Below are 111975 nucleotides of genomic sequence, written 5' to 3' on the forward strand. Positions count from 1 at the left end.
GCCGATCACCGCGTCGGGCGTCGAGGCACCGGTCGCCGACGCCTGCGGGGGCGAGGTCGCCAGCCACGCCCCGGCCACCAGCGGCAGCGCGGCGAGCAGGGCGGCCCGCCTGCGGGTGAAGATCTTCGCTCTCATCGGACCCTCTCATGTATCCCATGGGGGTGGAACGTTGCATGCCGCGCGTCCGTGGCAGCGAGATGTCGCGTCATCGCGGCCACGGGAAAACGGCGGAAAGACCAACGCCTGGAAGCTAGAACTCTGGTCTAGGCCATGTCAATGAGTCCGGCACAGGTTTTCTAAAACGTGCCAGTGACTTATCAGTAACCAGGGATGGATTACGGGGCGCGGCCGGGCACGCGAGAGAGCGCGGGCGGGCCACAGCGCGGGGAGACGTACTCGTACGGACGAGGGACGCGGCGCCGACAGCGGTGGGGCGGCGCGCCGTCACCGGCGATCCGACCTCAACAGCCCGACGACAGCGCGGTGTTACGGCCTGGGCGGCGGCGCTGTCGAACCCCTCGGGACGAGGCCGGGGATCTGGGCCGCGTGGGACGCGGGCTTCTGATGCGTCATCACATCGAAGAGCGTCTCGGTGACGTCGGCGCCGAAGGAGAAGATGTCGTGCCGCATCGCCGAGAGCATGGGCCGGGTGAGCTGGCACAACTGCGAGTCGTCCCAGGCGAGCAGGGACAGGTCCTGCGGTACGGACAGGCCGAATTCGGCGGCCACGCCCAGCGCGGTGACGGCCATGATGTCGTTGTCGAAGACGATCGCCGTGGGGCGCTCGGCGGAGAGCAGGAGCGTACGGCAGGCGCGGCTGCCCTGGTCGGCGGAGAAGTCGGCGACGACGGTCTGCGCCGACAGGCCCAACTCGGCCGCCGTCTCGGTGAACGCGCGGGTCCTGATGGCGCTGTGCCCCAGTTCGGCGGGTCCGCTCACCCGGGCCACCCTGCGGTGCCCGAGCGCCGCCAGGTAGCGGACCGCCTCGACGGTCGCGGCGGCGTCGTCGGTCCACACGGAGGTGAACGGACCGGCGAGCGAGGGGTGTCCGACGGCCACGGCGGGCAGGCCGATCGCGGACAGCGCCGGGATGCGCGGGTCGTCCACCCGCAGGTCGACCAGGATGCTGCCGTTGACCCGGTTGCCCTGCCACCACTCGCGGTGGACCTCGATCTCGTCGTCGGCCTCGACCAGCCGCAGCAGGAGCGAGCAGGAGTGGCGGCCGAGCACGCTCTCGATACCGGAGATGAACTCCATGTAGAACGGTTCGAGGCCGAGCATCCGCGCGGGTCTGGCGATGGCGAGTCCCACGGTGTGCAGCGCCCGGCCGGACAGCGACTGCGCCGCCTGGTTCGGGCTCCAGCCCAGGTCACGGGCGGCCTGGAGGATGCGTTCCTTCGTACTGGACGACACGCCCGGCTTGTTGTGCACGGCGATGGTCACAGCGGACGGCGAGACTCCCGCACGCCGGGCGACGTCCTTGATCGTGGCCTTGCGCCCGCCGCCCGCTGCTGCCGTCTGGCTCACCCGGATGTCCGCCTTCGTCTCGTGGTCGGGCCGTGCCGAGACGCGCCGCACCGGGGCCGGAAGTCGCGGGTCGCGGGGAGTCCCGGCCGAGGGGTGGACCGTACGAGCCGCCTCGTCGGCTCAGCGTACACTCAAACGTTGCATACGCGCCGGTCGGCGCCGGTCGGCGCCGGTCGGCGCCGGTCGGCGCCAGTCAGCGGCCCAAGCCGCCCCGGGGCCGGTCGACAGGCCCACGCCCCGGCCGTACGCCGCGACGCGGGCCCGTGGCTCAGCGCGCTCCGGCCGTGGCCGCTCCCGCGATGGCCGCCGCACCGACCAGTCCGGCGTCCCCCCGCAGCGCGGCCCGCTCCACGAGTACCCCGGCCGCGAACGGCAGCGCGGCGTATGACTCCAAGTGGCGGCGCAGCGGCGGGAACAGCACGTCGGCGGCCTCGGCGACGCCCCCGCCGATGACGGCCGCCTCGATCTCCACCAGGGTGGCGACCGCCGCGATGCCCGCGGCCAGGGCCCGCGCGGCGGAGTCGAAGGCCGCCAGCGCGACCGGGTGGCCCCGCCGGGCGCCGACGGCCACCGCCGCCGCGTCGGCCGGACCCTCATCGGGCCGCCAGCCCTGCTCCAGCGCGCGGCGCGTGATGGACGTGCCGCTCGCCAACTGCTCGACGCAGCCCCGCGATCCGCAGACGCACGGCTCGCCGAGCAGGTCGACGGTGATGTGCCCCAGATGCCCGGCGTTGCCGGTCGGCCCGCTGCGGACAGCGTTGTCAAGGATGAGTCCGGCGCCGACGCCGGTCGAGACCACCATGCACAGCGCGTTCCGGTATCCGCGCGCGGCGCCGATCCAGTGCTCCGCCGCCGTCATCGCCACGGCGTCGCCGCACAGCACCACCGGCTTTCCCGCCACGGCGGGGTGCGCCCGTACGCGCTCGACGATCGGGAAGCCGCGCCAGGCGGGGATGTTCACCGGGCTCACCGTGCCCGCCGCGATGTCGACGGGACCCGCGCTGCCGATGCCCAACGCCGTGACCGCGCGCCAGTCCTGATGTGCCGTCAGCTCGGCCAGCACTTCGAGGACGGCGCCGAGAACCGCCGAGTCGGCGCCCGCGGGCGTCGGACGCCGGGCCCGGTGGCGTACGCGGCCCTCGGCGTCCACCAGCGCTCCGGCGATCTTCGTCCCGCCGATGTCCAGGGCGGCCAGCAGCCGCCCTCCGACCTCGGGCAGGAGCAAGGACGGCTGCGCGGCATCAGTGGCCATGGGGTGGATCTCCGTTCACGGCAGAGAGACGGGAGACGGGCCGGCCGTGGGAACTGGCCCCATTTAGGCGTGCGTCAGCGCAAAGGAGTCGATCTCGGACCAGCATGCTACTACAGCGTTTTATGGACGACGACACGCCATGCCGTGCCCGCTGCCCTCCTGTCGCGGTCCGGTCCGCGCCCGGTGTCCTCCGCACCGCCCGGTCCGGGCAGACCTCGTCGGCAGCGGGAATCACCGCCGGCCGCGCGCCATGCGGCCGCTCACACGGGGTCCCTCAGACGCGAGGGCTCGGCGGCGCGAGGACGAGGGCCTGGCGGCGCTGATGGACGGTCAGGTAGCGCAGCCCGTGCGGACCTGCGGTGAACGCGCGTAGCGAGCGGCGCGGGAGCCACACCAAATCGCCGGGGACGAGGGGGACTTAATCGAGTTCGGTGGTGAGGCGGCCGCCGCCGTCGAGGATGTGGACGAGCACGTCGAGGTCGGGGCCGAGGTGCGGCGCGATGCCCGCGTGCGGCGGGAGTTGGATGATGTTGGAGTCCAAGTCGCGGTCACGCATGCGCAGTTTCCACACCGCGCCGGAGGCGTCGGGCACGCCCGGCGATGCGACGGCCGGGGCGCCCGGACCGTCCGCGGCATCCGGGAAGGCCGGGGCCGCCGAAACCACCGCGGAGTCCGAGACCACCGGGGAGTCCGAGACCGCCGGGGAGTCCGGTTGCCGCGCGCCGGTCAGGACGCGGGGCAGCGAGGTCGACGCGAGTTTGCGGATGCGGATCCGCCACTCCCCCGGCGCCTTGTCCTCGTACTGCCAGTCGTGGCCGCCCGGGTGCTCCGTGTCGAACTCCTCGCGCAGGTGGCGGGGGTCGTGGTCGTTGACCAGGACCAGCGAATCCCCTACTGCGAGGGCGTCGTACGCGGCGAAGACGGCGGGGTGCCTGCCGGGCTTGGGCAGCGGACGTACGTCGAGCTCGGGTCCTGGCACGGGCCGCGCCTCCCTCTATTTCTACAAGTGGCGATTGTGTAAACTCTAGCGCATGACGCCTCCCTCCGATCCCACGGACGCCGTGACCGACGCGCCCGCCGGCCGTCGGCGGGCCGTCCTCGACCTGCTCCGGCGATCGGCGGCGCCGCTGAGCATCGCCGACATCGCCCGCCGCCTCGAAGTGCACCCGAACACGGCCCGGTTCCACCTCGACACACTGGTGGGGCACGGGCAGGCGGAGCAGGTCACGGCCGCGCGCACCGGGCCCGGAAGGCCGCCGCTGTTGTTCCGCGCCAGCCCTGGCATGGACCGGACGGGGCCGCGCAATTACCGGCTGCTCGCGTCGATCCTCGTCGAGGAGCTGTCGCACAGGCCCCGTCCCACGCAGGCGGCGGTCGCGGCCGGGCGCGCCTGGGGCGGGGAGTTGGCCGAGGCACCGGACGCAGCGGCCCCGTCGGGCACGGTCACCGAGGCGCGCACGACGGTCACCGAGGCGCGCGCGGTCGAAGGTCTCATCCGCCTGCTCGACGACCTCGGCTTCGCTCCGAAGCGCCCTCCGCGCGGCGCCGTCGACCGGATCGGCTTGCGGCACTGCCCCTTCCTCGACCTGGCGCAGGAGCGGTCGAAGATCGTCTGCCCGATCCATCTGGGCCTGATCCAGGGCGCGTTGGCCGCGATGGAGGCGCCGCTGACCGCCGAGCGGCTGGAGCCGTTCGTGGAACCCGACCTCTGCGTGGTCCACCTCGGCCGGGCGGCACGCCCCGTGGAAGGGAAGGGGCGTTGAGCGCGTCGGCGGCGGCCTCGGTGGCCCTGGTGTTCACCTGGCTCGGGATGGTCCTCGCCATCTCCTTCCTGGAGGCGCCGCTGAAATTCCGCGCCCCGGACGTCACCGTCCGTATCGGTCTCGGCATCGGCCGCCTGGTGTTCCGCGCGCTCAACTCCGTCGAAGGGGTCTTCGCGGTGACCCTGCTGACCGTCGCGGCCAGCGGACCCCTTTCCGCCCGCGCGACGGTCGCGCTGACCGCCGCCGTGGCTCTGCTCGTCCTCCAACTGGCCGTGGTACGGCCCCGCCTGACCCGCCGTTCGAACGCGGTCCTGGCCGGGCAGGACCCGCCGCGCTCCCACGCCCACTACGCCTACATCGGCCTGGAAGCCGCCAAGGTCGCGGCCCTGATCACGGCAGGCACCCTGCTGCTGGCCGGTTGACGCCCGCGAGCCGGTCCCCACGGTGCGGAACCGGCCGCTCAGAAGAGGGCGATCGGGTTGACCGGGACGCCGGTCATGCCGTGGATACGCGGCGGCGCGACGGAGAGCAGGAAGCTGTAGCGCCCCAACTCCGCGCACAGCGCGGCGAGATCGTCGAGCTGTGAGGCGTCGATCAGGGGCATGGCCATCCGGCCGAGTGCCACGCCGTGCAGCGGCGACGGCCCGTTCGGATCGAGCGGTGGGAAGGCGTCGCCCCGGTCACCGGTGTAGACGGCGACCTGGCGGTGGTGCATCCAGCGCACCGCGTCGAGGCTGATGCCCGGTGTCGGTGTGCCGGGGACGGGCGTGGCGGGCCAGCCGAGCCGGATCGCGAGGGCGTCGCCCGAGCGCACCTCGACGTTCTGCCGCTTCTCGGCCTCCTCCAGGTCGTGCGAGGTCACCGCGTGACCGGGCGCGAGCGGGCCGTCCACGGCCAGGTCGAGCAGCACCCCGCGTGTGACGATGCCCGCGGCGAAGGCCCCCGTCGAAGCGAAGGTCACGCCCGCGGCGGTCACGACCTGGTCCCTCGGACGTCCGGGGTAGACCTGACCGTCGGTCGACCAGTGCGCCAGCGCGTCGATGTGGGTCGAGCCCGCGTGGTGGTTCTGCGTCAGCGTCAGATCGGCCGCCACGGGAACGCCGGTGTAGGACATCATCTGCTGGACCGGGGAGACGTCCACCGTCGTCGGCGCGAACGGGCTGCTGACGATGGGGGTCGGCGTGATCGGCTGCGCCAACGACACCCACCGGCCGGTCCGCACCTCGGCGGCGGCCTGTGCGCGTACGGCGTCGGTGATCAGATTGAGCGTGCCGAGTTCGTCGTCGGAACCCCAGCGGCCCCAGTTGTCCGGAAGTTCCTGCTCGGTCGGATCGGTCACGTGAGCGCTTCCCCTCTTGCGATGTGCGGGAGCCGCGCGATGCGCCGAACTGCCCTTGTTCGCCCCGGCCGGCGCACCACCAGCGGCCAACAGCATACGGTCGACACCCTTTTCACACCTGCCACATCCGGGATCGGACGGACGGGGTGGCAGCGGCGGGAATCGTGACGCTTGCCGCAGCCGTTCCAGCCGGGACGCCACCCGCCTCCGCACGGCCCGCGCACCCGCCCGACGGCGGGAACGGGCGGCGGGTCCCGTGACATACCGTCACCCCGATGCGTGCCGTGACGTGCGCGGCCGGGTGTTACGGCGAAGGGTGGGAGGTTCAGGGCGCCGCACCGGGCGGGGGCTCCGTACCGGAGGTTTGCGCACATGCGGTCCCTGCACCCGTCGCCCGCCCGCTCCGTACCGGCGGACGTACACCGGTCGTGACCGGGGAGGACACCGCGACACCGGCCGTGAGCGAGGAGGACACCGCGACACCGGCCGCCGGGTCGCCGCCGCGGGTCGCCTGGGCGTGGCCCGGCTTCGCGCGCGGTCTGCTGTACGCGCTGCCGGGCGCCGCGGTGGCGCTGCACGATCCGGGCGCGGGCATGGCGCTGGCGGTGGGCGTGCTCCCCGCCGCCGTCATGCGCATGCCCGCCCGGCGGCGGGCCCGGTTCATGACCGTCGTGGTCGGCCTGTGCACCGGCCTGCCGATGGTGCTGGGGTCGCTGCTGGTGCAGGTGCGGTGGGTCGCGGTGCCCGGCGTGTTCCTGCTGGCATACGCGTCCGCCGTCGTCGCCGCACGGCGCCCGGCAGGGATGGTGCTGCTCGTGCTCAGCCTGCCCATGGTGGGCGCAGGGCTGAGCTATGACGACGTGTCCCAGGCGCTCGGCATCACCGGGCTGATCGTCGCGGGCTCCGCGTACGCCTGGCTGGTGTCGCTGCTGTGGCCGTCGACCGCGCCGCCCCCCAGGCCGCCGGGCCCGCCGCACTCCGCCGAGCAGGCCAGGATGTACGGTCTGCGGCTCGGCGCGGCCGGGGCCGCCGCGGCGGGCTGCGGTCTGGCGCTGGCGCCGACGCATCCGGGCTGGCCGGTGGTGGCCGCGCTGATGGTCATGCGTCCGCGGCCCCAGATGCAACGGCTGCGGTCCTTCGGCCGGGTGCTGTCGGTGCTGGCCGGTGGCGCGGTCGCGCTCCTGCTGCTCCGTAACGACGCGCCGGACTGGGCGTACGCGGTGACCGCCGCGGCCACGCTCGCGCTCGCCGCGGCGACCCAGGGCAGCCGCTGGTATCTGACCCCCGCGTACTCGACGGTCCTCGTGCTGCTCCTGCTGCTGCACGCGGAGCCCGACCAGGCCCGCGCCCGGGCCGACGAGCGTCTGTGGGCCACGGTCGCGGGCGTGGCCCTCGCGTATCTCTTCGGTCTGCTCCTGCCGAGGATTCTGCGGCTGCCGGCGGTGTCGCGCCTGCTCGGGGCACCGGGACGCGGCTGACCACCGTGCCCCTCACCGCGCGGGCGCGGCCTGCTTCGTCTCCTGCGGCGCGGCGATCCGGCCGAGCGAGCGGTCGACCAGGGTGAGGACGAGGAAGACGGCCGCGGCGGCGAGCATGAACAGGGCGAGGCCGTGCAGTCCCGAGGTGGTCGCGCGGCGGCCGAAGAAGGCGCCGGTCGCGGAGGAGGCGACCATGGCGCCCAGATACATGAACGTCCGCAGCAGCCCGGACGACGCGCCCATGCGCGCGGGGTCGGCCTGGAAGTAGAGCGCGTTCTGGTTGGCGAGGCTGACCAGGCCCTGCGGCAGTCCGAGGACGACGGCGACCGCGACCAGCAGCCACACCGCGGCGTGGTCGCCCACGGCCAACAGCATGGCGCAGGCGACGAGTTGGGCCACGGCGCCGACGACCAGCTTGCCGCGCACGACGGCCTTGCGCCCGGTGAGGGTGGACACGACGATGCCGACCGCGAAGGTGGGCAGCAGGAGCAGCCCGGCCGCGGAGGCGCTCAGCCCCCTGCCGTCCTCCAGCCACTGCGTGAGGCCGTAGATGAAGGAGTACGAGACGGTGTACGCGACGAAGGTGCGGGCGTAGGTCGCCAGCAGCGGGATGTTGCCCGCGAAGACGCCGACGTCGATGAACGGGTCGGCGGCGCGCCGCTCGCGCAGGGCGAATCCGGTGCCCGCGAGCAGGGTGAGCGCGATGAGCCAGGCCCGGTCGGTGCGGGCGTCCATGAGGAACAGCAGCAGCGATACGAGGGTGGCGGCGAAGAGTAGGACGCCCGCCCAGTCGAGGCGGTTGCGCGGGCGCGGCCCGCCGTCGGGGAGCGGGGCGCCGTCGGCGGCGCCCGACGGCGCGAGCGCGGTCCTGCCCGGCAGGTGGATCCAACCGAGGACGAGGCAGGCGATCGCGAGCGGGATGTTGATGGCGAAGGTGCTCCGCCAGCCGCCGAGTCCGATGAGCAGGCCGCCGAGGGCCGGGCCGATGACCGCGACGGTCTGGCCGGTCACGGCGAGCGTGGTGAGCACGCCCGCGGGGCTCTTCATCCCGGTGCGTTCGGCCTCGCTGCGGATCAGGTACATGGCGGCGGGATAGCCGGCGCAGGTGCCGAAGCCGAGGACGACGCGGGCGGCGACGAGGACGGTGAGGTTCGGGGCGAGGGTGCCGATCACCCCGGCGACGCCGGTCAGCGCGGCCCCGGCGAGGAACAGCCGCTTGGGGCCGTACGTGTCGACCAGCCGTCCGACGAGCGGTTGCCCGATGGAGGTGGCCAGGTAGAGCGCGGAGATGAGCCAGGCCGTCCGGGCGGCGTCGGCGCCGAGGGCGGCGCCGATCGGCGCCAGGGCGACGGCGATGATGGAGGAGTTGATGGGGTTGAGGATCGAGCCGATCATCATCGGCGCGAGCAGCCGCCGGTCGAAGGCGCCCTCGGCCGGTGCGGAGGAGGGTTCCGACCGCTCGGGCCGCTGGGGCCGCTCGGGCCGGCCTGGAGCGGCCGGTCCGGCGGACCGCGCGGCGGGTTGTACGGCGGGTTGTACGGCGGCTGGCGCACCCGACGCGGCGGTCCGTTCCGGCCGTACGGCGGCCTGCTCCGTTCGTACGGCGGGCACGGCGGACGCCTCGGGCTGCTCAGACGGCCCGGACGGCCCGGACTGCCCGGACTGCCCGGACTGTCCCTGCGGTATCGCGGCCATCAGTTCGTCAGCCTGCCCAACAGGCGCATCGCCTCACTGATCGTGTGCCGCTCCGCGTCGTCGTACTGCTCCTCCAAGGCGCGCGCCAGCCACTCCACGCCCGCCTGCCGAGCGCCCTCCGCGCGCTCGCGGCCCGCGGGGGTCAGCTCGACGATCTGGCGGCGGCCGTCGGCGGGGTCGGGGGTGCGGTGGATCAGTCCCAGCCGCTCGAGTGAGGACAGCGTCGCGGCCATGGACTGCTGCCGTACGTGCTCGGCGTCGGCCAGCGCGGCGGCGGTGACGGCGTCGCCCCGGCTGACGCGCATGAGCACGGACGACTGCGACGGGGTCAGATCCTCCCCGTCCGTCACCTGGAGGATGCGGCGGCGCAGTCTGCCCACCACCACGCGGACGTCCAGGGACGCCTGGAGCATGCCGGGAGCGACCGGCTTCGCTTCACTTTGCATATCGTCAGTCTACACTGTTTAATTCTCACTGTTCAGTTAAGACTGTCTACTTTCCGCCGAGAGGACCCGCCCCTCATGTCCGCATCCCGTACCGCCCTGCTGGTCATGGACTTCCAGAACGGCATCGTGCAGCGCATCGCCGACGACTCCGTCGTGGCCGCGGCGGCCCGCGCGGTCGAGGCCGCCCGCGCCGCCGAGATTCCGGTGATCTTCGTACGGGTCGCCTTCCGGCCCGGCTATCCGGAGACCGCCGCCTCGAACCTCTCCTTCAGCGCCCTCAGCCAGGCAGGGGACGCCTTCACCCAGGACAACCCGGCCACCCAGGTGGTCGACGCGCTCGCCCCGCGCGCCGACGAGCCGGTGGCCGTCAAGCGCCGGGTCAGCGCCTTCACCGGCAGCGACCTGGAGGTCCTGCTGCGCGGCGCCGGTGCGGACTCGCTCGTCCTCACCGGCCTGTCCACCAGCGGCGTCGTCCTGTCCACCATCCGCCAGGCGGCCGACCTCGACTACCGCCTGACCGTCCTGTCCGACGCCTGCGCCGACAACGAACCCGACGTCCACCGCATCCTCATCGAGAAGGTCTTCCCCAAGCAGGCCCAGGTCATGACCACCGACGAGTGGGTCACGTCCCTCTGAGCCGACGGCTGTTGCCCTACCCCGCGGCCTCACGCGCCGGTGCCCGGCCGCGCCGGAGGGTCGGTGTCCGGCGCCCGTGAAGCGCAGGTCACGGGAGAGGTCCGGCGTTCACGGACACGCTCTAGACTGAGCGCTCGCGCGGTCGGCGCGCAGGCGCGGTCCGGAGGGAGAGCGGTGGTGGCGAGGGGCGGGGGCGACTTCGAGGAGTTGCCCGCTGAGGTGCTGACACAGGCCGCCGCGGCCTTCGGCCTGCTGGCCTCGCCCGCGCGGCTGCACCTGGTGTGGACGCTGATGCAGGGCGAGAGCGATGTGACCGCGCTCGCCGAGCGGGTCGGCGGCGCGCTGCCCGCGGTCAGCCAGCACCTGACGAAGCTCAAGCTCGCCGGCCTGGTGCGGTCGCGCCGTGAGGGACGGCACGTGGTGTACCTGGTGGACGACCCGGACGTGGAGACCATGGTGCGGTGGATGCTGCGGCAGCTCGCGGAACGCGGTGGGTACACGACAACGCCTGGGCGCGTCCGTGACCTGGGCGCCTGACAGCGGACCACGTCCCACCGCCTGGGCGGCGCCCGAGCCGGTCGACGGCCTGGAGCAGGGCGCGCCGCCCGGTCACCTCACCGCCCCCGACACGGCGGATCTGCCCACGCTGGAGTTCCTGCGCGTGGTCGGCAGCGGTCCGCGCGGGCTGCTGGAGTCGCAGGCCGACGACCGGCTCGCCCGGTACGGCGAGAACGTCCTTCCCGCGCTGCGCTCCGTCTCCTGGCCGCGCCGCTTCCTGCGCAGCCTGCGCGATCCCTTCACCACCGTGCTGTTCTGCCTCGCCCTGGTGTCGGCCGCCGTCGCCGCCTGGAACACCGCGTGCGTGATCATGGCGCTGGTCACGGTCAGCTGCGTGCTGCGCTCCAGCGGCGAGTACCGCGCCGACCAGTCGGCGTCGGCGCTGCGGGAACTGGTCGCCGCGACCGCGACCGTACGCCGTCGAGCGGACGCGAACAGCGCGCCGGAGACCCGCGAGATCCCCGTCGACCAACTGGTGCCCGGGGATGTCGTCCTGCTCGGCCCGGGGGATCTGGTCCCGGCCGATCTGCGGCTGCTGCGCGCCACCGGGCTCACCGTGCACCAGGCCGCGCTGACCGGGGAGTCCGCGCCCGTCGCCAAGTATCCGGTGGAGAGTCCCGCCCCGACCGGCGACGCGTCGCGCGCCTCCGACCAGGAGCCGGGGGACGGGGTGTCCGGCGACCGCCGGCACCGGCACGGTTCGTCGTACGCGCAGGAGGCGCCGCACCTGTGCCTCCAGGGCAGCAGCGTCGCCTCGGGCAGCGCGACGGGGGTCGTGATGGCGACCGGCGAGCACACCCGGTTCGCGCGGGGCTTTCGCGGTATGTCGACGCGGCGGCGGGAGAGCGCCTTCGACCGTTCCGTGCACGGCATCTCCTGGTCGCTCATCCGGTTCATGCTGCTGACGCCGCCGCTGGTGCTCATGGCCGACGCGGGTCTGCGCGGGCGCGGTCTGGAGACGCTGCCGTTCGCGGTCGCGGTGGCGGTCGGCCTGACGCCGGAGATGCTGCCGGTCGTGGTGACCACGACGCTGGCCAGGGGGGCGTCCCTGCTCGCCCGTGGCAGCGACGTGATCGTCAAGCGGCTGCCCGCGCTGCACGACCTGGGCGCGATGGACGTCCTGTGCACGGACAAGACGGGCACCCTGACCCAGGACCGGCCCGTCGTCGCCTGCCATGTCGACGGCGAGGGGCACGACAGTCCCGACGTCCTGCACTGGGCGGCCGTCAACAGTCTGTGGACCCTCCAACTCGCCGAGCTGCCCTCGCCCGACGCGCTCGACGAGGCGCTGCTGGACGCGGCGGAGGAGCGCGGCGACGACCTCGACCACGACGCGGTGGCGGCGCTCCCCTTCGATCCCGTACGCCGCCTGGCCACGGTGGTGCTGCGGACACCGGGCAGTCCCGGCACGCACGCGCTGGTCGTGAAGGGCGCGGCGGAGGCGGTGATCGCCCGGTGCGTGCGGCAGCGCGTGGACGGCCGGGACACCGACCTGGACGACGAGGCCCGCGCGCGGCTGCTGTCCATGTGCGCGCAGCGGGCCGAGGGAGGTCTGCGGGTGCTCGCCGTGGCCGCGGCGGAGCGGCCCGCGAAGTCCGGCGCCTCGTCCGTCACGGCGTCGGACGAGTACGGGCTGACGTTCCTGGGCGTCGTCGGGCTGCGGGACGCGGCGGCGGACACCGCGGCCGACGCCCTGACGGCGCTCAGCGGGCGCGGTGTCACCGTGAAGGTGCTCACCGGCGACCATCCGGGCACCGCCGCGCGGGCCTGCGACGAGATCGGACTCGACCCCGGCCGGGTGGTCACCGGCGACACGATCGACGGCCTGGACGACGACGCTCTGGCCGAACTCGCCGAGACCACCACGGTCTTCGCCCGCTGCACCCCCGCGCACAAGGCCCGCGTGGTGCGGGCGCTGCGCGCGGGCGGCCACGTCACCGGTTTCCTCGGCGACGGTGTCAACGACCTGCCCGCGCTGCACGCCGCCGACGTGGGGATCAGCCCGCGTGACGCCACCGCCGTGGCGCGCGAGGCGGCCGACGTGGTGCTCGCGGCGAAGGACCTCACCGCGATCTGCCACGCGATCGTCGCCGGGCGCCGCAGCAGCGGCAACATCGCCACCTATCTGCGGATCGCGCTGTCCTCGAATCTGGGCAACGTCATCGCGATGCTCACCGCCGGGCTGCTGCTGCCCTTCCTGCCGATGCTGCCGATGCAGGTCCTCGTGCAGAATCTCTGCTTCGACGGCGCGCAGCTCGCCTTCGCCTACGACCGGCCGCCGGCCGCCGACATGGCGCGGCCCTCGGCCCTCGAACCCCGCGCCATCCTGCGCTTCGTCACCGGTTTCGGCATCCTCAACGCCATCGCCGATGTGGCGACCTTCGGCATCCTCGCCCTGTCCATCAGGGGATTCGGCACCAGCGCCAGCCAAGAGGCTTTCCAGTCGGGCTGGTTCACCGAGAATCTGCTCACGCAGGCCCTGGTGATGCTGCTGCTGCGCACCGGCCGCACCGCCGCGGAGGGCCGCGCGCCCGGCCCGATCCGGCTGACCACCAGCGCGCTGGCGGCCATCGGCATCCTCGTCCCCCTCTCCCCCCTCGCCCCCGCCCTCGGCTTCACCGCGCTCCCGCTCTTCTATTACGCGCTGCTCGCCGCGGTCCTCATGTCGTACGGGACGGCGCTGGTGATGGCGAAGACGCGGTACGAGGCGCGGACCGCCGCCCGTCAGGGACTGGCGGCGTCGAAGCCGTAGCGCAACGGGGTGTCCCCGGCGCGGGACGTGCGTCGATAGATGTGCAGCGCGTCCACCCGTACGCCCGTCGTGCCCGCTTCGTCGTCGAGGGGGCACGGACAGCTCACCTGCACCACTCGCGGCCGTCCGGCCACCCGTATCCGCACGCCGTCCGCCGGACCGCCGTCAAGGACCGCGGCTTCCCAGCCGTCGGCGCCGTTCCCTGCTCTCTCCATGCGCGACACTTTATCGATTACGCAATTGGGGAACTGTCGCGGGTGCGGACGTGGCGGGATTCAGGCGACGGGGGGTGGGACCGCCCCCAGGGGGGGTGGAAGGGGCGGCCCCGGCTCGGTGGACCTCAGACGTTGACGCCGAAGTCGGTGGCGATGCCCGCGAGACCGGAGGCGTACCCCTGGCCGATGGCGCGGAATTTCCACTCCGCGCCGTTGCGGTACAGCTCGCCGAAGACCATCGCCGTCTCGGTGGAGGCGTCCTCGGTCAGGTCGTAGCGGGCGAGCTCGCGCCCGTCGGCCTGATTGACGATACGGATGAACGCGTTGCGGACCTGGCCGAAGCTCTGGCCGCGCTTCTCGGCCTCGTAGATCGACACGGGAAAGACCACCTTGTCGACCTGGAGCGGGACCGTCGCGAGGCTCACCCTGATCTGCTCGTCGTCCCCGTCACCGCCGCCGGTCAGACTGTCGCCGCTGTGCGTGACGGAGCCGTCCGGGCTCTCCAGATTGTTGAAGAACACGAAGTGCCGGTCGCTCAGCACCTTCCCGCCCGCGTCGCACAGCAGCGCGGACGCGTCCAGGTCGTAGTCGGAACCCGTCGTGGTCCGTACGTCCCACCCCAGGCCGACCGTGACGGCCGTCAGTCCGGGGGCTTCCTTGCTCAGAGAGACATTGCCGCCCTTGGACAGAGTCACACCCACGAGCCCTCTCCACCTTCCCGCTTGTTTTCGCGTCCTCTACTGAGAAGAACGAGGATCCACGCGACGCGGTTCCTTGATTGCGCAATCTTTGAAGTGCTCACAGGTCCAGGCCCGGACCTGCGGCGGAGGTCGGTACCCCCTCGCGACGCGGCGGACGCGCGTGTCGCGGGGCGAGTCCGTACGGTGGCACCGTGCGGTGACGGAAGGCGGCGGGACAGTGGCGGTCGACAAGCCCCGGAAGCGGTGGCCCTGGGTCGTCCTGGCGACCCTGGTGGTCGCCGGATGGGCCGCGGGCGGCCGTGGGCACAGCCCCGACGCCGCCGACCGGTCGGCGGCCGGCGGCTCCGCCCGGCCGAGCAGCAGCGCGCCGAGCACGTCCGCCGAACCCTCGGTCTCCGCGAGCGACGGTCTCGGGCGGTACGCGCCGCAGGTCAAGCGGTACGCGGCCCGCGCCGGGGTCGACCCGCAGGTGCTGATGGCGATCCTCTACAACGAGGACTACAAGCCGCACGACCCGGCCTTCCAACGGGCCTGGCAGAAGCTCAAGCCGGACGCCGCCTTCGGCATCGCGAACATGCACAAGGCCACCTTCGACGAGACCAGACGGGGCCGCGACTTCGCCGGCCGCGACTGGGACGAGCTGCCCGACGACACCGGCTTGGCCATCGAGTCGGCGGCCTGGTATCTGCACGACCTGGCCGCCCAGCTCCCCGCCCACCGCTCCACCTCACTGACGGTGAATCAGCTGATCGCGCTCGGCTACAACACCGGCGCGGGCAACATGCTGGCCTTCGCCCGAGGCGTCACCCCCGGGTCACAAGCCCAGTCCTATCTCGACCAGTTGACCTCGAACTGGGCCGCCGCGGGACGGGACGTGCGCGGCTCCGGCTGACCGCTCGGCGGACGCCGAGTGCCTCATGGCTGGTGGCTGGTGCCTCATGCCTGGTGCTGGACTCCGGGTGTCGCGGCTCAGGACACCGGAGGCGTGGCGGGCGCGGTCGCCCGCGACGACCAGGCCGACCACAGCTCGGCGTACCGGCCGCCCGCGGCGACCAGTTCGTCGTGCGGGCCCTCCTCGACGATGCGGCCGTCGTCCATCACCACGACCCGGTCCGCGGTGGCGGCCTGCGTGAGCCGGTGCGCCACCACCAACGCCGTGCGTCCGGCGAGCACTTCGCGCGCGGCGGCCTCCAGCGTGCGGGCGCCCTCGCTGCCCGCCTCGGCCGCCGACTCGTCCAGCACGGCGATCGGCGGATCGGCCAACGCCAGCCGGGCCAGCGCCAGTTGCTGGGACTGCACGGCGGTGAGCGCCATGCCGCCCGACCCGACCCGCGTCGCCGTCTCCTGGGGCAGCGCGCGGACCCACGCCAGGGCGCCCGCCACGTCGAGAGCCGCTGTCAGCGCCGCCTCGTCCGCGTCCGGCCGGGCCAGCAGCAGATTGTCGGCGACCGTACCGGCGAAGACGTGGGTGTCCTGGTCGAGCAGCAGCACGGCGGGCCGCTCCGCCCGCCCGGTGGCCCCGACCGACACCTGACCCGACGTCGGCGGATGGACGCCCGCGACGATCCTCGCCAGGGTGCTCTTGCCCGCGCCGGTCGTGCCGACCAGCGTCACCTGCTCGCCGGGGGCCAGCCGCAGCGAGACGCCGTGCAGCACGGGCCGTCCCGGCAGGTAGGCGTGGTGGATGTCCCGCGCGTCGAGGAGATACGCCGGGCCCTGTGCGGGGTCGGCGGCGGGCTCCCGCGGCGCGGGTACGGGCGTCGCGCTGGGCTCGGCGGCGGACTCCCGCGGCGCGGGTACGGCCGTCACGCCCGGCTCGGCGGCGGGCTCCGGTGCGAGGTCGGCCGCTCCGACCAGCCGGGCGAGTCCCGCCGCCGCCTCCTGCGCGGTCGCCGCGAGCCCCAGCAGCACATTGACGGGGTCGAAGAGCCGGACGAACAGCAGCGCGGCGGCGGTGGCCTCGCCGACGCCCGCGTGGCCGGCGTGCACCAGCCAGTAGCCGGTGCACAGGATCAGCCCGAGGCCGGTGAACTCGGCCGCGTTGAGGCGGCCGTAGAAGCGCGAGCGCAGGGTGACCGCGCGCAGGGCGTAGCCCATCGCGGCGGCCGAGCGGTCCGCGACGCGCTTGGTGTGCCGTTCGGTGAGCCGGAAGGCCCGTACGGTCTCGACGCCCGACACCGATTCGAGGATCTGCCGGGTCCGCTCGCCGCCCGCGACGCGCTGGGCCGCGTAGAGGGGACCCGAGTGGCGCAAGTACCAGCGCATGGTGGCTGTCTGGATCGGCATGGCGCACAGCCCCGCCAGGGCGAACCGCCAGTCGAGGGCGGTCAGTCCGATGACGGTGAAGCCGATGGTCAGCGCGGCGCCCGCGACACTGGGCAGCACGCCGCGCAGCGCGCCCGCCACCAGGGAGGCGTCGTCGCCGATCCGCGCGGCGAGGTCACCCGCGCCGACCTGTTCGACGCGCTGCGCGGGCAGGGCGAAGGCGCTCTCGATGACGCGTTCGCGCAGCCGGGCCAGGGCGGTCTCGCCGACCCGCGCGGTCAGCCGCAGGCCCATCGCGGTCAGTACGGCCTGGGCCAGCACCGCGGCCAGCAGCACGCCCGCGGCTACGTAGACCGGTCCCTCGCCGCGCCGCTGCTGCACCACGTCCACGATCCGGCCGAGCGCCAGCGGCCCGACCAGGCCGACCAGTGCCTCGGCGACGAAGACCCCGGCGGTCAGGAGGGCGAACGCCCTTTGCGGGCGGACGAGTTCGAGCACCGCGCGGCCGGTTCTCGCCGGGGTCGCGACGGGCAGCAGGTCGGCGACGGTGGTCGCTTCCCCGGTCCGCTCGGTCTGCGCGCTCACCCGAACACCGCCGCCCGGTAAGCCGGTTCGGCCGCCGTGAGGTCGGCGTGCCGCGCACTGGCCACCACCGCGCCTTCGGTGATCAGGACGGTACGCGCGCAGGCCGCGAGCAGCGCGGGGGACGTGGTCACGATCAGTGTCGTACGGCCCGCCCGCTCGTCGGTGACCGTGCGGGCGATCCTGGCCTCGGTGACCGAGTCGATCGCGGTGGTCGGGTCGTCGAGCACGAGGATCGGCGGGTCGGCGGCCAACGCCCTTGCGAGGGCGACGCGTTGGCGCTGGCCGCCGGAGAGGAAGGCGCCGCGCTCGCCGACGCGGGTGTCCCCCGCGGCGGGCAGCAGGCCGTCGGGGGCGGGCCGGGGAAGGGTTCCCTCGGGCCCGGAGCCGAGATTGTCGAGGATCGTGCCGTCGAAGAGGAACGGGTGGTGCGGTGCGACGAGGACGCGTTCGCGTATCGCGGCCCCGGTGAGGTCGGTGGCCGCCGTGCCGTCCAGCAGGACGGCGCCGCTCTCGGGCTCCGCCTGTCCGCGCAGGCACGCCATCAGGTCGGCGACGGCGGCCGGGTCCGGCACGACCAGCCCCACGTGCTCCCCCGCCGCGACGCTCAGTTCGATTTTGCGCAGCCGCCCGTAGGTGAGGGCGCGCAGTTCGAGCGCGCCACGCGGGCCCGCCGGGGAGTCGGCCTCCGGGGCGTCCTTGGCCGCGGCGGGAGCGCCGGGCGCGCCCGCCGTGTCGAGCACCGCCGTGACGCGTCCGGCGGAGGCGCGGGCGCGGGCGAGGTCGGGGCCGACGGCGATGAGGCCCTGGGTCGGCCCGAGCAGGAACTGGCACAGGCCGGTGCAGGCGATGAGGTCGCCGAGGCTGATCCGGCCCTGGAGGGCGAGCCGCCCGCCGACCAGGGCGACCGCGGTGACCAGGACTCCGCCGAGCAGCACGGCGGCGGCGTCCATCAGCGCCTCGAAGCGGGCGGCGGAGATCGTGGCGCGCAGGCTGGTCCGGTTGGCCTCGACGTAGCGGGCGTACGCGGGGCCCTCCGCGCGCAGGCCCTTGAGGACCCGCAGTCCCGCGACGAAGTCGACCGCGGTGCCCGACGCGCGGGCGGCGGCTGCCTGTTCCGCCGCGCCGCGGCGCTCCAGGGGTCGGCCGAGCAGATGCACCGCGACGAGGACGGCGGGCGTGCCGAGCAGCACCAGCAGGCCGAGCGTGACGGACATGCGCAGCAGCAGGGCCGCGCCGAGGACGAGCGCGAACACGCACGCGATCGCCTGGACGACGGACGTGGTGAATCTGCCGACGTTCTGCGCGTCCGAGACGGCGACCGACATCAGGTCGCCGGGCATCCGGTCCCGTACGGCCGTCCCGTCCGGCGCGAGCATCCGGTCGGTGAGCCGTACGCGGACGGCGTGCGCGGAGCGTTCGGCGGCGGCGACGGTGGCGCGGGAGCCGAAGCGGAAGCACAGCGACAGCGCGAGGAAGTCGGCGGCCAGCACGGCGAGCCAGGCCGCCAGCTCCCGGCCGGAGCCGCCGTCCACCGCCCGGTCGATGACGACGCCGACCACCACCGGCACCAGCGCCTCACCGGCCAGATGTCCGCTGCGCAGCAGCACCGCAGCGGTGAGGCTGCCGCGTACGTGGAGCGCCGCGGCGCGCAGCGGGCCGGGGTCGGCGGCGGGGGTGACGGCGGCGGTGGGCGGTGTCTGGGGCATGGCGAGGTGTGCGCTCTTTCCAGGCCCGCGGGGACCTTGGCCGGTGGGTGGTGCGTCGTGCGTACGGCCGCCGGACGGTGGTACGTGCGGCGGCCACCGCGAGGTTACGGGTCGGTCCGGGCTGTCGTAAATGAGCTACGCTGCTGACTTATGTCGCTGAACAGCCATGCCGTCGCCGAGGGTTCGACGCCGCCCGCCCGCGCCGAGGCGCTGCGCGTCGTGAACTTCGACATGGCGCGCGGCCAGCGCTTCGGCGAGCACGAGCACGATGTGCACCAGCTCGTGTGGGCGCCGACCGGTGTCCTGGCCGTGGACATCGGCGCGCACTCGTGGGTGCTGCCGCCGACCTTGGCGCTGTGGATACCGGCGTGGGTGCCGCACACGACGAGCGCGAGCCGCACCGCCCGGATGCGCAGTGTGTACGTGCATCCCGAGAGCTGCCCGCTGGCGTGGTCGCAGCCGACGGTGGTGGCGGTGGGGCCGCTGCTGCGCGAGCTGATCACGCACCTGGCGGACCCGGATCTGGAGCCGGAGCCGAGGGCGCGGGCGGAGGCGGTGATGTTCGACCTGCTGCGGCCGGTGGGGGTAACGACGATCGACCTCCCGATGCCGGTGGACGGCCGGGCCCGCAAGGTGGCCGAGGCGCTGCTGGCGCTGCCCGCCGACCACCGGCCGCTGGAGGACTGGGGGCGCGAGGTCGGGGCCAGCGCCCGTACGCTCGCGCGGCTGTTCAGCTCCGAGACCGGGATGTCGTTCGGCCGCTGGCGCACCAGGGCACGGCTGCGCGCCGGGCTGGAGCACATGGCGGGCAACCGGCCGCTGGCGGCGGTGGCGCTCCAGGTCGGGTACTCCACGCCCAGTTCGTTCATCGCGGCCTTCCGCCAGGAGACCGGCCGCACACCGGGCGCGTACTTCTCCGCTTCGCCCCGCTGAGACCGGTCCCGCGGCAGCGCCGTCACAGCGAGGTCAGCGCCTTCTCGAAGTCGTCGAGCACGCCGAGCGCGTCCTCGTAGCCGCCGGGCAGGAAGTAGTCGCTGCCGTAGAGGTGGTGGGCCTTGGCGGCGGCGAGCTGCTTGAAGGACTTCTGGGCGAAGAGCTTGGGCCCGAGGTTGGCGGGCTTCCCGTCGTTGGTCGTGTAGTAGAAGATCGCGTCCGCGTCGGAGAGCTTGGCGGTGATCAACTCGTAGGAGACGGGCTGCTGTTCGGCCAGCCGCTGGGTGGCGGTGGCGAACTGCGCGCCCGCCTCCTTGAGGATGCCGCCGATCGGCGACCCCACGCCGTACAGCCACCACTGGCCCTCGTCGAATCCGCCCTGGAGCAGATCCCAGTGGACGCGGCCGAGGACGTCCGCGTGCTTCTGCTTGATCTCGGCGACGCGCTGGGCGTAGCGGCCCTTGAGCTTGTCGAGAGCGGTCGGTACGCCGAGGACCGCCGCCGTCTGGTCGGACATGTCACGCCAGGGCGCCTTGGACTTGGAGAAGGGCAGCAGGACGGTCGGCGCGAGCTCGCTGAGCTGGCTGTACGGCAGGTTGGCCTGGACGTCGATGCCGATGATCAGGTCGGGGCGCAGGGCTGCGACCTTCTCCACCTCGATGGCGCCGCCGACGCCGTTGGAGACCTTGGGGATCTTTCTCCAGCGCTCCAGGTCGCGCTGCGGGACGTACTCCTCCCCCGCGTTGAACAGGCCCGCGGGGGTCAGGCCGAGGTCGAAGATCGCGGACATCGGGAAGTCGTTGATCGCGACGACGCGCTGGGGCTTGTCCGGGATCTCCAGCGGGCCCTTGGCGGAGTCGACGGTACGGGTCGCCTTCCCGCCGCTCTTGCCGCCGCCCTTGGTTCCGGCCGAAGCGCTGTCCGAGGAGCCGGATCCGCCGGATCCGCAGGCGGCGAGGCCGAGGAGCGCGGCGCCCGCCGCGCCCGCGCCGAGCAGGGTGCGGCGGGTCGGACGCGCGAGGCGCGACGAGGAGGGGCCGGGCGGCAGGGACGACATGAGGACCTCCGAGCAGAACTTAGGTTTACCTAACTTTGGTTACCCTAAGCGCGGCTTTCCGGGGTGGATTCTGGCCTCGGCCAGTCGGTGTCGGCAGAAGGTCACCCGCAGCCTCCGGCCGCTACCGCCGCCGTACGGACGCGGTCTCGCCAACTCCCCTGCGCGGCACGGAATTCCGCACTCCGGTGCGACGACGGAACGGCCGCACGGAGCATCGGCCCGATCGGGCAGGACCACTCAGGAGTGTCCGTTCGGCGACACAAGATGTCTTCCTACGGCCTGTCCGCCGCCGCCGGGCGGCTCGATTCCCCCCAAGGGGCGGCAGAACGACCGCACGGCTTAAGTTAGCCTGCCCTTACTTTCCGCCCGGGTGAGTCCGCCGAGGAGTTGGCCCATGAACGTCTTGCGAGCCCGCAGCGGGCCCGCCCCGGTACCGGCCGACGGGGCCCCTCCCGGCCCGGCCGCGACCGGCTCCCCCGCGAACGCGCACGGTTCACCCCGCCGTGATCGTACGGCCGCGCTCGGCGCCGGGCTGATCGTCGCCGCGGTCGTGCTCGCCCTCGCGGTCGGCGCGAGCCTGGCGATCGGCGCCAAGTCCGTCCCCCTGGGCACGGTCCTGGACACCGTCTTCCACCACGACTCCGGCAACGACGACCAGACCATCGTCACCTCGCTGCGGCTGCCGCGTACGGTCGTCGGTCTGATAGCCGGTGCGGCGCTGGGCCTGGCGGGGACGGTGATGCAGGGTCTGACCCGCAACCCGCTGGCCGATCCCGGCCTGCTGGGCGTCAACGCCGGGGCCTCGCTCGCCGTCGTCACCGCGATCAGCGTCTTCGGGATCACCTCCTTCACCGGCTACGTGTGGTTCGGCTTCGTGGGCGCCGCGGCGGCGGCCCTGCTGGTCTACTCGGTCGGCTCGCTCGGCCGGGAGGGCGCGACACCGGTCAAGCTGGCGCTGTCGGGCGCCGCCGTCAGCGCGGGGCTGACCTCCCTCACCACCGCCGTCCTGCTCACCGACACCGCGACGTTCGACCGGTTCCGGTTCTGGGAGGTCGGCTCGCTGGCCGGGCGCGATCTCCCGGTGGCCTGCCAGGCGGGACCGTTCCTCCTGGTCGGCGCGGTGTGCGCGCTGGGATCGGGACGGCTGCTCAACACCCTGAGCCTCGGCGACGACACCGCCCGCGGGCTCGGCGCGAACGTCGCCGCCGCCCGGATCTTCTGCGCGGTGTCCGTGGTGCTGCTGTGCGGCGCCGCGACCGCGCTCGCCGGTCCCATCGGCTTCGTCGGGCTGACCGTTCCGCACGTCGTCCGCTCCTTCACCGGCCCCGACCACCGCTGGATCCTGCCGTACTCGCTGTTCATCGCCCCGGCTCTGCTGCTGGTCTCCGACGTCCTCGGCCGCATCGTGGCCAGGCCCGGCGAGATCCAGGTCGGCATCGTCACCGCGGTGCTCGGTGCGCCGGTGCTCATCGTGCTGGTCCGGCGCGGAAGGCAGGCGGGGCTCTAGTGAGACCGACCTCCGACCCGCAGACGTCCGTGCCGCCCGGACCGCGGACCCCCGAAGCGCCGACCCCCGAACCACCAACCGGCCGCGCCGTTGCGGACAGCGCCGTTTGGGACACCGCCGCTTCGGACCGTGCGATCCGGACGACGGTGCCTGCCGACACCCTGCGCGCGATACGGGCCGCGCGGCACCGGCCGAGGGCGCGTACCAGCGCCGTCGCACTCGTCCTCGTGCTGTGCGCCGTCGCTCTGTTGTGCGCCTCGCTGTGCGTCGGCAGCTACTCCGTCCCGCTGTCCGACGTGCTGCGCTCGCTGGCCGGGCGGGGCGACGCGGCCACCGACTTCATCGTGTTGAAGGTGCGGCTGCCGCGGGCCGTCACCGCGGTCGCGGCGGGCGCCGCGTTCGGCCTGTCGGGCGCGGTGTTCCAGACGCTGATCCGCAACCCGCTGGCCAGCCCCGACGTCATCGGGATCACCTCCGGGGCGAGCGCGGCGGCCGTGGTGGCGATCGTCGTGTTCGGACTCGGCGGCGCGACGGTGTCGGGACTCGCCGTGGCGGGCGCGCTGGCCACCGCGCTGGCGATCTACCTGCTGGCCTGGCGGCGCGGGGTGACCGGCTACCGGCTCGTACTGGTCGGCATCGGTGTGGCCGCGGGGCTCTCCAGCATCGTGTCCTTCCTGCTGACCAGGGCCGACATCTACACCGCGCAGCAGGCACTGCTCTGGCTCACCGGCAGCCTCAACGGCGCGGACTGGCCGCTCGCCCGCGCCCTGTTGCTGTGCCTGCTGCCGCTGCTGCCCGCGGTCTGTCTGGCGGTGCGTTCGCTGCCGGTGCTCGGGCTCGGCGACGACAGCGCGACCGGCCTCGGGGTACGCGTCGAGCGCAGCCGCCTGGTGCTGATCGGCCTCGCGGTCTGTCTGGCCGCGGTCGCCACGGCGGCGACCGGGCCGGTCGCCTTCGTCGCCTTTCTCTCCGGTCCCGTCGCCCGCCGTCTGGTGCACGGCCGGGGTCCCGCGCTGACACTGTCCGCGCTGACCGGCGCGGTCATCATGCTCGGCTGCGACTTCGCCGGGCAGCACCTGCTGGGCCCGACCGAATTCCCGGTCGGTGTGATCACCGGGGTGCTCGGCGCCCCGGGTCTGCTGTGGCTGCTGGCCCGGGCCAACCGGGTCGGGCAGGGAGGATGAGGACACCGCGATGACGGACACGACAGAGCAGGGCGCGCCCGCGCGGCCGGCCGCCGCGACGGACGGCGTATCCGGCGCGGCGGAGGCATACGGCAGCGGGGGCGACACGTACGGGAAGCGGGAGGCCGACGCGCGGGCCGAGACGTACGGAAAGGGCGCGGTGGACGCGCCCAGCACGCTCGCCGCCCGTGACCTGCGGCTCGGCTACGACCAGCGGCCCGTGGTCACCGGCATCACCGCCGACATCCCCGCCGGGCGGGTGACGATGATCGTCGGCCCCAACGCCTGCGGCAAGTCCACCCTGCTGCGCGGCCTCGCCCGGCTGCTCGCTCCGACCTCGGGCGAGGTCCTGCTCGACGGACAGGACATCCACCGCCTGCCCACCCGTCAGGTCGCCGCCCGGCTCGGCATCCTTCCGCAGACCCCGGTCGCGCCGGACGGCATCCGCGTCATCGACCTGGTCGGGCGCGGACGCTACCCGCACCAGGGCTGGTTCCGGCGCTGGACGGCCACCGACGACGAGGCCGTCGCCGAGGCCCTGACCGCCACCGACACCCTCGACCTGGCCGAGCGCTCGGTGGACGAACTGTCCGGCGGCCAGCGGCAGCGCGTGTGGATCGCCGTCGCCCTCGCCCAGCGCACGGGCGTCCTGCTCCTCGACGAGCCGACCACGTATCTCGACCTCCCCCACCAGGTCGAGGTCCTCGACCTGGTCACCGACCTCAACCGGCAGCGCGGCGCCACCGTCGTCACGGTCCTCCACGACCTCAACCTCGCCTGCCGGTACGGCGATCACCTCATCGCGATGAAGGACGGCCGGATCGCCGCCGAGGGCCCGCCCTCGGAGGTCGTCACCGAGGAAACCGTCCGCGACATCTTCGGCATGGAGTGCCGCATCGTCACCGACGAGGTCTCGCGGACGCCGCTGATCCTCCCGATCGGCCGCCACCGCGTACACCGGCCGACCGCGACCGACTGACCTCGACCGGCTTGACGTACGCGGGCCGGAGCTTCTGGCGGGACAGGCCCTAGCGGCGGGGCGCGGCGGTCGGCGTACGGGCGGGCGCCACGGGGATGACCGGCGGTACGGGTGACAGCCGTGCCGCGGGCGGGAGCGGCGCGTGCTGCGGGGACGCCCGGAACGCCTGGATCGCGAAGGCGGCGAAGCGCCGGGAGGCCGCGACGCGGGCCGCGGGTGACGGCGCGTGGATGCCGCTGTTGGCCATGAGGACGAGGATCAGGTCGTCCAGCACGAAGTCGGGGCGCAGGCGGCCGGTGGACTTGGCGCGGGCGGCCAATTCCGCGACCGCCTTCAGCGCGTACTCGCGGCCCGCGTCGAAGTCGACGGCGTGCGGGAACGTCGACATGAAGGCCGCGGTGAAGCCGCGGTCGCGGGCGTGCAGCTCGCAGATCCTCTCGATCACCAGGCAGAGGCCGCGCCAGGGATCCGGGTCGGCGAGCCCTTCGTCCACGATGTCGTGGCAGGCCCGCAACTGACCGGTGAACGCCTCGGTGACCAGCGTCTCCTTGGTCGGGAAGCGGCGGTAGAGGGTGGCGGGGCCGACTCCGGCGCGCCGGGCGATCTCCCGCATCGGCACGTTCAGCCCCTCGGTCGCGAACACCTCGCGAGCCGCTTCGAGGATGCGCTCGCGGTTGTCGAGGGCGTCGGAGCGCAGGGTGTGAGGCAATTCGTCGGTCACGCTCTCACTTTAGCCAAACGGACGGCGGCGTCCGTTACCGTCCGAAGCACCAGGTCCGCGGGCCGCCGGGTTCCGGACGGGCGCGGACCACGAGGGCCGGGAACGGCCGTGGACCAGCGCAGGGAGCAGACGGTGAAGGCAGTCGCGATCGAGACGTTCGGCGGCCCCGAGGGCATGGCGGTCGTCGACCTCCCCGCCCCGGCGCCCGCCGCCGGGCAGGTGCTCATCGGCGTCGAGGCGAGCGGTGTCGGCGGCGTGGACGCCGTGATCCGCAGGGGCACGCTGGCCTCGTACGGCTTCAAGGAGGGGCACATCCTCGGCAGCGAGGCGGCCGGTACGGTGACCGCGGTCGGCGACGGCGTCGACACGTCGTGGATCGGGCGGCGCGTGTGGGCGTTCACCGGGCTCAGCGGCGGTTACGCCGAGCAGGCGGCCGTCCCGGTCGAGGCGGTCCTCGCGCTGCCCGACGGGCTGTCGGCGGTGGACGCGGTGACGCTCGGCAACTCGGGCGCGGTGGCCCATTTCGCGCTGGCCCACGCCCGCTTCGCCCCCGGCGAGTCGGTGCTGGTGCGCGGCGCGGCGGGCAGCATCGGGATCATGACGGTCCATCTGGCGTCCCGCGCGGGCGCCGCCGCGGTGGCGGTCACGACATCGTCGGCCGAGCGGGGCGAGCGGCTGCGCGCACTCGGCGCGACGCGTGTGCTGGACCGCTCGGGCGACACCATGGGCAGCGGTTCCGGTGCCGACGACACTTCCGACGACGCTCCCGGGGGATACGACGTCATCATCGACATCGTCGCGGGCGCGGACCTGCCGTCCTTCTTCGGCCGGCTCCGGCCGAACGGCCGCATGGTGACCGTGGGCGTGGTCGGCGGGCCGCCGCCCGCCGACTTCGGCATGGCGATGATCGCGGCCTTCCAGAAGTCCCTGTCGTTCGCCACCTTCAGCACCGACACCGTGGCCGCGGCGGATCTGACCGCCGTGCGTACCACGCAGTTCGCCGCCGCGAGCCGCGGTGAGCTGCCTCTCGCGGTGCACGAGGTGCTGCCGCTGGAGCAGGCCGCGCTGGCGCACCGGAAGATGGACGCGGGCGAGGTGTTCGGCCGGATCGTCCTGACGCCGTAACCCGAACCGCCATCCAGAGCTGGGCAGTCGCTCGCGGCGCGGGCTCCACAGGCCGCCCGTCCCGTTACGCGCTCATCGGTTGATGCGCTGATCCGCCCAACCGGGCGTGGGAGAGCCGGTTCCGCGCCGCCGCCGTGGCCAGTGGCAGGATCTCCTCATGCAGCATATTTCGTTCGCTCTGCCGCTTTTCGATCCCGGTGCGGGCCAAGGGGCCAGGCAGTTCGCCGAGTTGGGCCTCGCCCTGCTGCTGTCCACCCTGATCGGCGCCGAGCGCGCCACGCAGCAGAAGAGCGCGGGACTGCGCACCCACACCCTCGTCGGTGTCGGCAGCGCGCTGTTCATGGAGGTGTCCCAGCACGGGTTCAACGCCGTGCTGGGCATGCAGGCCGTCTCCTTCGACCCGTCGCGGGTGGCCGCCCAGATCGTCTCGGGCATCGGCTTCATCGGCGGCGGCCTGATCTTCGTACGGCGCGACGCCGTCCGCGGCCTCACCACCGCGGCGACGGTCTGGCTCACCTGCGCGGTCGGCATGGCCTGCGGCGGCGGTCTCCCGCTGCTGGCCATAGGAGTCACCCTCGCGCACTTCCTGGTCGTCCAGGGCTACCCGTGGCTCACCCGCCGGGTCCCGGTCCTCGCCACCCCCGAGCGCACCCGCATCCACCTCGCGTACCGGATCGGCACCGGCGTCCTCACCCGCGTCCTCGAATACACCGCCACCCAGGGCTTCCGCGTCGTCCAGGTCCGCGTCGACCGCGCCGCCCAGCACCCCGACGACGAGAACTGGCACCCCACCGAGGGCGGCACCGCCCTGGTCGCGGTCGACGTCGAGGGCACCGGCAGCCCCGAGCACCTGGTCGCGGGCCTGTCCGAGTTCGAGGAGCTGCTGAGCGTCTCGTCGGTCGCCGACGAATCCGACGACTGACCGGGGACGCGCCCTCGTCCCTGCCCCGACAGCGCGGCGCCCGGCGCCGCGTGGACGGTGCCGCCGCGCCGAGTCCCCGAGCTGAGCCATGGGCCCACGTCACTGGCCCGCGCCACTGACCTCGCCCCTGACCTCGCCCCTGACCTGCGTCGTTGACAATAGGCAGGCAGATACCTGCATAATGGAGAGGTGAGCCCAGAACCGAGCGAGATGGACCCGGTCTTCAAAGCACTGGCCGACCCGACCAGGCGACTCCTGCTGGACCGGCTGCGGGAACAGAACGGTCAGACGCTGCGTGAGCTGTGCGAGCGTCTCGGCATGGCCCGCCAGTCGGTGACGCAGCATCTCGACCTGCTCGGGCAGGCCAATCTCGTGACCGTGGTGCGCCGTGGGCGGGAGCGGCTGCATTACCTGAATCCGGCACCCATCCACGACATCGAGGAACGCTGGATCTCGGGGTTCGACAAGCCCCGGCTGCGGGCCCTGAGCGCCATCAAGAACCTGGCAGAGGAGAACGCCATGACCGACGAATCCGTATCCGTACCGACCTATGTCTACGTCACCTACATCCGGGCGACGCCCGAGCAGGTGTGGCGTGCCCTCACCGACGCCGATCTGACCGCGCGGTACTGGGGACACGCCAACGTCTCGGACTGGCGGCCGGGCTCGGCCTGGGAGCACCGCCGCGCCGACGGCTCGGGCGCCGTGGACGCCGTCGGCCAGGTGCGGGAGGCCGAGCCGCCCACGCGCCTGGTCCTCACCTTCGAGGACTCCGTCGGCAAGGAGCCGCCGCGCGAGCCGTCGGAGGTCACCTTCCTCGTCGAGCCGCACCAGGACATCGTGCGGCTGACCGTGACCCACGAGAAGCTGCCCAATACGGACATGTTCAACGGCATCTCGCGGGGCTGGCCCGCCGTGCTGGCCAACCTCAAGTCGCTGCTCGAAACCGGTGAGGTGCTGCCGCAGGCGCCCTGGGAGATGTCCCCCACCGCCCGCGCCTGAGCACACCGGGCGCGGGGCACCGACCACCGGGCCGAGGGCACCGGCGGGAAAGGGCCGGTCGCGAGGGCGGCGCGGGACCGGTCAGGAATGGAGAAGCGAATCCCGGCGCCCGCCCGTAGCGTGAATCGCATGGACGCCGAGCCCCCGAACGTCTGGGGAACTCGGCACGGAAACACCGGGTCCATGCGGCCCGCGACCACAGGAGCGATCATGACCGGCACCACCACCCAGGGCATCAAGACCGTGCTGCACCCCGTGTCCGAACTGCCGAAGGCGAAGGCGGTGTACGCGGCGCTGCTCGGCATCGAGCCGCAGACCGACGAGTCGTACTACGTGGGCTTCGAGACCGGGGACCAGCACATCGGGCTGGTGCCGGGCGGCGGCCCGCAGGGTCTGACGTCCCCGGTGGTGTACTGGGAGGTGTCGGACATCGAGGCGAAGCTGGCCGAGCTGACCGCCGCGGGCGCCACCGTGAAGGACGCGGCGTCGGACGTGGGCGGCGGCCGGCTGGTGGCCACCGTCACCGACCCCGACGGCAATGTCCTCGGTATCCTCCAGGACCGATGACCGCCGACCCGCGCGAGTCCGGCCACGCGCCGGGTGACGACGCCCGCCGGTCGACCTGACGTCATGGAGAGACGATGAGCACGGCGAAGAAGACGGCCAGGCCGACAGCCGCGGCAACCACCAAGACCGCCAGGACCGCCAAAACCGCCAAGCCTGCCAGGACCGCCGCACCCGCCGGCGCGGACGAGGCCGCCGAAAGCGCCGGGACGACCCGGCCGTCCGCGGTGCGTCCGGCCGACAGCCACGACCTGATCCGTGTGCACGGCGCGCGGGTGAACAATCTGAAAGACATCAGCATCGAGATCCCCAAGCGCCGTCTGACGGTGTTCACGGGGGTCTCCGGTTCCGGCAAGAGCTCGCTGGTGTTCAGCACGATCGCCGCCGAGTCGCAGCGGCTGATCAATGAGACCTACAGCGCCTTCGTGCAGGGCTTCATGCCGACCACGGCACGGCCCGACGTCGACGTGCTGGACGGGCTGACCACGGTGATCACCGTCGACCAGCAGCGGATGGGCGCCGCCCCGCGGTCGACGGTCGGCACCGCCACCGACGCGAACGCGATGCTGCGGATCCTCTTCAGCCGCCTCGGCAAGCCCCACATCGGCCCGCCCGGCGCGTACGCGTTCAACGTCCCCTCGGTCAGCGCGAGCGGCGCGATCACCGTGGAGCGCGGCTCGAAGACGGCGGTGAAGGCGACCTTCCACCGGACCGGCGGCATGTGCACGCGCTGCGAGGGCCGGGGCACGGTCTCCGACATCGACCTCGCACAGCTCTACGACGACACGAAGTCGCTCTCCGAAGGCGCCATCACCATCCCCGGCTACGGCTCGGACGGCTGGAACATGCGGCTGTACAAGGAGTCCGGCTTCGTCGACCCGGACAAGCCGATCCGCAAGTACACCAAGAGGGAGCTGCACGACTTCCTGCACCGCGAGCCGACGCGGATGAAGATCGCGGGCATCAACATGACGTACGAGGGGCTGATCCTCCGGATCCAGAAGTCGATGCTCTCCAAGGACAAGGAGGCGATGCAGCCGCACATCCGGGCGTTCGTGGAGCGGGCGGTCGCCTTCGCCACCTGCCCCGAGTGCGACGGCACCCGGCTCAGCGAGGGCGCCAGGTCCTCGAAGATCAAGCGGATCAGCATCGCCGACGCCTGCGCGATGCAGATCAGTGACCTGGCCGAGTGGGTCCGCGAGCTGAAGGAGCCCTCGGTCGCCCCGCTGCTGACCGCGCTGCTTCAGACCCTCGACTCGTTCGTGGAGATCGGCCTCGGCTATCTCGCGCTCGACCGGCCCGCGGGCACGCTGTCCGGCGGCGAGGCGCAGCGCGTGAAGATGATCCGGCACCTCGGGTCGGCGCTCACCGACATCACGTACGTCTTCGACGAGCCGACCGCCGGTCTGCACCCGCACGACATCCAGCGGATGAACGACCTGCTGCTGCGGCTGCGGGACAAGGGCAACACGGTGCTCGTCGTGGAGCACAAGCCGGAGACGATCGCCATCGCCGACCATGTGGTCGACCTGGGGCCCGGCGCCGGTACGGCGGGCGGCGCGGTCTGCTTCGAGGGCGGCCTCGACGGGCTGCGGACCAGCGGCACCCTCACCGGGCGGCACTTCGACGACCGGTCCTCGCTCAAGAAGACGGTCCGCGAACCGGTCGGCGTGCTGGAGATCCGCGGCGCGACCACGAACAATCTGCGCGGTGTCGACGTCGATGTCCCCCTCGGCGTGCTGGTCGTCGTGACCGGTGTCGCGGGCTCCGGCAAGAGCTCGCTCATCCACGGCTCGCTGGTCAAGGGCGCGCAGGTCAAGGGCGCCGACAGCACGGCGGTGGTGTCGATCGACCAGGGCGCGATCCGCGGCTCGCGGCGGTCCAACCCGGCCACGTACACCGGGCTGCTCGACCCGATCCGCAAGGCGTTCGCGAAGGCCAACGGGGTGAAGCCCGCGCTGTTCAGCGCCAACTCCGAGGGCGCGTGCCCGACGTGCAACGGCGCGGGCGTCGTCTACACCGACCTGGGGATGATGGCCGGGGTCGCGACCACGTGCGAGGAGTGCGAGGGGAAGCGGTTCGAGGCGTCGGTGCTCGACTACCGCTTCGGCGGGCGCGACATCAGCGAGGTGCTGGCGATGTCGGTGGCCGAGGCCGAGGAGTTCTTCGGCGGCGGCGAGGCGCACACCCCCGCGGCGCACGCCGTCCTGCGGCGCCTGGCCGATGTGGGCCTGGGCTATCTGGGCATCGGCCAGCCGCTCACCACTCTGTCCGGTGGCGAGCGGCAGCGGCTGAAGCTGGCCACGCACATGTCGGACAAGGGCGGTGTGTATGTGCTGGACGAGCCGACCACCGGCCTGCACCTCGCCGATGTGGAGCAACTGCTGGGCCTGCTGGACCGGTTGGTCGACTCCGGCAAGTCCGTCGTCGTCATCGAGCACCATCAGGCGGTGATGGCGCACGCCGACTGGATCATCGACCTGGGCCCCGGCGCGGGTCACCACGGCGGCCGGGTCGTCTTCGAGGGCACCCCCGCCGACCTGGTCGCGGACGCCTCGACCCTCACCGGGGAACACCTCGCGGCGTACGTCGGCGCCTGACGTACCCGTCGCGGGCGCCCGACCTTGCGGTGCGCTCACGCCAACGGCGGCCAGGCGCACCGCGGCTGGCCGAGGGCATGCTCAACACCCGCGATCGAGGCCCGACTCAGCGCCCTTCGCCGGGGAGCCGGGCTCGACACCCTGGACCCGAGCCCGGCACAACACCCTTGCCCGCAGCGCGGCTCAGCGCCCTTCGCCGGAGAAGGTCTCGCCGAGGATGTCGAAGGCCGAGCCCAGCAGGGCCGGCAGATCCGCGTCCTCGTCCTTGAGCCACTGCTCGTAGGCCGACAGCGAGGCGGCCAGCGCCGCCCAGGCGATCACCTGCGGCCGCATGTCGTCCTCGTCCACCCCGAGCCTGCGGGCGGCGTACTCGGCGATGGCCTGCCGCCAGGTGGCGTACCGCAGCGTGGAGTGCGCGACCAGCGTCGGCACGTTCAGCAGCAGGGACATCCGCAGCCGGTGGTCCTGGACGACGCTGGCCGGGAAGCGGTTGAACTCCACGATGGCGCCGCGCAGCGCCTCGGCCAGCGCCATGTCCGGCGGGGTGCGCTGGAGGTAGCGGCGCATCCGTTCCACCAGGGCGTCGAAGTCACCCCAGGGCACGTCGTTCTTGGACGGGAAGTAGCGGAAGAACGTCCGGCGGCCGATGCCGCAGGCGGCGGCGATGTCGTCCACCGTCGTCTCGGCGAAGCCGCGCTCGGCGAACAGCTCCAGCGCCACATGGCTCAGCTCGTCCACCGTCGTGGAGGGCTGACGCCCCATGCGAGTGCTGGTCGACGGCGGTTTCGGAGCGTCGGCTGGGGACCTCACGGATTTTCCTTCTTCCATTTGGCACCGGGTGCCATTAGTCTGAACATTATTGAAGGCACGGCGGACGACAACAACCCCGCCTGCGACCATCGCCCGACTGAGGAGCCATGGTATGGAAGAGCTTCAGCTCAAGGAGCCCGGCGAGCCGCGTGCCGCCGACGAGGATGTCACCGCGGATTCCGTGATCGAGGCCGACGACCTGGTCGAAGAGGTCTCGATCGACGGCATGTGCGGCGTCTACTGAGCCGCCCCGCCATGAGCGGCACGGACCGTCCGGTGAACGCCCCGGACTCGGCGCCCGGCATGGATCTCGACCGCCCCTGGGATCTGCACCCGCAGGTCTCGGTCCGGCCGGAACCGTTCGGCGCCCTGCTGTACCACTTCGGAACGCGCAAACTCTCGTTCCTCAAGGACCGGCGACTGCTGTCGGTCGTCCAGTCCCTCAAGGACTCCCCCACGGCACGGGCCGCCTGCTCGGCGGCCGGGGTCACCGAAGCCGACGTGCCGCGGTACGGCCGCGCCCTCGCGACCCTCGCCAGGTCGTCGATGGTGGTGGAAAGGACCCCGTGAGCCCCATGACCACGACGACCACGGATGCCCCCGCCCGCGCTCCCGGCGCCGAACGGCTGGTGGACCTGTTCGAGTACGGACTCGACGCGCCCATCTGTCTGACCTGGGAGCTGACCTACGCCTGCAATCTGTCCTGCACGCACTGCCTGTCCAGCTCCGGCCGCCGCGATCCGCGCGAACTCACCACGGCCGAGGCCGAGGCGGTGATCGACGAGCTGGAACGCATGCAGGTCTTCTACGTCAACATCGGCGGCGGCGAGCCCACGGTCCGCCCCGACTTCTGGGAGTTGGTCGACTACGCCACCGCCCACCACGTGGGCGTGAAGTTCTCCACCAACGGCGTCCGGATCACCCCGGAGGTCGCGGCCCGGCTGGCCGAGAACTCCTACGTCGACGTGCAGATCTCCCTCGACGGCGCGACCGCCGAGGTCAACGACGCGGTCCGCGGCCCCGGTTCGTACGACACCGCGCTGCGCGCCATGGCGAATCTGTCCGCCGCCGGGATGAAGAACTTCAAGCTGTCCGTGGTGTGCACCCGGCACAACATCCCCCAGATGGACGAGTTCAAGGCCATCGCCGACCGGTACGGGGCCCAGCTCCGGCTGACCCGGCTGCGCCCGTCCGGGCGCGGCGCCGACGTCTGGGACGAGCTGCACCCGACGCGTGACCAGCAGCGCGAGCTGTACGACTGGCTGGTGGCGCACGGCGACAGCGTGCTGACCGGTGACTCCTTCTTCCACCTGTCCGCCTACGGGCAGGCGCTGCCCGGCCTGAATCTGTGCGGCGCCGGACGCGTGGTGTGCCTGATCGACCCGGTCGGGGACGTCTACGCCTGCCCGTTCGCGATCCACGAGGAGTTCCTGGCCGGGAACATCCGCCAGCCCGGCGGCTTCACCGAGGTATGGCGCGAGTCCGAGCTGTTCCGCGGCCTGCGCGAGCCCCAGTCGGGCGGCGCCTGCGCCTCCTGCCAGTTCTTCGACACCTGCAAGGGCGGGTGCATGGCGGCCAAGTTCTTCACCGGCCTGCCGCTGGACGGGCCGGACCCGGAGTGCGTGCAGGGCTACGGCGAGGAACTGCTCGCGAACCGTACGCAGCACACACCCGTCCCGAAGTCGTCCGTCGACCACTCACACCGTACTTCCCCCGCACCGCGCCGGGGACCGGTCCCGCTGACCCTCACCCGTCGTGAGGATCTGGACCGGCCGCCCGTCAGCGACTGCGCGGAGGATCCGCTCGCCGGTTTCCGTCCGGTCTGAGCACTCCGGGACCGCCCCACCGGCCCGGCCGCCGGTTCCGGTCACGGAGCCCGGCCACCGTATCGATTCCGCACACCTCGGGGACATGACTCACAGTAATCAATCCGTAACGAAAGGTGCACGCAATGGGGCGTGTAGAAGGAAAGGTCGCATTCATCACCGGAGCCGCGCGCGGTCAGGGCCGCAGCCACGCGGTGCGGCTGGCGCAGGAGGGCGCGGACATCATCGCGGTGGACATCTGCGAGGACGTGCCGAGCGCCGGTTACCCGGGCGCCACCGACGAGGACCTGGCCGAGACCGTACGGCAGGTGGAGAAGCTGGACCGCCGGATCGTGGCCACGAAGGCGGACGTCCGTGACTTCGGGGCGCTGAAGGCCGCCGTGGACGACGGTGTGGCGCAGCTCGGACGGCTCGACATCGTCGCGGCGAACGCCGGGATCGGCGTCATACCCGACACCCTCGACGTACTGGACGCCCAGCGCTGGCGCGATGTCATCGACATCAATCTGACGGGCGTGTGGAAGACCGCGAAGGCGGCGATCCCGCACCTCAAGGCGGGCGGGCACGGCGGCTCGATCATCCTGACCAGCTCGGAGGCGGGCCTGCGCGCGTATCCGCACGCGGGTCACTACGTGGCCGCCAAGCACGGCGTCGTCGGCCTGATGCGCACGCTCGCGCTGGAGCTGGCCCCGGACAGCATCCGGGTCAACAGCATCCATCCGACCCAGGTCGACACGGCCATGATCCAGAACGAGATGACCTACAAGCTGTTCCGTCCCGACCTGGAGCACCCGACCGCGGAGGACTTCGCCGAGGTCTCGCGGTCGGTCATCGCGCTGCCCATCCCGTGGGTGGAGCCGGTGGACATCTCCAACGCCCTGCTGTGGCTGGCCTCGGACGAGGGCCGGTACGTCACCGGCGTCACGCTGCCCGTCGACGGCGGCAACTTCCTCAAGTAGGGCCGCGAGCCAGGCGGTTCGCGGCAGAACGCGACACGGCTCACGGGGATCAGCGGGGGTTCACGGGGGTTCGCAGAACGACAGCGTCATCGAAAGAGAAAGAGGTGAACACGCAATGGGGCGTGTAGAGGGAAAGGTCGCACTCGTCACCGGGGCCGCCCGTGGTCAGGGCCGCAGCCACGCGATACGCCTGGCGCAGGAGGGCGCGGACATCATCGCCGTCGACGTCGTGTCGCAGATCGACTCGGTGCCGTACCCGATGGCGACGCCCGACGACCTCGCGGAGACCGTACGCGAGGTGGAGAAGCTGGACCGGCGGATCGTCGCCGCACAGGCGGACGTCCGTGACTTCGAGGCGCTGAAGGCAGCCGTGGACACCGGGGTCGCGCAGCTCGGACGGCTCGACATCGTCTCGGCCAACGCGGGCATCTTCAGCTTCGGCACCATGTCGGAGCTGGACGAGCAGGTGTTCCAGGACATGATCGACGTCAATCTAACCGGTGTGTGGCACACCGCGAAGGCGGCGATCCCGCACATCAAGGCGGGTGGCAACGGCGGTTCGATCGTGCTGACCAGCTCGACGGCCGGGCTGATGGCGATGGAGAACATCGGGCACTACGTCGCCGCCAAGCACGGTGTCGTCGGCCTGATGCGCACGCTGGCGCTGGAGTTGGCCCCGGACAGCATCCGGGTCAACAGCGTGCACCCCACGTCGGTCGACACCCCGATGATCCAGAATTCGGCGACGTACGAGCTGTTCGCGTCCGACCTGCCGGTGGCCGAGCGGACCAAGGATAATCTCGGCCCGCGCTTCGGCTCGATGAACGCGCTGCCGATCCCGTGGGTCGAGCCGGTCGACATCTCCAACGCGGTGCTGTGGCTGGCCTCGGACGAGGCGCGGTACGTCACCGGCGTCACCCTGCCGATCGACGCGGGCCAGACGGCCAAGTAGCGGGTCTGTCAGCCACGTCGAGCGTAGGGAGCGCGAACGATGACCACACTGCGGACGGTACGGGACGCCGGGACCGGCTCCGGCGTCGCGGCGGCCGGGGAGCGGATCGCCTCGCGCATCGTCGGCCGCGAGCGCGAGCTGGAACTCGCGCTCGCGACCGTCGGCGCCGGGCGGGATCTCGTCCTGGAGGGCCCGCCCGGCACCAGCAAGACCACCATGCTCAAGGCGATCACCGAGGAGTGGGGCATCCCGCTGGTGTTCGTGGAGGGCAACGCCGATCTGACCCCGGCCAAGCTGGTCGGGCACCACAATCCCGCGCGGGTGCTGCGGGAGGACTACAGCGCCGACAACTTCGTGGCGGGGCCGCTGGTCCAGGCGATGCGCACCGGCGGGTTCCTCTACATCGAGGAGTTCAACCGCGCCCCCGAGGACACCCTCAACACCCTGCTGTCGGCGATGGCCGACCGCGCGGTCGAGGTGCCCAGGGTCGGCCTGGTCACCGCCGAGCCGTCGTTCCGGGTCATCGCCTCGATGAACCCCAGTGACGACATCGGCACCACCCGGCTGTCGGCGGGCGTCAGCGACCGGCTCAACCGGATCGTGGTCGGCTACCAGGACGCCGCCGCGGAGGAGGACATCGTCAGGCTGCGCGCCGCGCTCTCCGGTCCGCTCGCGGACCGGATCGTGCCCGACGCCGTCGCGGTGACCCGGGCCACCCGCGCGCACCCGGATCTGCGTCAGGGCAGCAGCGTGCGGGGCGCGATCGACTGCGCGCTGGTCGCCGACGGCCTGATGACGATGCGCGGCCTGGGCGGACCGGACGACGACCGCTACCCGGAGAGCTTCTACGACGCGATGACGGTCTCGCTGTCCGGCCGGATCCGGCTGGACGACGCTGCGGAGACCACCGCGGAACGCGTCCTGCGGGAGATCTGGGAGGACCGCTTCGTGCTGGATCCGGCGCGGGCGGAGCCCGGATGAAGAGCGGTGGAGGCCGACTCGCCCGTACGGCGGCGCGAACCGGCGTCCACGGACCGGTCGCGGCGACCGCTGCGCCGTATCCCCAAGACACTCGACGAGGAGCCGAAGGTGTTCGAAGCGGTGGCGGGCACGGGAGGCACGGTGCTGCGCGCCCGCTCGCGCGGCGCCGGTCCCGCGCGCCCGCGGCCGACCCGCTCGGCGGCCGACTTCACCGAGGAGCGGGGGGAGTTGCTCAGCGGCTCGGACGACACCGAGCCGGTGGACCCCGCGGTGCGGGCGCGGGCCCGCGAGATCGCCGCGCGGCTGTCCCTGCCGAAGCCGAAGCGGGCGCGCGGCGGACGGCCGGCCGCTTCGGGGCGGCTGGCCAGCCTCCCGTACCGGCAGCGGGGCAGCGACATCGACCTGGATCCGACGCTGGAGCGGCTGGCGGAGCGGCCGGTCCCCGACGACGAGGACGTCTTCGTCTTCGAGCGGGTCCGCGCGCCCCGCTCCGTCGTGCTCGCGGTGGACCTGTCGGGGTCGATGAAGGGCGAGCGGGTACGTACCGCGGCGGCGACCGTGGGCGCGCTCGCGGCCGAGCTGGAGTCCGAGGCGCTGGCCGTCGTCGCCTTCTGGTCGGACGCGGCGGTGCTGCTCGAACTGGGCGACCCGGTCAGGCCGATGGAGCTGCTGGACGCGATGCTGCGCATCCCGGCCAGGGGCCTGACCAATGTGGCCTTCCCGCTGGAACTCGCCGCCGCCCGGCTGGCGTCGGTGCCGCGGCGCGGCGCGCGGGTGCTGCTGCTGTCGGACTGCGTCCACAACGCGGGGCCGGACCCGCGCCCGGCGGCGGCCCGGCTGCCGCGGCTGGACGTGCTGCTCGACACGAGCGGTGAGAAGGACGTCGAATTGGGCGCGGAACTGGCCAGGGCCGGGCACGGCACCTTTCACCGCATCCGCACCCACCACGACATCGCACCGGCTCTCAGGGAGGTCTTCCGCACATGAACGGCGCGTGGAGGCACGTTCGCCCGGGGCACGTGAGGAGCGGCTGACCCGCGCCTCAGCGGCGCACGGGCGGCACCTGACGCTCACGGACATGGACCGGCCCCGAAGGACCGGCTCCGAGACGAAGAGGAACACGCAATGAGCAGGAATCCCTGGTTCGAGACCGTCGCCGAGGCGCAGCGCCGGGCAAAGAAGCAACTACCGAGTTCGGTCTACGGAGCCCTGGTCGCGGGCTCGGAGCGCGGCCGGACCATCGATGACAACATCGAGGCGTTCGCCGAACTGGGCTTCGCGCCGCGGGTGGTGGGCCATCACGCCGAGCGCGACTTGTCGACGACGGTGCTGGGGATCCCGACGTCGATGCCCGTGGTGATCTCGCCGACCGGTGTGCAGGCCGTGCACCCGGACGGCGAGGTGGCCGTCGCGCGGGCCGCCGCGAACCGGGGCGTGATCATGGGGCTCAGCTCCTTCGCCAGCAAGCCGGTCGAGGAGGTCGCCGAGGCGAACGAGAACACCTTCTTCCAGATGTACTGGACCGGCACCCGCGAGTCGATGGTGCAGCGGATGGACCGGGCCAGGGCCGCCGGGGCCAAGGCGCTGATCTCCACGCTCGACTGGTCCTTCTCCAACGGGCGCGACTGGGGCAGTCCTTCGATCCCGGAGAAGCTGGACTTCAAGACGATGCTGAAGTTCGCGCCGAACGTGGCGCCGCACCCGGCCTGGCTGATGCGGTTCCTCAAATCCCGTCGGCTCCCCGACCTCACCGCGCCCAACCTCCGCCCGCCGGGCGGCGCGGCGCCCACCTTCTTCGGCGCCTACTACGAGTGGATGCAGACGGCGCCGCCCACCTGGGACGACGTGAAGTGGCTGCGCGAGGAGTGGGGCGGCCCGTTCCTGCTCAAGGGCGTGACGCGGGTGGACGACGCCAAGCGCGCGGTCGACGCCGGGGTCAGCGGGATCTCGGTGTCCAACCACGGCGGCAACAACCTGGACACGACACCGGGCACGATACGGATGCTGCCGTCGATCGCCGAGGCGGTGGGCGACCAGATCGAGGTCGTCCTCGACGGCGGCATCCGGCGCGGCGGCGACGTCGCCAAGGCGCTGGCGCTCGGCGCCCGCGCGGTGCTGATCGGCCGCGCCTACCTGTGGGGGCTCGCGGCCAACGGCCAGGCCGGGGTGGAGAACGTCCTGGACATCATGCGCGGCGGCCTGGACTCCGCGGTGCTGGGCCTGGGCCACTCCTCGGTGCACGAGCTGTCCCCCGACGACCTGGTGATCCCCGACGGCTTCACCAGGACACTCGGCGGCGGGCTCGTCGGCCGCGCGGACCGCGCGGGCGCCGCGGAGGCCGCGCCGCGCTCCAAGGACCCGATCCGCTGACATGCCGTCGACACCCGCGAACCGCGCGGGCCCCGGGAGCACGGCAGGACCCGCGGCCCCTTCCGACCTGGCGCACGCCGTCTGGCCGACGGTCCCGTTCGCGCCTCTGGTCCTGGTGCCGCTGGGCTCGACCGAGCAGCACGGGCCCCATCTGCCGCTGGGCACAGACGCCGCCATCGCGCGGGCGGTCGCCGAGCGGGTGGCGGCCGGGGCCCCGCCCGAGTGGCACACCCTGGTCGCGCCGACCATGGCCTACGGTTCGAGCGGCGAGCACGCGGGCTTCGCGGGCACCGTCTCGATCGGCCGCGAGGCCCTGAAGGCGGTCCTCGTGGAGTCCGTGCGGTCACTGGCGATGTGGGCCGGGCGGATCGTCTTCGTCAACGGGCACGGCGGCAATGTCGCCACGCTCGCCGAGGCGGTCGTCCTGCTGCGCGCCGAGGGCCACCACGTCGCGTGGGTGCCGTGCGTGGCGCCCGACGCGGATCCGCACGCCGGACGGTGGGAGACCTCGGTCATGCTCCACCTGGCGCCCGGGGACGTGCGGACCGCGCAGGCCGTCGCCGGGGACACCCGGCCGCTCGCGGACCTCATGCCCGACCTGGTCGCGGGCGGTGTGCTGGCGGTCTCGCCGTCCGGGGTCCTCGGCGACCCGGCGGGGGCGTCCGCCGAAGAAGGAGAGAAGGCGATGACGTACATGGTCACCACGGCCACCCGGCTGATCGCCGAAGGGTCCGCGGACACCCGCGGCCGGCTGGTCGACGCCGAACCGGCGGACGGGACGGTGACCGAATGACCGCGGAACCGGCGGGGAGCGCGCCCGAGGGCGACGGTGGTACGGGTGCGCCGGACGGCAAGCGCGGCGGCGGCGCTCGGGACGGCAGGAGCGGTACGGGCGCGCCCGGCGGGAGGGCGCGGCTGCCCGGCGGCTTCATGGTCGCGCTCAACCGCCACACCCGCGTCATCGACGGCGGCCGTGCCCTGCTCGGCGGCTTCCCGACCCGGCTCGTCCGGCTGACCCCCCGCGCCCGCCCGCTGCTGGCCGACGACCGTACGGTGCGCGTCCGGGACGCGGCGAGCGGCGTCCTCGCCGACCGGCTGCTCGACAACGGCATGGCGTACCCGGTCGTCCGCGACCTGCCGCAGAATCCCGACCCGCGGCACACCTTCGTCGTGCCCGTCCACGAGCGGGCCGCGCAACTCGACCGGCTGCTCACCAGCATCGGCCCCGGCCAGCGCGTCGTCGTCGTGGACGACGGATCGCGGCACGCCGACGACATCGAGGACACCGCCGCCAAGCACGGCGCCCAACTGGTCGTGCTGGAGCGGAACATGGGCCCGGCCGCGGCCCGCAACGCGGGGCTGCGGCTGGTCCGCACCCCCTATGTGGTCTTCGTGGACTCCGACATCGTGCTGCCCCCGGAGACCGTCCCCGTCCTGCTCCGGCACTTCACCGACCCCAAGGTCGGCATGGCCGTGCCGCGCATCACCGGGCTGCCGACCGCCGCGGCCACCGGCTGGATCGGCCGGTACGAGGCCGCCAGGTCCTCGCTCGACCTCGGCCGGGACCCGGCGGCCGTCCGCCCGGGGACCCCCGTCTCCTGGGCCTCCACCGCGTGCAGCGTGGCGCGGGTGGACGCGATGGCGGACGGTTTCGACGCGGCCATGCGGGTCGGCGAGGACGTCGACCTGTGCTGGCGGCTGATCGAGGACGGCTGGCGCGTACGGTACGAGCCGTCGGTCCGCGCCGAGCACGAGCACCGCGTGCGGTTCACGGACTGGATGCTGCGCAAGGCGGCGTACGGCACGGGCGCGCATCCGCTGGCCGAGCGCCACCCCGAACTCATCGCCCCCGCCGTCCTCGCCCCTTGGGCGGGCGCGCTGTCCCTCGCGCTGCTGGCCCAGCGCCGCTGGTCGCTGCCGGTGGCGGGCGCCGTCTGCGGGGTCACGACCGTACGGATCGCCCGCAAACTCAAGGGCGCCGACCACCCGGTACGGCTGGCCACCCGGCTCACCGCCAACGGCGCGGTCAGCGCCCTGTCCCAGACCGGCGCCCTGCTCACCCGCCACTGGTGGCCGCTGGCCGCCGTCGGCTGCGCGGTCTCCCCCCGGATCCGGCGCGCGGTCGCCGTCGCGTCGGTCGCCGACGTCGCCCTCGAATACCGTCCGGGCGAGGTCGGCCTCGACCCCCTGCGCTACGCCGTCGCCCGCCGCCTGGACGACCTCGCCTACGGCACGGGCGTCTGGCTCTCCGCGCTCAAGGGCCGCTCGACGGCGGCGCTGCGCCCGCGCCTGGGGTCCGGCAAGGGTGCCTCGGGCTGACGCTCACGCGCGGTCGTGGCGGATCGCGTCCGCGACGACCTCGCCGATCAGGACGGCGGTCGCCGCGGGACCGCGCAGGGGAGCGGCCGGAAGGATCGAGGTGTCCGCGACCCGCAGCCCCCGCACCCCGTGGACCCTGCCGTACTGGTCGACCACGGCGTGCCGGTCGTCGGCCGGACCCATGGGTGCGCTCGCGCAGGCGTGCACCGAGGTGCCGATACGGGCCCGGATCCACGCGTCGAGCAGGCCGTCGTCTGCCAGCGTCTCGTGGCCGGGCCCCGCCGTCGAGTCCGGCGCGACGACGGTACGGAAGGCGGGTGCGGCGATCAGTGCCGCGGTCGTCCGGACGCCCTCGCGCAGCCGCCGCCGGTCGTCGGGCGTCCGCAGATAGCCGTAGTCGACGGTCGGCGGCACCGCGGGGTCGGCGGAGACGATCCGCAGGCGTCCGCGCGGTCGCGGGGCCTGCGCGGAGACGAGGAAGGGCAGCGGCGCGCCGGGCAGCGACGTGCGGGCGCGGATCAGGGCCGTCATCGGCGTGAGCGACTGGAGGATTTCCAGGTCGCCCGCCGCGGGGCCGCCGCTCGACACCAGGTGGAGGGCGCCGCCGAGCCAACCGCCGTCGGCGGCGGGCACGTCGCGTACCGGGGTCCACTCCACGACGATCTGCGGGTGGTCGCTGAACGACCCGCCGACGCCGGGGGCGTCCCGCAGCACGGGGATGCCGAGGCGTTCGAGGTCCGCGCGCGGGCCGATGCCGGACAGCGCCAGCAGGTGCGGTGACCCGAAAGCGCCCGCGCACAGCACGACTTCACCCGCCGTGACGGTCTCCCGTACGCCGTCGCGTTCGGTCTCCACGCCGACCGCGCGGCCGTGCTCCACCAGGACTCGGCGGACGGTGCGGTCGCCGAGGACGGTGAGGTTGGGGCGCGCGAGCGCGTCCTGGAGGTAGCCGACGGCGGTGTTGGCGCGTACGCCGTCGACCGCGTTCGACGGCACCGGGCCGAAGCCGGGCGCGCCCTGGTCGTTCTTGTCCGGCTCGGCCGGGAACCCCGACTCGCGGGCCGCCGCGCCGAACGCCGCGGCGGCGGGGTGGTCGAGCGCGGTCCGCCGCACCCGGACCGGGCCGTCCGCGCCGTGGACGGCGGACGCGCCGTAGTCCAGGTCCGTCTCCATCCGGCGCAGGAACGGCAGCATCCGGTCGAAGGACCAGGCGTCGTTGCCCGCCGCCGCCCACCGGTCGAGGTCGTCCCGCCGGGCCCGTACGAAATACCCGCCGTTGACAGTGGTCGAGCCGCCCAGGATCCTGCCGCGGCCGATCGTGTGGGGACGCTCGGGTGTCAGACGCGCCGGATACAGCCACAGCGGCGCCCCCCGCGCCCACGCCCCCGGTACGAGCCGCGCGTCCAGCAACTCCGGCGCGAAGGTTCTCGGCGCGGGCCCCGCCTCGATCAGCGCCACCGTCCGCCCCGCGTCCTCGCTCAGCCGCGCGGCCAACGGCCCCCCGCTCCCGCCTCCCCCGACCACCACGACATCGGCCCGCGCCACCCCGCTCGTCGGACCCACGCCCCGCCCCTTTCCCACCGGTTCACAGCCACCCTAGGCGAGCCCCCCTCCCGTTCCCGGTCGGCGCTCCCGCCGGGCCCGGTCAGGCGGACGGGCTCCGCGCCGGGGTCTCGCCGAGGGCCGGACCTTCAGCGGTGGGGAGCGGGCGCAGGCCGGGGGCCAGGGCGAGGGTGACGGCTACGGAGGCGGTCGCCATCACGGTCATGGCGGTGGCGGGTGAGGTGCGCTGGGCGACAGCTCCCGCCAGGGTGGCGCCGACGCCCTGGAGTGTGAGCGTGCCGGAGGAGTGGAGGCCGAGGGCGTGGCCGCTGAGGGCGTCGGGGGTGAGGGACATGAGCCGTTCCTGGAGGAGGAGGCTCGCGGAGTAGCCGACGGAGGCGAGGACGACGGCGGTCACGGCGAGCGGCAGGGCGGGGTGGAGGGCGAAGGCGAGGTAGGGGGCGGCGAGCAGCAGCCGCAGCGGCGCGCCGAGGCGTTCGCGCCAACGGCGGGGCAGGAAGCGGCCGGTGACGGTGTCGCCCGCGAGCATCCCGAGGGCCGCGCTGGCGAAGAGGAGCCCGGCGTGCCGGGGCGCGTAGGGGACGTGGGATTCGCAGCCGACGATGAGCCCGTTGGGCACCCACAGGGCGAGGTAGACGTAGCGGCGGGGCACGGACGACCAGAGCAGGCCGTTGGTGCGCCAGGTGTCGGCGACCGAGGGGCGTCCCGCGGTACGCGGCGGGCGACCGCTCAGGCCGAGCCGGGCAACGGCCGCGGCGGCCAGGTAGAGCGCGGCGCCGGCCAGCAGGGTGCCGCGCGGGGACAGCACGGTGACCAGGACCCCGCCGACGGCGAAGCCGCAGATCTGCGTGGCGCCGACCGACATGTTGAGCACGGACCTGCCGAGCAGATAGCCGTCGCGCTCAAGGATCTCGTTGAGCAGCCCGTAGCGCACTCCCCCGCCCAGTGAGGCGATCAGCCCCTCGCCGAGGAGTACGGCGAAGGCCGCCCACACGGGCAGTCCCGGCACGGCCTGGGCGGCGGTGCACAGGCCGAAGAGCAGGGCGAGCCCGGCCGTCGCGGCGCGCGGCGGCAGCCGGTCGGCGGCCGACAGCAGTGTGGTCGCGCCGACGACCTGGACCAGCGCCGGGCCGAACATCGCCAGGGCGGACAGCAGCGGCGAGCCGGTCGCCGTGTAGATCAGCGTGCCCAGCGCGAGACCGCTCACCGTGGACGCGGCCGTCGACAGCGAGCCGGTCGCGAACAGCGGCGTGAACTCCGGGGCGCGGAAGAGTTCTCGGTAGGTGCGCATGGACGGGGAGTCTCCGCGGCCCGGCCGGCCCGGCGTTAGAGTTTCGCGGGGAGGCGAAACGATGGGCTGGTGGCTGGTCAACGCGGACACCCTCGCGGGAGGCCGTTTCGTCGTCTCCCCGCTGGCCGAGACCGTCGCGAGCCTGCTCGACCTGGCGGGCGGCACGGCCGCGCACCCCGGCGAGAGCGCGTGGCTGCGCGCCCACCGGTCCGCGTACCGGCGCCGCCTGGCCGAGGACCCGGTCGCCGCGCTGATCGTCGGGGCCGGATTCCGGCCGACCTGGATCGCGGACTTCCTCATCCCCCCGCCGCAGGCCGAGGGCGAGCCGTCGATCGAGGCGGAGCTGGACCGTATCCGTACGACCCCGGCCGACGTCGCCCGCGCCGACCTGGCGATATCGCTGGGCGGACCGCTGCCCGCCTGGCTGCCCGAGGCCGAAGTGCCCCGGCGGGCCGCGGATGTGATGCGGTGGGTGTGGACGGAGACGGTCCTGCCGTACTGGCCACGGCGGCGCCGCGTTCTCGAGGCCGACATCGTGGCGCGCACCCGGCAGTTGAGCCAGGGCGGCTGGACGGCGGCGCTGGACGACATGCGGCCGGGGATGCGCTGGCTGGGCGAGGGACGGCTCCAGATCAACGCGTACGACAATCCGCCGCGCGAGATCTCCGGGGCGCGGCTGCTGTTCGTGCCGGTCACCCCGCGCCGGAGCTGGGTCTCCTGGGACCGGCCGCACCGCTACGCCGTGATCTACCCGTGCGCGGGCGTACTGGCCGAGCCGGACCGGCCCTCGGCGCCGGACGCCCTGCGCGCGCTGCTCGGGCCGGGGCGCGCGGCCGTCCTCGTCCTCCTGGACTCCCCCAAGAGCACCACCCAACTGGTCGCGCTCACCGGCCAGGGACTCGGCTCCGTCGGCCGCCATCTGAAGGTGCTCTTCGACGCCGGTCTGATCCGGCGCCGTCGCGCCGGGCGGTCGGTGCTCTACTACCGGACGGACGCCGGGGAGGTGCTGGTGCGCGCCCAGCGGCACGAGTGAGCCGTCGTCGCGAAACGGGCGGGGCGCTCAGGAACGCGTGGCCGTCGTGTCGATCTGTTCCTCGGCCGGGCCGGGGGACGCGGCGGCGGCCGGGAGCGCGGCGCGGCGGCGCGCGTACGGGCCGATGGCCCCGGTGAGTTTGCGGGCGATGGGCTCGGTCCAGCGGGCGGTGAGCGGGCCGAGGACGACCAAAATCAGCACATACGCGGTGGCCAGCGGCCCGATCCGGGGCTCGACACCGACCGCGAGTCCCGCGATGACGATGGAGAACTCGCCGCGCGCGACCAGCGTGCCGCCCGCCCGCCACCGTCCGGCGGGCCGGATTCCGGCCCTGCGCGCCGCGTACCAGCCGGTGGCGACCTTGGTGAGGGTCGTGACGACCGCCAGGATCAGCGCGGGGACCAGGACCGGCGGGATGTCGGCGGGGATGGTGCTCAGGCCGAAGAAGACGAAGAAGACCGCCGCGAACAGGTCCCGCAGCGGAGTCAGCAGACTTCTCGCCCCCTCGGCGACCTCACCCGACAGCGCGATGCCGACCAGGAACGCGCCCACAGCGGCGGAGACCTGGAGCTGTTGCGCGACACCGGCCACCAGCAGCGTCAGGCCGAGCACGACCAGCAGCAGCATCTCGGGATTGTCGGAGGAGACGGCGCGGCTGATCAGCCGCCCGTGGCGCAGCGCCACGTACAGGACGATCCCGACCGTGCCGAGCGAGATCAGCAGAGTGAGGGTGCCGCCCGCGAGACTCACGCCCGCCAGCAGGGCGCTGAGAATCGGCAGATAGACCGCCATCGAGAGGTCTTCGAGGACCAGCACACCCAGAATGAGCGGGGTCTCACGGTTGCCGAGACGGCCGAGGTCCCCGAGGACCTTGGCGATCACACCCGACGAGGAGATCCACGTCACGCCCGCCAGCGCGACGGCCGCGACCGGACCCCAGCCCAGCAGCAGCGCGGCCACCGCGCCGGGTACGGCGTTGAGCGCGAAGTCCACCGCGCCCGAGGGGTACTGCGTTTTCAGATTCGTGACGAGTTCCGAAGCGCTGTACTCCAGGCCGAGCAGCAGAAGCAGCAGGACGACGCCGATCTCGGCGCCGGTGGCCACGAAGTCCTCACTGGCGTGCAGCGGGATGAGCCCGCCTTTGCCGAAGGCCAGCCCCGCGAGCAGATAGAGGGGGATCGGCGAGAAGCCGACGCGTCCCGCGAGGCGGCCGAGGATGCCCAGGGCGAGAATGATCGCCCCGAGCTCGATGAGCATGTCGGTCGTGTCGTGCACAGGCTCTTATCCCCCTGTGATCAGTTCCGCGACGGCGTCCACACCTTCGCGGGTGCCGACGACGACAAGGATGTCGCCGACCGCGAAGCGGAAGTCGGGAGTGGGCGACGGCACGGCGGCCGTGCGGCGGAGCACGGCGACGATCGAGGCGCCGGTACGGGTACGGGCCTGCGTGTCGCCGAGCGTGCGGCCCGCGTACGGCGACCGTTTGCTCACCGTGATGTGCTCGGTGACCAGGTCGATCTCGAAGTGCTGGCGCAGGTGCGCGACCGGGTCGGGCGGGAGCAGTTCGGCGAGCGCGCTCACTTCGTGCGGCTCCAGGACCACGGCGTCCTTGCAGGCGTCGTCGTCCTCCGGGTCGTGGAACGCCAGGGTGCGCCGCCCGTCGTGGTGCACGACCACCGACAGGTGCCGACCGGCGTCGGTGGACACGTCGTAGCGGATGCCCACCCCCGGGAGCGGGGTCTTGCGCGCGTGGACGGTGTGCTGCATTGCGTGCTCCAAGGGGGACGGGACGTGTCGTGTGAACGGCGTCCGGGCCGACCGGTGTGGGTCGGGCGGTCGGGCGGCGCGGCGCGTTCGCCGGGTCGGCGGCGACCGCGGCTCCTACCAGGGTCGCGGGCGGACCGACCGAGCCATAGTAAAGGAATGGCAAATGGATTGCGGGGGCGGGATCGGGCACCCCTCGCCGGCCCCCGGCGGGGCGCCCGCGCGGCGGGCCGACGCGCGGGGAAAAGCGGTTGACGGGAGCCGCCGCCGCGCGGTCGTATGACGCCCCATGACCACCCCGCCCATGCACCCTGACCTGCACCCCATCGACGCCGACCTCGTACGGCGGCTGGTGGCCGAACAGTTCCCCCGGTGGGCGGGGCTCGACGTGCGGCGGTTCCCGTCCGGCGGCACGGTCAACGCGATGTACCGGCTCGGCGACGACATGGTGGTCCGTCTGCCGCTCGTGGCGGGCGGGGCCGGGGACGTCGCGCTGGAGCAGGAGTGGCTGCCGCGGCTCGCGCCCCTGCTGCCCGCGGCCGTTCCCGAAGTCCTCGGCGCCGGGGAGCCCACGCGGGGGTATCCGTGGCCGTGGTCGGTGTACCGGTGGCTGGACGGCGAGCCGCCGGAGGCGGCGGCGCTGAGCGAACCCGTACGCCTGGCGGAGGACATCGCCGGATTCGTGCGGGCGATGCGGGACGTCACGCTGCCGGACCCGCCGCCCGCCTATCGCGGCGAACCGCTCGCCCACCACGACGCGTCGACCCGGTCGGCGATCGCGCGACTGCGCGGGATTCCGCAGGAGGGCGTCGACTGCGACGGCCTGACCGCCGTGTGGGAGGACGCCCTGCGCGCGCCCGACTGGGACGGGCCGCCGGTGTGGGTGCACTCCGATCTGATGCCGGGCAATCTGCTGGTGTCGGGGGGCCGGCTGACCGCGGTGATCGACTTCGGGTGCGCGGGCGTGGGCGATCCGGCCTGTGACCTGTTCCCCGCGTGGAATCTGCTGCCGCCCGACGCGCGGGAGGTCCTGCGCGGCGCGCTCGGCGTCGACGACGCGACGTGGAGGCGCGGGCGGGGCCGGGCGCTCTCCCAGGCGGTGAACGCGCTGCCGTACTACCGCGAGACGAATCCGACGATGGCGCGGAACGCCCGGCATGTGATCCGCGCGGTGCTCGCCCAGGACTGAGCCCCCGGGCCGCTGGGCGCCTGGGCACCCGGCGGCCGAAAGGGCCCCGCACACAGCGACGTCCGGGGCGGCTTCTGCGAGCCGCCCCGGACGTGTGGCCGGGATGTGCGTCAGACGCGGTCAGGCGTCCAACACGCGGTGCCCCGGAGGCACCGTTCTCAGACCAGGTCGAACCGGTCGAGGTCCATGACCTTGGCCCACGCCGCGACGAAGTCGTTGACGAACTTCTCCTTCGCGTCGTCGCTCGCGTAGACCTCCGCCAGGGCGCGCAGCTCGGAGTTCGAGCCGAAGACCAGGTCGGCGCGGGTGCCGGTCCACTTGACCGCGCCGGAGGCGTCGCGGCCCTCGAAGGTGTTCGCGTCCTCGGACGTCGCGCTCCACGTCGTGCCCAGGTCGAGCAGGTTGACGTAGAAGTCGTTGGTCAGCGTGCCGGGGGTCTCGGTGAGGGCGCCGAGGGCGGACTGCTGGTAGTTGGCGCCCAGGACGCGCAGGCCGCCGACGAGGACGGTCAGCTCGGGGGCGCTCAGGTTCAGCAGGTTCGCCTTGTCGATCAGCAGGTACTCGGCGGGCAGCCGGTTGGCCTTGCCGAGGTAGTTGCGGAATCCGTCGGCGGTCGGCTCCAGGGCGCTGAACGACTCGACGTCGGTCTGCTCCTGGGTCGCGTCCACGCGGCCCTGCGTGAACGGCACCTGAATGTCGAACCCGGCCGCCTTGGCGGCCTGCTCGACGCCGACGCCACCGGCCAGCACGATCAGGTCGGCGAAGGAGATCCCCTTACCGCCGCTCTGGGCGGCGTTGAAGGACTCCTGGACACCTTCCAGGGTGCGCAGCACGGTCGCCAACTGGTCGGGCTCGTTGACCTCCCAGCCGATCTGCGGCTGGAGACGGACGCGCGCGCCGTTGGCGCCGCCGCGCTTGTCGCTGCCGCGGAAGGACGAGGCCGAGGCCCACGCGGTGGAGACGAGCTGGGCCACCGACAGCCCGGAGCCGAGGATCTGGCTCTTGAGGGCGGCGATGTCGGAGGCGTCGAGCGCCTCGTGGGTGGCGGCGGGCAGCGGGTCCTGCCACAGCAGCACCTCGGAGGGGACCTCGGGGCCGAGGTAGCGCACGACCGGGCCCATGTCGCGGTGCGTCAGCTTGTACCAGGCGCGGGCGAAGGCGTCCGCGAACTCGGCGGGGTTCTCGAAGAAGCGCCGCGAGATCTGCTCGTACGCCGGGTCGACCCGCAGCGCGAGGTCGGTGGTGAGCATCGTCGGGGCGTGGCTCTTGGACGCGTCGTGCGCGTCCGGTACGGTGCCGGCGCCCGCGCCCTCCTTCGGCCGCCACTGGTTGGCGCCCGCGGGGCTCTGGAACAGCTCCCACTCGTAGCCGAAGAGGATCTCGAAGAAGCTGTTGTCCCAGGCGGTCGGGGTGTTGGTCCAGATGCCCTCGAGACCGCTGGTGATCGCGTCGCCGCCCTTGCCGGTGCCGTAGCTGTTCTTCCAGCCGAGGCCCTGCTGCTCGACGGAGGCGGCCTCGGGGTCGTCGCCGACGCTGTCGGCCGGTCCCGCGCCGTGGGTCTTGCCGAAGGTGTGGCCGCCCGCGATCAGCGCGACGGTCTCCTCGTCGTTCATCGCCATCCGGCGGAAGGTCTCACGGATGTCGCGGGCCGCGGCCAGCGGGTCGGGCGTTCCGTTGGGGCCCTCGGGGTTGACGTAGATCAGGCCCATCTGGACGGCGCCGAGCGGGTTCTCCAGCTCGCGGTCGCCCGTGTAGCGCTCGTCGCCGAGCCAGGTGGTCTCGGGGCCCCAGTAGACGTCCTCGTCGGGCTCCCAGACGTCCGCGCGACCGCCGCCGAAGCCGAAGGTCTCGAAGCCCATCTGCTCCAGCGCGACATTGCCGGTGAGGATCATCAGGTCGGCCCAGGACAGGCTCTGGCCGTACTTCTTCTTGACCGGCCACAGCAGACGGCGGGCCTTGTCCAGGTTGGCGTTGTCCGGCCAACTGTTGAGCGGGGCGAAGCGCTGCTGGCCCGCGCCGCCGCCGCCGCGGCCGTCGCTGATGCGGTACGTGCCCGCGCTGTGCCACGCCATACGGATCATGAAGGGGCCGTAGTTGCCGAAGTCGGCGGGCCACCAGTCCTGGGAGCTGGTCAGCACCTGCGCGATGTCCTGCTTGACCGCCGCGAGGTCGAGGGTCTTGAACGCCTCGGCGTAGTCGAAGTCCTCGCCGAGCGGGTTGGCCACGGCGGGGTTCTTGGCAAGGATCTTCAAATTGAGCCGCTCGGGCCACCACTGGCGGTTTCCGCCGCCCTGAGTCGGGTGCGGCGCGCGTCCGTGCGCGACCGGGCAGCCACCCCCGCCCTCCGCCTTCGCGTCAGTGACGATTGCATCATGGTTCTCAGACATGGGAATCCTTCCGGACCAGGCGGATCACGGTGCTCAGGAACTGCGGGGAAATGGAACAGTCGGGGCGCTCGGCCCCGGGAGACGACCGCGGTTCGTCGGGCGACAAGTCGAACGACGAGCCAGGGTCATCGGACACGGTCGGGCGGGCGGTGGCCGTGACGCGGGCGGTCCCCACCCTCAGGCCGACGCCGCGCGACTTCACGGCGGTGGTCCCGTCACGTCTCCGTCTCCTGCCCTACTGGGGGCTTCCTGTCCCTTGGTTATCGCCGGAACCGATCCTACGATGGACTGTGTCCAAGTCAAGAAGCGGGCCAAGCTCATATCCCATCAGACTCCGGACGCCCATGAGTAAACTTCGGGCATCCCGCCGAACCTGAATAGGTGAACCGACATGAGTGACCTGCTGGAGCGGCTGCGCGGACGCGGCTGGCGGATGACCTCCCAGCGCCGCGTCGTCGCCGAGGTTCTCGACGGCGACCACGTCCACCTGACGGCCGACGAGGTGCACGCCCGCGCGGCCGGGCGGCTGCCGGAGATCTCGCGGGCCACCGTCTACAACACCCTGGGCGAGATGGTCGCGCTCGGCGAGGTCATCGAGGTCTCCACCGACGGCCGCGCCAAGCGGTACGACCCGAACGCGCACCACGCCCACCAGCACCTGGTGTGCTCGCGCTGCGGCACGATCCGGGACGTCCACCCGACCGGCGACCCGCTGGCCGACCTGCCGCCCGAGGAGCGCTTCGGTTTCAGCGTCTCGGCGTTCGAGGTCACCTACCGGGGCGTGTGCCCGTCCTGCGCGTGAGAACCGCCCCTCAGCGCGGACGCCGGTAGCCGTCAGTCCTCGGCGGCGGGCAGCGCCGTCGCGACCACCCGGCGGATGGCGGGCAGGTCGACGCTCGCGGCGAGCGCGTCGTCCTCCGGCATGCCGGTGGTCGCGTCCTCGACGTTGAGCAGGGTGCGGAAGACGCGCGGCAGCACGGTGCGGCCGAGCAGGTCCTCGGCGAGGGCGGCGCCGTCCTCGGGCCCCATGCCGTAGCGCTCGACGAGATACGCGGCCAGCCGTTCGTGGGTGGCGGCGAACATGGCGTCGAAGTACGCGCGCGAACTGGCGGGCAGCCACGCGGCGGCGGCGATGCTCAGCCGGCAGGTGCGCACCTGCGACTCCCACGTCATGAGCTGGAGGAACCGCCCGCAGAACAGGGTGACGGCCTCCGCGGGGTCCGCGGAGTACGCGTCGGGTGTCCGCAGCCTGCCGAGGTAGAGCTCGCGGACGAGGCCGAGGACGGCGAGGAACAGCTTCTCCTTGTTCTCGAAGTGTGCGTACAGCGACCGCTTGGACGTCCCGGCGCGGGCGGCGACGGCGTCCATCGAGGCGCGCTCGTACCCGGCCTCGAGAAACACGTCCTTGGCCATGAACAGGATGTGGCGCCGCAACTCCTCGCCCCGTCGCTGCTCCCCGCGCTGTCGCGGCCCGCCTTCTTCGGTCATCGGCTTGCATCCTCAAAAGTAAACGGTACGGTAGAGTTTACTTGTTCGAGCGACCTTTTCCCATGCCGCTGGAGTGAACTCATGATCGTCATCACCGCACCTACCGGAAATATCGGACACCAGGTGGTCGACCGCGTTCTCGCCGCCGACGAGCCGGTCCGCGTCGTCGTCCGCGACCCCGCCCGGCTGAGCGCCGGCGTCCGCGAGCGCGCGGAGGTGGTCCAGGGCTCGCACGGCGACCCCGAGGCCGTGGCCCGCGCCCTCGACGGCGCCGACGCGCTGTTCTGGCTGCCGCCGCCCAACCCCCACGCGGCCACCCTAGACGAGGTGTACTCCGACTTCGCCCGGCCCGCCGTCGAGGCGATCCGCGCCTACGGCGTCAAGCACGTCGTCAGCGTCAGCTCCCTGGGCCGCGGCACCGCCTACGCGGACCGGGCCGGGCATGTGACCGCCACGCTGGCCCTGGACGACCGGCTCGCGGAGACCGGCGCGGCCTTCCGGTCCCTGAATCTGCCCAGCTTCATGGACAATCTGCTCCGCCAGGCCCAAGTGATCAAGGAGCAGGGCGTGTTCTTCAACGCGCTCTCCCCCGACCGCGCGATGCCCACGGTGGCCACCCGCGACATCGCCGCCGTCGCCGCCCGCCTGCTGCTCGACCCCTCGTGGAGCGGCCGGGAGGACGTACCGCTGCTCGGCCCCGAGGACCTGTCGCAGAATGACACGGCCGCCGTGATCGCCGACGTCCTCGGCTTCCCGGTCCGCTACCAGCAGGTCCCGGCGGGGCCGTTCAAGGAGCGGTTCCTCGGCGCGGGCATGTCCGAGGCCATCGCCCAGGGCATGCTGGACATGGCGATCGCCAAGGACGGCGGCCTCGACAACGGGATCACCCGCACCCCGCAGCACGCCGTCGACACCCCCACCACGCTCCGGCAGTGGTGCGAGGACGTCCTCAGGCCCGCGGTCGAGGCCGCCTGACCGACGAGGGTCTCAGGCCGCGTACTGGTGGGAGGAGTACGTGAGATAGCCCGCGTCGCCGCCCTGGTAGTACGTGGCCTCGTCGACGGGGGCCAGCGGCAGGCCGACGCGCAGCCGCTCGACCAGGTCGGGGTTGGCGATGAAGCCGCGGCCGAAGCTGATCAGGTCGGCGCCCAGCGCGAGCCAGTGGTCGGCGTCATCCCGGCCCGTCTGCTTGGGGCCCATCGGCAGCACGGGGTTCATGATGAGGGTGCCGGGCCACGCCCGGCGCAGAGCGGTCAGCACCTCCTCGTCGGCGGTCGCCTCCAGGTGGACGTACGCCGGTGAGAGCGCCGCCAGTTCGGTGAGCAGCGCCGCGTACAGCTCCGGTACGTCGTCCTCCCGGACACCCCAGAAGGTGGCACCCGGCGAGAGCCGGATGCCGGTGCGGTCCGCGCCGACGGCCTCGACGGTGGCGGCGACCGCCTCGACGGCGAAGCGGATCCGGTTCACGACCGAGCCGCCGTACCCGTCGGTGCGCAGGTTGGCGTTGGACGAGAGGAACTGCGAGATCAGATAGCCGTTGGCGCCGTGCAGTTCCACCCCGTCGAACCCGGCGTCGACCGCGCGGCGGGCGGCGTCGCCGTACGACCGCGCGTGCTCGGGGATCTCGGCGGTCTCCAGGGCGCGGGGCGTCGGGGCGGGCTGCGGGCCGGTCGGGGTGAACACCTCTCCCACGGCGGCGACGGCCGAGGGCCCGACCGGCAGCGTCCCGATGGTGTCGGGGTGCGAGACCCGGCCGCCGTGCATGAGCTGGGCGAAGATCCGGCCGCCGCTGGCGTGCACGGCGTCGGTCACCGGGCGCCACGCGGCGGTCTGCTCGTCGGTGTGCAGCCCCGGCGTGCCCGGGTTGGACTGCCCGCTCGCGCTCGGCTGCACGCCCTCGCTGACGATCAGCCCGGCGGTCGCCCGCTGGGCGTAATAGGCCGCCATCGACGGTGTCGCCAGCCCGCCCGCCGCGGCCCTGACCCGGGTCATCGGGGCCATGACCAGCCGGTTGGGCAGGGTCAGACCGCCGAGCCGGTAGCTGGTGAAGAGGTTCGTCACGTCGGGCTCCTTCATGCGTAGCGCGTCACTTCCGTATCGCCCGGTCTCCCGGACGCGACTGCTACGCTAAAACCTGACATTGACGTCAGAGGCAAGCTCTGTGACGCAGACCATAGCCCGCCCGGGAGCCACCGCCCGGGCGGTGGGAACAGCCGGGAGGACATCGTGCGGATCGGGGAACTCGCGGCGCGGGCCGGGGTCAGCGTGCGGTCCGTGCGCTACTACGAGGAGCAGGGGCTGCTCACCAGCGTGCGCAGCGGCAGCGGGCAGCGGCACTACACGGACGAGGAGGTCGAGCGCGTCGCCTTCATCCAGCGCCTCTACGCGGCGGGCCTGTCCAGCCGCACCATCGCCGAACTGCTCCCCTGCGTCGACTCCCCCAGCGAGGAGAACTCCGACGCCGCCCTCGACCGGATGGCCCTTGAGCGCGACCGCCTCTCGGCCCATATCGACGACCTCGTCCGCACCCGCGACACCCTCGACGCCCTGATGGTCACGGCGCGGACCCACCGTGACCAGGTCCTCGCGGGGACGGCCACCCCCATGGAGGCGGCCAGGTCCTGCGTGGGGCACGCAGCAGGCTGACGGCCTCCGCGGGGGTCGCGACGACGGGGACGGACTCCGGCGGGGGCGGGCGGCGGACGATCAGGACGGGGATACCCGCCTCACGGGCCGCCGTGAGTTTGGGGGCGGTCGCGGAGCCGCCGCTGTCCTTGGTGACCAGGACGTCGATCCGGTGCTCACGCAGCAGCGCCCGTTCGGACTCCACCGTGAACGGGCCGCGGGCCAGCAGGACATGGACGTGCGGGGGAAGCGGCGGGTCCGGTGGGTCGACCGAGCGTGCCAGCAGGAACGAGGCGGGCGCCGCGGCGAAGGCCGCGAGGTCGCCGCGCCCCGTGGTCAGGAAGGGACGGCTCCCGAGGCCCGGCAGCAGGGCCGCCGCGTCCGCGACGGAGTCGGCCCAGTGCCAGCGGTCGCCGGGACCGGCCGCCCAGCCCGGCCGGCGCAGCACGAGCAGCGGCAGGCGTACGGCGCGGGCCGCCTCGGCCGCGTGGGCGCTGATGACGGCGGCGAAGGGATGCGTGGCGTCGACCACCGCGTCCACCCGTTCCTCGCGCAGCCAGCGGGCCAGCCCGTCCGCGCCCCCGAAGCCGCCGATCCTGACCCGGCCGTCCGGCAGCAGGGGCTCCGCGACCCGCCCGGCCAGCGAACTCGTCGTCACCAACCCCGGATCGGCCGCGAGCAGCTCCGCGAGCCGCCGGGCCTCCCCCGTACCGCCGAGGATCAGCACATGCCTCGACTCCGCGCCGGGCGAGGTCACTTGGGGACGCCGCGCCGCAGCAGATAGGTGTCCATGATCCAGCCCTTGCGCGCCCTGGCCCGCGCCCGTACGTCGCTGATCCGTTGCGCGAGGGCGTCGTCCAGCGGTCCGGACAGCAGGATCTCGTCGGGCGTGCCGAGATACGCGCCCCAGTAGATCTCCAGCCCCTGGCCGGTGAAACGTCCGAAGGTCTGGTGGGCGTCCAGCATCACCACCACGTCGTCCACCCCGTCCGGCAACCCGCCGTCGGCGAGCCTGCGCCCGGTGGTGATCTGCACCGGCCGCCCGACCTGGTTGAGGCCCGTGCGGTGCTTGGCGGCCAGCGACGAGACGCTGCTGACGCCGGGCACGACCGTCCACTCGAACGCGGCGCTCCCCCGGCCGTGCACCTCTTCGAGGATGCCCAACGTGCTGTCGTACAGGGCCGGATCGCCCCAGACGAGGAACGCCCCGCAGCCGTCGTCCGGCAGTTCCCCGGCGATCAGCCGCTCGTAGATGTCGGCGCGCCGCCGTCGCCAGTCGTCAACCGCGTTCGCGTAGCCGGGAGTTGTCCGCTCCCGGTCGCGCTCCGGGTCGCGCGCGACGACCACGCGGTGCGGCCGTACGGCGTGCCGCCGCAGGATCTCCTCGCGCAGCGCGACCAGATCGGCCTTCTCCTCGCCCTTGTCGAGCAGGAAGAACACCTCGGTGCGGCCGATCGCCCGCACGGCCTGGAGGGTGAGCTGGTCCGGGTCGCCCGCCCCGATACCGATGACGAAGATCTGTTTCACGGTCCGGAGTCTCGCACAGCGGTCAGGGGCGTATGTCACAACGTCGCAGGCCCGATTGACGTGCCTGTTCGACAGCCCCTACGCTCAATTACGTGATGGCGTGAGGAAGCTGGTGAAAATCCAGCACGGTCGCGCCACTGTGTAGCCGGTCATCGAGGAGGTGGCCGGTGAGTCAGATACTCCGCCGTCACAACGCCCCATTCGATCGAGGGACGCCGAATCCCTGAAGGAGGCCCACCCGTGAGCTCTGTGTCCGCTCCCACCACCACCGCCACACCGGTTGTCCTGCCGGTCTCGAAGGCCGTGATGTGGCTGGTAGGCACCGCGATCCTGGCTTTCGCCGTCTACTACTTCATCGGTGTCGACCAGGGCGCGGTCAGCGTCTTCGGCAAGGACACCCACATCCACGAGTTCGTCCACGACGCCCGGCACTTCCTCGGTTTCCCCTGCCACTGAGTTCGCGCCGACGGAGCCGACAGAACAGACGGACAATTCGACATGGAAAAGAAACTCATCCTGCGCGGCATAGTCGTCGGCGCAGTCGCAGGGCTGCTCGCATTCCTCTTCGCGCGGATCTTCGCGGAGCCGGACATCAGTAAAGCGATCGACTACGAGAGCGGCAGGGACGACGCGCAGGCCGCGCTCGACAAAGCCGCCGGGCTGCCGATGGAGCACGCGGGACACGAGCTGTTCAGCCGCACCGTCCAGGCGGACGTGGGCATCGGCGTCGGCATGATCTTCTTCGGCATGGCCATGGGCGCGCTCTTCGCGGTCGCCTACGCGGTCTGCCTGGGACGCGTCGGCAATCTGCGGGCGCGCAATCTCGCGCTGCTGGTCGCGGGCGGCGGATTCCTCGGCATCTACCTGGTGCCGTTCCTCAAGTACCCGGCGAATCCGCCCGCCATCGGGCACGAGGACACCATCAAGGACCGCACCGGGCTCTATCTGGTGATGGTCGTGTGTTCGCTGGCCTTTCTGGTCGGCGCGGCACTGCTCGGCAGAAGGCTCCAGGCCCGGTTCGGGAACTGGAACGCGACCCTGCTCGCCGGTGCCGCCTTCGTCGTCGCGATCGGCGTGGTGATGGCGCTGCTGCCGCAACTGGGCCACCTGGCGTACAACAAGGAGAATTTCGGCAACCACGCGACGGAGACGCCGCTGCCGCTCACCGACGACAAGGGCCGGATCGTCTATCCGGGATTCCCCGCCGATGTGCTGTTCTCCTTCCGCTTGTACTCGGTGGCCGCGCAGCTCCTGCTGTGGACGGTGATCGGGCTGGCCTTCGGCCCCCTGGCCGAGCGGGTGCTCGCCTCGCGCACCGCCCCCGCCGCGCAGACCGGCAGGACGGACCCGGTCAGCGCGTGAACCGATGAACGACGACGCGCCGCCGCCGTCCGAGCCGCCCGCCGAGGCGTCCCGGACGGCGGATCTCGCGGCCCTCGGCCCGTTCTTCGCCGCCGAGGGGCACCGCGCCGGTTCCGATACCGGCGCTGCCTGGCGGTCGATGGCCGAGCTGGCCGACGGCGGACCCGCGCTCGGCGACCGGGTGGCGGGCGTCAGGCGGTATCTCGCGGCGGCGGGCGGCCGGGAGGCGGAGGCCGTGGAACCGCGGGTCGCCGCGTCCGTGGCCCACCTCGGGCTGGTCGCCCGGGTGCTGTCGCCGACGCTGGCCCTCGCGGTCCTGCGCGGCGAGGTCGCGCCGGGCCTGCGGCTCGCCGATCTGCGCTGGCAGCCGGTCCTGGGCGGCCCCTTCCCGCTGTCGCTGCCGCACACGCCTCAGGACACCGGCCAGGACACGGCTCCCGGCGCGCCCGCGGGAGGGGAGGCCCTGGCCGCCGCCCTCGCCCGCCATCTGCTCGACGGGCCGGTGCGCGAACTGGCCGACGCCTTCGCGCCCTTCAAGGTGTCCCCGCACATCCTGTGGGGCAACAGCGCCTCCGCGCTGAACGGCGCCGCCGGGATGCTCGCCGCGGCGCGCCCCGCCGACGCCGGGCGCGTACGGTCGCTGGCCGCCCTGCTGCTGGACCGGCCGCCGCTGCGCGGTACGAGCACGGGGGCGCGTACGGGCGCACCGGGCGCGCCTTTCCGCCGGCGCAGTTGCTGCCTGATCTACCGGGCCGCGCCGGGGGGCGCGGGCGGGCTCTGCGGCGACTGCGTCCTCGCGCCGGTGGTACCGGCACCCCGCTGAGCTTGGGGCAGGCCAGGGTGGGCATCCTTATTGCCAGTACCTTGCAACAAGGACAGAGGTGCGTCTAGCTTGGCTTCGCCCGCTTCGACAAAGGACTGATGAAATGACCACCGCCACGTCTCCGGACGCACCGGCACCACCAGGGTCCCGCTGGCGCCGCATCGCCGGCTCGATGACCCGCGCCGAGTGGACGAGGGTCGGCGGCATGTTCGCCTTCATCCTCGCCCTGCACATCATCGGCTGGTTCACGCTGGTGGCGATCGTGGCCCCCGAGCACTACAGCCTCGGCACCAAGTCCTTCGGCATCGGCATCGGCGTCACCGCGTACACCCTCGGCATGCGGCACGCGTTCGACGCCGACCACATCGCGGCGATCGACAACACCACCCGCAAGCTGATGGGCGAGGGCAAGCGGCCCCTGTCGGTGGGCTTCTGGTTCTCGCTGGGCCACTCCAGCATCGTCTTCGGCCTGGCCTTCCTGCTCTCGCTCGGCATCAAGGCGCTCGCCAATCCCGTCGAGGACGACAACTCCCAGCTCCACAACGTCACCGGCTGGATCGGCACCACCGTCTCCGGCACCTTCCTGTACGTCATCGCCTTCATCAACCTGGTGATCCTGGCCGGGATCTGGAAGGTCTTCCGGCAGATGCGCGAGGGCCACTTCGACGAGGCGGCGCTGGAGGAGCAGCTCAACAACCGCGGTTTCATGAACCGGTTGCTGGGCCGGGTCATGAAGTCGATCACCAAGCCGTGGCAGATGTACCCGCTGGGCCTGCTCTTCGGCCTCGGCTTCGACACCGCCACCGAGATCGCGCTGCTGGTGCTCGCGGGCTCCGGCGCGGCGTCCGGGCTGCCCTGGTACGCGATCCTCTGCCTGCCGGTGCTCTTCGCCGCGGGCATGTCGCTGCTGGACACCATCGACGGCTCGTTCATGAACTTCGCCTACGAGTGGGCGTTCTCCAAGCCGGTCCGCAAGGTCTACTACAACCTCACCATCACCGGCCTGTCCGTCGCCGTCGCCCTCATCATCGGCACCGTCGAACTCCTCGGCCTGGTCGCGGACAAGGCGGGATTCCACGGCGCCTTCTGGGACTGGGTCGGCGGGATCGACCTCAACATCGTCGGCTACGTCATCGTGGGCCTGTTCTTCGCCACCTGGGCCGTCGCCTTCGCCGTCTGGCGGTTCGGCAACATCGAGGAGAAGTGGTCGGCGGGCCTGCGCACCGCCGACCAGCAGGCCGACTGACCGGCGGCCCGCCCACGGCCCACGACGCGTCCGGGGCGGGCCCTAACCGCCCGCCCCGAGCGGCGGGCGGGTGCCGACGACGACGGTCGCGTACAGCTCGTCCGAGTCGGTGACGTGCGCGCGGAGCCCGGCGGCGGTGAAGAGGCCGACCGCCCGCCGGGCCTGCCGCTCGCTCGACTCGACCAGCAGGGAACCGCCGGGGGCGAGCCAGTCGGTGGCCCGCGCGGCGACACGCCGCATGACGTCGAGGCCGTCGGCGCCTCCGTCGAGCGCCATCAGGGCCTCGTGGTCGCGGGCCTCGGGCGGCAGCAGGCCGACCTCGTCGCTCGGTACGTAGGGGACGTTGGCGGCCAGCAGCCCGACCCGTCCGCGCAGGTCGGCCGGGAGCGGCGCGAAGAGGTCACCCTCGTACACCCGCCCGCAGACGCGGGCCACATTGCGGCGGGCGCAGCGCACCGCGGCCGGGTCGAGGTCGGCGGCGTGCAGTTCGACGCCGCCGCCGAGCGCGGTGGCCAGGGCGACGCCGACGGCCCCCGAGCCGCAGCACAGGTCCACGACGACGGCGCCGGGCGCGGCGAGCCCGGCCGCGACCTGGACGAGGAATTCGGTACGGCGGCGCGGTACGAAGACGCCGGGGTCCACGGCGAACCGCTGTCCGGCGAACTCGGCCCAGCCGAGGACGTGTTCGAGCGGGAGACCGTCCGCGCGGCGCGCGACCATCGCGGTGAGTTCTTCGGGGGTCCCGGCCGCCGCGATGAGCAGCCGCGCCTCGTCCTCGGCGAAGACGCAGCCCGCAGCCCTGAGCGCGGCGACGACGGTGGATTCGGGCGACGGTGCGGTGAAGTCCGACATGTAAAGCCTTTCGGGAAGCCCACGGGCACTCCCCCGGCCTCACCTACGCCGGAGAGACCGCTCGGCCGTACGGCGGGAGCACCCGGCCTGCGATACCGGTAATCGGTCCCACCTCCTCGGCTGATCTCGGCTGATCTCCACTGCTGTGGCGGGTCCTGGCCCGCCGCTGACGGCATCGACCCTACCCCACGGCGCGCCGCGCCCGTCGCCCCGAACCCGCGCCCTCGGACGGCGGCGCGCTGAACCGCAATGTAACGGTTAAGCATCAGCGCTGAATCAGTCCCTTTACCGGCCCACAACCCAATGCAATAGTGCGGTCGTTCCGCCACTGAATCGCTTAAGTACCGCGCTGTGGAGACGGAGATGGTGCATGAAGGGCAAGGCACTCGCCGGGTCGCTGCTGGCGACCATGGCGCTGCTCGCCGCGGGTTGCGGTGGCGGGGGCTCGACGTCCAAGGGCGGTACCGCCACCGTGCCCGCCGACCCGTCGGCGGTGTCGGGTGACATCAAGGTCCTCACCCAGCGGACCGACCTCGTGCAGGACGGCACGATGAAGAAGTACGCCGCCGAGTTCAGCAAGCTCTATCCGAAGGTGCGGGTGACCTTCGAGGGGATCACGGACTACGAGGGCGAGGTGAAGATCCGGATGAACACCTCGAACTACGGCGATGTGCTGATGATCCCGGCGGCCATCAAGACCGACGACTACCCGAAGTTCTTCGCCTCGCTGGGCAGCGCCGAGGAGTTGGGAAAGAAGTACACCTTCACCGGCAAGGCCACGGTCGGCGGCAAGGTCTACGGCATCGCGAACTTCGCGAACGCGGCGGGCTTCGTCTACAACAAGGCCGTCTGGCGGCAGGCCGGGGTCACCGACTGGCCGACCACTCCCGACGCCTTCCTCGCCGACCTCAAGGCCGTCAAGGCCAAGACCTCCGCGACGCCGTACTACACCAACTACAAGGACGGCTGGCCGCTGACCGCCTGGACCTCGGTGCAGGGCGCGGCCACCTGCGACGCCAAGGCGGCCGACGAGCCCGCCACCGACCCGGACCCCTGGCGCGCGGGCACCGACCTGAACGTCGGCGACACGCTGCTCTACACCATCGTGCACGACAAGCTCTCCGAGCAGGACCCGACCACCACCAACTGGGAGAACAGCAAGAATCTGCTGGCCACCGGCAAGATCGCCACCATGTGGCTGGGCTCGTGGTCCATCGTGCAGATGCAGGACGCGGCGAAGAAGGCCGGGCGCGACCCGTCCGAGATCGGCTACATGCCCTTCCCCTCCCAGAAGAACGGCACCTTCTGCACCCCGGTGGCGCCCGACTACCAGGAGGCGGTGAACGTCCACTCCAAGAACAAGGCGGCGGCCCGCGCCTGGATCGACTGGTTCACCGACAAGTCCGGCTACGTGCAGACCAATCAGGCCGTCCCCACGCTCAAGGGCGGACCGCTGCCGTCGGCCCTCAAGCCGTTCCAGGACGCCGGTGTGCGGTTCGTGGAGATGTCGCAGGCGCAGAGCGCCAAGGTCACCAGGATCGACAACCAGTCCGAGATCGGCATGACCGACAAGCCCGAGTACCGCCAGCACCTGATCGACGTGGCGCGCGGCGCCGCGGGTGGTGATCTCCCCGGCATCTTCGCCGGCCTCGCCAAGAAGTGGGCGAACGCGCAGAAGACCGCCGCCCTGTGACGCGCGCCCGGGTCTGGCGGACCGTGACGCCGTGGCTGTACCTGGCGGTGCCGCTCGCTCTGCTGATCACGTTCACCTACCTGCCGGTCGGCACCATGATCAGGGACAGCTTCACCGACTGGGACGGGGTCAGCCCCGACCGGAACTACGTCGGGGCCAAGAACTACGTGGAGCTGTTCACCAGGCCCGAGCTGTTCCAGGTCTTCTTCGTCAGCGTCTACTACCTGGTGGCGTCGGTGGCGCAGATCGCGCTGGCGCTGTACTTCGCGACCGTGCTCAGCTTCGACTTGCGGTTCCGGAATCTCTTCAAGGGCCTGCTGTTCTTCCCCTACCTGCTCAACGGGGTCGCGATCGGCTTCGTCTTCCTGTACTTCTTCCAGCCGCACGGCACCCTCGACACCGTGCTGAGCGCCTTCGGGGTGCACGGGCACCACTTCTGGCTGGGCAGCGGGCGGACGGCGAACACCTCGCTGTCCGCGGTGTCGGTGTGGCGCTTCATGGGCCTGAACTTCGTGCTGTTCCTCGGCGCGATCCAGTCGATCCCCGGTGAGCTGTACGAGGCGTCGGAGCTGGACGGCGCCAACCGCTGGCAGCAGTTCCTGCACATCATCGCGCCGGGCATCAAACCGGTGCTGAGTCTGAGCGCGATCCTGGCGATCTCCGGCTCGCTGTCGGCGTTCGAGATCCCGTACATCATGACCGGCGGCGCGGCGGGCACTCAGACCTTCGTGATCCAGACGGTGAAGCTGGCCTTCGAGTTCAACAAGATGGGGCTGGCCTCGGCGGCGGCCGTCGCCCTGCTGGTGATCATCTTGCTGGTGACCTGGTTGCAGCGCGTCGTGGTGCCCGACGAGAGGAACGATCTCGTATGACCTCGCTGCTCGTCCGCGACACGGCGCAGGCCCCGCCGCCGGAGACCGTCGACCGGCCCGCGCGCACCCGCAGGGTGCTGGTCAGGGCGCTGGTGTACCTCTCGCTCGTGCTGGCCTCCGCGGTGGTGCTGCTGCCGCTGGTCGCGGTGTTCCTGACCTCGCTCAAGACGTCGCAGGAGATGACGGCGGACGGCGGGGCGCTGTCCCTGCCGCACAACTGGCTGAACTACCACAATTATGTGACGGCCTTCCGGGCCGGGAAGATGCTGCGCGCGTTCGGGAACACCGCGTTCATCCTGGTCTTCTCGATCGCGGGCACGGTGCTGATCGGCTCGATGGCGGCGTACGCGATCGACCGGTTCCACTTCCGGCTGCGGCGGCTGGTGATCGCGCTGTTCCTGATCGGCTCGCTGGTGCCGAGCGTGACGACACAGGTGGCGACCTTCAAGATCGTGAACAACTTCGGCATGTACGACAGCCGTTGGGCACCGATCGTGCTGTACATGGGCACGGACATCGTGTCGATCTACATCTTCCTCCAGTTCATCCGGAGCATTCCGGTCTCGCTGGACGAGGCGGCCAGGATCGACGGCGCGAACACCTTCACGATCTACTGGCGGATCATCCTGCCGCTGCTCAAACCGGCCATCGCCACGGTGGTGATCATCAAGGGGATCACGGTCTACAACGACTTCTACATCCCCTTCCTGTACATGCCGTCGGAGAGTCTGGGGACCATCTCGACGTCGCTGTTCCGCTTCAAGGGGCCCTACGGCGCGCATTGGGAGGACATCTCGGCGGGCGCGATCCTGGTGATCGTGCCGACGCTGGTGATCTTCCTGTTCCTCCAGCGGTTCATCTACAACGGATTCACCAGAGGCGCGACGAAGTAGGGACGCACCGGGAGCGAAGCGGACCGGCGCTCGCCGGTCAGGTCGTACGGGCGGGCGGGGCGGTGCTCTCGCGCGGGGTCAGTACCGGGGTGGCCACCGGTCCCGTCGCGGGTGTGCCGCCCTTCAGCACGGTCAGCAGCCGCCGGGCCACCTCGGCGCCGAAGCCGAAGACGTCATGGCTCATCGCCGACAGCTTCGGCAGGGTGAGCTGGCACAGCTGCGAGTCGTCCCAGGCGAGCAGCGAGACGTCACGGGGGACGGCAAGGCCCATCTCGGCGGCCACCGACAGACCGGCGACGGCCATCAGGTCGTTGTCGTGGAGGATCGCGGTGGGGCGGCGTCCCGGCTCCCCGGCCGGAGGGCTCACCGCTCGTCGCCCGGATCCGTGCGCTGGACCGCGGAGTTGACGCAGTACAGCGCCGCGGCGGCGGCTCCGGGCTCCGGCCGGTCCCAGCCGCGTACGGTGATCGTGACGCGCTCGCCGGGCAGCAGGGTGACCAGGCCCCGGTCGGCGTGGGCCGCGGGGTCGAGCCGGTCGGCCTGGAGCAGCAGGTCGCGCAGGAGCGTCCGGGCGGTGACGGTCACTTCGGTGGCGCCGCCGTCGGAGGTGGCCAGCTCCAGGTCCCAGCGGGGCGCGGGGTAGGCGAAGTCCTTGTCCCTGGCCGGGAACCACAGGGCGCGGACGTCCTCGCCGCCGCCGGGTCCTTCGGCCTCGACGGTCAGCAGTTCCTTGGTGCTGTCGCCCGGCGGTACGAGGTCGCGCGGTACGGCGATCTCGGCGACCGTGCGGGCCGTCGCGGTGAACGGCAGCCGGGCTTCGGCGAGTACGGCGCCGTCCACCGCGACCCTGCGCAGGACCGCCGTGCCCGACCAGTCCCGCGCGCTCTGGTTGACCAGGGCCGCGACCAGGCCGTCGGCGCGCTCCTGGACGGTGAGCAGCCGGTCCGCGTAGAGCCGCTTCAGCTCGTGGTAGAGCGGCTTCTCGCGCTCGTCGCCGTCGATCGCGGCCCACGAGGTCACCGGCCAGCAGTCGTTGAGCTGCCAGACGACGGTGCCCGCGCAGGCCGGCCAGTGCGAGCGCCAGTGCTCGATGCCGCACGCGATGGCGCGGACCTGGTTGACCTGCGTCAGGTAGTGCCAGGTGTCGAAGTCGGCGGGGGCCGGGAAGTGGTGGGCCAGGCCGCGGTCCAGCTTGCCGTTGCCGTCGGCGGCCTTCTGGTGGTGCAGCATGCCGGGCGAGTCCGGGGTGAGCGGGTCGTCGGTCAGCGCCCGGCGCAGCGTGGCGTACGCGGGCGGCGCCTGCCAGCCGAATTCGGCGACGAAGCGCGGCACGTCCTCCAGGTAGCCGGTCCAGTCCTGGCGGTTCCACACCTCCCAGGAGTGGGCGGTGCCGTGCGCCGGGTCGTTGGGGTGGTGGTTCCACGAGCCGGACCAGGGGCTGCCCGCCCAGTAGGGCCGGGTCGGGTCGGTCTCGGCGACCACGCGGGGCAGCAGGCCCAGGTAGTAGCCCTCGCCCCAGGACGCGCCCGCCAGATCCTGCTCCCAGTCCCAGTCGCGGAAGCCCCACAGATTCTCGTTGTTGCCGTTCCACAGCACGAGGCTGGCGTGCGGGGCGAGCCGGGCCACGTTCTCCCGCGCCTCGGCCTCCACCTCCGAACGCAGCGGCTGCTCCTCGGAGTAGGCGGCGCAGGCGAACAGGAAGTCCTGCCAGACCAGCAGCCCGGCCTCGTCGCAGGCGTCGTAGAAGTCGTCGCTCTCGTAGATCCCGCCGCCCCAGACGCGGATCAGGTCGACGCCCGCGTCCTTGGCCTGCTGGAGCCTGCGGCGGTAGCGGTCGGGGGTGATCCGGGTCGGGAAGACGTCGTCCGGGATCCAGTTGACCCCGCGGGCGAATATCGGCTCGCCGTTGACCAGCAGGGTGAAGGGGGTGCCCTTCTCGTCGGGGGCGGTGTCGAGGGTGACGGTGCGGAAGCCGATACGGCGGTGCCAGTGGTCGAGCGCCACGCCGTCTTCGCCGTCGGTGCCCTCGGTCCCGGCGTCGACGAGGGTGACCTCGCAGTCGTACAGCGGCTGGGCGCCGTAGCCGTGCGGCCACCACAGCTCGGGGCCGGGCACCTCGGCGGTGACGGTGCACCGGTCGGCGCCCGCGGGCACGTCGGCCTCGACCCGCGTCTCCCCCACCCGCAGGCGGACGGTCAGCGGGCGGTTCAGGCCGGACGCGGTGCGCTCGATCTCCAGCCGGGCCTCGACCCGTCCGGTGCCGTCGGCCACCGTGACCAGCGGGGTGACGCCCGACAGCCGCGCGGTCGACCAGTGTTCGAGCCGCGCGGGCTTCCAGATCCCGGCGGTGACCAGCGTCGGACCCCAGTCCCAGCCGAAGGAGCAGGCCATCTTGCGGATGTACTGGAAGGGCTCGGGGTACGAGTTGGGCCGGTCGCCGACCAGCGCGCGGACCCGTTCCGCCTCGGTGTAGGCGGAGGTGAAGGCGACGGTCAGCGCGGTCTCGGCCGCCGGTCCGTACCGCTCGGTGACGTCGTAGCGGTAACCGCGGTGCATGTTGCGCGTGGCGCCGAGGACGGTGTCACTGAGGCGGATCTCGGCCACCGTGTCCAGGCCGTCGAAGACCAGGTCGGTGCGCTCGTGCCCGGTGGCACGCGGCGGCAGCGCCGTCTCGTACGTCCAGTCCGCGCGTCCCACCCACGCCGCCGCGGTCTCGTTCCGATCCAGGAACGGGTCCTTCAGCAGCCCGGCGGCCATCAGGTCGGTGTGCACGCAGCCGGGTACCTGGGCGGGTACGGTGCCGGACCCGAGCGCGGGCGCGGCGTCCGCTCCGGCTCCGGCTCGGGCTGCCGACCCGGACTCGGGAAGGCGCAGCCTCCAGCCGTCGGCGATCGGCGTGACGTCCTTCATCCCTGCTCCTTGCCTGCTGTTGCCTTGCCGCCGGCCGGTTGTCGGCCCCGGTGGCCCGCGGCGCCCAACCTAGCGACCCCGCCGACCGGCTGTCCATTAAACGGTAAAGCACCGCAAGTGCTGATGGGAAGCGGGGTGTTCCCTTGATGTCAGGGGCTTTGCTGAACCGATACAGGGCCGTCCCGGAGCCGGCCCGGAGCCGGCCCGGAGCCTGTCCGGGGCCGGTGCGGGACCCGGCGGACCGTGGCGGTGAAAAAACCTCCGCCGGAGGCGATGAGTTTCGGACGCCGCGCCGGTCAACCCCGCACAAGCCGTATCCGACGCTCGGGAGTGATCCGCATGGCCACGTCCATCACCACCGTCACCGACTACCTCGCCGCCCTGGAGGAGCCGCTGCGCGAAGTCGGCACGAAGGCGCGGGAGATCATCGAGGCCGCGCTGCCGGACGCGCCCGGCGCCATGTGGCACGGCCACCCGGTGTGGAGCCTGGGCGGAGCGCCGGGCGTCGCACCGGTCTGCCTGCTCAAGGCGTACGGCTCCTATGTGACCTTCGGGCTCTGGCAGGGCCAGCAGGTCCAGGACGCCAGCGGGCGGCTGGAGCCGGGCGCGCGGGCCATGGCCTCGGTCAAGCTGCGCGCTCTGGACGACGTGGACGCCGAACTGTTCACGCGGTGGCTCACCCAGGCCCGCGCGCTGGCCGCGGCGGAGTCGGCCTGAACGCGGGAGGCCGCGGCACGCGGCGAGGCCGCACCGCGCGAGGAGGCGGCGGTCAGCGCGGGCCGCGCCGGCCGCGCACGGCCAGGGCCACGCAGCCGACCGTCGCCGCCAGGGCCAGCGCGGCGGGCAGCCGTGCCCAGTCGGTACCGGCCACCGGCACCGTCGCGCAGACGAAGGTCAGGGCGACGGCCGCCGCCGCGGTCAGGGCGGGGGCCGGGCCGCGGGCGGCGCGCGGCGCGGTCGCGCCCCGCGTCCAGTCGTCGGTGATCAGCAGATACGCCAGGAAGAGGCCCACGACGCAGGCGGCCAGCCAGGTCGGCGGTTCGGTGACCGCCGCGGCCACCACCGACCCCACGGCGAGGACGGTGGAGCGGCGGCGGGCGGCGATCTTCGCCCAGCGCATCGAATTGCGCACCGGCCGCTCGTCCACCATCGGCGCCGCCCACCAAGCGACCCCGGCCACCACGAGCAGCGCCACCTGTGCGCCGAGCGAGTGGCGTACGGCCTCCGGCGCGTCGCACGCCGCGAGCGCGAGCGCCACGGCCAGGCAGCGGGCGGGCAGTTGGGCGGGGAGCCGGATACGGCGGGCCGCCCGGGCGGGGGTCGAAGGTGCAGAAGGGGCCGAAGGCGCGTCGGCCGAGGGCGTCGGGGCCGCGGGCGTCAGGGCGGGAGCCGAAGGTGCCGCGGGCGTCAGGGCGGGAGCCGAAGGTGCCGCGGGCGTCAGGGGCGAGGGTGCCGGGGCCGCGCCCGGCCGCTCCGCCGTACCGCTCATCGCCTGCCTCCGTGGATACGTGTGCGCACCAGCGGCGCCAGGGCCAGATCGAGGGTCTCGCCGCGCTCATGGGTGACCACCGCGATGCCGCGCTCCTTCAGCGCGAAGCGCGTCGCGTCCCGCTCGGACCGCCACAGCCGCAGGCCCAGCTCCGCGTTGACGTCGCCGGGTTCGATGTACGGGTCCGCGGTGGCGATCTCGATCACCACCAGGGCGAGGGCCCGCGCGGCCACGCGATGCAGCACGTCGAGGATCCGCTGGTCGGCCAGCGGCGTGAAGACGTACACGATCGCGCCTTCGGGCAGCGCGGGCGGCGGGAGGTTGCTCACGCCCTCGGTGCGGTAGGAGATGTCCTTGCGGACTTCGAGGACGCTCTCGACGATCCGGTAGAAGTAGCCGTCCCCGCTGCCCGGCTGGAGCCAGCGGGTCGTGCCGCCCACCGAGACGACGCCGACCCGGTCGTGGGTGCGCAGATAGGCGCGGACCAGTCCGGCCGCCGCGCGGAAGGTCTCGTCCAGCGAGGACGTGCCGGTGACCGGGTCGAGGACGTCGCCGAGTCCGTCGAGCATGACGACGGTGTCGGCGGCGCGCTCCGCGGCGAACTGCTGGAGTTGCAGGGAGCCGCGGCGGGTCGTGGCGGGCCAGTTGATCCGCCGCTGCCGCTCGCCGCGGATGTACGGGTGCACGCCGGTGACCTCGACGCCCTCACCGCGCTGCGCCGCGGTGTGCTCGCCGAGCCGCTGCGGGAGGCGGACCGGGATGGGCGTCATCCCGGCGCGGGACGGCACGGGGAACACCCGCACCTCGCCGAGGTCCGCGCGGACCGTGCGGCGGGCGGTGCCGCCCGCGTCGTAGAGGTCGAGATCGACGGTACCGAGCGTCCAGCGGCCCCAGCGCTCGGCGGTCAGCCGCAGTTCCACGCGCGAGCTGCCCACGGTGAGGTGGTCGAGCCGTACACCGGGCCCCAGCGTGACGCCCGGGTCGAGCCGCCCGCGGTCGCCGTCGTACGCGACGGTGATCCTGGCGGTGACGGTCTCGTCCTCGAACAGCCGCCGCGGTTCGACGTCGACCGTGACGTCCATCCGCGCCGTGCGCGTGCCGTACGGGAGTGAGAGCGCGAGCAGCACCAGCGGGCCGGCGGCCAGCGCGAGCAGCCACGGCCGTCCGGTGAGCAGGGCGGCGGCGACGGCGACCGCGGTCACCGTGCCGTACCGCAGGGCGCGTTCGCCCGCGCGCCAGCCGGTCGGCGGCGGCGGCGGTGGCTCCGCGGGCACGGCCCGCCGCTCGCCGGGCGGAGGCTGGGCACCGCCGAGCGCGCGGGCGACGGCCGCGTGGGGGTCGGTCATGACGCGACGGCGTCACGGGCCGCCAGCGGCAGGGTCTGCGGGGCGGGTACGGACTGCACGATCTCCCGGATCACGTCGTCGGCGTTGATCTGCCGGACCCACAGCTCGGGGCGGAGCGTGACGCGGTGGGCGAGCGCCGGGACCGCCACCCACTTCACGTCCTCGGGGGTGACGTAGTCCCGGCCGTCGAGCACGGCGCGGGCGCGGGCGAGTTGGACCAGCGCGAGGCCGCCGCGCGGTGACGCGCCGACCTGGATGTGCGCGTGGTCGCGGGTCGCGCCGACCAGCGCCACGATGTACTCCAGCAGGTCGTCCTCGACCTCGACCCGCTCCACCGCCGCGCGCATCGCGAGCACTTCCGACGGCCCGCTGAGGGTGCGCAGCTTCGCCTCGGGCGCGGCCCTGTCGATCCTGGACCGCAGCATGTCGGTCTCCTGCGGCGCCGACAGATAGCCCATCCGCACCCGCAGCAGGAACCGGTCGAGCTGCGCCTCGGGGAGCGTGTACGTGCCCTCGTACTCGATGGGGTTGGCGGTCGCGATCACCACGAACGGGTCGGGCAGTTCGCGGGTGCTGCCGTCGATCGACACCTGCGACTCGGCCATCGCCTCCAGCAGGGCGGCCTGGGTCTTGGGCGGGGTGCGGTTGATCTCGTCGGCGAGCAGCAGGTGCGTGAAGACGGGGCCGGGCCTGAAGACCATCTCGCCGCTGTGCTGGTCGTAGAAGGGCGCGCCGGTGACGTCGGAGGGCAGCAGGTCGGGGGTGAACTGGATGCGGCGGAATTCCAGTCCGAGGGTGGTGGCGAAGGATCTGGCCAGCAGCGTCTTGCCGAGTCCCGGCAGGTCCTCGATGAGGACGTGGCCGCCCGCGAGCACGCCGAGCATGACCAGCTCCAGCGGTTCCGGCTTGCCGACCACGGCGGTGCGGATCTCGGCGAGCACCTCGGCGGCCCTCTCACCCGCCCGCCGGGGGCTCAGGGCGTCGGCGTCGTGGTCGGATATGCGCTCGGAGCTGGTCACTGCGGTCCTCACCTTGCCTGGTCGTGGAGCGTCGTGAAACGGGGTACGGGGGCGGGGCGGCGCACGGCGGACGCGCGGAATGCGGGCGCGGTCACAGCGTCTCCAGCCGGTCGAGCAGCGCCCGCAGTACGGCTTCGGGAATCGCCGGCTGCGGCGGGCCGGTCGTCGGGTCGATCCACGGCCACAGGTCGGGACCGACGATCGCGCGGGCCCGGTCGGGGCTCTTGCGCAGCAGCACCCCGTGCCGCTCGGCGAGCCGGGCCGCGAAGAGCCGCTGCAACTGCGGGCGGAGCGTGGAGTGGAAGTGCAGGGCGCCTTCGGGGCCGAGCGCCTTGCGGACGACCCGCGGCCATTCGCCGAGCGCCGGGGCGCGACCGCCGAGCAGCCGTACGGACTTGCGGTATCCGCTGTCCTGCGCGCCCGCGCCGCCGACATACCGGGCGATACCCAGCGCGACGACGGTGATCAGGGCGAGGCCGGTGGCCGCGGCGACGAGGCCGTCGGTGAGCGCGAGCAGCACTTCGGCGGCGACGACGAGGCAGCCGAGCAGGGCCAGCGAGTGGCGTACGGAGCCGGGCGGGCCCGCCGCCCGCCGGAGGCGTTCTTTCACTGTGCGGCCTCCGCGGCTGCTTCGGTGGTCCGCTCCCCGGGACCGCCGCCGTCGCCCGACGCGGCCTCGTCCGGGGCGAGTTGGGCGGCGATCTCGGTGAGTGCCCGCGCGGCGCGGTCCCGGTGGCCGTCGTCCATGGGGTGGGTGGAGTAGCGCGCCTCACGGAAGAGCGCGGTGAGCGCCGCCGCGCTCGGGCCCGCCAACCGGCCTGCCGTGACGGCCCGTTCGAGCAGGTCCTGCGGGCTGTCGGAGGCGCGGCGGGCGATGCCGGAGGCGGCGAGGGACCGTTCCATGGCGGCGTAGCAGGCGATGACGGCGGCGCGCGCGTCGGCGTCGTCCCGCAGCGCCCGGCGCCCGGACTCCACGGCCTCGGCGAGCAGTTCGTCCTCGTCGTCGGCCTGGTCGTACCCGGGGCCGTCCTGCCGCTCCGCCTCGCCCGACCGCAGATAGCGCCAGAGCAGCACGGCGGCGAGGACGACGGCCAGCACCAGCAGTCCGATGCCGATGCCGATCAGGACGTGCGTCAGCCAGGAGGGGAAGCCGTGGTTGTCCTGGTGCCTCTTGAGCGGACGCGGCGGTGTGGGGGCGCTGGGGGTCGGCGCGGTGGCGGCTCGCCATTTGCGGTCCTTGCCGCCGCCCGAGGTACGGCCGGACGCGTGGAACCGGTGCATGACGAAGATCAGCAGTGGGACGACGAAGGCGGCGCCCAGCAGTGCGGCGCGGACCACGTCCACGAGCCGCTGCCGCAGCGGGTCGGACTCCGCGTCGTCACCGACCTGGAGCACGTAGCGGTTGTGGAGCATCAGCGCGCCGATGAACCACGCGAGGCCGAGCGCCACCACGAACACATTGCCGCCGAGCGGTCCACCGCCCTTGCCGAACGCCTTGCCCTCGGGCCGCAGCACCAGGGCGCTGAGCGCCAGACCCCCGATCACCAGGACGCCGAGCGCCGCCCGTGCCCCGGCGCTCGTCCGCGGCCCTCCCCCGTTCCCCGCCCGTCCCACCGCCACCTCCCCTTGTCGCGGAAGGCAGCTTCGCACACGAGTCCAGGGCTGTCAGCAGGCCCCCCGCCGGGGCGGAGGCGCTGACGGGGGGGCGGGAGCGGGCCGGGGCGTCCTTCAGTAGCGCTGGGCCTGGGCCACGCGCGGGAAGAGCGTCTTGTCGGCGTCCTTCGTGCTGAAGGCGACCGGCTGGGCGTGTTTGCCGGGCTCGACGTCGCGGGCGCCGACGACCGTGGAGTCCACGACGGCTCCGTCGGAGTCGGCGAATTCGACCTTGACGGCGAAGGACGCCTTCGTGTCGGTGGTGTTGGTGATGCTGACCAGGACGGCGTTGAGGCCGCCGGTCCTGGCCTTGGGGAAGCCGGTGAGCTGGACGTCCTTGACGGCGTTGCCCTGCCCGTCGACCTTGGCCAGCTCCGACTTCGCCTCGGCCGCGGCGCTGCCCGCGCCCGCTTCCACCGACGCCTCGAAGCTGGAGGCGGCGGCCTTCGCGGAGGACTGCGCGGCGGAGGCGGTCTGCTGGGCGGCGGAGGCGAGGGAGTCCAGCGGGGAGGGCAGGGTGCCGGAGAAGTTCCCGGTGCTGGGCGGCCCGCCGGGCGTCGTCGCTCCGGTCGAGCTGTTGCCGGAGGAGTTGTCGCAGGCCGACACCAGCGCCAGGCCGCCGGCCGCCATGGCCACCAGCGCCGCCGCGGTCAGTGAGCGCAGGCGGCGCGAGCGGGCCGTACGAGCCCGTCCGTCACCGGTTTCTCCTGCGCGGGTCCCCTCGGTACGACGTCGGCTCACGGGCTTCCCCTCCGGTTTCTGCGCTGGTCACCGGTCGGGCACACGCTCCGGCCGCCCCTCCACCGTGCGGGGTGCCCCGGCGGCGCGCAGCGTGCGCGGTGCCGTACGGGTGACGCGCCGGGCCCGGCGGTCGGGTGTCCGCACCGGCCCTGCGAGGGGGTGCCCGCCGCGGGCCTGCGCGTTTGCGGGGTCGGCGGGACGGGCCGAGCATGAGGCCATGACCGATCCGGTGGCGTTCGACGTGGTCAGCGAGGGCTTGGCCGAGGTGCACCGGCGGCTGCTGCCGCTGCGGGACGGCGAGGTGGCGTCGTACATCCCGCAGCTCGCGCTGGCCGACCCGGACGACTTCGGCATCGCGCTGGTGAGCATGGGCGGCCACCGTTACGAGGCGGGCAGGTCACGTACCGAGTTCACCGTGCAGTCGGTGTCCAAGCCGTTCGTGCACGCGCTGGCCCTGTCCGAGCTGGGCCTCGACGAGATGACCCGCTGGGTGGGCAACGAGCCGAGCGGCGACGCCTTCAACGCGATCAGCCTGGAGCACGGCACCGGCCGCCCCGCCAACCCCATGATCAACGCGGGGGCCATCGCGACGACCAATCTCGTACCGGCCGCCTCGCCGGGCGAACGGTCCGCGCGCATCCTCGACGCGCTGAGCGCCTTCGCCGGGCGGCGGCTCACCGTGGACGAGGACGTCTACCGCTCGGAGGCGGCCACCGGCGACCGCAACCGGGCGCTGGCGTATCTCATGCACGCGGCCGGTTCGCTGCGCACCGACCCGGTGGAGGCGGCCGAGGTGTACTTCCGGCAGTGCTCGGTGCTGGTGAACACCGTCGATCTGGCCGTGATGGCGGGGACGCTCGCCAACGGCGGGGTCAATCCGGTGACGCGCGAGCGGGTGGTGGCCGAGCAGGTGGCCGTCGAGGTGCTGTCGGTGATGGCGACCTGCGGGATGTACGACGCGGCCGGTGACTGGCTGGTGCGGGTGGGGCTGCCCGCCAAGAGCGGGGTGTCCGGCGGCCTCGCGGCGGCCAGCCCGGCCCGATTCGGCATCGCCTGCTACAGCCCGCCGCTGGACCGTACCGGCAGTACGATCCGCGGGGTGGTCGCGCTGCGGGAGCTGTCGCGGCGGTTCGGCATGCATCTGATGCACCACCCGGTGCCGGGCGCGGACACCGTGACGCGGGTCGGCACGGGCGGCAGCGGCGGTACGGGGACCCGGGTCTCCTCCGGGCGGGAGCGGGTGACGGCCGACCGCGACCTGCTGGACCGGGACGGCGACCGGGTGGTGCTGGTGGCCGCGCGCGGCGAGGTGGACTTCCCCGCGGCGGAGCGGCTGCTGCACGCGCTGGCGAGCGCCGTGCCGCTGGTGCCCGGCTGGGTGGTGGTCGACATGGAGCGCGTGACGCACGTCAATCCGGTGGCCGGGCTGATGCTCGGCAACGCCTTCGAGCGGATCTCGGCGGCGGGGCACCAGGTCGCCCTGGTCGGCGCGCCGGACCAGCACTGGGGCGGTGTCGCGGTACGGCACGACAGCGTGGAGGACGCGCTGGCGTGGGCGGAGGACGCACTGCTGTACGAGCTGCGGCCACTGCCCCAGTGAGATATCCATAAAGAGACAAAGGGATTTCATGTCCGGGGGGACTTCGCCGGAAGGGCCTGCCATGCACTCGCCTCTCAGCCCCGCCACCCTCGCCGACCTGCGCCGTCCGCGCCACTACCCCGCCGTCTCCGTGCTGATGCCGACGCACCGCCGGGAGCCGGACAACGCGCAGGACGCCGTACGCCTGCGCAATCTCATCGCACGGGCCAAGGACGAGGTGGAGTCCGACCCCGAGGTGTCCAGGGCCGACCGGATCGATGTGGTCGAGCAGCTGGACAAGGCGCTGTCCGAGGTGGACCTGGTGCACGCCGAGGACGGTCTGGCGATCTTCGCGGCGCCCGGTGAGCACCAGGTGTGGTCGCTGGACCGCTCGGTCCCGGAGCGGGTGCTGCTCGCGCAGACCTTCCTGACCCGAAATCTCATCGCCGCGCAGGCGGCCGACCAGCCGTACTGGGTGCTTGCGGTCTCCGCCGACCACGCCACCATGTGGGGCGGCGGCCGGGAGCGGCTGACCGAGCACACCGCGAGCGGTTTCCCGAAGACCCGGTCGCTGCCCGACACCGACATCGAGCGCGAGGAGCGCATCGGGGACCGGCCCAGCACCTTCAACGACGAGGAGACCCGCCGCTATCTGCGCGAGGTCGCCGACGCCGTCGGTACGGTGCTCACGGCCGAGCCGCGGCCCCTCTACGTCGTCGCGGAGGCCGAGGCCCTCGCCGTCCTGGACGAGGTCAGCCCCGATGCCAAGGAGGCCGTCCGGGTCCTCCAGGGCGGTCTGTCCAAGGGCCCCGCCGAAGCCGTCCGGCAGGCCGTGCTGCCCGCCGTCCGCGAGCGCGCCGACCAGGACGTCTCCGATGTCCTCGCGGAACTCGACGCCGCCCGTGGCCGCCGTACCTTCGCCGCGGGCGTGGACGAGGTCTGGCAGTCCGTCGTCGAGGGCCGCGCCGCAGTCGTCGTCATCGAGGACGACTACCGCACCACCGTCCGCGACGACGCCGACCACCTCGTCCCCGCCACGCCCGAAACCCCGGGCGCCCGTGAGGACATCGTCGACGAGATCGCCGAACAGGCCCTCGACACCGGCGCCCGCGTGCACTTCGTCCCCGACGCGATGCTCAACGGCTCCCACCACATCGCGGCCGTGCTGCGCTACTGACGGCCCGCACGGCCTTTCTCCGCCTCGGGCCTCGCCTCATACGCGGTCTCTTGCCCGGCCTGTTGCGCGGCGGGCCCCGCCTCTTGCCCGCTCCCCCAGCTCCGGCAGCCGCCGCGCGTCGTGGTGCGGGAACCGCACGGCGGCGCCGCGCTCGCGCGCCTTGGCCTCCGCGGCGCGCAGCGCGGTGTCCGCCAAGTCGGCGTCACCGTGTGCGTGCGGCCCGCCCCTACGAGCGCCTCCGTCAGAAGTCGATTTCCACGTAGTCGATGTCGGTGAACTCGACCAGCAGCCCGTCCGCGCGGCGGCCGCTGTCCTTGAAGTAGACCTCCTGGAGGCCCTCGGCGGCGATGGCCTGGAGCTGCTGTTCGGTGGCGCCGGAGGACTGGGCTTCGAAGAGCCGGGCGGCGTAGGCGGGCGGGAGGTGCTGGGTGATCCGGCGCATGCGGCCGTCGTCGGTGGAGCCGGGGGCGGCGGTGAAGCCGAAGCGGGCGCGGGTCTCGATGACGAGGCCGTCGGAGGTGGCGGCGCGGCGCTGGGCGCGCTGTTTGACACGGGGCTGCCAGTCCTGCCGGACGGCGGCGGCGAGGCGGTCGGCGAGTTCGCGCCGCGGCCGCTTGAGCGTGCCCTTCAGGTAGCGCTCGACGGTGCGCTGGGTGACGCCGAGGCGCTGGGCGACGGCGCGGGTGGAGCCCTTGGCGCATTTGACCAGGAAGCGCATCTGGGCCTGCGCGGACTTGGGGATCGGCCGGGTCTGGGTGTTGGCCGTCGCCTTGTCGAGACTGTCGCCGATGATGCCCACGCTGTGGTCCTACTCTCCGTCGACGGCGGCGTCGGTGCCCTTGATGTGCCGGGCCGGGTTGTGGCCCTGGTCGAGGAGCTCGACCGCCCACATCAGGTCCTGGGTGCCTTCGTGCTTGACCATGCCGGGACTGACGCCGAGCCGGAATCCGCCGGGCAGCGGCTTGCCCTCCGGCGCGCGCGGCAGGAAGTCCAGCGGCGAGGGGCCGTCCGAGGCGTAGACGGCGCAGTCGGACAGCACGGCGAGCGGGTAGAGCCCGACGGCGGCGAACTTCCGCATTTTGCGGTGCATGTTGACCCGCGCGGAGGAGATCACGGCCGCGCGGATGTCGGGCCGCCAGGTGGGGCGGTCCAACGCGGACCACCGCTCCCCCGGCCGGTAGCCCGCGCCCTGCGGGCGCTCGCGGAGCTTGCCGATGCCGCCCTTGACGGTCGCCTTGACGGCGGACAGCACGGCGGCCAGGCCCGGATCGGTGTCCTTGTGGACGGCCATCGCGGCCAGGAAGTCCGCCTCGTCCATCCCCGCGGTGACGCCGAGCTGCCCCATCGTGGCGAGGTAGGCGTCCCGCAGCCGGGTGTACCAGGCGTCCAGATACGCGCCGGTCTCCGGCCGTACGTACGCCTCGACGGGCTTGACGTCGTGGCCGAGTTCGACGGCGTAGGCGACGGTCGGGGTGGCGTACCAAGCGGGTCCCTCGGGGCGGGTGCCCTGGGGGGTGAAGGGGCTCGGCAGCCGGGGGTCGAGTTCGATGCCGGAGAGGTCGACGAGCCAGCAGCCGGGCAGCGCCTTGTCGAAGCCGGGGGCGGTGCGGTGGACGGGGGCGCCGAGGCCGACGGTGAGGCGGTTCGCGGCGGCGGCGAAGGCCATGTTGACGTCGATGCCGACCGCGTACGGCCTGGCGCACTCGTCGTCACCGAGGAGCTGCGGGTCGCGGATCCAGTCGTACGCCTCCTCGTCCAGCACCTGGTCCGGTGTGCGCCGGTGGCCGCGCGGATGGAGCCGGGCCGCCACGGGGTGCTCGTCGGGGGCCTCGGGCGGCGCGGGGTCGACGGCGGCGCCGAGCGCGCCGGCCACCTGCCCCGACACCCACGCGCCGCTCGCCTCGTCCCGTACGGCCCTGGTCGGCGGGCGCAGGCTCGTCATCAGTTCGAGGCCGCAGACGGCGGTCGAGCCGCGCGGGGTGATCACACGGGTGGCGTACGTGCCGAGGACGCGGGCCACTTCGGCGGGCGGCGCCTGGTCCACGTTCCCCCACGACCGGCTGTCCAGCGCGCCCCAGGGCAGGATCGCGAGCTGTACGCACTGGCGCTGTCCGGCCTGCGCGGGCCGGTAGACGCGTGCCCAGGGGCCGAAGCCGCGCCGGGTGAGCTGCCAGCCCGCGCGGGCGACGCGGCGTACGGCCTCGTGGTCCTCGGGCAGCCGCAGCCCGCGCCGGTCGGCCAGTTCCGCGGGGAGGCCGAAGCGGGTGGTGGCGGACTCGGTGAGGACGACCAGCGGGTCGGCGTCCTTGCCCGAGCGGTGCAGCCGGGCCGCGCCGAGGCGTGCGTCGGTGAGGGCCCACTGCACGAGCGACGGAATGTCGTCCGCCGGGCATTCCAGGACGAGGCCGCCGACGCAGTACGCGCTGCCGTCGCCGTCCACGACGGCCAGCGGTCCGTTGGCGAACCGCGGATCGGCACCGGGCTCGGGGGCACGGCCGGAGGCGGGGGCCTGGGGGCGGCGGGCGGGGGCGGGGCGGCGCGGCGGCGGGGCGGGCTGGCGCGCGGGGGCGGCTGCTGCCTGGGATGCGGGGGCAACGGGGGCCGGGAACCGTCGAGTTGGCGGCGCCACCACGGCGACCGGCGCGGGCTCCGGTACGGGCACAGGTACGGGCACAGGTTGCGGGGCCGGCTCAGGAGCCGTGGCGACCGGCGGCGCCGGATGCAGCGCAGCGAGACCGTCCAGCAGCCGTACGTACGCCGCCCGCTTCGGCGACCTCGGCTCGGCGCGGCCGGACTCCCACGCGGTGACCGTCTCGCGCCGCACCTTGAGCGTCTTCGCGATCTGGTCCTGGCTGATCCCGGCCGCCTCACGCAGCCGCTTGCGCTCGGAGGGTTCCGGCAGCGAGTCCTGCGCGGCCACTTGTTCGAGCAGCGCGTCGACCGAAGCGAACAGCTCGCCCTGCTCATTCGACAACCGGACCACCTCCGGCCGTTACCCTAGCCAAACACACACCCGAACACACGCCGGACACACAGTGTCCGGCGATCATGCCGACGCGGCGACCGGCTACGGCTGCCGCGTCACCCCGCTCACCGTGAGCCGTACCGGCAGCGCGCCGCTGCCGATCAGAGCGGCCAGGTCCTCCGCGCGCTGCCGGTCCAAGTCGCCGAAGATCTGCGCCGCGCCGTCGGTGATGGCCTGCTGGACGGCCGGTGCGGACAGCAGGTCGTCGTCGAGCAGGATCGCGAACTGATTGGCGGGCGGCGTCTCCTGGGCCAGCGCCGCGGTGACCGTGCCGAATGTCTTCGCGCCCCGCTCGGTGAAGTTCAGATTCACCATCCACTGGCCGGAGTTCGGCTCGTACGCGGACTTGGCGCTCTTGACGTCCTCGCCGTCGAGCGCGACCGGGCCGAGCAGGTACTTCTGGCCGGTCTTGGCGTCGCAGGCCGGGGTCGGCTCCTCGGGCCTGGACAGCGGGGGCGTGCCGGTGACCGGGCAGGTGAGGGCGTCGAAGCGCTGCCGAATCTCGGCGGACCCCTCCGCGTGATCGCCCTTGACCGCCCGGAAGGCCAGCTCGGCGGTCGCCGCCAACTGCCGCAGCCGGTCGCCGCTGTCGCCGGGCGCGTCGGCGGTGATGACGTTGCCGCGCTGTTCGATACGGGTGCCGGTCAGTCCGAAGGCGGCGGCGCGTTCCTTGAGCCGACGCACCGTCTCCTGGAGTTGGTCCGCGCTCATCGCCGAGGCGGCGGTGTACGTGGCGACGGTGCGGCCCGAGGCGGTCGACTCCGACGGCTTCACACCGCTGTCGGGGTCGACCGCGTCGGGATCGACGGCGCCGGGGCCGGAAGGGCCGGAACGGGCGGCGCCGGGCGAGCCGGGGGACGGCGAGCCCGACGAGCAGGCGGCGAGAGCCGGGCCGAGCGTGATCAGGACGACGGTGAGGGCGACCGTGGACACGGTACGGTGAGGACGCATCCGCCCAGTCTGACGTGTGATCAGCCGCTACGACAGTACGGGCGCGGTCGGCGCCGGCCCCGTCGACGGCCGCCGTACCCACAGCAGGAGGACGACGGAGACGACGGCGGCGAAGGCGCACCAGGTGGAGACGAATTCGGTCCGCCACACCGCCGCGCAGACCGCGGCCCCCACCCCGGTGAGGACGCCGAGCAGCCGCAGCATCCGGTCCGCGCTGAGCAGCAGGGAGCCGACGGTGGCCACCAGATATCCGGCGATGACCAGCGGTACGGCGGGCACGTCCACCGCGTAGCCGACGGTGTGGCCGCGGATGTCGGCGACGGGCGCCCGGTCGATCAGGCAGGCGACGAGCACGACGGCGGTGGCGAGTCCGGCCAGCACCGGTACGGCCAGCCGCAGCCGCCCGCCCGGCGGCGCGGCGGTCAGCACGGCGAGCGGCACATAGGCGGCCAGCAGCGGCAGCGCGATGATCGCCCACGCGAGGGTGGCGGGCCCGGTGCCGCCGCCGCGGTGCCAGACCGCGGCCTCGATGAGCTGATGGGCGCCGAGCACCAGCGGCAGCGCCGCCAGCGGCAGGTCCCGGGCCCGGCGTACGCGCGCGACGCAGGTCACGCCCAGGGCGCAGATCACCGAGCCCGCCGCCAGATCGGCCGTGGCGCTCCAGCACATGAGGTCCCCTCGCGTCGTGCGGTCCGATGATCCGTTGTACGTCCCCGTCACGCTACGACGCCTGCCCTCTTCCGGCCGCGGGACCCCGCCGCGCGGCCGGGGGAAATCACCTCCGGCGGGAATCGCGGGTGAGACGACGAAAAACGGCCCCACGCGCCGAAGCGCGTGGGGCCGTTGACGGTGCTCAGTGCTCAGAGCTCAGAGCTCAGAGCTCAGAGCTCAGAGCGTCGGACGCTCAGGTACTCCTACGGGACCGCCCGCGCTCAACTCGCGAGCAGATCCCGGGTCCCGGCGGTCCAGGCGCGCGGGCCGGTGAAGCCGTGCGCGCGCCAGCGGGCGGCGCCCCGGCGGCGGGCGGCCGTCGCGTGGTCGGCGTCGGCCGCCGCGCGAACGGTGGCGGCGCGGGCGAGCAGCACGGCGGTGACCGCGGCGATCTCCTCGGGTGTCGCGGTGCCGCGCTCGACACGTACCAGCGTCGTCGGCGCCGGAGCCGCCTCGGGTGCGGCGAGCGGCACCACGGCGGGCGCGGCGTTGATCGTCTCCAGCGCGGGCGGTCCCGGCTGCGCCGGGATGGTCAGCGTGCCGACCCGCACCAGGTGCGGTGCGGCGGGGGTGGGAGCGGTGATGGCGGCGGGCATGGGGGTGTCCCCTTCGGTCTCGGAACTGCCGGACGGAATGCACGAGTTGCGGGCGGCTGCGCTGACGCACCGTCAAGGGCTGTGCGGAGTACGGCGGGCTACTGCGGCGGGTTGCCGTGCTTGCGGCGCGGCAGGTCCGCGTCCTTCGTCCGCAGCATGGACAGCGACCGGATCAGCACCGACCGCGTGTCGCGCGGGTCGATGACGTCGTCCACCAGGCCGCGTTCGGCCGCGTAGTAGGGATGCACGAGTTCCCTGCGGTACTCCTCGATCTTCTGGATCCGCATCGCCTCGGGGTCTTCGGCGGCGGCGATCTCGCGGCGGAAGACGACGTTGGCCGCGCCCTCCGCGCCCATGACGGCGATCTCGTTGCTGGGCCAGGCCAGCGCGATGTCGGCGCCGATCGACTGCGAGTCCATGACGATGTACGCGCCGCCGTACGCCTTGCGCAGCACCACCGAGATCCGCGGCACCGACGCGTTGCAGTAGGCGTACAGCAGTTTGGCGCCGCGCCGGATGATGCCGTCGTGTTCCTGGTCGACGCCGGGCAGGAAGCCGGGGACGTCGACCAGGGTGACGATCGGGATGTTGAAGGCGTCGCAGAACTGCACGAAGCGCGCGGCCTTCTCCGACGCCTTGATGTCCAGCACCCCGGCCATCGCCGACGGCTGGTTGGCGACGATGCCGACGGTCTGCCCGTCGAGCCGGGCCAGCGCGCAGACGATGTTGGGCGCCCAGGCGGCGTGCACCTCCATCGAGTCGCCGTCGTCGACCAGTTCCTCGATGACGTCCCTGATGTCGTAGCTGCGGTTGCCGTCGGTCGGCACGATCTCCAGCAGCGCGTCGCCCGGCCGGTCCACCGGGTCCTGTCCGGGGCTGGCCGGGGGCAGTTCGCGGTTGTTGGACGGCAGCAGCGACAGCAGGTAGCGGACCTCGGCGAGGCAGGTGTGCACGTCGTCGTAGGCGAAGTGGGCGACGCCGGAGACGCTGGCGTGCACGTCGGCGCCGCCGAGCGCGTCCTGGGTCACCTCCTCGCCGGTGACGGCCTGCACGACGTCGGGCCCGGTGATGAACATCTGCGAGATGCCGCGGACGGCGAAGATGAAGTCGGTCAGGGCCGGGGAGTACGCGGCGCCCCCGGCGCAGGGGCCGAGCATCACGCTGATCTGCGGGATCACGCCCGACGCCTTGGTGTTGCGCTGGAAGATGCCGCCGTAACCGGCGAGCGCGGAGACGCCTTCCTGAATACGGGCGCCCGCGCCGTCGTTGAGCGAGACCAGCGGGGCGCCGGCCGCGATGGCCATGTCCATGATCTTGTGGATCTTCTCGGCGTGCGCCTCGCCGAGCGCGCCGCCGAACATCCGGAAGTCGTGGGCGTAGACGAAGACCGTCCGGCCCTCGACCGTGCCCCAGCCGGTGACCACGCCGTCGGTGTGCGGGCGCTTGCCCTCAAGGCCGAAGCCGCTGGCCCGGTGCCGCCGCAGCGCCTCGACCTCGGTGAAGCTGCCCTTGTCCAGGAGCAGGTCGATCCGCTCCCTCGCGGTCAGCTTGCCCTTGGCGTGCTGGCGTTCTGTCGCCGTGGGGTCGGGGCCCTGCCGGGCCAGCTCCTTGAGGTCGCTCAGTTCCTGCAACCGGTCGGGGACCTCGGCGGGAGACTCCGCGTTGGGCATGGCGCTCCACCCTCCCTTGCTCGGGTTCATGTCGATCACTCCTGTGGCCGCCGGACGGCGGCCTGCGGCACGCGGTGCATCCGCGTGCGTGAATCGGCGATCAGCTCCGTGGCGTCCTCGGCGTGGAGGCAGTCGGCGGTCAGTATGCGGACGACGGTGCGGTAGTGGTGCGGGGTGCGGACGGCCGCCGCGGTGGCGTGGCCCGGCGGTCCCGGCACATCGGTGACGGACCATCCGGACGGGCGGTGCGGGCCGCCGCGCCGGCCCGCCGCGGTCCCGAGGTAATCGGCGGCCAGGTCGCGGCGCAGACCGGTGCCGAGGCCCTTGAGATACGCCTCCTTGCGGGTCCACAGCCGGGCGAAGGCCGCGGGCCTCCTGCGGCCGGGCACAGCGGCCAACTCCGCCTGTTCCGCGGGGTGCAGGTCGGGCAGGCACAGCCGTACGGCGTTGGCCGGCGGCACCCGCTGCACGTCCACGCCGACGGTGGCGCCCGCGAAGGCGACGACCGCGACCTGGTGGCTGTGGGACAGCGAGAAGTGCGGCCAGTCGGGTACGGGACCGCGCGGGCGGTCGAGCAGCACCGGGCGGCCGTGCGGGCCGCCGCAGCAGGGGCAGCGGTCCCGGCCGAGCCGCAGCGCCCGCGGCGGGAGGCCGGTGTAGGCCGACAGCAGGCGGCGCAGGGCGACGTGGGCGGAGAGGTAGCGCACCCGGTCGCCCGTACGCAGCAGGCCCGCGGCGCGCTCGCGTTCGTCGTCGTCCAGTTCCCCGACCGGCAGCGGCGCCGGGTCGGTGTGCGTCCAGGGCCGGGGCAGCACCCAGATGTGCAGGTCGCCCGGCGCGACGGTCAGAGCCGGTGCGGTGGCGGCCCCCGTACGGTCCACCGCGCCGCTCACCGCGCGGTGCGCGCCGCTGCGGTGAGCCGCGGCCTCTCCGCCGGGGTGTCGAAGACGGCCGCGGCGACGGCGCCGACCGGGGCCGTCTGCGGGACGCTCTGCGGTACGGGGGTCACCAGCCCGGCCAGCAGCGCCGCCACCTCGGTGACCGAGTCGTCCCGCAGCAGGTCCGCGGCGGGGACGTCGACGCCCAGCGCCGAGACGAGCCTGCGGCGCAGCGCCAGCGCGGTGATCGAGTCGACGCCCTGGCTGCGCAGCGACCGGTCGGTGCTGATCCGGTGGGCCGGGGGCACATGAAGATACGGCTCCAACTGACGGCAGATGTAACGCTCGATGATCCTGGTCCGCACGTCGATGCCCGCGGCACGCAGGACGTGCGGGTCGGGAAGCCCCCTCAGGTGCAGGGGGACCGTCTGTTCCATCACGGCATACCGCCTTCCATCGGTAGTGCACGGACCGGCGCCGCCGTTGCGCTGTGGCGCGGCGGTTCACCGGCAGGTTCGAGAACGTGCCGCGCGGACGGCTCCGCGGGGCACGGGTCGCTCCGCGCGGTGGCGGAGCATCGGCCCGCGGCGGTCGTCCGGGACCGGGCCCGCGGCCCTCGTGGGGACGGGCGCGGTACGGACGGGGCGCGTACGGGCGGGGGTGCGGGGGCCTCGGGGCACCGTCCGCGCGCCGACGTCACGCGCCGGTCGTCGGGACGGCCGGGGACTCGGGCGAGCGGCTGCCGGTCTCCCGCGCGCGCCCGGCCTCCCGATCACCGTCGCCCTCGCGCTCCGCCCGGTCGCCGTCGTCCGCCCGGTCCCCGCCGTCCGCCCGGTCGCCGTCGTCCGCCCGGTCGCCGTCGTCCCCTCGGCCCGGACGGGGCCGGTCAAGCAGCATGGCGACCGCCGCCGCGGCCAGCGAGACGATGCCACCCGCGTAGAGTCCGGATCTGGCGCCCCAGTGCTCGGTGAGCCAGCCGACCGCCAGCGCGCCCAGCGGGGTGGTCCCCTGGAGGATGAGCGCGTAGATGGCCAGCACCCGCCCGCTGAACGCCGGGTCGGCGCCGAGCTGGATGCGGTGGTTGGCCGCCTGGGCGAAGTAGAGCGTGGTGAAGCCGGTGACCGCGAGCAGCAGCAGCTCGCTCAGGTAGTTCGGCGCCCAGCCCGCCGCGGTCTCGGCCGCGCCGAAGGCCAGCGCGGAGCCGGTCACCAGCCGTCCGCTCGGCCGGGTCGTACGCGAGGTGGTGACCAGCGCCGCCAGCAGCGATCCGGCCGCCAGCGCCGTGGTGAGCAGTCCGAAGGAGGCCGCGGAGGTGTGGAAGACCGTCTTGGCCACCAGCGGCAGCGTGAGCTGGAAGTTGAACCCGGCCAGGCCGATGACGGCAACCAGGGCGAGCGGCAGCAGCAGGTCGGGGCGGCTCGCGGTGTAGCGCAGGCCGTCGATCACGCGGGCGCGGGCTGCGCCCGGCGGCCCGCGGTGCAGTTCGGCGGGCCGCATCATCCGCAGCGCGACGACCGTGGCCAGATAGCTGACGGCGTTGAGCAGGACGACGGGTCCGGTGCCGAGCCAGCCGACGAGCAGGCCGCCGAACGCGGGCCCCGCCACCCGTGCGACGTTGAAGTACGCCGCGCTCAACGCCGAGGCGTTGGGCAGCAGTTCGGGGCCGACCATCTCGCGCACGAACGACATGCGGGTGGGGATCTCCACGGCGCTCGCGGTGCCGAGGCCGAGGGCGAACAGATACAGATGCCACAGCCGCAGCGTGCCGGTGAGCATCAGGGGCGCGAGCAGGGCGGCGAGCACACCGCAGACCAGGTTGGCGGCGACGAGCAGCGCGCGCTTGTCGTGGCGGTCGGCGAGCCGCCCGCCGTACAGCGCGAGGAGCAGGACCGGGGTGAACTGAAGGGCCGTCACCAGGCCGAGCGCGGTGGGTGAGTTGTCGGTGAGCGAGAGGACCGCCCAGTCCTGCGCGACCACCATCATCCAGGTGCCGGCCGCCGAGACGACCTGGCCGAGCGCGAAGAGCCGGAAGTTGCGCACGGCCAGCGACCGGAAGGGCCCGCCCGCGGACCGCCGTGCCCCGCCCTTCGGTTGGCGGAGGGCGCCGGCCCTCGAACGGTCGGCGCCCTCCGGTCGGAGGCTGGAACTCACGCGCCCGTCTCGGGCGCGCCGAACCACCGCTGGAGCGCCTCGGCCAGGCCGTCCTCACCGCCCGTCGAGACCCAGGCGACATGTCCGTCGGGCCGGAGCAGGACCGCGGTGGCCCCCGCCAACTCCCGTGCGGACAGCCCCTCGGGCTCGGCGACCGTGCCGCTGACGGTCAGGACGCGGCTCTTCCAGGGCGCGGCGACCGCGCGCACGGCCGCCGCGTCGGCGAGGTCGACGAGCACGCCCTGCGCGGTGTGCAGCAGTTCCGTGGTGTCGGTGCCGCCGCCGTCGGTGTCGACCTTCAGCGGGGTCAACCGGCGTCCGGTCAGCGGGTGGTCGTCGTCCTTCGCGCCGAAGTCGTAGCGGATGTCGAGACCGCTGACGGTGCCCGCGAGGTGCCGCTTGACCTCGTCGTACTCGATCAGCTCGGCGAACATCTCGCGGATCGGGTCCATTTCGGGACCGCCGACGTAGACCATGCCCTGGGTGGCGGTGTTCATCATCAGCCGCTCACCGACCCGGTGCCGCTCGGCGTGGTACGTGTCGAGCAGACCCTCGGGCGCCCAGCCGGTGACGACCGCGGCCAGCTTCCAGCCGAGGTTGGCCGCGTCCTGCACGCCGGTGCTCAGGCCCTGGCCGCCCGCGGGCAGGTGGATGTGGGCGGCGTCGCCCGCCAACAGCACGCGCCCGCGCCGGTATTCGGTGACCAGCCGGTTGGCGTCGGTGAACGAGCCGACCCAGTCGGCGGTACCGGCGCTGATGTCCTCGCCCGTGATCCGCTGCCAGGCCCCTGCCACTTCGGCGAAGGTCGGCTCCTCGGTGCGGTCCGGCGGCGGGGTGCCGTTCTCGACCACGATGACCCGGTCGACGTTCTCGCCCAGCGGCGCGGCCATGATCATGCCGCCGGGCAGCCGCTCGCCGAGGAATCGCGGGCGCAGCCCGCAGCCGACCACGTCGGCGAGGTACATGCCGCGGGTCGGGTCGGTGCCGGGGAAGTCGAAGCCGACGGCCTTGCGGACCGCGCTCTTTCCGCCGTCGCAGCCGACCAGGTACGAGGCGCGCAGGTGGCGTACGCCGTCCGCGGTCCCCGCGGTGAGGGTCACCGCCCCTTCCCCGTCGGCGACTTCGAGGAATTCCCAGCCGCGGCGGATGTCGGCGCCCAGGCCCACGGCCCACGCCTCCAGCACGGACTCGGTGAGCGACTGAGGGATGCCGCGGGCGCCGAAGTGCGCGCCCTCCAGCACCGTGTAGTCGAAGACCAGGCCGCCGAAGTGGCCGACCGGGGAGATCTCCAGGGTGCCGTCGGGGCCGCCGAAGGCGGGCAGCAGCCCGCGCTGGTCGAACACCTCCATGGCGCGGGCGGTGAAGCCCAGGCCGCGCGACTGCCCGGTGGGTTCGTCCAGGCGTTCCACGACGATCACCCGGGCGCCGCCCAGCAGCAGTTCACCGGCGAGCATCAGCCCGGTGGGCCCCGCCCCCACGATGATCACATCGGTGTCCAGGGCAGCGGCTCCGCCCGCGTCCGTGCTGTCCCTCTCGTGCACCTTCTCGTCCACCTTCTCGTCCACGTCTGACTCCTGTCTGAAAGGAAGTTGCCTCCGGCGAACGGGGCCACGGGCAGGGACGCGCCGCCGGACGGCCCGTCAGGAGGCGTCCGGCGGCGCTGTCGCGGGTGCGGTACGTCTGCGATGCGTACGGCGGGGTGCCCTGCGTACGGCGGCGCTCGACGACCTGGGTACGGCGGGGGCTCAGCGCGCGAAGAGCTGCGCGATGTGCGCGGGCGCGTCCGTACCGGCCCATTCGACGGCGCTCTGGATCACCGCCGGCGTGGCCTCGAAGCACCTGTTGTCGGGCGAGCCCAACTCGAAGGGGGCGGGGAGGAATTCGGACGTCCGCAGCCGCTCGAAGAGCTGGGCCGCGCCGGCCTTGGCCTCCAGCGTGCCCGCCTCGACCTGCTGGCAGATGGAGCGGGTGAAGCCGAGCAGCTCCGATATGTCCTGGCCGACCGGGGCCGGGAGTCCGGGCACATCGCGCTTCTCCAGGTCGCGGAAGACCTGCTCGTCGCGCTCGGGGTCGGCCATGAAGGTGCGGTACGCCCGGTCGATGGTGACCGTCGGCAGGATGCTGGTCGACTCCCACACCCGGATGACCGCGTTCCACAGGTCGTAATCGCGGAAGCCGACGAAGGAGCAGTAGACGAGGTCGTCGTGGATGTCGAACAGGCCCTGCTGGAGGCTGTCGACATACGCGAAGCGCTCGACGGACCAGTCGCCGTCCTTGGACGCCTCGATCAGTCGCCAGGCGAGGGCGTTGACGACCTCGAGGGTGTTGGTCAGGCCGCGCGAGTACAGCGCGTCGATGAATCCGGCGGCGTGCGCGGTCAGACAGTAGCGCTCGCCGACGGTCTGCGTCGCGGAGTACTGGAGCCGGCCGGTGGCCACCCACGGGCGTACGGCGGTGGCGTCGGTGAACTGCTCGGCGATCTCGGGGTACCGCTCCAGGAACTGGTCGAACTGCTCCTGCGCGGAGACGTCGGGCTCGGCGGGGAATTTGCGCTCGTCCAGTTGCAGGCCCACGCTGCACAGCGGGTTGAGGGCGCCGTCGTGGTTGTCGAACGGGATCACCCAGAGCCAGCCGCCGTCGAAGACGTGGTGCAGGGTGCCGTTGTGCCAGGGGCTGGGCTGCTTGTGCGAGCGGGCCGCCTTCGCGTCGTCGAAGGGTGTGACGCCGACCATGTGCGTGAACAGCGAGCGCGAGTGCGCCCTGGCGCGGGTCGGGGTCTCGCGCAGCCCGAACTTCTCCGCGACCGGCGACCGGAAGCCGCTGCCGTCGATGAGGTAACTGGCGTGGAATTCCTCGCCCTTGTCGGACCTCAGCAGCACCCCGTGCTCGGGGAACACCTCGATGTCGGCGATCTTCGTGGCGACCTTGGGCACCGCGCCGTACTTCACGGCGAGGTTGAACAGATAGGCGTCCACGTCCTGCCGGAACAGGTGCGTCTCGGTGCGCTGCCACTCGGGCACCACGAGCTGGTTGATCTGCTCGGGGTCCTGCGGCTGCCCTTCGACGTGGTAGACGAAGCCGAAGTTCTGCTTGCGCCCACACGACGGGGCGATCTTCTCCTGGATGCCCTTGAAGCTGGCCAGCGGCTCGATCTCGGGCACCTGGTAGCGCTCGGCGATGATCCGGGTCATCGACGAGGTGTACGGGATGGTGGACTCCCCCACCGCGAAGCGCGGGTGCACGCCCGCGTCGATGAGCAGGACCTTCACCCCGTTGCGGGCCAGCACCGAGCCCAGCAGACCGCCGGCCATTCCCGCGCCGAGGATCGCCACATCGAACTTCTCATTGGACTGGGCCTGTTGGGCGGTTGTGTTCATGCTGCTTCGTCCCTCCCGGGTAGGAATGTGTCGGGGCACGCGAAAACGTCCCCGGCTCCCGGTGCGGGAGAGGGGACGTCACGGGGTCGGTGCGGTGCTGCTGCTCGCCGCGCTGTCGCGGGGCGGTGCGGTCAGTCCAGGGTGCGCAGCACGACGGCGGAGTTGAAGCCGCCGTGGCCGCGGGCCACCACCAGCGTGGTGCGCAGTTCCGCGGTGCGCGGCGACAGGACCAGATTGAGGTCGTAGCCGGGGGACGGCAGATCGTCCGCGGTCGGCGGGATCAGGCCCTCCTCCATGGCGAGCAGGGCTGCCGCCAGGTCCAGCGGCGCGGCCGTGCCCGGGTAGCGGCGCCCGGTCATGGTGCGGGGCGCGGTGACGGGTACCGCGTGCACGCCGAACACCGCGGTGACGGCGGCCGATTCGGCCGCGTCGAGGCCGGGGACGAACACCGCGTCCACCTCTCCGGGGACGGCTCCCGCGTCGCACAGGGCCAGTTCCACCGCGCGCCGCAGGCCCGGTTCGCGTCCGCCGCTCGGGTCGGGGTCGAAGGTCGCGCCGTATCCGGCGACCTCGCCGTAGATCTTGGCGCCGCGGGCCAGGGCCGCGTGCGCGGTCTCCAGTACCAACAGCGCTCCGCCGCCGGGCCGGGCGGCGGGCGGCGGGGTGTGCGCGCTCCAGGTGGCGGGGCAGACCGGCGCGTCCACACCGCCGGAGACGATGAGCCGACCGCCCTGCCGGATCTGCCGCCGGGCGTGCGCCACGGCGTCCAGGCCCTTCATGCCGTCCCTGATCGAGATCTGGCCGCTGCTGACGGCGTAGAACCAGGCGAAGGAGCGGTACGCGCCGCTCTGCCGCCCGGCCTGGCCGCGCGGTCCGCCGGTGCCGGTGCCGGCCCGGAAGCGGGCGCCGAAGCCGGGCCCGCGGCCCTCGCCGTACCGCCCGCCGGGAGCCGCGGCGGCGGCAGCCGCGGCGGTGACGGCCGTCACCGCGTCGGGGCCGAAGTCGGGCAGGTCCTGCGGGCGGATGCCCGCGTCGGCCAGCGCCCAGTCCGCTGCGGCCAGCGCGAGCCGGGCCATCCGGTCGGCCTGCGGCGCGGGCCTGCCCCACAGTTGGTCGCCCGGAGCGGGGTCGAGGAGGGCGGCGGTCTGCCAGGCGGGTTCGCCCGCCGTACGGGCCTCGCCGTGCCGTCCGGCGCCGTGCCCGCTCCCGCACGCCTGCGCCCAGTAGTCGCGGGCGCCCAGTCCCGCGGGCGAGACGATGCCCAGACCTGTCACCACCACAGCGCCGGTCACGGCACCCTCCGCAGCAGCTCGGCCGCGCCGGGCACCCGCCCGGTGCGGCGGGCGGGCGGGGCCGGTCGGGCCCGCTCCACGATCGCCGTGCTGTCCATGGCCACGCCTTTCCGCAGTGCCCGAGCATGGACACCGCGCCCGAGCATGGACACCGCGCCCGGTCGCGCGGTGCCCGCCGATTCCGGCCGTTCAGGCGCCCGGTCGTCGGTGCCCGGGTCCGGTCAGACCTTGAACAGCTCCTTCTTCGCGTAACCGCGCTGCCAGATCAGCTTGTTGACGACGCGCAGCGGCGGCGGGAAGGACCCGAGGAACCGCTTCTGGTCGTCCGGCGTCGCGTCGTCGATGACCCAGGGGATGTAGACGCTGACGCCGCTGATGCCGAGGTTCTTGGCGTTGGCGAGCCCGAAGGTCCGCCATTCGGCGGGCGACAGCACGTCCTGGATCAGCGGCAGCGCGGCCTCCTCCTCGTGCGTGAAGTGGCCGTCCATCACCTGGTAAAGGTCCTCGATCAGCGCGGCCAGGTCGCCCCCGCCGCCCTTGATCGCGGTGTCCACCGCCTCGATGCGCGGGCCCAGCTCGGCGTGCTCCTCTTCCATTTCCTTCATCAGCCGCTGATCGTCGGGACGGTCGGCGATCTTGGCCTCCACCTGCGGCCACAGCGCCCGGTCCTCGACCGAGTGGTGGTTGTGGAGCTGGTGATTGAAGTTGTCCCACCCCGCGCGCACCTGCGGCGCCGTCGCCTGACCGGCGGCCACCGCGGTCGCCAGCCGGCGCAGGTCGCGTCGGAACGCCTTGTGCGTCGCATACATGACGGTGAAATCGATGTCCACGTTCGGGTCTTTCGACTCGGCCACGACGGCCCACCACTTTCTTCGTACGAATGTCGTTATCGGCCCCCCGGGGATCGGGGTGACCGCTCGGAGCCTCGACGGTCCGGAGGCTCCCCTCCGGGCCCGGCGTCCGGGCCACCGCCAGACCGTGTCCGGCCCCGCGGATAAAGAGCTTCGGGCCACCGTCGATGTGACATCGTGGCACCGTGTGATCATTCCAGCACTCATGGAGATCGGTGGGGCGCGCCGGAATATCGCAGGTGAAAGAGACGCGCGTCACATTTCGCGGCGCGAGTGTCACGCTTTCGGGTCCGCGGTACCTCATAGGTGAAACGCATCACGGGAGGCTCACATCGTGTCCGACACTCCGGCTCAGCTCCCCTCGGCTGCTGGTGACCGCGCGACCGAGGTGTTCGTCGGCCATCGGGAACTCCTGTTCTCGGTGGTCTACAACCTGCTCGGCAGTGTCTCCGACACCGAGGACGTCCTCCAGGAGACCTGGCTGGCCTGGGCCCGCCGGGTCCGCCAGCCGGACGCCGAGGAGATCGACAACCCGCGCGCGTACCTGGTGCGGATCGCGGTCAACCAGGCGCTCGCCCGGCAGGCCACGATCAGCCGTCGCCGCGAGACGTACATCGGCCCCTGGCTGCCCGAGCCGCTGCTGACCCGTACGCCCGACGCCCTCGACAGCCCGCAGGGCGCGCAGGCCGTGGACGCCGCGGAGTCCGCGCTGCGCACCGAGTCGGTGTCCATGGCGCTGCTCGTGGTGCTGGAGACGCTGACGCCGCTGGAGCGGGCGGTCTTCGTCCTGCACGAGGTGTTCGGCTACGCGCACACGGAGATCGCCGAGATCCTGGGACGCAGCCCGTCCGCGATCCGGCAGCTCGCGCACCGGGCGCGCGAGCACGTCCAGGCCAGGCGGCCCCGGTACCAGGCCGATCCGCACCTCCAGCAGCAGGTCACCGAGCGGTTCGTGGCCGCCGCGCTCGGCGGTGATATCGCCGAGCTGATGAGCCTGCTCGCGCCGGACGTGACGATGTGGACCGACGGCGGCGGCAAGGTCCGCTCCGCGCTCCGGCCGGTCAACGGCCGGGACAAGGTCGCCCGCTTCCTCAACGGCTACGCCACCAGCCGGCTGCCCGAGTCGCTGGACATCCGCTACCAGCAGGTCAACGGCGACCCGTCGGCCGTCGTCTTCTCCGGCGACTCGCCGTACGCGGTCATGGTCATGGACCTCAACCCGAGCAACGACCAGATCACCGACATCTACCTGGTCACCAACCCCGACAAGCTCTCCCGGGTCCGGCTCGACGAGAGCGGTGAGCCGACGGGCGCGCCGCGGCTCGCGCCGGACGCGGTGCGCGAGCCGGAGCTGGACCCCGAGCAGGAGGACGCGCAACCCCGGGAGGCCGGACGGCGCGCGGACACCCCCTAGGCCCGGGAGCCGCCGGGTGAATCCCCCGGACCGGCCGCCCCCCGTCACCCGACGGCGCGCAGGGCGCCGGTCACCCGGCGGCTCCCGACCCCCGTCGCGAGGACGGTGCGCGACGGTACGGATTATTGCGGCGCGCTGACCGGCGGGCCGCCGTGCGGTCCGCCCTGCGGCCGGGCGGCGGTGATGCCGTGCCGCTCGCCGACCGCCTTGATCGTGTCCCAGTCGGGCCGCTCGGGGCGGGTCAGCACCTCGCTCAGCTCCTCGAAGAACAGCTCGATGCCGCCGGGCGTCATCGTGCAGAGCATGAGTCCCGTGGTCTCGCCCACGTTGAAGAAGGAGTGCCACACGCCGCGCGGGCCGTGCACCATCGTCCCGGCGGGCGCCTTGTGGATCTCCTCGCCGACCTTGACCTCGAATTCGCCCTCGAGGACGTAGAAGGACTCGTCGGTGTCATGGTGCACATGCCACACCGAGCCCTCCCCCGCGGGCATCCGGACCTCGTAGAACGAGGAACGGCCGCTGGTGTCCGAGCCGCGCAGCAGGAAGCGGGTCTCCTCGCCTCCGCCGTATGTGATCGGTACGACGTCCTCCAGTCGGACGACCTTGCCGGAATCCACGCCCATCACACCCTCCACCGGTCGAATTCGGGAACTCGCAGAAACGTCAGGAACACGAACAGCGCGGATCACCTCGGATCCACGCGGAAGACCGCGGGGCGCCGCGAAATACCGCCGTGCGACGCACCGCCGTGCCAAGGAGACAGGGAACGGGCGGGGCGGTCAGCCGTCGATGATGGGGTGCACGCCGCGCAGTTCCTCCTCCAGCGCGCCGAGCCAGCCGCGGAAGAAGACCAGCGGCTCCTGGTGCTGCCGGGGCACACCCAACTCGACCACGCGGCCGAGGAAGATCGTGTGGTCGCCGCCGTCGAACTCCTCGACCAGGTGGCAGGACAGGAACGCCAGCGCCTCGCTGAGCACCGGAACGCCCGTCACCGACGGGTGGTTGGCCACGTCGTGGATCTCCGCGGTGCCCTTGCCCGCGAAGGCGCGGGCCACGCCCTCCTGCTGCCCCTGGAGGAAGTTGACGACGAATTTCCCCGACTCCCGCACGACGGACCGCAGTCGGGACTCGTTGTGCAGGCAGAACAGCACCAGCGGCGGGTCGAGGGAGACCGAGGTGAACGAGTTCACCGTGGTGCCCTCGGCGTTGCCGTCCTCGCCGCTGGTGATCACCGTCACGCCGGTCACGAACATCCCGCACACCGTCCGCAGTGACCGGCCGTCCACCGGGTGCGCCTGGTGCAGTGACATCAGTCTGCTCAACGGGGCCGGTTCGCCCACCCGTTCCTCCGGCGGCGCCACCGTATTTCCGGCGACGGTCCCGGCCGCCACCGCGTTCGACGACATCGCACCTGCCATCGTCCACACCTCCCACACCACAGAGCCCGACAACACGATTCAGGGGCCGCACCCGGACGTCAGGGGACGGTCGTCATGGTCGTTCGGAGAGAACCAAAGAGAATCAGGGAGAATCCGCGAGAATCGTGAAGATTCGTAGAGATTCCGAGAGAAAGGACCGCGCCGGGGGCTTTCGCCGACACCGCACCGGATCCTGACTACCAGGTTCTTCGGTCCGCCGGTCCGTCACAAGATCCCCGGCTTCAGGTCTCGGTCAGGAACCACAGATGCACCGCCCGACCTTCCGGAAAGGGCCAGGCGCGTGTCAGAGGAGTGTCAGATCCGGCGGTCGGCGGGCGAGGGCCGGCCGAGGACGGCCCGGCAACCGACGTCCGGCCGGAGGCGGTTGGCCGTCAGACCGCGCGGCCGAGCGCGGTGAGCATCTGCCGTCCGCCGGGACCGAGCGGGAAGCAGTTGGTCCTGGCGAGCCCGGCGCGCAGCGCGAGGCTGCCGCCGAAGGACGCGAGGTCGGCGTCGGGCGCGGTCACGACCAGCGCCACGCCGAACCGGCCGCCGACGGCGACGACACGCTCGGCGAGCCGGGTGGCCTCCAGGTCGTCGGCGAAGACGAGTCGGCAGTCCTCGACGGCGAGCACGATGCCCTGCCAGGTGTCGGTGGGGTCGGGGACCGGGCCGTGGTGGCGGGCGCGGTCGGCGATCACCGCCACCGCGTCGCGCAGCAGGTCCACGGTCTGCTCGCGGGTGGCGGCGGTACGGGCGGCGGCCTCGGCGATCGGCGCCGGGGTGTCGTGCCGCCCGCCGGGGTCGGCCAGCCACAGCGTGAACTCCTCGCGGCGCGCGGCCTCGTAGAGCACCATCAGCAGGAAGCTGCTCTTGCCGCTGCCGGGCGCGCCGCAGATCAGGCCGCTCTCCATGCCGGAGCCGGGGGTGTTGAGCTGCCAGTAGGCGGGCTCGCCGGTCGCGCCGACGCCGACGCGGTGCCGTCCGGTGGTCTCGTCGTAGGTCGGGCCGGGATAGCGCGGGCCGCGCTGCTGGGGCGCGGTGTCGCGGGCGGCCCTGTTCTCGGCCTCGCTGAGCGCGGACTCCAGGACGCGGCGGGCGCGGTCGGCGACCTCGGGGTCCACGGCTCCGGTCGCCACGGCGGTGTCGTGCTCGGCGACGGCGAGCAGGCGGCGCCTGGCCCGGTCGTCGCCCGCGGCTCCCGCGTCGACCACCAGCCGGGCGGCGCGCTCGCACAGATCGGCTGCCCTGGCATAGGCGCGGGCGTCCTCCGGCCGTTCGAGCCGCGTGTCGACCGCGGTGCGGTAGCAGGTCCTCGCGGTCGTCTGGAGGCGGCCGAGGTCGGCTCCGAGGGCGATCAGGACGAGCTGGGCGTGGACGATCTGCACGGCTTCCGCGTGCGAGAGCATCCTGGGCCCCGTCTCCGTCCCGACCGTCTCCCCCGAGCCGCCGTCGGCCTCGCGTAACAGGCAGTCGGTGCCGTGCGTCCACGCGTGGACGACGTCTTCCACGGCCTGCGACCGGTCCTCTGCGAACGACACGGCAATTCCCCTTCGCGTCACTGGTGTTGCGCCTGTGCCCTACGGTACGGGGCGGTAGCGTCACCCAACAGCGCGCCAGGGGGTCAGTAACCGGTCAATGCCGTGCCGCCGTCCACCGTGCCGATGGCGATGTGCGGCTGCGCCGCGGGCCGCAGCCACGCGAGGATCCGGCTCATCGCGTCGGCGGGTACCGAGACGCAACCGGCCGTCGCGCCGCTGCCGTTGACGTGCAGGAAGATGCCGGCGCCGCGGCCCTTGACCGGCTTGGCGTAGTTGAAGTCGATCAGGACGGCGTGCGCGTACTGCCCGGGATAGTCGGCCAGGCGCTCGGACTCGGTGCCCCGGCAGTCCTTCGGCAGCGGGTCGACCCAGCGGTTGTAGGAGGTCGACTGGGTGTCCTCGCACCACCAGGCGGTCGGGGTGACCGCGCGGTACGGCAGGGCGGTGCCCGCGGGCGCGGCGGCGTTGCCGAAGGCGAGCGGCAGGCCGTAGAGGCCGGTGGGCGTGGTGCTGGTGTTCTGGGTGCGGGTCGCGCCGTCGGCCAGGCCGTGGGCGCCGAAGCGGGCGGGCGCGGTCCCGACGGCCTTCCAGCCGCCGCTCTGTTTCTCCCACCAGGTAAGGGTGCCGCTGGTGGAGCCGAGGGTGGGGGCGCTCGCGGTGATGAGCTGGGTGCCGCCGCCGGTGTCCTTCATGATCTGCGGGAGGTTCGCCACAGGCCGGGGCTGCGCCGTACCCGAGCCGGGAGCGGGACCGGCGCCGGTGCCGCCGACCGCGAGGGTGGTGGCGAGGGCTGCGGCGGTGACCAGGGTGGTCGGGGTCAGTGGGCGCACGGGGTCTCCTCGGTGCGGTGGTGGCGGATGAGCGCCAGCCGGGTGTGTGCGGGGTGTGGATGGGCAGCAGCTAAGCATGACCGTTGTGGTAATCGGCCGTATGGAGAGCATTGTCAGCTCCGCGACCACGGTCCTTCGCGAGGAGGGTTTCGACGCGCGTGGCGTCACCGGCGCGCGCGACGCCGTCTCCCTGATCGGCGCGGGCGGTGTGACGGCGCTGGTGATCGGCGGCGGTGTGGGCCCGCTGGCCGCGCGTCGGCTGCGGAAGGCCGCCGCCGCGCACTCGGTGACGGTGATTCGTGGCGGCCTGCGCGGCCAGGACGTGCGCGGTTACGTACGGCAGCAGATCGTGCCCCAACTGCGGGCCGCCGGTTCCTGACGGCCCGCGGCGCCCCGCGAACGCCCTGCGACCGTCAGCCGGTCGCCGTGGGAGCCCCGGCCGGGTCAGCCTCAGGGGCGTCCGGCGTCAGGTCGATCACCCAGTCGTGGCACGTGATCGGGTTGCCCTTGGGGTACTCGAAGTCGGCCTCGCCCAGCAACGTGAATCCGGCCTTGCGGCAGACGGCGTTCGACGCCGGGTGGCTGACCTTGGGGAAGGCGTGCAGGTGGCGGTGGGCACCGGCGGCTCTGGCCGCCTCGGTCACCGCGCGGGCGGCGTCCGCCGCCAGGCCCCGGCCCTGGAACTCCGGGAGGATCGCCCAGCCGGTCTCGTAGACCTTCCCGCCCCGCCACGTCTGTTCCCAGAAGCCGATGGAACCGGCGACCTCGCCGTCCGGGACGAGCACCACGCGGTACATCCTGCCGCCGGTCTTCTCGATGTCCTGGTAGCGCTGGTGCCGGGAGAGCAGTTGCTCCTCGGTCTCCGGTCCGCCGAGGTACTCGGTCATCTCGGGTGTGTTCGTCCTGCGGAGCAGCCACAGGTCGTCCGCCGACCAGGGCTCGATGCGAATTCGCGGCTCATGTGCGTCGTTCATGTCCGCACCGTACGACGAGGGTCTGACAGTCGACCCCCGAGGCAGGCCGGTGCGGGCCGGACACAGGCAGGAACGAGCCCGAAGCGGGTTCGGGGCGGGCCCGCAGCGGGTCCGGACATGGAGGAGCCCCGGCCGGGACGGGGGGACCAGGCCGGGGCAGTAAAGGGTGAAGAACGTGTGCGAACGTCTTCACATTATTAGTTTAACACTCAATGAGCGAAGTCAAAGCCACTCGGCGCGGACGTGGACCGCGCCGGGTCCTCGGGGGCCGAGGCGACCGCGGGGGCGGACACGGGAGCGTGCAGCGGGGCGGCCGGGGCGCGGGAGCCGCCGAGCAGATCGCAGAATTTCCTGGCGTCCGCGGGCAGGTCACGGCGCCAGGCCATGGCCACGACCGGGGCGAGCAGGACGAGGGCCGCGCGCAGCGAGCTGGTGACCGACAGCCGCACCAGCGTGCCGTCGGCGTGCGGGGCGAGCTCGAAGCCGTACACGGGCACCTGGGTGCCCAGCGGGCACCACATGCGCTGGCCGCGGAAAACTATCCGGCGGCCCGGTTCGAAGGCGGCGCAGACCAGCCGGTGCGGTCTGCGCCGTCCGGGGTAGCGGTAGCGGTACTCCGCGTCCACGCCCGGCGGGACGGGCGCCGAGTCGACGAAGGCCACCCCCGAGCTCCACAGGGCGAGATTGCGGGCGTCGGCGAGGAAGTCGAAGACCTCCGTGGTCGGCCTCGACACGAACACGTTCGTGGACACGCTCGGCATCACAAACCTCCCCGGTAGCGGCGTGGGCGGCGAGCCGTCGCGGGTACGCCGACCGCACCCGTGGGGTGCGCGGCTCCGGCGCGGTACCGCCGCCTGTTTCACTCCTCTCGCACAGCGTGCCCCGCAAAGGTGCACATGTCGTGGCAATGCGCCCATTGGAGTGAGAACGCTGCGTGCCGGGGGATGAAACCGCAGGCCGGAGGCCGATAGCCTGGCGCGCGTGGAAGAGCAGAAGCTGCCGGCGCACTTCGAGCGCGGCACGGACGGACCGAAGGTCATCCTCGCCGGACTGGACGGCTCCGACACGTCGTGGCGGGCCGCCGCGTACGCGGCGGGGCTCGCGCGGCGGCAGCACGCGCTGCTCGCCCTGGTCTACGTGCAGCCGTACATGCCGACCGGCGCCGCCCTCGGGGTCCCGGTGTCGGAGGTCGACACCGGGATCGCCGAGCAGCTCATGGCGGAGATCCGCGACTCCGTCGAGCGGTTGCAGGGGACGTTCACGGTGCGGTGGGAGTTCCACACCTTCCGCGGCGACCCCTACAACGGCCTGACCACGGCCGCGGAACAGCTCACCGCGGACGCGGTCGTGGTGGGCGCCTCGGAGCGCGCCGGGCACCGGTTCGTCGGCTCGGTCGCCGTCCGGCTCGTGAAAGCCGGACGGTGGCCGGTCACGGTCGTGCCGTAGCCGCGGTCGCGCCCGCGGTCGATACCGGCGCGGCGGGGGCGTACTTGTAGCCGACCCGGCGCACCGTCACGATGCTGGCGCGGTGCTCCGCGCCGAGCTTGCGGCGCAGCCGGGCGACGTGGACGTCGACCGTGCGGCCGTCGCCGACATGCCCGTATCCCCAGACCGTGGTCACGAGCTGGTCGCGCGAGTGCACCCGGTGCGGGTGCGCGACGAGGTGCGCGAGCAGTTCGAACTCCAGGTAGGTCAGGTCGAGTTGGCGACCGTCGACCGCGGCGGTGCGGCGCTCGTCGTCGATGCTGATCGGCACCTGGGACAGCGGGTCGGAGGTCTCCGCCCGGCCGGTGCGGAACTCGGGGGCCGGGGCGGGGACGGCGGTCGGGACCTGCTCGGCCGGGACGAGCACCAGGTAACCGACCATCGGGGCGCCGCCGGGGATGGTGGGCAGCACATGCCCCGGCGCGGGCAGCCAGGTGGCGCCGGGCGGCAGGAAGTCCGGTGCGGGCGGCACCTCGTCGGGGCGTACGGCGCGCAGTCGCTGCCGGTTGACGGCCGGAGCGCCGCCGGAGGAGGGCGCTCCGCCCGGTCGGGCGGGCAGCGTGGAAAGGGAGTGGACGTTCGGCAGGTTCGACATGATTCGGCTCTTTCGCGCGATGGGGTCGTCAGGACGCCGTATTGCGCGGGGACCGGTGGCTGCGGGCAGCGGCTCGGAGGCCGGTGCGGCGGGGTCAGCTCAGGACGCGGGTCCGCGCGGGGGTCGCGCGGCAACACCAGCGGTCGAAGTGGTGCTCCTGCCGGGACGGCCAGAAGGGTTCGAGGTCGTCGCGACCTGTCCCGGAGTCAGTAGTGCTGGCCATGTGTCCTATTGAACCAGACGACGTGCGCGTGCGGTGACCGCCCGGACACACTGGTGCCGCTTTGCCCGCATTCCGGCCACTGACCTGGGCGCGCGCTCCGGGTCGGCGCGCGGGCCGACCCGGAGCGCGGACGGCTCGGGGCGCGGGTCTACCCTGGGCAGCCGGACCATAAGGAGTACCCCCATGCATACCCACATGGATCTCGGCGCGTTCCACGACGTCACGACGTTCGCGATGTCGAATTCGCCCGGCCCCGGTCCGGTGATGCGCAGCATCATCGTCGTCTCGGTGGTCGGTGTGGTGTTCCTCGCCTGGTTCCTGCTGCGCGGATACCGCAACGACGGGGACTAGTCACGCGGGGCCGCGCCGGACGGCGGCGGTCATCTCGCGCGCAGGCCGTACGCGACCTCGTAGGCGTACAGCCAGGTCAGCGGCCCGACGGCGCCGTCCGCCGGGCCGAGCGCGGCGACGTAGTGCCGCTGGAGGGCCTTGACCTTGGTCAGGTCGAGCGCGGTCATGGTGCGGGACGGGCCGACCTTGTACGGCGGGCCCCAGTTGCCGCGTTGCAGCCAGGTCTGGAGCAGCAGGGTGTGGTCGCTGACCGCGCCGAGGACGAAGTACTCACGGCCGGGGAACGCGGGCGCCGGGTGCGTGGTGGCGGTCGGGCGCACTCGGTAGGAGGCGACCGCCGTGCCGCCGCGCGGGTCGGCGGGGTCCGCGGTCGGCGGGCAGATCCCGTCGGGGAAGCGCGGCGCGAAGTAGCCGGTGACGCGCTGGGCGTGACGCAGTTCACGGTGCGACCACACGCCGTTGCCCTGGCCTCGGTCGGTGGCCCCGGCCTTCACGCTGTTGCCGCCCTTGGTGTGGACGTAGCGCTCGTCGAAGCCGGTGACGATCTCGGTGTGCCCGCCGCCGTCCAGATTCACCCAGGCGCCGATGCTCGGGTACGCGGACCAGGCGCCCTTGCGTCGGGCCCATGTGCTGAACGCGGTCACGTTGTCGGTCTTCGGGACGGCCTGGTCGAGACCGACGTCGTGGTACATGTCCCAGTCGAAGATCACGCACCAGGAGACGCGGTTCTCTCCGTACTCCTTGCCGAATTCGGTGTCGTTGTCCCAGCCGTCGGCGCCGCTCCAGTGCTCGTAGACGCGTTCCGGGACCGCCATGACGTGTTCGATGAGTCGTTTCCACTGCGGGTCGGCCATCGGCCCTCCCCGGGGCTTGCGCCGGAAATCGGCGCGTATCGGATGATGTACACCCTGCCCAACGAGGGGGTGGCCGCCGGGACATGCGTCAGGGGCGGACACCCCCGGCGTCCGCCCCTGAGCCCTGTGCCGTCGCGCCGCCTCAGCGCAGCGGCATCCCGGACAGCGTGCGGGCGATGACCAGACGCTGGATCTCGCTGGTGCCCTCGAAGATCGTGTAGATCGCGCTGTCGCGGTGCATGCGCTCCACCGGGTACTCGCGGGTGTAGCCGTTGCCGCCGAGGATCTGGATGGCCTGGGCGGTGACCTTCTTGGCGGTCTCGCTGGCGAAGAGCTTGGACATCGAGCCCTCGGCGGAGGTGAAGGGCTTACCCGCCGTCGCCATCCAGGAGGCGCGCCAGACCAGGAGGCGGGCGGCGTCGATCTGGGTGCGCATGTCGGCGAGCTGGAAGGCGACGCCCTGGTTGTCGATGATCGGGCGGCCGAACTGCTCGCGGCCGGTGGCGTATTCGAGGGCGTATTCGTACGCGGCGCGCGCCGTGCCCACGGCCATGGCGCCGACCGCCGGGCGGGAGGCCTCGAAGGTGGCCATCGCCGCGTTCTTCACCCGCTCGCCGCCATGGGCCGACTTGGCCCGCTCGCGGGCCCGTGCCAGCCGCTCGTCGAGCTTGTCCTTGCCGCCGAGCAGGCAGTCGCCGGGAATCCGTACGTCCTCCAGGACGACCTCGGCGGTGTGCGAGGCGCGGATGCCGTGCTTCTTGAACTTCTGCCCCTGGGACAGGCCGGGGGTGCCGGGGGGCACGATGAAGGAGGCGTGGCCCTTGGTGCCCAGCTCCGGGTCGACCACGGCGACGACGACGTGGACGTTGGCTATACCGCCGTTGGTGGCCCAGGTCTTGGTGCCGTTGAGCACCCACTCGCCGGTGGCCTCGTCGTAGACGGCGCGGGTGCGCATCGCGGAGACGTCGGAGCCCGCGTCGGGCTCGGAGGAGCAGAAGGCGGCGAGCTTGACGTCGTCGGCGTCGCCGTACATCTGCGGGACCCAGGTGCCGATCTGCTCCTCGGTGCCGTTGGCGAGGACGCCGACGGCGGCGAGTCCGGTGCCGACGATGGACAGGGCGATGCCCGCGTCACCCCAGAACAGCTCTTCCATGGTGAGCGGGATGCCCAGGCCCGTGGGGTCGAAGAACTGCTGGGCGTAGAAGTCCAGCGAGTACAGTCCGATCTTGGCGGCCTCCTGGATGATGGGCCACGGGGTCTCCTCGCGCTCGTCCCATTCGGCGGCGGCCGGGCGCATCACGTCGGCGGCGAAGCCGTGGATCCAGTCGCGCACGGACTGCTGGTCGTCATTGAGTTCGAGCGTGAAGTCGCCCATCTTCCCCTCCACGTGCCAGTTACTAGCGGTAACAGCAGTCTGTTACCGACCGGTAGGCCATGTCAACTCATTCCGCCGCGCGCGGGGGGCGGCTGGCGGGGTGTTACGTTGCGCTGACCACCAGCAATCGAACAATTGGGGAGGCGCGGGTGGACACCGGCCAGCGGCAGGACCAGCGGACGGCCACGGAGCGGCGCCGGGCGGAGCTGCTCGAAGCGGCCGACCGCGTCGTCCTGCGGGACGGGCCCGAGGCGTCCATGAACGCCATCGCCGCCGAGGCGGGCATCACCAAGCCGATCCTCTACCGGCACTTCGGCGACAAGAGCGGCCTGTACCGGGCGCTGGCCAAGCGGCACACCGACGCGTTGCTGGCCACCCTGCGGGCCGCGCTGGACTCCCCCGGCGACCGCAGGGACCGCGTCGAGGCCACCTTGCACGCGTATCTGTCCGCCATCGAGGCCCACCCGCAGGTCTACCGCTTCCTGATGCACCCGGCCGAAGTGCCCGCCGACGGCGACAAGGGACTGGACGCCGGACGGCACTCCGTACCGCTGCTGCGCCGCATGGGCGAGGACCTGGCCGAGGTGATCGCCGAACGCCTCGACCTCGGCCCCGACTCGGAGCAGCTCGCCCGCGCCTGGGGACACGGCATCGTCGGCATGATGTACGCGGCGGGCGACTGGTGGCTCGGCGAGCGGCCGTTCTCCCGCGACCTGCTGGTCAGGCACCTGGCCGACCTGCTGTGGGGCCGCCTCGCGGCGGCCGGCGACCGGGCGGGCAGCCCGGGGCTGTGACGCGGTCGGCGGATCAGGAACCGCGGGCGGGCCGCACCCGTCCCCACAGACAGCGCCGGTGGCGCGGATGCCCCCGGTGCGCGTGGAGTTCGGCGCACGGTCCGACCGGGGCGGCGCGGTGCGGTCCGGGGGCCCGGAGTCGATAGGCTGAGCCGGGACCGAACCTTGTCGGCCGCCCAAGTGGCGCTCGGAGGCGTACAACCAGCCGCCACGGGGCAGCGGGGCCGGTCGCAGTCGAGGAGGAAGAGAGACGATGGCAGGCAACTCGGAGCCGCTGTCGCCGCGGGCGAAACTGGCCGTGACGGCGGGCAAGGTGGCGGCGGGCGTGTCGCGTGCGGCAGGCCGTGGCAGCGGCTCGGTGATCGGCGGCAAGGTGGCGCTGAGATTCGACCCCGACCTGCTGGCCAGGCTCGCCCGGCACCTCGACGTGATCCTGGTGTCGGCGACCAACGGCAAGACCACCACCACCCGGCTGCTGGCCGAGGCGCTGCGCGCGGGCGGCCCCGTCGTCTCCAACGCGCTCGGCGCGAACATGCCCGCGGGGATCACCTCCGCGCTGGCGGGCGGCTCCGAGGCGCGCTTCGGCGTGATCGAGGTCGACGAGAAGTACCTGGCGGGCGTCGCCCGCGACGTCGCCCCCAAGGCCATCGCGCTGCTCAACCTCTCCCGCGACCAGCTCGACCGCGCGGCCGAGACCCGCATGCTGGCCGAGAAGTGGCGCGAGGGCCTGGCAGGCGTCGAGGCGATCATCATCGCCAACGCCGACGACCCGCTGATCACCTGGGCCGCCTCCTCCAGCCCGACCGTGGTGTGGGTCGCGGCGGGCCAGGAGTGGAAGGACGACGCCTGGTCGTGCCCGTCCTGCGGCGGCGTCCTGCAACGCCCGTCGGAGGACTGGTTCTGCGCCGAGTGCGGCTTCCGCCGCCCCACCCCGACCTGGGCGCTGTCCGGCGACCACGTGATCGACCCGCACGGCTCCGCCTGGCCGATCCACCTCCAGCTCCCGGGCCGCGCCAACAAGTCGAACGCGGCGGTCTCGGCCGCCGCCGCCGCGGCCTTCGGCATCGACCCCAAGGTCGCGCTGGAGCGGATGTACGCGGTGCAGGCGGTCGCGGGCCGCTACGACGTGGTGAGCTTCCAGCAGCGCGAGCTGCGGCTGCTGCTGGCGAAGAACCCGGCCGGCTGGCTGGAGACCTTCTCGCTGATCGACGGCCCGCCCACCCCGGTGATCCTGTCGGTCAACGCGCGCGGCGCCGACGGCACCGACACCTCCTGGCTGTGGGACGTGGACTACACCCGGCTGGCCGGACACCCGATCATGGTGATCGGCGACCGCAAGCTGGACCTCGCGGTCCGCCTGGAGGTCGCCGGGCTCCAGTTCCGGGTCTGCGCCAACCTCGACGAGGCGGTGCGCTCCGCGCCGCCCGGCCGGATCGAGGCCATCGCCAACTACACCGCCTTCCAGGACCTGCGCCGCCGGGTCGGCAACTGACCGCGACCACGTCGCGTCACATCGCGTCACGTTGCTGACGACGGACAAGGAGAAGCACGCATGAGTGAGTCCAGCCTCCGCCTGGTGTGGGTCTACCCCGACCTGCTGAGCACCTACGGCGACCAGGGCAACGCGCTGGTCGTGGAGCGGCGCGCCCAGCAGCGCCGGGTGCCGGTCACCCGGGTCGACGTCCGCTCCGACCAGCCGGTGCCGACGTCCGGTGACATCTATCTGATCGGCGGCGGCGAGGACCGCCCGCAGCGGCTGGCCGCGGAGCGGCTGCGCCGCGACGGCGGCCTGAACCGGGCGGTCGCCAACGGCGCGATCGTCTTCTCGGTCTGCGCGGGCTACCAGATCCTCGGCCACGAGTTCGTCAACGACCTGGGCCGCCCCGAGCCGGGCCTCGGCCTGCTCGACGTGGTGAGCGTGCGCGGCGAGGGCGAGCGGTGCGTCGGCGACGTCCTGGCCGACATCGACCCCCACCTCAATCTGCCGCCGCTGACCGGCTTCGAGAACCACCAGGGCGTCACCCATGTCGGCCCGCAGGCCAGGCCGCTGGCCCGGCTGCGGATGGGCAAGGGCAACGGCACGGGGGACGGCACCGAGGGCGCCTTCAACGACACGGTCTTCGGCACGTACATGCACGGTCCGGTGATGGCCCGCAATCCGCAGATCGCCGACCTGCTGATCAAGCTCGCGTTGGACGTCAACGCGCTGCCGCCGGTCGACGACCAGTGGTTCGAGGCGCTGCGCGCCGAGCGGATCGCGGCGGCCGTACAGCCCGCGTGACACCGTTCCGACCCGCCTGACCCGTACCGCGCCCGTGTCCTCGCAGGAGGGCGCGGGCGTCGTGCGTCGGCGGGGGTCCGAGGTGGGTCCGTCACGCTGCGCAGGCGTTCCCCGGAGTTTGAGTAATCGTCAGGTGTCCGCAGTTCGGTCGCCGTGGAGGCGTGACAGCCGCTCTCGGTAAGCTGGCTGCGATCCATCCGGACGACGGGGTCCGGCCGTCCGGTCGAGTTGCGGGAGTAACGAGAGCAATGCGTATTGGTGTGCTGACCAGCGGCGGCGACTGCCCCGGGCTGAACGCCGTCATCCGGTCCGTGGTGCACCGCGCCGTGGTGGACCACAGTGACGAGGTCATCGGCTTCCACGACGGGTGGAAGGGCCTGCTCGAGTGCGACTACCGCAAGCTGGACCTCGATGCCGTGAGCGGCATCCTCGCGCGCGGCGGCACGATCCTCGGCTCCTCGCGGGTCCAGCCCGCCCACCTGCGCGGCGGGGTCGAACAGGCCAGGGGCCACGTGGCCGACCTGGGCCTGGACGCGATCATCCCGATCGGCGGTGAGGGCACCCTCAAGGCGGCCCGGCTGCTGTCGGACGCGGGCCTGCCCATCGTCGGTGTGCCCAAGACCATCGACAACGACATCGCGTCCACGGACGTGACCTTCGGCTTCGACACCGCCGTGATGGTGGCCACCGAGGCCCTGGACCGGCTCAAGACCACCGCCGAGTCGCACCAGCGGGTGCTGATCGTGGAGGTCATGGGGCGGCACACCGGGTGGATCGCGCTGCACTCCGGGATGGCGGCGGGCGCGCACGCGATCCTGGTGCCGGAGCGGCCGTTCGACGTGTCGGAGCTGGCGCGGGTCGTCGGCCAGCGCTTCGAGGCGGGCAAGAAGTTCGCGATCGTGGTGGTCTCCGAGGGCGCCAAGCCGCGCGAGGGCACCATGGACTTCACGTCGGGCGCGACCGACATCTACGGCCACGAGCGGTTCAGCGGCGTCGCCAACCAGCTCTCGGTCGAGCTGGAGGAGCGGCTGGGCAAGGAGGCCAGGCCGGTCATCCTCGGGCACGTCCAGCGCGGCGGCACGCCCACCGCGTACGACCGCGTTCTCGCCACCCGCTTCGGCTGGCACGCCGTGGAGGCCGTCCACAAGGGCCGGTTCGGCATGATGACGGCGCTGCGCGGCACCGACATCACGCTGGTCCCGCTCGGGGAGGCCGTCGAGCACCTGAAGACGGTGCCCGCCGAGCGGTACGTCGAGGCCGAGTGCGTGCTGTGAGTGGCGTGTCCTGACGCTTCATGACGTGCTCCGACCACGTGCGTCGGCGCTCCCCGCCCCCGGCCGAATCGGCGTCCGGGGGCGGTTCTACTCTGGAGCGGGCACAAGGGTCGAATCGGAGCACGGGCCGGACCGGCAGCACGCGGCCCGGCGCGACAGGAGAGTGACGGATGGACCACGGCGGACACGGCATGCACATGGACTTGCCGCCGTTCACCCTCGGCCGGGGGCTGTCGTTCAGCGGCGGCGATCCGTTCTTCCTCATCGGCTGCCTGGTGGCGCTGGTCCTCTACGGCTGGGGTGTGCTGCGGCTGCGGCGGCGCGGCGACTCGTGGTCGCCCGGCCGTACCGTGGCGTTCGTCACAGGGGTGCTGACGGTCGCTCTGGTGATGTGCACCAAGCTCAACGACTACGGCATGGTCATGTTCAGCGTGCACATGGTGCAGCACATGGTGCTGAGCATGCTCTCGCCGATCCTGATCCTGCTGGGCGCCCCGGTGACGCTGACGCTGCGGGCGCTGCCCGCCGCCGAGCGCGGCCGCACCGGACCGCGCGAGCTGCTGGTGAAGCTGCTGCACAGCCGGTATCTGCGGATCATCACGCACCCGGCCTTCACGCTCCCGCTGTTCATCGCGAGCCTGTACGGGCTGTACTTCTCGCCGATCTTCGACACGCTGATGCACACCAGGACCGGGCACATCGCGATGATGGTGCACTTCCTGCTGGTGGGTCTGCTGTTCTTCTGGCCGATCATGGGCGTCGACCCGGGGCCGCACCGGCCCGGTTATGTGATGCGGATGCTGGAGCTGTTCGCGGGGATGCCCTTCCACGCGTTCTTCGGCATCGCGGTCATGATGGCCAGCGAGCCGATGCTGACCACCTTCGAGCACCCGCCCGCCTCGCTGGGCATCGACGCGCTCGGCGACCAGACGGCGGCGGGCGGCATCGCCTGGGCGTTCAGCGAGATCCCGTCGGTCGTCGTGCTGGTGGCGCTGCTCTTCCAGTGGTACACCTCCGAGCAGCGGCAGGCACGGCGCGGCGACCGGGCCGCGGACCGCGACGGTGACGCGGAACTCGTCGCGTACAACGCGTATTTGGCATCGTTGGAGGCGCGCGGTCGCGGCTGACGGAGGGGGGCCCGGGATGGGCGAACAGGTACGGATCTCGGGGGCGGCGCTGGAGCTGCCCGGCGGGGTGACGGTCCGCTTCATGCGGACGCTGCGGCTGCCCGAGAAGGGCACGCACCCGCTGCCGCCCGGCCTGGGCTCCTTCCCGCTGCGCCGCGTGGGCGACTTCGCCGGGCGGACTCCGGAGCGGTGGCGCGCGCACGGCGGGGTGCTGCTGCCGGTGTATCAGCGCGAGGCGATGTGGCTCAGCTTCTCCTCGGCCGCGCCCGCCGCCCTCCAGGTCGGTGTCGGGAAGGTGTGCGCGGTGTCGGGCCGGCCGTGGAGCGACCGGCTGTCGCGCGACCCGCAGAATTACGTGGTGCTGCCCCGGCAGCCGTGGCTGGACGGCATCAACTCCGGCCCCGGCACGATCCGGCAGTTCGTGGCCGTGCCCCTGGGGCTCGGGGCGACCGTGGAGGGGCAGGTCTCCGGCGAGGAGGTCTGGGGCGGGGTGCAGCTCCAGGTGTTCGAGCTGCGCGAGGAGCCGCTGGCGCGCTGGCGCGCCGAGCAGAGCCGCAGGACGGTGACGACGAACGGGCCGTGGGGTGTGTCGGCGCAGGCGGCCGGGGGGTACGGCGGACCCGCGCTCCCGTCGATGGCCCCTGGCGCGGGTCACGTGCCGCCGCCCGCACCGATGGCGGCCAGGTCGGCGCCCGCGATGGGGCTCGGCGCGGGCGGCCGAATGCGCCAGGAGGTGTACCGCGATGAGCGGCCCGCGCAGGACTGGCGGAAGAAGCCGTCCGGCCGGGTCTTCGTCCATCTGGCGACGGCCCCGCAGTGGCGGGAGATCACCGGCGAACCGGCGCCCGCGTCCCCGGTGGACCGGGCGGCGTACAACGCGGCGGGGCTGCCGTGGTTCGACTACTACGACGCGGACGGCGAGGATCTGGCCGCCACCGAGCCGTTGACCGGGGTCAGGCCGGTCGGTGACTGGCTGGGCGACGACGAGCAGCCGTGGGCGCCGCCGAAGCCGGAGCAGGTCGAGCACCTGGGCGACGATCCGGGCCGGGTGACCGACGGGGAGTGGTGAACGGCCTGGCGCGCGGCGGGCCGAGAGGCGTGGTGGCGCGCGGGGTGCCCGTGGGGTCACCATGAAGGAAGGGCCGCGATACGGCTTCCGCCTCGTCGGCGGGTGCGCGCACGCGCCTGCGGAAGGGAGGCGTGCGATGCCGGGTTCCGTGAAAGCGATGGCGTTGACCACGGTGGCGTTTCTGGTCGCGGTGGTCGCCTACACCGTGGCACTGGGGTCGAACGGCTGGCTGTGGTTCGGCTGGGTGGTGCTGGGCCTGTGCACGGCGGGGGCGGCGGCGATCCGGGAGCCGCACTGAGGGCTCGGGCGCGCTGAAAGAGCGGGCCGGCTGAGCGAGCCCCGGGCCGGGCGGGCGGCCGACCGGCCTGATACGGATCTGGGCGGGCTGCCGGATACGGGCGGGCGGCCGGATCTGGGCGAGTGGCCTACTCCCCCGCCGCCGGGACCGCGTGCCGGGCGAGGCCGGAGACCAGCAGGTCGAGGCCGAATTCGAAGCGCTCGTCGCCGACGTCCCGCATCAGCTCGTCGACCATGCCGGTGATGACGGGGAACTGCCCGCTGGGCAGGCTCTTGTAGTAGTCGCGGACCTGGGCGAGGAAGTCGTCCTTGCCCGCCCTCGTGACGCCGGTGCGGAAGGCGAGGGCGGCCTCCTCGGCCGCGGCGGCGGTGACGTACAGCGCGAGCGCGTCGACCCCGTAGGCGCAGACCTGCACGGGCAGTCGCCCCGCGGCGAGGATGGCGAGCACGCCCTCGGCCGTGCGCATCGCGTTCTCGCCGGTGGGCACGCCGATCTCGATCGAGAGCCGGGCCAGGTCGCCGTGCGCGGCCAGCGCCGCGCGGGCCTGCCGCATCACGTCCTTCACCTGCTCCTGCCACCGCTCGGGGTCGGGGACCGGGCAGTGGATCTCGGCCCTGACCCGGTCGAGGACCAGGGCGATCAACTCGTCCCGCCCGGCGACGTGCGCGTAGAGGGAGGCCGCTCCCGTGCCCAGCTCCTGGGCGACCCGGCGCATGCTCATCGCGTCGATGCCCTCGGTGTCGACGATCCGCAGGGCCGCCGCGATGATCCCGTCCTGGCTGAGGACGCGGCGCGGCGCGCGCTTGCGGGTCGGCCCCCAGGGCGGGGCGGGGATCTCGGTCACGGCGGTGGAACCTCCAGGGACAGCGGCTGCGAACATCGTACTTGACGCGAACAGTGTTCGTAAGTAGAACAGTGTTCTTTCACAGCACGCCGTCCCGCCACCGCCCGGAGGAATCACCGTGACCGCATCGACCCTCACCGAGGACCCGGATCGCGCGTCGGAGCCGGACGCGGCCCCGGCCGGCGGTGCGCGGCTGCGCTGGCTCGCCCTCGCCGTGGTCCTGGCCGTGGAGGTGATGGACCTGCTGGACGCCACGATCGTCGGCGTGGCCTCGCCCTCGATCCAGGCGGACTTCGGCGGCAGCTCCACCCGTATCCAGTGGATCGCCGCCGCGTACACCCTCGCCTTCGCCGTCCTGATGATCACCGGGGCGCGGCTCGGTGACATCGTCGGCCGCCGCCGGATGTTCCTGATCGGGGTGGCGGGTTTCGCGGTCTGCTCGCTGCTGTGCGCCTGCTCGGGCTCCGCGGACATGCTGATCGGCATGCGGGCGGCGCAGGGCGCGTTCGCCGCGATGATGGTGCCGCAGGGCCTCGGCCTGATCAGGGAGGTCTTTCCGCCGGCCGAAATGGGCGCCGCCTTCGGCGTGTTCGGGCCGGTGATGGGTCTGGCGGCGGTCGCCGGTCCGGTGCTCGGCGGTTTCCTGACCGACGCCGATCTCTTCGGCACCGGCTGGCGGGCGATCTTCCTGATCAATGTGCCGATCGCGCTCGTCGCCTTCGCCGCCGCCCCGCGCGTACTGCCGGAGAGCCGCGCCCCACGGCCGCCCCGGCTCGACGTGCCGGGTGTCGGCATCCTCAGCGTCGCCGTTCTGCTGCTGGTCTATCCGCTGGTGCAGGGCCGCGACCTGGGCTGGCCGCTGTGGAGTCACCTCTGCATGGCGGCGTCCGTACCGGTCCTCGTCCTCTTCGCGCGCTACCAGAAGTCGGTACGGGCCCGCGGCGGCTCGCCGCTGATCGAGCCGGGGCTGTTCCGGCACCGCGGCTACACCGGCTCCCTCGCCGTCGGCCTGGTCTTCTTCGCCGCGCTGACCGGCCTGATGCTGGTGGTCACCCTCTACCTCCAGTACGGGCTCGGCTTCAGCGCCCTGCACGCGGGCGCGACGATGATCCCCTGGGCGTTCGGCTCCGCCGTCGGCGCGACGCTGTCCGGCATGCGGCTCGGCCCGCGCTACGGCCGCCGTGCCGTACAGGGCGGACTGCTGCTCACCGCGCTGTCCGTGGGCGCGGTGGCGCTGACCGTGCGCCTGGCGGGCGACTCCGTGACGAGCTGGCAGCTCGTACCGTCCCTGCTGGTCAGCGGCGCGGGACTCGGTGTGGTGATGGCGCCGTTCTTCGACATCGCGCTGGCGGGTGTGTCCGACCAGGAGACCGGCTCCGCCTCCGGGGTGCTCAACGCGGTGCAGCAGCTCGGCGGTTCGATCGGCGTCGCCGTCCTGGGCACGGCCTTCTTCGCCCGGACCGGACACGGCATGG

The 111975-nt window shown here is 72.8% G+C and carries 109 protein-coding genes and 1 riboswitch (2 of these 110 only partly in view); of the genes, 53 read left to right on the forward strand and 56 right to left on the reverse strand.

Annotated features, from left to right (window positions below):
• The 4 genes from ACZ37P_RS24590 to ACZ37P_RS24605 form a co-directional block, all read right to left on the reverse strand.
• On the reverse strand, positions 1–135 hold the beginning of the coding sequence (locus ACZ37P_RS24590; RefSeq protein ID WP_467348624.1) for an extracellular catalytic domain type 1 short-chain-length polyhydroxyalkanoate depolymerase. The gene continues 2220 nt to the left of window position 1, outside the view; only the first 135 of its 2355 coding nucleotides appear in the window; its start codon is at positions 133–135; its stop codon lies beyond the left edge, outside the window.
• Between the two features lie 351 nt (positions 136–486).
• A complete protein-coding gene (locus ACZ37P_RS24595; protein ID WP_391118126.1) occupies positions 487–1527 on the reverse strand; it encodes a LacI family DNA-binding transcriptional regulator in 1041 nt (346 codons plus the stop codon).
• A 268-nt stretch (positions 1528–1795) separates the two neighbouring features.
• Positions 1796–2779 (reverse strand): ROK family protein, encoded by a 984-nt coding sequence (locus ACZ37P_RS24600; protein ID WP_467348625.1) that lies wholly within the window; start codon positions 2777–2779, stop codon positions 1796–1798.
• Between the two features lie 418 nt (positions 2780–3197).
• Positions 3198–3758, reverse strand: a complete 561-nt coding sequence (locus tag ACZ37P_RS24605; protein ID WP_467348627.1) for a DUF2249 domain-containing protein — start codon at positions 3756–3758, stop codon at positions 3198–3200.
• A 52-nt stretch (positions 3759–3810) separates the two neighbouring features.
• Here ACZ37P_RS24605 and ACZ37P_RS24610 point away from each other — a divergent pair, with 52 nt between their 5' ends.
• A complete protein-coding gene (locus ACZ37P_RS24610) occupies positions 3811–4542 on the forward strand; it encodes a helix-turn-helix transcriptional regulator (RefSeq protein ID WP_467348629.1) in 732 nt (243 codons plus the stop codon).
• 47 nt (positions 4543–4589) lie between these two features.
• Complete coding sequence (locus ACZ37P_RS24615) at positions 4590–4964, forward strand: hypothetical protein (protein ID WP_467348793.1); 375 nt, start codon at positions 4590–4592, stop codon at positions 4962–4964.
• 38 nt (positions 4965–5002) lie between these two features.
• Here the strand turns inward: ACZ37P_RS24615 and ACZ37P_RS24620 are convergent, their stop codons facing one another.
• Positions 5003–5881 carry a cyclase family protein gene (locus tag ACZ37P_RS24620; protein ID WP_391044932.1) on the reverse strand — a complete coding sequence of 293 codons (879 nt, stop codon included), beginning with the start codon at positions 5879–5881 and terminating at the stop codon, positions 5003–5005.
• 428 nt (positions 5882–6309) lie between these two features.
• Here ACZ37P_RS24620 and ACZ37P_RS24625 point away from each other — a divergent pair, with 428 nt between their 5' ends.
• Entirely contained in the window at positions 6310–7359 is a 1050-nt protein-coding gene (locus tag ACZ37P_RS24625; RefSeq protein ID WP_467348631.1) for an FUSC family protein, read from the forward strand.
• A 12-nt stretch (positions 7360–7371) separates the two neighbouring features.
• Here ACZ37P_RS24625 and ACZ37P_RS24630 read toward each other — a convergent pair whose 3' ends face one another.
• Positions 7372–8757 carry an MFS transporter gene (locus tag ACZ37P_RS24630; RefSeq protein ID WP_467348795.1) on the reverse strand — a complete coding sequence of 462 codons (1386 nt, stop codon included), beginning with the start codon at positions 8755–8757 and terminating at the stop codon, positions 7372–7374.
• A gap of 296 nt (positions 8758–9053) precedes the next feature.
• On the reverse strand, positions 9054–9500 hold the full coding sequence (locus ACZ37P_RS24635) for a MarR family winged helix-turn-helix transcriptional regulator (protein ID WP_355340900.1): 447 nt from the start codon (positions 9498–9500) through the stop codon (positions 9054–9056).
• A 75-nt stretch (positions 9501–9575) separates the two neighbouring features.
• On the opposite strand from ACZ37P_RS24635, the gene ACZ37P_RS24640 reads away from it, so the two are divergent.
• The 3 genes from ACZ37P_RS24640 to mgtA all read left to right on the forward strand — a co-directional run bounded on the left by ACZ37P_RS24640 (position 9576) and on the right by mgtA (position 13446).
• Positions 9576–10136, forward strand: a complete 561-nt coding sequence (locus tag ACZ37P_RS24640) for a cysteine hydrolase family protein (protein WP_355340903.1) — start codon at positions 9576–9578, stop codon at positions 10134–10136.
• A gap of 177 nt (positions 10137–10313) precedes the next feature.
• Complete coding sequence (locus ACZ37P_RS24645) at positions 10314–10673, forward strand: ArsR/SmtB family transcription factor (RefSeq protein ID WP_391161906.1); 360 nt, start codon at positions 10314–10316, stop codon at positions 10671–10673.
• The gene (gene mgtA / locus ACZ37P_RS24650) at positions 10657–13446 is read left to right on the forward strand and encodes a magnesium-translocating P-type ATPase (protein WP_467348632.1); all 2790 of its coding nucleotides are present in this window, start codon (positions 10657–10659) and stop codon (positions 13444–13446) included. The genes ACZ37P_RS24645 and mgtA overlap by 17 nt, the downstream gene beginning before the upstream one ends.
• Here the strand turns inward: mgtA and ACZ37P_RS24655 are convergent.
• Positions 13419–13661: a hypothetical protein gene (locus ACZ37P_RS24655; protein ID WP_355340909.1), complete on the reverse strand. Its 243-nt coding sequence runs from the start codon at positions 13659–13661 to the stop codon at positions 13419–13421. The genes mgtA and ACZ37P_RS24655 overlap by 28 nt on opposite strands.
• Before the next feature lie 125 nt (positions 13662–13786).
• Positions 13787–14362: a TerD family protein gene (locus ACZ37P_RS24660; RefSeq protein ID WP_467348634.1), complete on the reverse strand. Its 576-nt coding sequence runs from the start codon at positions 14360–14362 to the stop codon at positions 13787–13789.
• Positions 14363–14579: 217 nt separating this feature from the next.
• Between ACZ37P_RS24660 and ACZ37P_RS24665 the strand changes: the two genes are divergently transcribed.
• Positions 14580–15254: a lytic transglycosylase domain-containing protein gene (locus tag ACZ37P_RS24665; RefSeq protein ID WP_467348636.1), complete on the forward strand. Its 675-nt coding sequence runs from the start codon at positions 14580–14582 to the stop codon at positions 15252–15254.
• A 77-nt stretch (positions 15255–15331) separates the two neighbouring features.
• Here the strand turns inward: ACZ37P_RS24665 and ACZ37P_RS24670 are convergent, their stop codons facing one another.
• Both ACZ37P_RS24670 and ACZ37P_RS24675 read right to left on the reverse strand, forming a co-directional pair.
• A complete protein-coding gene (locus ACZ37P_RS24670) occupies positions 15332–17212 on the reverse strand; it encodes an ABC transporter ATP-binding protein (RefSeq protein WP_467348637.1) in 1881 nt (626 codons plus the stop codon).
• Positions 17209–18918 (reverse strand): ABC transporter transmembrane domain-containing protein, encoded by a 1710-nt coding sequence (locus ACZ37P_RS24675; protein WP_467348638.1) that lies wholly within the window; start codon positions 18916–18918, stop codon positions 17209–17211. The genes ACZ37P_RS24670 and ACZ37P_RS24675 overlap by 4 nt, the downstream gene beginning before the upstream one ends.
• Positions 18919–19068: 150 nt before the next feature.
• Here ACZ37P_RS24675 and ACZ37P_RS24680 point away from each other — a divergent pair, with 150 nt between their 5' ends.
• Positions 19069–19851: an AraC family transcriptional regulator gene (locus ACZ37P_RS24680; RefSeq protein ID WP_355340924.1), complete on the forward strand. Its 783-nt coding sequence runs from the start codon at positions 19069–19071 to the stop codon at positions 19849–19851.
• Between the two features lie 22 nt (positions 19852–19873).
• On the opposite strand, the gene ACZ37P_RS24685 is transcribed toward ACZ37P_RS24680, so the two are convergent.
• Positions 19874–20908 (reverse strand): ABC transporter substrate-binding protein, encoded by a 1035-nt coding sequence (locus tag ACZ37P_RS24685; RefSeq protein ID WP_401853756.1) that lies wholly within the window; start codon positions 20906–20908, stop codon positions 19874–19876.
• Between the two features lie 394 nt (positions 20909–21302).
• Between ACZ37P_RS24685 and ACZ37P_RS24690 the strand changes: the two genes are divergently transcribed.
• The 3 genes from ACZ37P_RS24690 (at position 21303) to ACZ37P_RS24700 (ending at position 24578) form a co-directional block, all read left to right on the forward strand.
• Positions 21303–22415, forward strand: coding sequence for a FecCD family ABC transporter permease (locus tag ACZ37P_RS24690; RefSeq protein ID WP_467348640.1), 1113 nt, complete (start codon positions 21303–21305; stop codon positions 22413–22415).
• A gap of 146 nt (positions 22416–22561) precedes the next feature.
• Complete coding sequence (locus ACZ37P_RS24695) at positions 22562–23599, forward strand: FecCD family ABC transporter permease (RefSeq protein WP_355340933.1); 1038 nt, start codon at positions 22562–22564, stop codon at positions 23597–23599.
• Positions 23600–23759: 160 nt separating this feature from the next.
• Positions 23760–24578: an ABC transporter ATP-binding protein gene (locus ACZ37P_RS24700; RefSeq protein ID WP_467348797.1), complete on the forward strand. Its 819-nt coding sequence runs from the start codon at positions 23760–23762 to the stop codon at positions 24576–24578.
• 49 nt (positions 24579–24627) lie between these two features.
• Here the strand turns inward: ACZ37P_RS24700 and ACZ37P_RS24705 are convergent, their stop codons facing one another.
• Positions 24628–25299 (reverse strand): TetR/AcrR family transcriptional regulator, encoded by a 672-nt coding sequence (locus tag ACZ37P_RS24705; protein ID WP_391044962.1) that lies wholly within the window; start codon positions 25297–25299, stop codon positions 24628–24630.
• Positions 25300–25431: 132 nt separating this feature from the next.
• On the opposite strand from ACZ37P_RS24705, the gene ACZ37P_RS24710 reads away from it, so the two are divergent.
• The 5 genes from ACZ37P_RS24710 (at position 25432) to ACZ37P_RS24730 (ending at position 31512) form a co-directional block, all read left to right on the forward strand.
• Positions 25432–26424: a zinc-binding dehydrogenase gene (locus tag ACZ37P_RS24710; protein ID WP_467348798.1), complete on the forward strand. Its 993-nt coding sequence runs from the start codon at positions 25432–25434 to the stop codon at positions 26422–26424.
• 157 nt (positions 26425–26581) lie between these two features.
• Positions 26582–27346: an MgtC/SapB family protein gene (locus ACZ37P_RS24715; RefSeq protein ID WP_355340942.1), complete on the forward strand. Its 765-nt coding sequence runs from the start codon at positions 26582–26584 to the stop codon at positions 27344–27346.
• A gap of 210 nt (positions 27347–27556) precedes the next feature.
• Positions 27557–28348 (forward strand): ArsR/SmtB family transcription factor, encoded by a 792-nt coding sequence (locus tag ACZ37P_RS24720; RefSeq protein ID WP_467348800.1) that lies wholly within the window; start codon positions 27557–27559, stop codon positions 28346–28348.
• A 210-nt stretch (positions 28349–28558) separates the two neighbouring features.
• The gene (locus tag ACZ37P_RS24725) at positions 28559–28915 is read left to right on the forward strand and encodes a VOC family protein (RefSeq protein WP_467348642.1); all 357 of its coding nucleotides are present in this window, start codon (positions 28559–28561) and stop codon (positions 28913–28915) included.
• Between the two features lie 74 nt (positions 28916–28989).
• On the forward strand, positions 28990–31512 hold the full coding sequence (locus ACZ37P_RS24730) for an ATP-binding cassette domain-containing protein (RefSeq protein WP_467348644.1): 2523 nt from the start codon (positions 28990–28992) through the stop codon (positions 31510–31512).
• Between the two features lie 183 nt (positions 31513–31695).
• Here the strand turns inward: ACZ37P_RS24730 and mftR are convergent, their stop codons facing one another.
• Positions 31696–32274 carry a mycofactocin system transcriptional regulator gene (gene mftR, locus ACZ37P_RS24735; RefSeq protein WP_355340949.1) on the reverse strand — a complete coding sequence of 193 codons (579 nt, stop codon included), beginning with the start codon at positions 32272–32274 and terminating at the stop codon, positions 31696–31698.
• A 160-nt stretch (positions 32275–32434) separates the two neighbouring features.
• Here mftR and mftA point away from each other — a divergent pair, with 160 nt between their 5' ends.
• From mftA to mftF, 10 genes are all read left to right on the forward strand, one after another.
• Positions 32435–32566 carry a mycofactocin precursor MftA gene (gene mftA / locus ACZ37P_RS24740; protein ID WP_188281158.1) on the forward strand — a complete coding sequence of 44 codons (132 nt, stop codon included), beginning with the start codon at positions 32435–32437 and terminating at the stop codon, positions 32564–32566.
• 11 nt (positions 32567–32577) lie between these two features.
• Positions 32578–32892 carry a mycofactocin biosynthesis chaperone MftB gene (mftB, locus tag ACZ37P_RS24745; protein ID WP_467348646.1) on the forward strand — a complete coding sequence of 105 codons (315 nt, stop codon included), beginning with the start codon at positions 32578–32580 and terminating at the stop codon, positions 32890–32892.
• 5 nt (positions 32893–32897) lie between these two features.
• Positions 32898–34148 carry a mycofactocin radical SAM maturase gene (gene mftC, locus ACZ37P_RS24750; protein ID WP_355340955.1) on the forward strand — a complete coding sequence of 417 codons (1251 nt, stop codon included), beginning with the start codon at positions 32898–32900 and terminating at the stop codon, positions 34146–34148.
• A gap of 125 nt (positions 34149–34273) precedes the next feature.
• Positions 34274–35107: a mycofactocin-coupled SDR family oxidoreductase gene (locus ACZ37P_RS24755; RefSeq protein WP_401722077.1), complete on the forward strand. Its 834-nt coding sequence runs from the start codon at positions 34274–34276 to the stop codon at positions 35105–35107.
• Between the two features lie 115 nt (positions 35108–35222).
• Complete coding sequence (locus tag ACZ37P_RS24760) at positions 35223–36059, forward strand: mycofactocin-coupled SDR family oxidoreductase (RefSeq protein WP_467348649.1); 837 nt, start codon at positions 35223–35225, stop codon at positions 36057–36059.
• Positions 36060–36098: 39 nt separating this feature from the next.
• A complete protein-coding gene (locus ACZ37P_RS24765) occupies positions 36099–37040 on the forward strand; it encodes an AAA family ATPase (RefSeq protein WP_467348651.1) in 942 nt (313 codons plus the stop codon).
• 6 nt (positions 37041–37046) lie between these two features.
• Complete coding sequence (locus tag ACZ37P_RS24770) at positions 37047–38027, forward strand: vWA domain-containing protein (protein WP_402711907.1); 981 nt, start codon at positions 37047–37049, stop codon at positions 38025–38027.
• Between the two features lie 138 nt (positions 38028–38165).
• The gene (mftD, locus tag ACZ37P_RS24775; protein ID WP_391161924.1) at positions 38166–39410 is read left to right on the forward strand and encodes a pre-mycofactocin synthase MftD; all 1245 of its coding nucleotides are present in this window, start codon (positions 38166–38168) and stop codon (positions 39408–39410) included.
• A 1-nt stretch (position 39411) separates the two neighbouring features.
• Positions 39412–40203, forward strand: a complete 792-nt coding sequence (mftE, locus tag ACZ37P_RS24780; RefSeq protein WP_355340973.1) for a mycofactocin biosynthesis peptidyl-dipeptidase MftE — start codon at positions 39412–39414, stop codon at positions 40201–40203.
• Positions 40200–41729, forward strand: coding sequence for a mycofactocin biosynthesis glycosyltransferase MftF (gene mftF / locus ACZ37P_RS24785; RefSeq protein ID WP_467348654.1), 1530 nt, complete (start codon positions 40200–40202; stop codon positions 41727–41729). Before mftE ends, mftF begins: the two co-directional genes overlap by 4 nt.
• Before the next feature lie 3 nt (positions 41730–41732).
• Here mftF and mftG read toward each other — a convergent pair whose 3' ends face one another.
• Both mftG and ACZ37P_RS24795 read right to left on the reverse strand, forming a co-directional pair.
• The gene (gene mftG, locus ACZ37P_RS24790) at positions 41733–43292 is read right to left on the reverse strand and encodes a mycofactocin dehydrogenase MftG (RefSeq protein WP_467348656.1); all 1560 of its coding nucleotides are present in this window, start codon (positions 43290–43292) and stop codon (positions 41733–41735) included.
• An 82-nt stretch (positions 43293–43374) separates the two neighbouring features.
• Positions 43375–44583: an MFS transporter gene (locus ACZ37P_RS24795; protein WP_467348657.1), complete on the reverse strand. Its 1209-nt coding sequence runs from the start codon at positions 44581–44583 to the stop codon at positions 43375–43377.
• 61 nt (positions 44584–44644) lie between these two features.
• Between ACZ37P_RS24795 and ACZ37P_RS24800 the strand changes: the two genes are divergently transcribed.
• Positions 44645–45616, forward strand: coding sequence for an ArsR/SmtB family transcription factor (locus tag ACZ37P_RS24800; RefSeq protein WP_467348658.1), 972 nt, complete (start codon positions 44645–44647; stop codon positions 45614–45616).
• Positions 45617–45643: 27 nt separating this feature from the next.
• Here the strand turns inward: ACZ37P_RS24800 and ACZ37P_RS24805 are convergent, their stop codons facing one another.
• Together ACZ37P_RS24805 and ACZ37P_RS24810 are read right to left on the reverse strand one after the other, a co-directional pair.
• Positions 45644–46891 carry a cation:proton antiporter gene (locus ACZ37P_RS24805; protein WP_467348660.1) on the reverse strand — a complete coding sequence of 416 codons (1248 nt, stop codon included), beginning with the start codon at positions 46889–46891 and terminating at the stop codon, positions 45644–45646.
• Between the two features lie 6 nt (positions 46892–46897).
• The gene (locus ACZ37P_RS24810; protein ID WP_188281150.1) at positions 46898–47383 is read right to left on the reverse strand and encodes a cation:proton antiporter regulatory subunit; all 486 of its coding nucleotides are present in this window, start codon (positions 47381–47383) and stop codon (positions 46898–46900) included.
• Between the two features lie 286 nt (positions 47384–47669).
• Between ACZ37P_RS24810 and ACZ37P_RS24815 the strand changes: the two genes are divergently transcribed.
• Complete coding sequence (locus tag ACZ37P_RS24815) at positions 47670–48569, forward strand: aminoglycoside phosphotransferase family protein (protein ID WP_467348662.1); 900 nt, start codon at positions 47670–47672, stop codon at positions 48567–48569.
• A gap of 158 nt (positions 48570–48727) precedes the next feature.
• Here the strand turns inward: ACZ37P_RS24815 and katG are convergent, their stop codons facing one another.
• Positions 48728–50956 carry a catalase/peroxidase HPI gene (gene katG, locus ACZ37P_RS24820; RefSeq protein WP_467348663.1) on the reverse strand — a complete coding sequence of 743 codons (2229 nt, stop codon included), beginning with the start codon at positions 50954–50956 and terminating at the stop codon, positions 48728–48730.
• A gap of 391 nt (positions 50957–51347) precedes the next feature.
• On the opposite strand from katG, the gene ACZ37P_RS24825 reads away from it, so the two are divergent.
• Positions 51348–51758, forward strand: a complete 411-nt coding sequence (locus ACZ37P_RS24825; RefSeq protein WP_391045013.1) for a Fur family transcriptional regulator — start codon at positions 51348–51350, stop codon at positions 51756–51758.
• Positions 51759–51790: 32 nt separating this feature from the next.
• On the opposite strand, the gene ACZ37P_RS24830 is transcribed toward ACZ37P_RS24825, so the two are convergent.
• Positions 51791–52444, reverse strand: coding sequence for a TetR/AcrR family transcriptional regulator (locus tag ACZ37P_RS24830; protein ID WP_391045016.1), 654 nt, complete (start codon positions 52442–52444; stop codon positions 51791–51793).
• 81 nt (positions 52445–52525) lie between these two features.
• On the opposite strand from ACZ37P_RS24830, the gene ACZ37P_RS24835 reads away from it, so the two are divergent.
• Positions 52526–53419, forward strand: coding sequence for an NAD(P)H-binding protein (locus ACZ37P_RS24835; RefSeq protein ID WP_467348665.1), 894 nt, complete (start codon positions 52526–52528; stop codon positions 53417–53419).
• Between the two features lie 12 nt (positions 53420–53431).
• On the opposite strand, the gene ACZ37P_RS24840 is transcribed toward ACZ37P_RS24835, so the two are convergent.
• Positions 53432–54505, reverse strand: coding sequence for an alkene reductase (locus tag ACZ37P_RS24840; RefSeq protein ID WP_467348666.1), 1074 nt, complete (start codon positions 54503–54505; stop codon positions 53432–53434).
• A 165-nt stretch (positions 54506–54670) separates the two neighbouring features.
• Between ACZ37P_RS24840 and ACZ37P_RS24845 the strand changes: the two genes are divergently transcribed.
• Positions 54671–55090, forward strand: a complete 420-nt coding sequence (locus ACZ37P_RS24845) for a MerR family transcriptional regulator (protein WP_391161936.1) — start codon at positions 54671–54673, stop codon at positions 55088–55090.
• Here the strand turns inward: ACZ37P_RS24845 and ACZ37P_RS24850 are convergent.
• A complete protein-coding gene (locus tag ACZ37P_RS24850) occupies positions 54999–55826 on the reverse strand; it encodes a cobalt-precorrin-6A reductase (protein ID WP_467348669.1) in 828 nt (275 codons plus the stop codon). The two genes, ACZ37P_RS24845 and ACZ37P_RS24850, sit on opposite strands and share 92 nt — an antisense overlap.
• Complete coding sequence (gene cobF, locus ACZ37P_RS24855; RefSeq protein ID WP_401311252.1) at positions 55823–56596, reverse strand: precorrin-6A synthase (deacetylating); 774 nt, start codon at positions 56594–56596, stop codon at positions 55823–55825. The genes ACZ37P_RS24850 and cobF overlap by 4 nt, the downstream gene beginning before the upstream one ends.
• Before the next feature lie 79 nt (positions 56597–56675).
• Positions 56676–56799, forward strand: a riboswitch (cobalamin riboswitch).
• Positions 56800–56836: 37 nt separating this feature from the next.
• Here cobF and ACZ37P_RS24860 point away from each other — a divergent pair.
• From ACZ37P_RS24860 to nicT, 4 genes are all read left to right on the forward strand, one after another.
• A complete protein-coding gene (locus tag ACZ37P_RS24860; RefSeq protein WP_391045033.1) occupies positions 56837–57052 on the forward strand; it encodes a CbtB domain-containing protein in 216 nt (71 codons plus the stop codon).
• A 42-nt stretch (positions 57053–57094) separates the two neighbouring features.
• Positions 57095–57958 carry a CbtA family protein gene (locus tag ACZ37P_RS24865; protein ID WP_355341016.1) on the forward strand — a complete coding sequence of 288 codons (864 nt, stop codon included), beginning with the start codon at positions 57095–57097 and terminating at the stop codon, positions 57956–57958.
• A 4-nt stretch (positions 57959–57962) separates the two neighbouring features.
• Complete coding sequence (locus ACZ37P_RS24870; RefSeq protein ID WP_467348671.1) at positions 57963–58781, forward strand: (2Fe-2S)-binding protein; 819 nt, start codon at positions 57963–57965, stop codon at positions 58779–58781.
• Between the two features lie 103 nt (positions 58782–58884).
• Positions 58885–60027: a Nickel transporter NicT gene (gene nicT / locus ACZ37P_RS24875; RefSeq protein ID WP_355341022.1), complete on the forward strand. Its 1143-nt coding sequence runs from the start codon at positions 58885–58887 to the stop codon at positions 60025–60027.
• A 42-nt stretch (positions 60028–60069) separates the two neighbouring features.
• On the opposite strand, the gene ACZ37P_RS24880 is transcribed toward nicT, so the two are convergent.
• Positions 60070–60879, reverse strand: a complete 810-nt coding sequence (locus tag ACZ37P_RS24880) for a putative protein N(5)-glutamine methyltransferase (protein ID WP_467348672.1) — start codon at positions 60877–60879, stop codon at positions 60070–60072.
• A gap of 370 nt (positions 60880–61249) precedes the next feature.
• Between ACZ37P_RS24880 and ACZ37P_RS24885 the strand changes: the two genes are divergently transcribed.
• From ACZ37P_RS24885 to ACZ37P_RS24895, 3 genes are read left to right on the forward strand one after another with little or no spacing between them, the layout of a single operon-like run.
• Positions 61250–62572, forward strand: coding sequence for an ABC transporter substrate-binding protein (locus ACZ37P_RS24885; RefSeq protein ID WP_355341342.1), 1323 nt, complete (start codon positions 61250–61252; stop codon positions 62570–62572).
• Entirely contained in the window at positions 62539–63444 is a 906-nt protein-coding gene (locus ACZ37P_RS24890; RefSeq protein ID WP_467348674.1) for a carbohydrate ABC transporter permease, read from the forward strand. Before ACZ37P_RS24885 ends, ACZ37P_RS24890 begins: the two co-directional genes overlap by 34 nt.
• Positions 63441–64337 carry a carbohydrate ABC transporter permease gene (locus ACZ37P_RS24895; protein ID WP_355341031.1) on the forward strand — a complete coding sequence of 299 codons (897 nt, stop codon included), beginning with the start codon at positions 63441–63443 and terminating at the stop codon, positions 64335–64337. The genes ACZ37P_RS24890 and ACZ37P_RS24895 overlap by 4 nt, the downstream gene beginning before the upstream one ends.
• A 37-nt stretch (positions 64338–64374) precedes the next feature.
• Here the strand turns inward: ACZ37P_RS24895 and ACZ37P_RS24900 are convergent, their stop codons facing one another.
• Together ACZ37P_RS24900 and ACZ37P_RS24905 are read right to left on the reverse strand one after the other, a co-directional pair.
• Positions 64375–64704, reverse strand: a complete 330-nt coding sequence (locus ACZ37P_RS24900) for a substrate-binding domain-containing protein (protein ID WP_467348676.1) — start codon at positions 64702–64704, stop codon at positions 64375–64377.
• The gene (locus tag ACZ37P_RS24905) at positions 64701–67247 is read right to left on the reverse strand and encodes a glycoside hydrolase family 2 protein (RefSeq protein ID WP_467348678.1); all 2547 of its coding nucleotides are present in this window, start codon (positions 67245–67247) and stop codon (positions 64701–64703) included. Before ACZ37P_RS24905 ends, ACZ37P_RS24900 begins: the two co-directional genes overlap by 4 nt.
• A 339-nt stretch (positions 67248–67586) precedes the next feature.
• On the opposite strand from ACZ37P_RS24905, the gene ACZ37P_RS24910 reads away from it, so the two are divergent.
• Positions 67587–67964, forward strand: coding sequence for a DUF1801 domain-containing protein (locus ACZ37P_RS24910; RefSeq protein ID WP_467348679.1), 378 nt, complete (start codon positions 67587–67589; stop codon positions 67962–67964).
• 52 nt (positions 67965–68016) lie between these two features.
• On the opposite strand, the gene ACZ37P_RS24915 is transcribed toward ACZ37P_RS24910, so the two are convergent.
• The 6 genes from ACZ37P_RS24915 to ACZ37P_RS24940 form a co-directional block, all read right to left on the reverse strand.
• Positions 68017–68736, reverse strand: coding sequence for a hypothetical protein (locus tag ACZ37P_RS24915; protein WP_467348681.1), 720 nt, complete (start codon positions 68734–68736; stop codon positions 68017–68019).
• Positions 68733–70082, reverse strand: a complete 1350-nt coding sequence (locus tag ACZ37P_RS24920) for a DUF58 domain-containing protein (RefSeq protein WP_355341042.1) — start codon at positions 70080–70082, stop codon at positions 68733–68735. The genes ACZ37P_RS24915 and ACZ37P_RS24920 overlap by 4 nt, the downstream gene beginning before the upstream one ends.
• Positions 70079–71101, reverse strand: coding sequence for an AAA family ATPase (locus tag ACZ37P_RS24925; RefSeq protein WP_355341045.1), 1023 nt, complete (start codon positions 71099–71101; stop codon positions 70079–70081). The genes ACZ37P_RS24920 and ACZ37P_RS24925 overlap by 4 nt, the downstream gene beginning before the upstream one ends.
• A 91-nt stretch (positions 71102–71192) precedes the next feature.
• A complete protein-coding gene (locus ACZ37P_RS24930) occupies positions 71193–71711 on the reverse strand; it encodes a hypothetical protein (protein ID WP_467348684.1) in 519 nt (172 codons plus the stop codon).
• Positions 71708–72715 (reverse strand): DUF4129 domain-containing protein, encoded by a 1008-nt coding sequence (locus ACZ37P_RS24935; protein WP_467348685.1) that lies wholly within the window; start codon positions 72713–72715, stop codon positions 71708–71710. Before ACZ37P_RS24935 ends, ACZ37P_RS24930 begins: the two co-directional genes overlap by 4 nt.
• Before the next feature lie 114 nt (positions 72716–72829).
• Positions 72830–73495 (reverse strand): hypothetical protein, encoded by a 666-nt coding sequence (locus tag ACZ37P_RS24940; protein WP_391045067.1) that lies wholly within the window; start codon positions 73493–73495, stop codon positions 72830–72832.
• Positions 73496–73712: 217 nt separating this feature from the next.
• Between ACZ37P_RS24940 and glsA the strand changes: the two genes are divergently transcribed.
• Positions 73713–75095: a glutaminase A gene (gene glsA, locus ACZ37P_RS24945; RefSeq protein ID WP_355341061.1), complete on the forward strand. Its 1383-nt coding sequence runs from the start codon at positions 73713–73715 to the stop codon at positions 75093–75095.
• Positions 75096–75156: 61 nt separating this feature from the next.
• On the forward strand, positions 75157–76251 hold the full coding sequence (locus tag ACZ37P_RS24950) for a baeRF3 domain-containing protein (RefSeq protein WP_467348687.1): 1095 nt from the start codon (positions 75157–75159) through the stop codon (positions 76249–76251).
• A 241-nt stretch (positions 76252–76492) separates the two neighbouring features.
• On the opposite strand, the gene tpg is transcribed toward ACZ37P_RS24950, so the two are convergent.
• The 13 genes from tpg to ACZ37P_RS25015 form a co-directional block, all read right to left on the reverse strand.
• Positions 76493–77050, reverse strand: coding sequence for a telomere-protecting terminal protein Tpg (gene tpg / locus ACZ37P_RS24955; RefSeq protein ID WP_467348689.1), 558 nt, complete (start codon positions 77048–77050; stop codon positions 76493–76495).
• A 9-nt stretch (positions 77051–77059) separates the two neighbouring features.
• Positions 77060–79225: a telomere-associated protein Tap gene (gene tap / locus ACZ37P_RS24960; RefSeq protein WP_467348690.1), complete on the reverse strand. Its 2166-nt coding sequence runs from the start codon at positions 79223–79225 to the stop codon at positions 77060–77062.
• 93 nt (positions 79226–79318) lie between these two features.
• Complete coding sequence (locus ACZ37P_RS24965; protein WP_391161957.1) at positions 79319–80227, reverse strand: SecDF P1 head subdomain-containing protein; 909 nt, start codon at positions 80225–80227, stop codon at positions 79319–79321.
• A 27-nt stretch (positions 80228–80254) separates the two neighbouring features.
• On the reverse strand, positions 80255–80896 hold the full coding sequence (locus ACZ37P_RS24970) for a DUF6629 family protein (RefSeq protein WP_355341076.1): 642 nt from the start codon (positions 80894–80896) through the stop codon (positions 80255–80257).
• Positions 80897–81159: 263 nt separating this feature from the next.
• A complete protein-coding gene (locus tag ACZ37P_RS24975; RefSeq protein WP_391045086.1) occupies positions 81160–81534 on the reverse strand; it encodes an acyl-CoA carboxylase subunit epsilon in 375 nt (124 codons plus the stop codon).
• A gap of 98 nt (positions 81535–81632) precedes the next feature.
• Positions 81633–83204, reverse strand: a complete 1572-nt coding sequence (locus ACZ37P_RS24980) for an acyl-CoA carboxylase subunit beta (protein ID WP_355341348.1) — start codon at positions 83202–83204, stop codon at positions 81633–81635.
• Between the two features lie 35 nt (positions 83205–83239).
• Complete coding sequence (locus tag ACZ37P_RS24985; RefSeq protein WP_467348692.1) at positions 83240–84085, reverse strand: 4'-phosphopantetheinyl transferase family protein; 846 nt, start codon at positions 84083–84085, stop codon at positions 83240–83242.
• A gap of 8 nt (positions 84086–84093) precedes the next feature.
• Positions 84094–84519, reverse strand: coding sequence for an acyl carrier protein (locus ACZ37P_RS24990; RefSeq protein WP_391161959.1), 426 nt, complete (start codon positions 84517–84519; stop codon positions 84094–84096).
• 259 nt (positions 84520–84778) lie between these two features.
• Positions 84779–86122, reverse strand: coding sequence for an MFS transporter (locus tag ACZ37P_RS24995; protein ID WP_467348694.1), 1344 nt, complete (start codon positions 86120–86122; stop codon positions 84779–84781).
• A gap of 107 nt (positions 86123–86229) precedes the next feature.
• A complete protein-coding gene (locus ACZ37P_RS25000; RefSeq protein WP_391045638.1) occupies positions 86230–87732 on the reverse strand; it encodes an FAD-dependent monooxygenase in 1503 nt (500 codons plus the stop codon).
• 246 nt (positions 87733–87978) lie between these two features.
• Entirely contained in the window at positions 87979–89610 is a 1632-nt protein-coding gene (locus ACZ37P_RS25005) for an NAD(P)/FAD-dependent oxidoreductase (RefSeq protein ID WP_467348696.1), read from the reverse strand.
• A 131-nt stretch (positions 89611–89741) separates the two neighbouring features.
• Positions 89742–90902, reverse strand: a complete 1161-nt coding sequence (locus ACZ37P_RS25010) for a beta-ketoacyl synthase N-terminal-like domain-containing protein (RefSeq protein WP_401311199.1) — start codon at positions 90900–90902, stop codon at positions 89742–89744.
• Between the two features lie 221 nt (positions 90903–91123).
• Positions 91124–91756, reverse strand: a complete 633-nt coding sequence (locus ACZ37P_RS25015) for a hemerythrin domain-containing protein (protein ID WP_355341092.1) — start codon at positions 91754–91756, stop codon at positions 91124–91126.
• Positions 91757–92087: 331 nt separating this feature from the next.
• Between ACZ37P_RS25015 and sigJ the strand changes: the two genes are divergently transcribed.
• Positions 92088–93167, forward strand: coding sequence for an RNA polymerase sigma factor SigJ (sigJ, locus tag ACZ37P_RS25020; RefSeq protein WP_467348697.1), 1080 nt, complete (start codon positions 92088–92090; stop codon positions 93165–93167).
• Between the two features lie 122 nt (positions 93168–93289).
• Here the strand turns inward: sigJ and ACZ37P_RS25025 are convergent, their stop codons facing one another.
• From ACZ37P_RS25025 to ACZ37P_RS25040, 4 genes are all read right to left on the reverse strand, one after another.
• Positions 93290–93790 carry a cupin domain-containing protein gene (locus ACZ37P_RS25025; RefSeq protein ID WP_355341098.1) on the reverse strand — a complete coding sequence of 167 codons (501 nt, stop codon included), beginning with the start codon at positions 93788–93790 and terminating at the stop codon, positions 93290–93292.
• Positions 93791–93946: 156 nt separating this feature from the next.
• The gene (locus ACZ37P_RS25030; protein WP_355341101.1) at positions 93947–94585 is read right to left on the reverse strand and encodes a flavin reductase family protein; all 639 of its coding nucleotides are present in this window, start codon (positions 94583–94585) and stop codon (positions 93947–93949) included.
• Between the two features lie 392 nt (positions 94586–94977).
• Complete coding sequence (locus ACZ37P_RS25035; protein ID WP_355341104.1) at positions 94978–96126, reverse strand: hypothetical protein; 1149 nt, start codon at positions 96124–96126, stop codon at positions 94978–94980.
• An 83-nt stretch (positions 96127–96209) separates the two neighbouring features.
• Positions 96210–96932 carry a L,D-transpeptidase family protein gene (locus ACZ37P_RS25040; protein ID WP_355341357.1) on the reverse strand — a complete coding sequence of 241 codons (723 nt, stop codon included), beginning with the start codon at positions 96930–96932 and terminating at the stop codon, positions 96210–96212.
• Between the two features lie 100 nt (positions 96933–97032).
• Here ACZ37P_RS25040 and ACZ37P_RS25045 point away from each other — a divergent pair, with 100 nt between their 5' ends.
• Entirely contained in the window at positions 97033–97335 is a 303-nt protein-coding gene (locus ACZ37P_RS25045; RefSeq protein ID WP_355341107.1) for a hypothetical protein, read from the forward strand.
• A gap of 34 nt (positions 97336–97369) precedes the next feature.
• On the opposite strand, the gene ACZ37P_RS25050 is transcribed toward ACZ37P_RS25045, so the two are convergent.
• Positions 97370–97930 (reverse strand): GNAT family N-acetyltransferase, encoded by a 561-nt coding sequence (locus ACZ37P_RS25050; RefSeq protein WP_391045105.1) that lies wholly within the window; start codon positions 97928–97930, stop codon positions 97370–97372.
• A 209-nt stretch (positions 97931–98139) separates the two neighbouring features.
• Entirely contained in the window at positions 98140–98682 is a 543-nt protein-coding gene (locus ACZ37P_RS25055) for an SRPBCC family protein (protein WP_355341113.1), read from the reverse strand.
• A gap of 229 nt (positions 98683–98911) precedes the next feature.
• Between ACZ37P_RS25055 and ACZ37P_RS25060 the strand changes: the two genes are divergently transcribed.
• Positions 98912–99376 carry a universal stress protein gene (locus tag ACZ37P_RS25060; RefSeq protein ID WP_355341116.1) on the forward strand — a complete coding sequence of 155 codons (465 nt, stop codon included), beginning with the start codon at positions 98912–98914 and terminating at the stop codon, positions 99374–99376.
• Here the strand turns inward: ACZ37P_RS25060 and ACZ37P_RS25065 are convergent.
• Together ACZ37P_RS25065 and ACZ37P_RS25070 are read right to left on the reverse strand one after the other, a co-directional pair.
• Positions 99360–100010, reverse strand: a complete 651-nt coding sequence (locus tag ACZ37P_RS25065; RefSeq protein WP_355341119.1) for a winged helix-turn-helix domain-containing protein — start codon at positions 100008–100010, stop codon at positions 99360–99362. The genes ACZ37P_RS25060 and ACZ37P_RS25065 overlap by 17 nt on opposite strands.
• A gap of 94 nt (positions 100011–100104) precedes the next feature.
• Positions 100105–100233, reverse strand: coding sequence for a hypothetical protein (locus ACZ37P_RS25070; protein WP_262928374.1), 129 nt, complete (start codon positions 100231–100233; stop codon positions 100105–100107).
• 183 nt (positions 100234–100416) lie between these two features.
• Between ACZ37P_RS25070 and ACZ37P_RS25075 the strand changes: the two genes are divergently transcribed.
• The gene (locus ACZ37P_RS25075; protein ID WP_355341375.1) at positions 100417–100584 is read left to right on the forward strand and encodes a hypothetical protein; all 168 of its coding nucleotides are present in this window, start codon (positions 100417–100419) and stop codon (positions 100582–100584) included.
• Between the two features lie 29 nt (positions 100585–100613).
• On the opposite strand, the gene ACZ37P_RS25080 is transcribed toward ACZ37P_RS25075, so the two are convergent.
• Both ACZ37P_RS25080 and ACZ37P_RS25085 read right to left on the reverse strand, forming a co-directional pair.
• Complete coding sequence (locus tag ACZ37P_RS25080) at positions 100614–101438, reverse strand: hypothetical protein (RefSeq protein WP_355341123.1); 825 nt, start codon at positions 101436–101438, stop codon at positions 100614–100616.
• A gap of 142 nt (positions 101439–101580) precedes the next feature.
• Positions 101581–102813, reverse strand: a complete 1233-nt coding sequence (locus ACZ37P_RS25085) for an acyl-CoA dehydrogenase family protein (RefSeq protein WP_355341126.1) — start codon at positions 102811–102813, stop codon at positions 101581–101583.
• Positions 102814–102962: 149 nt separating this feature from the next.
• Here ACZ37P_RS25085 and ACZ37P_RS25090 point away from each other — a divergent pair, with 149 nt between their 5' ends.
• From ACZ37P_RS25090 to ACZ37P_RS25120, 7 genes are all read left to right on the forward strand, one after another.
• Complete coding sequence (locus ACZ37P_RS25090) at positions 102963–103607, forward strand: TetR/AcrR family transcriptional regulator (protein ID WP_467348701.1); 645 nt, start codon at positions 102963–102965, stop codon at positions 103605–103607.
• A gap of 253 nt (positions 103608–103860) precedes the next feature.
• Positions 103861–105099 (forward strand): MurT ligase domain-containing protein, encoded by a 1239-nt coding sequence (locus ACZ37P_RS25095; RefSeq protein WP_355341129.1) that lies wholly within the window; start codon positions 103861–103863, stop codon positions 105097–105099.
• A gap of 60 nt (positions 105100–105159) precedes the next feature.
• Complete coding sequence (locus tag ACZ37P_RS25100; protein WP_188282469.1) at positions 105160–105888, forward strand: type 1 glutamine amidotransferase; 729 nt, start codon at positions 105160–105162, stop codon at positions 105886–105888.
• 248 nt (positions 105889–106136) lie between these two features.
• Positions 106137–107162, forward strand: coding sequence for a 6-phosphofructokinase (locus ACZ37P_RS25105; protein ID WP_188282470.1), 1026 nt, complete (start codon positions 106137–106139; stop codon positions 107160–107162).
• A 170-nt stretch (positions 107163–107332) separates the two neighbouring features.
• Entirely contained in the window at positions 107333–108289 is a 957-nt protein-coding gene (locus tag ACZ37P_RS25110) for a cytochrome c oxidase assembly protein (protein WP_391045115.1), read from the forward strand.
• 16 nt (positions 108290–108305) lie between these two features.
• Positions 108306–109358 carry a hypothetical protein gene (locus tag ACZ37P_RS25115; RefSeq protein WP_467348702.1) on the forward strand — a complete coding sequence of 351 codons (1053 nt, stop codon included), beginning with the start codon at positions 108306–108308 and terminating at the stop codon, positions 109356–109358.
• A 136-nt stretch (positions 109359–109494) separates the two neighbouring features.
• Positions 109495–109656 carry a hypothetical protein gene (locus ACZ37P_RS25120; protein ID WP_355341139.1) on the forward strand — a complete coding sequence of 54 codons (162 nt, stop codon included), beginning with the start codon at positions 109495–109497 and terminating at the stop codon, positions 109654–109656.
• 127 nt (positions 109657–109783) lie between these two features.
• On the opposite strand, the gene ACZ37P_RS25125 is transcribed toward ACZ37P_RS25120, so the two are convergent.
• On the reverse strand, positions 109784–110500 hold the full coding sequence (locus ACZ37P_RS25125) for a TetR/AcrR family transcriptional regulator (protein ID WP_467348703.1): 717 nt from the start codon (positions 110498–110500) through the stop codon (positions 109784–109786).
• 118 nt (positions 110501–110618) lie between these two features.
• Here ACZ37P_RS25125 and ACZ37P_RS25130 point away from each other — a divergent pair, with 118 nt between their 5' ends.
• A protein-coding gene (locus ACZ37P_RS25130) for an MFS transporter (protein ID WP_467348704.1) crosses the window boundary here: on the forward strand, positions 110619–111975 show its 5' portion. It continues 131 nt past the right edge of the window; 1357 of the gene's 1488 nt are visible here — the first part of the coding sequence; its start codon is at positions 110619–110621; its stop codon lies beyond the right edge, outside the window.

The organism is Streptomyces sp. NPDC024632 (assembly GCF_055559175.1).

What these genes read in the sequence shown, in the direction of transcription:
- ACZ37P_RS24600 (WP_467348625.1), bottom strand. Translation starts at nt 2,779, where the DNA reads ATGGCCACTGATGCCGCGCAGCCGTCCTTGCTCCTGCCCGAGGTCGGA.
- ACZ37P_RS24610 (WP_467348629.1), top strand. Translation starts at nt 3,811, where the DNA reads ATGACGCCTCCCTCCGATCCCACGGACGCCGTGACCGACGCGCCCGCC.
- ACZ37P_RS24615 (WP_467348793.1), top strand. Translation starts at nt 4,590, where the DNA reads ATGGTCCTCGCCATCTCCTTCCTGGAGGCGCCGCTGAAATTCCGCGCC.
- ACZ37P_RS24630 (WP_467348795.1), bottom strand. Translation starts at nt 8,757, where the DNA reads ATGATGATCGGCTCGATCCTCAACCCCATCAACTCCTCCATCATCGCC.
- ACZ37P_RS24635 (WP_355340900.1), bottom strand. Translation starts at nt 9,500, where the DNA reads ATGCAAAGTGAAGCGAAGCCGGTCGCTCCCGGCATGCTCCAGGCGTCC.
- ACZ37P_RS24640 (WP_355340903.1), top strand. Translation starts at nt 9,576, where the DNA reads ATGTCCGCATCCCGTACCGCCCTGCTGGTCATGGACTTCCAGAACGGC.
- ACZ37P_RS24655 (WP_355340909.1), bottom strand. Translation starts at nt 13,661, where the DNA reads ATGGAGAGAGCAGGGAACGGCGCCGACGGCTGGGAAGCCGCGGTCCTT.
- ACZ37P_RS24675 (WP_467348638.1), bottom strand. Translation starts at nt 18,918, where the DNA reads ATGCCCCAGACACCGCCCACCGCCGCCGTCACCCCCGCCGCCGACCCC.
- ACZ37P_RS24680 (WP_355340924.1), top strand. Translation starts at nt 19,069, where the DNA reads ATGTCGCTGAACAGCCATGCCGTCGCCGAGGGTTCGACGCCGCCCGCC.
- ACZ37P_RS24685 (WP_401853756.1), bottom strand. Translation starts at nt 20,908, where the DNA reads ATGTCGTCCCTGCCGCCCGGCCCCTCCTCGTCGCGCCTCGCGCGTCCG.
- ACZ37P_RS24690 (WP_467348640.1), top strand. Translation starts at nt 21,303, where the DNA reads ATGAACGTCTTGCGAGCCCGCAGCGGGCCCGCCCCGGTACCGGCCGAC.
- ACZ37P_RS24715 (WP_355340942.1), top strand. Translation starts at nt 26,582, where the DNA reads ATGCAGCATATTTCGTTCGCTCTGCCGCTTTTCGATCCCGGTGCGGGC.
- ACZ37P_RS24720 (WP_467348800.1), top strand. Translation starts at nt 27,557, where the DNA reads ATGGACCCGGTCTTCAAAGCACTGGCCGACCCGACCAGGCGACTCCTG.
- ACZ37P_RS24725 (WP_467348642.1), top strand. Translation starts at nt 28,559, where the DNA reads ATGACCGGCACCACCACCCAGGGCATCAAGACCGTGCTGCACCCCGTG.
- ACZ37P_RS24730 (WP_467348644.1), top strand. Translation starts at nt 28,990, where the DNA reads ATGAGCACGGCGAAGAAGACGGCCAGGCCGACAGCCGCGGCAACCACC.
- mftR (WP_355340949.1), bottom strand. Translation starts at nt 32,274, where the DNA reads ATGGGGCGTCAGCCCTCCACGACGGTGGACGAGCTGAGCCATGTGGCG.
- mftA (WP_188281158.1), top strand. Translation starts at nt 32,435, where the DNA reads ATGGAAGAGCTTCAGCTCAAGGAGCCCGGCGAGCCGCGTGCCGCCGAC.
- mftB (WP_467348646.1), top strand. Translation starts at nt 32,578, where the DNA reads ATGAGCGGCACGGACCGTCCGGTGAACGCCCCGGACTCGGCGCCCGGC.
- mftC (WP_355340955.1), top strand. Translation starts at nt 32,898, where the DNA reads ATGACCACGACGACCACGGATGCCCCCGCCCGCGCTCCCGGCGCCGAA.
- ACZ37P_RS24755 (WP_401722077.1), top strand. Translation starts at nt 34,274, where the DNA reads ATGGGGCGTGTAGAAGGAAAGGTCGCATTCATCACCGGAGCCGCGCGC.
- ACZ37P_RS24760 (WP_467348649.1), top strand. Translation starts at nt 35,223, where the DNA reads ATGGGGCGTGTAGAGGGAAAGGTCGCACTCGTCACCGGGGCCGCCCGT.
- ACZ37P_RS24765 (WP_467348651.1), top strand. Translation starts at nt 36,099, where the DNA reads ATGACCACACTGCGGACGGTACGGGACGCCGGGACCGGCTCCGGCGTC.
- mftD (WP_391161924.1), top strand. Translation starts at nt 38,166, where the DNA reads ATGAGCAGGAATCCCTGGTTCGAGACCGTCGCCGAGGCGCAGCGCCGG.
- mftE (WP_355340973.1), top strand. Translation starts at nt 39,412, where the DNA reads ATGCCGTCGACACCCGCGAACCGCGCGGGCCCCGGGAGCACGGCAGGA.
- mftF (WP_467348654.1), top strand. Translation starts at nt 40,200, where the DNA reads ATGACCGCGGAACCGGCGGGGAGCGCGCCCGAGGGCGACGGTGGTACG.
- ACZ37P_RS24795 (WP_467348657.1), bottom strand. Translation starts at nt 44,583, where the DNA reads ATGCGCACCTACCGAGAACTCTTCCGCGCCCCGGAGTTCACGCCGCTG.
- ACZ37P_RS24800 (WP_467348658.1), top strand. Translation starts at nt 44,645, where the DNA reads ATGGGCTGGTGGCTGGTCAACGCGGACACCCTCGCGGGAGGCCGTTTC.
- ACZ37P_RS24810 (WP_188281150.1), bottom strand. Translation starts at nt 47,383, where the DNA reads ATGCAGCACACCGTCCACGCGCGCAAGACCCCGCTCCCGGGGGTGGGC.
- ACZ37P_RS24815 (WP_467348662.1), top strand. Translation starts at nt 47,670, where the DNA reads ATGACCACCCCGCCCATGCACCCTGACCTGCACCCCATCGACGCCGAC.
- katG (WP_467348663.1), bottom strand. Translation starts at nt 50,956, where the DNA reads ATGTCTGAGAACCATGATGCAATCGTCACTGACGCGAAGGCGGAGGGC.
- ACZ37P_RS24825 (WP_391045013.1), top strand. Translation starts at nt 51,348, where the DNA reads ATGAGTGACCTGCTGGAGCGGCTGCGCGGACGCGGCTGGCGGATGACC.
- ACZ37P_RS24830 (WP_391045016.1), bottom strand. Translation starts at nt 52,444, where the DNA reads ATGACCGAAGAAGGCGGGCCGCGACAGCGCGGGGAGCAGCGACGGGGC.
- ACZ37P_RS24835 (WP_467348665.1), top strand. Translation starts at nt 52,526, where the DNA reads ATGATCGTCATCACCGCACCTACCGGAAATATCGGACACCAGGTGGTC.
- ACZ37P_RS24865 (WP_355341016.1), top strand. Translation starts at nt 57,095, where the DNA reads ATGGAAAAGAAACTCATCCTGCGCGGCATAGTCGTCGGCGCAGTCGCA.
- ACZ37P_RS24870 (WP_467348671.1), top strand. Translation starts at nt 57,963, where the DNA reads ATGAACGACGACGCGCCGCCGCCGTCCGAGCCGCCCGCCGAGGCGTCC.
- nicT (WP_355341022.1), top strand. Translation starts at nt 58,885, where the DNA reads ATGACCACCGCCACGTCTCCGGACGCACCGGCACCACCAGGGTCCCGC.
- ACZ37P_RS24880 (WP_467348672.1), bottom strand. Translation starts at nt 60,879, where the DNA reads ATGTCGGACTTCACCGCACCGTCGCCCGAATCCACCGTCGTCGCCGCG.
- ACZ37P_RS24885 (WP_355341342.1), top strand. Translation starts at nt 61,250, where the DNA reads ATGAAGGGCAAGGCACTCGCCGGGTCGCTGCTGGCGACCATGGCGCTG.
- ACZ37P_RS24895 (WP_355341031.1), top strand. Translation starts at nt 63,441, where the DNA reads ATGACCTCGCTGCTCGTCCGCGACACGGCGCAGGCCCCGCCGCCGGAG.
- ACZ37P_RS24905 (WP_467348678.1), bottom strand. Translation starts at nt 67,247, where the DNA reads ATGAAGGACGTCACGCCGATCGCCGACGGCTGGAGGCTGCGCCTTCCC.
- ACZ37P_RS24910 (WP_467348679.1), top strand. Translation starts at nt 67,587, where the DNA reads ATGGCCACGTCCATCACCACCGTCACCGACTACCTCGCCGCCCTGGAG.
- ACZ37P_RS24915 (WP_467348681.1), bottom strand. Translation starts at nt 68,736, where the DNA reads ATGAGCGGTACGGCGGAGCGGCCGGGCGCGGCCCCGGCACCCTCGCCC.
- ACZ37P_RS24920 (WP_355341042.1), bottom strand. Translation starts at nt 70,082, where the DNA reads ATGACCGACCCCCACGCGGCCGTCGCCCGCGCGCTCGGCGGTGCCCAG.
- glsA (WP_355341061.1), top strand. Translation starts at nt 73,713, where the DNA reads ATGACCGATCCGGTGGCGTTCGACGTGGTCAGCGAGGGCTTGGCCGAG.
- ACZ37P_RS24950 (WP_467348687.1), top strand. Translation starts at nt 75,157, where the DNA reads ATGCACTCGCCTCTCAGCCCCGCCACCCTCGCCGACCTGCGCCGTCCG.
- ACZ37P_RS24965 (WP_391161957.1), bottom strand. Translation starts at nt 80,227, where the DNA reads ATGCGTCCTCACCGTACCGTGTCCACGGTCGCCCTCACCGTCGTCCTG.
- ACZ37P_RS24970 (WP_355341076.1), bottom strand. Translation starts at nt 80,896, where the DNA reads ATGTGCTGGAGCGCCACGGCCGATCTGGCGGCGGGCTCGGTGATCTGC.
- ACZ37P_RS24975 (WP_391045086.1), bottom strand. Translation starts at nt 81,534, where the DNA reads ATGCCCGCCGCCATCACCGCTCCCACCCCCGCCGCACCGCACCTGGTG.
- ACZ37P_RS24980 (WP_355341348.1), bottom strand. Translation starts at nt 83,204, where the DNA reads ATGCCCAACGCGGAGTCTCCCGCCGAGGTCCCCGACCGGTTGCAGGAA.
- ACZ37P_RS24990 (WP_391161959.1), bottom strand. Translation starts at nt 84,519, where the DNA reads ATGGAACAGACGGTCCCCCTGCACCTGAGGGGGCTTCCCGACCCGCAC.
- ACZ37P_RS25005 (WP_467348696.1), bottom strand. Translation starts at nt 89,610, where the DNA reads ATGAACACAACCGCCCAACAGGCCCAGTCCAATGAGAAGTTCGATGTG.
- ACZ37P_RS25025 (WP_355341098.1), bottom strand. Translation starts at nt 93,790, where the DNA reads ATGGGCGTGGATTCCGGCAAGGTCGTCCGACTGGAGGACGTCGTACCG.
- ACZ37P_RS25030 (WP_355341101.1), bottom strand. Translation starts at nt 94,585, where the DNA reads ATGGCAGGTGCGATGTCGTCGAACGCGGTGGCGGCCGGGACCGTCGCC.
- ACZ37P_RS25045 (WP_355341107.1), top strand. Translation starts at nt 97,033, where the DNA reads ATGACCGTTGTGGTAATCGGCCGTATGGAGAGCATTGTCAGCTCCGCG.
- ACZ37P_RS25050 (WP_391045105.1), bottom strand. Translation starts at nt 97,930, where the DNA reads ATGAACGACGCACATGAGCCGCGAATTCGCATCGAGCCCTGGTCGGCG.
- ACZ37P_RS25065 (WP_355341119.1), bottom strand. Translation starts at nt 100,010, where the DNA reads ATGTCGAACCTGCCGAACGTCCACTCCCTTTCCACGCTGCCCGCCCGA.
- ACZ37P_RS25070 (WP_262928374.1), bottom strand. Translation starts at nt 100,233, where the DNA reads ATGGCCAGCACTACTGACTCCGGGACAGGTCGCGACGACCTCGAACCC.
- ACZ37P_RS25075 (WP_355341375.1), top strand. Translation starts at nt 100,417, where the DNA reads ATGCATACCCACATGGATCTCGGCGCGTTCCACGACGTCACGACGTTC.
- ACZ37P_RS25080 (WP_355341123.1), bottom strand. Translation starts at nt 101,438, where the DNA reads ATGGCCGACCCGCAGTGGAAACGACTCATCGAACACGTCATGGCGGTC.
- ACZ37P_RS25085 (WP_355341126.1), bottom strand. Translation starts at nt 102,813, where the DNA reads ATGGGCGACTTCACGCTCGAACTCAATGACGACCAGCAGTCCGTGCGC.
- ACZ37P_RS25095 (WP_355341129.1), top strand. Translation starts at nt 103,861, where the DNA reads ATGGCAGGCAACTCGGAGCCGCTGTCGCCGCGGGCGAAACTGGCCGTG.
- ACZ37P_RS25100 (WP_188282469.1), top strand. Translation starts at nt 105,160, where the DNA reads ATGAGTGAGTCCAGCCTCCGCCTGGTGTGGGTCTACCCCGACCTGCTG.
- ACZ37P_RS25105 (WP_188282470.1), top strand. Translation starts at nt 106,137, where the DNA reads ATGCGTATTGGTGTGCTGACCAGCGGCGGCGACTGCCCCGGGCTGAAC.
- ACZ37P_RS25110 (WP_391045115.1), top strand. Translation starts at nt 107,333, where the DNA reads ATGGACCACGGCGGACACGGCATGCACATGGACTTGCCGCCGTTCACC.
- ACZ37P_RS25115 (WP_467348702.1), top strand. Translation starts at nt 108,306, where the DNA reads ATGGGCGAACAGGTACGGATCTCGGGGGCGGCGCTGGAGCTGCCCGGC.
- ACZ37P_RS25120 (WP_355341139.1), top strand. Translation starts at nt 109,495, where the DNA reads ATGCCGGGTTCCGTGAAAGCGATGGCGTTGACCACGGTGGCGTTTCTG.